The following is a 113,429-nucleotide window of genomic DNA, read 5'->3' as shown; positions in this document are numbered from 1 at the left end:
CGATGTCGCAGCAGCCGGGGCGGAAGTCCGGGATGCGAGCACCGGCGACCTGCTTGCCAGGGTGAGCACCGAGGGATTGGACCTCGCCGCAGCCGTGCACTACGGCCGGACCGTTGGGCAGACTTCCCTCGGTGAGCTCACTTTCCACCAGCGGGCGCTGAAGCTGAAGGAACTGGCAAAGTATCTCAACGACCAGCGCGACTACTTTTACCGGCTTTCGGCCCAGACCGGTGCCACCAAGGTCGACTCGCTGGTGGATATCGACGGTGGTATCGGCGTCCTCTTCACGTTCGGCTCCAAGGGCCGGCGTGAGCTGCCGAATTCGCAGGTCGTCATTGATGGTCCCGCTGAGCAGCTCTCCAAGGACGGTTCTTTCTTCGGCGAGCACATTTACACCCGCATTCCCGGCGTCGCAGTGCAAATCAACGCGTTCAACTTCCCGGTATGGGGCATGCTCGAAAAACTCGCGCCGGCCTTCCTCGCCGGCGTGCCGACCATCGTGAAGCCGGCGACTCCGACCGGTTACCTGACCGCCGCCGTCGTCAAGTCAATTGTTGAATCCAACATCCTGCCTGCCGGTTCACTGCAACTCATTTCCGGCAGCGCGCGGACGATCATTGACCACCTCGACTACCGCGACATGGTCTCGTTCACCGGCTCGGCCGGAACAGCCAACCACCTGAAGAGCCACGACAACGTCGTCTTCGGCGGCGTGCGCTTCACCTCCGAAACGGACTCGCTGAACGCTGCCATCCTCGGTCCGGACGCGGTCCGCGGCACGCCCGAGTTCGATGCTTTCGTGAAGTCGCTGGTCACCGAGATGACCGTCAAGGCCGGGCAGAAGTGCACCAGCATCCGCCGCGCCATCGTGCCGCGGAACCTGATGGACGATGTCGTGCAGGCCGCCCGGGAGCGGATTGAACAGCGCGTGATCCTTGGCGACCCCAGGGCGGAAGGCGTCACGATGGGTGCGCTGGCCTCCCTGGAACAACTGGCAGAGGTGCGCAAGAGCGTGGAGATGCTGGTTACCGCCGGCGGGCACATTGCTTTGGGCAGTATGGACGAGCCGCAGATCACGAACGCGGACGGCTCCGTCTCCGTGTCCCGTGAGGGTGCCTTCTTCCCCCCGATGCTGCTGACCTTCGACGACGCCGAAACTCCCGAGGTCCACAATGTTGAGGCATTCGGGCCGGTCTCCTCGGTAATCGGGTACGACGACGTCGATGAGGCTATCCGTTTGGCGGCGATGGGCAATGGCTCACTGGTGGCAACTGTGGCGACGAACGACGGCGAAACCGCCCGCAAACTGGTCACTGGCATCGCGGCACATCACGGCCGCGTGCTGGTGCTCAACCGCGAAGATGCGAAAACGTCGACCGGTCACGGTTCGCCCGTTCCACACCTGGTGCACGGCGGCCCCGGACGCGCCGGCGGCGGTGAGGAGCTCGGCGGTATCCGTTCGGTTTACCACCACATGCAGCGTACGGCGATCCAGGGTTCGCCGAACATGCTGACGGCAGTTACCCAGGTCTGGCATCAGGGTGCGGACCGGAATATCGGCGAACATCCGTTCCGCAAGAACCTCGCCACGCTCAAGCTGGGCGACACTGTCGCCTCGGAGTTGAGGGAGGTCACGCTCGAGGACATTACCGCCTTTGCCAATACGACCGGCGATACGTTCTACGCCCACACCAACGAGGAAGCAGCCGCGGCGAATCCTTTCTTCCCCGGGATCGTCGCACACGGCTACCTCCTGCTGTCCTGGGCCGCCGGCCTGTTCGTCGAGCCGGCACCGGGTCCGGTCCTGGCCAACTATGGACTGGAGAACCTGCGGTTCATCACGCCGCTTGCGGCAGGCGATTCCTTCCGGGTGACCCTGACTGCCAAGCAGATCACGCCGCGTGAGGATGAAGAGTACGGTGAGGTCCGCTGGGACGCCGTTCTGCACAACCAGCATGACGAAATCGTCGCCACCTACGACGTGCTGACACTCGTCGAGAAGTAGATCCAGGGCCCTTCGCCTCCTCTGCCCTCTACAGCAAGCCGTCGTAGGGGGCAGGGACACGTTGGGACGCCAATGCCGTCCGCCAGGTGCGGTAGCCCTTTACGGCGAAGAAGATGATAGCCCCGTGCAGGATCAGCATGATCACCGGAGGCCCGGACCCCAGCTGGGGAATCCCGGCCATGGTGCTGCCCATGTTCAACGCAAAGTTGGCCAAATACAACGCACTGTTGGCGAGCAACAGCCACCAACTCTCCACGACGCCGAACGCAAAGCCCAGCAGGGTCACCAGTTGCAATCCGGCCGTGAGGAAACTTATGAGCACGAGCGGCAATTGCATTGACGGAACAGGGGACAGAGCTCCTTGTATGGCCATCGGCAACGCCACCGTCAGCCCTGCGCCGACCAGGATCGTCGCGCCTATTATGTAGGAACGCCTGTCTGCACGCTGGACCGGGATACTGCCGGATTCCCTTCCCCGACCGTTGCGCCGCCACTTCCACCAACCCAATACGGGAACCAACAACGTGGGAAGTGTCAGGGGAATAATCCGATGACTCCCAGGATGGGGCTGAAACCCATGATGAAGATGTGCGGAGCAGCGCCGATTATCAGCGAAAGCGCGGCGACGGCCCAGCTCCACGCCAACCGGTGCGCAGCCAGTATGGCAAAGGGAAGCATCAAACCGGTGGATACGTACATGGCGATGGTCATGCAAACCCTGGATCCAGCAGCAACGTTCCAGACCGGATGACCAACAGTTCTTCCACGCTTCGCTCCCTCTGACCTGCTTCAGTGTGCTTCGGACTTACCCACCGTAGCCCGGCAAGCTGCCGCGGTGCCTGCTGGCCGATGAACTTGTGGACAACTAGGGTGATTCAAGACATGAGGAGGATGTGTGGCCAATAACTGGGACGATCTGGATGATCGACTGCGTCCAGCGGTTCAAGCAAACGTGCGCGAGTACGAACGTGTCCGTCCGCAGCTGGAGGCCGTCACCCGCGAGATGGAATCCCTTATCCGGGGCATGTTCGAAGACGCGGAAGTGCAGCCGCTGTTCATCACCAGCCGCACCAAGACCGTGGAATCCTTCCGGGAAAAGGCGTCCCGTATGGTCGGCAGGGTGGAACCCGGTGGCATTCCCACGCTGGAATTTACCGATCCGCTGAAGAACCTGACCGACATGGTCGGTGTCCGCGTCATCACGACGTTGTCTACCCAGAATGGACCGGCCGCCAACTTGATCAAACGGCATCGCAGCGTTTTCGATTGCCGGGGGGACCGTGAGAAGGATATCGGCAGCATCGAGTCGGGAACGTACGGCTACTCCAGCCGGCATCTGATCCTGCGGACAATCCAGAACGACGTCGTCAGGCAGTACCAGCAGGCGTTGGACCCGCAGTCCAAACCCAACGGAAGCTACTTCTTCGAATGCCAGATCCGGACCGTTTTTGCTCACGCCTGGTCCGAGATCGAGCACGATATCCGGTTCAAAGCCGAGGATCCACGGGCCTGGACCCCTTACTTTGACCGCCAGTTCACCGCTACAGCTGCGATGTTGGAGACTGTTGAGTCCACCTTCTCTGAACTGAGCGACCGCTACGAGACGGTCAAAGGTTTCTGGGACGAGGACGGTGAGGGGGCGGTTCCCCTGACGCCGGGCCGGATCAAGGAAGTCTGGCAGATGTTGCTGCCGCACGTAGACCGCAAGGCCGACGACGACTGGGGTTGGGCTGCCAAGCTACTGACGGCCCACGGTCTCGACATGACAGTGCAGTTGGTCGATGTGCTGCAGTCGGACGCTATCAGCGCGGTGCGTAAATCCCTGCAGCACCGTTACTCGCCGGGACCGGACCGGCTGCTGGATGACTTGTTGCTGTGGCGGTTTGGCACGGCACACATCGACCAAACGGCGGAGCCGGCGGACGCTGAAGCTACACCGCGCCGTGACAGTCTCCGCCGGAGGCTCGCCCAGATGGAACGTTACCGGCAGCTGGCGGAGGAGGATCCGCAATAAGCGCATAGCTGCGAACGTCCCGGCCTTGGCCGTGCAGCAAGAATGGAGCCGGAAGCGTCAGTGACTCCGCGCCGCTGCGGGCAGGTGCAGGCCGTCGAAGACCATGGCGATGACGTCGTCGGCCAGTTTTTCCGGGCTGAGCGGGCCGCCGGGCTTGTACCACTCGACGATTGAGTTGATCGTACCGAACAGGAGCCTCGTCGTCGTACGCGGATCAATGTCGCTGCGCACGGAACCTTCGCTGCGGGCGGCGTCGACCAGCCCGGCTATGGTGTGGTCGAACGTGCGGCGTCGTTCCATCGCATCACGCTCGACTTCGGTGTTTCCACGCAGCCGCAGCAACAGGGTGACGAAGGGCAGCCGCTCCGTCAGCACGCCGACCGTGCGCCGGAGGACGAACTCCAGGCGGTCGTCTGCCCGGCCCGTGGAAGCCCCGGGTTCCACGAGGATGTCCTCGAGGCCACTGAGCGCGTGGTTCAACGCCAACCGCAGCAGATCACCCTTGGATGGCACGTGGTGGTAGATGGCGGACTTGCTGATCCCCAGATTCTCCGCGAGCACCCCCATTGAGGTCGCCTCGTAGCCATGCTTGTTGAAAACGTCGACGGCGATGCGCAGCACGGTGGCCTGGTCGTAACCCGGCCTGCCGCGCTTGGGCGGATTCTGGGTGGCAGGCATGGAGGCAAGTCTGCCATCTACCGACATCGAAACCTCTACTGTTCTTCGTTGCGCAGGTCGTAGACCCGGCGCAATTTGCCGCTGGAGCGGGCCAGGGTTCCCGGCTCGGCAACCTCGATCCGGGCGTTTGAACCGATATGGATCTTGATCTGCTCGCCCAGTTCCCTTCCGGCTGCCACGCAGACTTCTGCACTGAACTCCTCGCGGCGTTCAATCTTCACAGTCAGCTCATCCATCCGGTCCGGCCGGGTGATCTCGAGCTGGAAGTGAGGGCTCAACTGCGGAATGCGCAGCGCAATTTCCTCGACTTGGGTCGGGAACAGATTCACACCGCGCAGGATGATCATGTCGTCGCTGCGGCCGGTGATCCGGCCCATCCGGCGCATGCCGGGCCGTGCCGTACCGGGAAGCAGCCGAGTCAGATCATGGGTGCGGTAGCGGATGATCGGCAGTGCTTCCTTCGTCAGCGAGGTGAAGACCAGCTCACCATGCTCGCCGTCGCGCAGGACATCGTCGCTGAACGGGTCGATGATCTCGGGACGGAAGTGGTCCTCCCAAATGTGGGAGCCGTCCTTGGTTTCGAAAGATTCACCCGCAACGCCCGGGCCCATCACTTCGCTGAGGCCGTAGATGTCGCAGGCGTTCACGTTCATTTTGGTTTCGAGCTCATGCCGCATTTCCGCCGTCCATGGCTCCGCGCCCAGCACGGCGGTCTTCAGCGATGTCGATGTCGGATCGACGCCGGCCTTGACCATGGCGTCGTGGATCGTCAGCAGGTAGGTGGGCGTGCACATGATGGTTTCCGGCTGGAAATCCTGGATCAGCTGGACCTGACGCTCGGTCTGCCCGCCGGAGATTGGAATCACCGTGCAACCCAGTTTCTCCGCTCCGGCGTGCGCACCCTGTCCGCCGGTGAACAATCCGTAGCCGTAGGCGTTGTGCACCATCGTGCCGGGCTTGACGCCGGACAGCCGCATGCACCGGGCGACGAGCTTGGCCCAGTCATCAAGGTCCTGGCGGGTGTAGCCGACGACGGTGGGCCGGCCGGTGGTGCCGGAGGAAGCATGGATGCGGGCGACCTGGTCCATCGGCACCGCGAACATGCCGAACGGGTAGGTCTGCCGCAGGTCTTCCTTGGTCGTGTACGGGAACTTGGCCAGATCGTCCAGTTCCTTCAGGTCCGAAGGATGGACACCGGCGTCGTCGAACTTCTTCGTGTACATCGGCACGCGGTCGTAGGCGTACTGCACGGTGTGCTGCAGGCGCTTGAGCTGCAGAGTCTCGATTTCTTCGCGGCTCATCAGCTCTTCTGGATCGAGCTGCGCCGTGCCGGAGGCCTGGGTGGTTTCTGTCATCGGGATCTCCTGCTACTGCTTGAAGGCGGGATTGGGAACGGTGCGGCTGCGGCCGCGGAACTCCGCAACCACCACGCCGTCTGCCAGGATTTGGATGTCGTAAATGCCGCTGCGGCCCGCTTGATGGCGCTGGTGAGCGTCGGCGGTGAGCAGCTGGCCGGGTTTTGCCGGCTTGAGGAAATTGATGTCGACGCCGGAAGCCACCGTGATCGTGGAGGGATCGGCGAGTTCGCCGTCGTCGTTAATGTGGTTGCAGGCCAGGGCGAACGCACTGTCGGCGAACGCGAAAAGCATCCCGCCGTGGGCGATTCCGAAACCGTTGAGCATCTCCTGGCGGAGCATCATCTGGATGGTCGCGTGGCCGGCTGAAAGCTCGACGACCTCAATGCCCATCCAATCGGAGGCCGGGTCATTGGCCAGAATCGGGTGCACTGGCACCGTCGCGGCAGTCGAGTGCGCTGTGTTTAAACCGGGCATGTGGTACCCCTCACGTGAATTACTGAATGATCATTAGGTAATCCTGTCGGGGGCGCCACTGTCAAGCTGTGAACCTCGGCGCGGCTATCCTCTGGGCGGTTCCTCCGTCTCCTTCAGCCTCGCCAGCCGGCCCTCGACGTCGGAAGTGGCCTCCAGTTCCTGGAATTCGGCGTCGAAATCGCTGGAAACGGGGTGGGTGCCGTTGATCTCCTGTTTCGCGGCCTCCAGATGGCGGGTCCGTCGATCTTCCCGTTCAGCGGTGCGGGCCGCTTCCGCGGCTTCGGACGCAGCCTGAGCCGACGCGGCGACCGCCCGCTGCATTGAACCGGTGGCTTCGGACACTCCATGGCGTGCCTTGAGGTGGTGGTAGTGCAGTTGCTGGTCGGCAACCCGGGAAGCGATACGGTCCAGATCGTCCTGCAGCCGGTCAAGTTGTTCGCCGGCGTCGCGCCTTTGAGCGGTCAGCTGCTCGAGCCGCTGCCTCGTGGACAGGCTGCTGCGCAGGGCACGCCTGGCAGCGTGGTCATCACCTGCCGCCACCGCTTCTTCCGCCCGCCGGTTCAGGTCATTAAGTTCCGTGTTTGCCTCACTGCACAGAACATCCAGTTTCCGGTGGGTGGCCGCCAGATCGGCCGTGCTGCGCCGCGCCTTCTCGTAGGCCTCAAGCTGCCGGAGGTGGGCATCTTCGACCGTTTGCATGTTGGATGGTTGGTCCGCGGCTCGCTTTGCCCTGATGAGTCGCCCGATTCGGCCGCGGATCGACATATTATTTCCCTACGCCGCCGTGGTCGGGTTTCCCGGCTTGGAACCATAGGAGTCGCTCCAGGCCCGCAGCCCTTCCAGTTCCAACCGCAGGTGGGCCCCCGCGTTCAAGGTGGCGCTGTTGCCGACGTCGTCGCCGAGCTGCAGCAGCGACTGCCGCAACTGAGACGACAGGCCGGTCAGTATGTCCACCTGCTGCGCGAACCGGGCAGCGTAGGACACCCTCAGCCGCCGGTCAGACTCCTGCTCGGCAATCCGAATGTTGTTCTGAAGGGAGAGCTGAGCTCTGTTGAGATCGGCTGCGACAGCCGGAAGATCGGCAACGGGGTGTCCTGCGGAACGTGCCGCCGCCAGCGAGCGGTCTGTGGCCTGCATGGAGCGGTGCAGTTCAAGGCGCAATTTGGCCAACCTGCGGACGCTGCTGTCGCTGGACAATGCACGGGCGTTTAACAGACCGGTCTCCTTTGTCCGCCGGATAATGCCGGAGCGCCGCACCTTCCTGATAACAACCCAAGCGGTAAGCCCCAGGGCGAGCGCAGAAACCAGAAGGAGTATTGCTCCAATCAGGAGGAGTTGCACTAGGAATTCCATCATGGCCGAGCCACCCTTCGTCGGACGTATCAGGGAGTATATATCCAGTGTGCACTTGAATCGATCACGATTCCAGAGATTCATGGCCAACAGGGTCGGCGACCCCGCGAATACTTGCACATCCACGTCCCCCAATATATTCTGAACGAACGGTCAGTAAATCACCGCGGCACCCAAACACGCCGCGGATTCCACATTGAGGTGATCACCCATGGCAACCCCAAGCTCAGGTCTTTCCGCTGTGAAAGACATTCCCATGCCCGACGAGGCAGCGGAGGCAGGCCAGGCGCACTTTGACCAGATCATGGCCGACGATTCCCGGATCGAGCCCCGCGACTGGATGCCGGAGAAGTACCGGAAGGCGCTGGTGCGCCAGATTGGGCAGCACGCGCACTCCGAAATCATCGGCATGCAGCCCGAGGCGAACTGGATCACCCGCGCCCCCTCGCTGAAGCGCAAATCCATCCTGATGGCGAAGGTCCAAGACGAGGCGGGCCACGGGCTGTACCTGTACTCCGCGGCCGAAAGCCTCGGCACCTCCCGCGACACCATGATGGACCAACTGATTACCGGCAAGGCCCGCTACTCCTCCATCTTCAATTACCCCGCGGTCACGTGGGCGGATATGGGCGCCATCGGCTGGTTGGTCGACGGTGCCGCCATCGTCAACCAGGTTCCGCTGTGCCGCGCGTCCTATGGTCCGTACGGACGCGCGATGGTGCGGGTCTGCAAGGAAGAGTCGTTCCACCAGCGGCAGGGGTTCGAAATCCTGCTTGAGCTGTCCAACGGTACCGAAGCGCAGAAGCAGATGGCGCAGGACGCCGTCGACCGCTGGTACGCACCGTCGCTGATGATGTTTGGTCCTCCCGATTCCGATTCACCGAACTCGCAGCAGTCCATGCAGTGGAACATCAAGCGTTTTACCAACGACGAGCTGCGGCAGCGCTTTGTCGACATGCTCGCCGAGCAGGTCAAGGTCCTTGGCCTGACGCTGCCCGATCCGGACCTGAAGTGGAACGAAGAGCGCGGCCACTACGACTTCGGCGAACTCGACTGGAACGAGTTCAAGGAAGTCCTCGCCGGCCGCGGCCCGTGCAACTCGCAGCGGATGGAACGCCGTCGCGAAGCCCACGAAGAAGGCACCTGGGTCCGCGAAGCAGCCGTCGCCTACGCACGCAAGACCGCAGCCAAGCGGGCAGAACAAGAAGCAGGAGCAGCATCATGACCGGCGGATCCACAACCGGCGACGACGGCGCACGTCCCGTCGATACCGAAGCTGCAGACGAGAATTCGGACAGCGCGCCCTGGCCGCTGTGGGAGGTCTTCGTCCGATCGTCCCGCGGGCTATCGCACGTGCACGCAGGTTCTTTGCATGCGCCCGACGCCGGCATGGCCGTCCGCAACGCACGTGACCTTTACACCCGGCGCAATGAAGGGGTCTCCGTCTGGGTTGTCCCGTCCAACGCCATCACCGCCAGTGACCCGGACGCCAAGGGCGCCTACTTCGAATCGGCCGCCGGCAAGGACTACCGGCACGCTACCTACTACACAAAGAGTGAAGGGGTGAAGCACCTGTGAGCGGTGAATCTGCAACCCGCATTTCAACCGGTGAAGCTTTCACCGCAGAGGACATTGCCGCAGCCAATGACGCCGGCACCCGGGCAAGTGACGACGTCGCCCAATACGCACTCCGGCTCGGCGACGACTCGTTGATCCTCGCTCAGCGGCTCGGCTGGTGGATCTCGCGCGCCCCCGAACTGGAAGAGGATGTGGCACTGGGCAATATCGGCCTGGACCTGATCGGCCACGCACGGTCGTTCCTCACCTATGCCGGCGGTGCCTGGGACAAGACCGAGGACGACCTGGCGTACTTCAGGAGCGAATCCGAGTTCCGCAGTGCGCACATTTTCGAGCAGCCCAACGGCGACTTCGCCCGTACCATAGCCCGTCAGCTCGTCGTCTCCTACTTCCAGTACGAGCTCTATAGCCGACTGGTGGACTCGACGGACGACACCCTCGCCGCAATCGCCGCAAAGGCGGTCAAGGAAGTGGCGTACCACCGCGACCACAGTGCCCAGTGGGTGCTCCGATTGGCACTCGGCACCGAGGAATCACGCCGCCGGATGATCGCGGGTATCAAACTGACCTGGCCCTATGTGGAAGAGCTGTTCCAGAACGATGAGCTGATCGAGAAGCTCGGCGGCGCCGCGGTCCGTCCCTCAGACCTGCGCGAACCGTTCGACGCGCTGATCGCCGAAGTGTTGGCCGAAGCTGAGCTCGACATCCCGGATGTCCCCAGCTCGCTGGGCGGCGGACGGCAGGGCCGTCATTCCGAACACCTTGGCTACATCCTCGCCGAAATGCAGGTGCTGGCCAGGGAACACCCGGGCGCAACCTGGTAGGCAGCCATGACTGAAACAACAACAGCCACCCGCCCGGCGGATGCAGCGGCGGCAAAAGCATGGGACATCGCAGCGACCGTGTGCGATCCCGAAATCCCGGTGCTGACCATCGAGGACCTGGGTATCCTGCGTGAAACCAAGGTCGACGACGACGGCGGCGGCACCCAAGCCGTGCAGGTCACCATTACTCCGACCTACTCGGGCTGCCCCGCGATGGATGCCATCCGCGACGACGTCATCACCGCGCTCGCATCCAAGGGGTATCAGCGCGTCGACGTGAAGATGACGCTTTCGCCGGCATGGACCACCGACTGGATGACCGATGCAGGCAAGGCGAAGCTCGAGGAATACGGCATCGCCGCCCCCACGGGTAAAGCCGCTGCGGGACCGGTCAAGGTGGGCCTGAGCGTGAAATGTCCGCAATGCAGTTCGCTCAACACGCGTGAGCTGACCCGGTTTGGCTCCACCTCCTGCAAGGCGCTTTATGTTTGCCAGGACTGCAAGGAACCCTTCGACTACTTCAAGGTGCTCTAACTGTGACGAATGAAAAGACAGACCCGGCGGAAGCGCCTACCGACGGCTCCATCGATACCCAAAGCGGTTCCGGCAACGACGACGGCGCTGCCGGGAAACGCCGTCGGGCAATCTTCCATACGCTCACCGTTGCCGAGGTCCGCCGCCTGACGGCCGACGCCATCGAGGTCACTTTCGCGGTTCCGGAAGACCTGATCGATCAGTACGACTATGTGCCTGGCCAGTACGTGGCTTTGCGCACCAGCCTCGAGGGCCAGGAGGTCCGGCGCAGCTACTCCATCTGTGCCGAACCGAAGCCGGGTGAAATCCGGGTTGCGATCAAACAGGACATCGGCGGACTGTTCTCCACCTGGGCCAACGAGAACCTGGCCGCCGGAGCGGAGCTGGACGTGATGAGCCCACAGGGTGCATTCATCTCCCAGCACAACATGACCGAGATCAACCACCCGGAGCAGATCCCGACGGTGTCGTCCGAGCACGCCGGTGGAGCCGTTTTCGTGGCCTTCGCCGCCGGGTCCGGCATTACGCCGGTGATCTCCATCGCGCGAACGGTGCTTGCCAGCAACGACACGACCCGGTTCGACCTCGTCTACGCCAACCGTGCGGCAATGGATGTGATGTTCCTGGAGGAACTGGCGGATCTGAAGGACAAGTACCCGTCCCGTTTCGCCCTGCACCATGTGCTCTCCCGTGAACAGCGCACCTCGCCGCTGATGAGCGGCCGTATCGATGCCGAAAAGCTATCGACCATGTTCGATACGGTCATCCGCACAGATGGCGTGGACGAATGGTTCCTCTGCGGCCCGTTTGAACTCGTGCAGCTGTGCCGCGACACCCTTGAGGCGCGGGGAGTGCCCAAGGAGAAGGTCCGTTTCGAGTTGTTCACCACCGGCCGGCCGGAGAAGCCGGAAGGCCAGCACGGCCGTCCGGTAAAGGTGGACGCCTCCGAGGACAACTACTCCATTACTTTCAATCTGGATGGTTTGTCGGGTCAGGTGGACACTCCCACGCATTCGGCCGAGTCGATCCTGAACGCGGCGCTCCGGGTGCGTCCGGACGTCCCATTCGCCTGCGCCGGTGGCGTCTGCGGCACCTGCCGGGCGAAGTTGACCGGCGGTACGGTTGACATGGAAGAGAATTACGCGCTGGAGCCGGACGAGATTGAGAAGGGCTACATCCTGACGTGTCAGTCGCGGCCGACGAGCAAGGAAGTTTCCGTCGACTACGACGCCTAGGGTTTGGGTGCAGGCCTTCGATGGCTTCCGACGGCGGCAACGGGTACGCGACTCCGGCTTTGGTACCTATTCATCCATTCAGTACGCCCTACTCGAAGGAGAGACCATGACCATGATTGAGTTGACGATCGAGAACGATGTAGCCGAGGTGGTCCTGAATGCGCCGCAGAAGCTGAACTCCCTGGACGAGGCCGCACTCGCGGAATTGGGCAAGGCGTACGACGAGGCCGCTGAAGCTGGTGTGCGGGCGCTGGTGCTTCGTGGGGAAGGCCGCGCGTTCTGCGCCGGGCGTGACATCTCGAATGTTACTCCGGCCGAAGACGACGCGTACGGCTATCTGGGTGAAACCGTTACTCCGCTGCTGAAAAAAATGAGCGCTTTTCCCGCACCGACGTTTGCCTCCGCCCATGGTGCCTGCCTCGGTGTCGGACTCGGGCTGCTGGTGGCTACCGACGTCGTTTACATCGCCGAGGACGCCAAGATCGGCTCGCCGTTTGCCAATCTCGGCGCCACCCTGGACTCCGGCGGCCACTGGCTCTTCACTGAGCGGCTGGGTGCACACCGGACGCTTGACCTGATCTACACCGCCGAACTCATCAGCGGCGCCGAGGCCGTTTCCTCCGGGTTGTTCAGCCGCGCCATGCCGGCGGACGCAGTTCTGGAGAAGACCCGATCTGCTGCCGGCAAAGTCGCTACGGGCGCGACCGGTGCATTCCGAGCGTCCAAGGAACTGGTGGCGCACATCCGCGATCAGCGCCTCGGCCTATGGACGGCAATGGAGGAAGAGAACCTTGCACAGGGGCAGCTGTGCAAGAGCGAGGACTACGCCGAAGGGTTCAACGCCTTCCAGGAGAAGCGCAAACCGGACTTCAAGGGCTAAAACATTTGGCGGATGCATCCATGTCCTGCCCATTCATCTCTATTCACCGGCCACAACGGTCGTGTTCGCCATTAACGTCTCCCACGGATCCGTCCCAGTTTCCAGGACTGACGTCGGGCACGCGAGGAATGTACTCAATGTTGTTCCTGAAGATGGCATGGAACGGACTCCAAGCCGAACCGTTCCAGGCTCGCCGGTCCCTGGAACGAAGTAATCCAGCCGCATGGTCATGAATTCGAGTCCGTGTTCTCCGGAAGAGCCTTGCACCCTGAGCTTTTTCAGTTCACCTACTTGCCTCATATTGCCAATTGCCTGCATCATCGTCTTGGGCATGCCGGACAAAGCTTCCCCTGTGGCCGCACTATCATCGAAAATCCGCTCGGCTCCATCGTCTTTAGGCAGGTTGAGCTCGAGGCTTCGGACCTCGAAATGGCATCTCAACTCCGCGTTTCGAACTGAAGTCGACGAATCGTCGTGCCCGGTGACATGCCATCCGTCTGGAACGGCTGCCTCGAGGGAAGGTGGGGTGCCGAAGACTGCAGGCTCATCGACCGGGATTGTGCTGTCGCCAACTGCGGCTTTTCCCGGAGACAGTGCGACAACGCCGACAGCGGAGGCCGCGATCAGCAGGATAGTGATGCCTCCCGCCCAAAGGGCACGTCGTGTCCGACGCTTCGGTGTGCCGACTCCATTGCTCCTGTTTTGTTCAGAATCAGTGCCCGGCTCGTGATGTTCGGGAGCGCGTTCGCCGGGTGATTCGTCTTGTCCTGCAGGTTCCATGTCTTCTCTTTCCAAAGGCGCTGATGACTCCCATAGAGTTTGCCCACAGCGTGACCGCTCAAGCGAGGCGAAGCCTATGATCTGTGGATAACTAAGACGAGCACGACGTTGGGGAGGGAAAGACATGCACCGCTCAGTTGCGTCGCTTACGGGCGGATCAGGTAGGCGGCCGGCAAATATCGGTGGCGCGGACGGCATGAGTCGGCAAGAATGGCCAGGATGAGTGAACAGTCCAATCGATGGAGCATGGCAACTGTCTACCCAGACATGTGGGTTAATCCAGAGGACGATCCCCGCAACACCGACGGAGTCAGTCCGGACGGCGAACGGGCAACATTGCAGGACTACCTGTCAGATTATCGCCTGACGCTTCGGATGAAGTGTGAAGGTTTGGATGCGGAGCAACTGGCTCGCCGGTCAGTGCCGCCATCGAACATGTCTCTTCTCGGCTTGCTTCGCCACCTCGCAGAGGTGGAACGCGACTGGCGCAATTGGATTACCTTCGGTGACCCGCTGCTAAAACTGTATGGCGGGGGTGGTGCTGACTTCGATGGTGCCATCGCAAAGCAGACTGTGGTCGACGCTGCATGTGCCGACCTCGCTCAAGAGCAGGCCACGACGGACGCTATGCTCGCCGGACATCCGAATCTGGGGGAACGTTTAGGGAAGGACGGTATCGCCGTCAGAGAGTTGCTGGTACATCGGATCGAGGAGTACGCCAGGCACTGCGGCCACGCCGACCTGTTGCGCGAATGTATCGACGGACGAGTCGGCCAGTGACGGATTGGCCTGAGCTGCAGCGCCTCGTCAACTGACGACTGATTGATAAATCCCAATAGGTTAGTAAGCTCGTGGAATGGACGGATTTGATGCGGCGAGCAGTTTCGGGCCGGAAGAGGCACTGCGGTATGACGATCAACTGCGCGGCGATGAGGCCGAAACGGTAGAGTTTCTCGCAAATTTGACTGGCGGCAAGGCTGCACTGGAGTTCGCTGTTGGTACCGGCCGTATCGCGCTTCCTCTCTCCGAATGTGGCGTTCGCGTCGACGGAATCGATTTATCACCGGATATGGTCGCCCACCTTCGCAAGAAGCCGGGCGGAGACAAGCTGGAAGTAATTACTGGCGACATGGCGTGCACCTCTGCGCCTCACTCGAATTACGGTCTCGTCTACTTAGTGTTCAACACCATCTATAACCTGCTCACTCAGGACGACCAAGTGCGGTGTTTCGAGAATGCCGCACGTCATTTGGGCGACGAGGGCGTGTTTGTCGTCGAGGCTGCCGTGCCTTCGGCCTGGATCCGTAGAGATCAGTTCGTCAATGTTGAGCAACTCGACGTTGATCGAGTGGTTCTGGATGTGAATCGCTATGACGCTGTCACTCAGGTTCTCGATGAAAATCACGTGTCTCTGTCCAGGGACGGTATGCGGCTCAGCCCGATCTCTTGCCGGTTAATTTGGCCGGCCGAAATGGACCTCATGGCGAGGATTGCGGGCCTGCGATTGGTGGACCGCTGGGGTGATTGGGGCTCTCAGCCGTTCACCGCTGCCAGCAGCCGTCACATAAGCGTCTACGCTCGCTGAGAGCAACGGATTGTCCATGGAGCTGTCAATCGTAGACTTTGAGGATGACTGCAAGGTTGGAGGGCGCTCTGGCGACTGCGCGCAGATTCGTTCAGGAAACGCATCCTGACGCGGCCGCATCCGTGCTGGCCGGAAGCGTTGCTGCAGGTCGTGGATCTGACACCTCAGACCTCGACATCGTCATCTACTACGACACCCAACGGCTCAACTATGCGGAAACGTTCCGCTATGGCGACTGGTTGGTCGAAACGTTTGTTTACGGACCAGAAGGTATCGATGAATGGTTCGCCCGAGAAGCCGCACAACGACGGCCGGTTGCCCTCGATATGTGGGCGAACGGGATTCCGCTGACGGGCGAGGTCCTGGCAGAATCGCTACGGATGCGAGCAGCGGGAATAATCGCGGACGGCCCGGATCCACTCGATCCGAAGGAACTGGCAAACCTTCGTTACGGACTCACTGCCGCGATCGAAGACCTGGACGGAGCCAACGGGCGTGCGGAGGAATTCGCGATCGTGGCCGACGTTTTTAAGCGTGCAGCAGACCTTTTACTGCTGAGTATCGGGTCATGGCTTGGAACCGGAAAGTGGCTCGCGCGGCGGCTCGCCGATGCCGACGATAGTCGCGCGGAGATGCTCGTTGGCTGGGCGAAGACGGCTGAGCGCTCCCCGAGGGAGCTCCATCAGATTGCCCGAACGGTACTGGATATCGCAGGAGGACCACTACAAGAAGGCCATGTCCGCGGTGCCGGAGAGGGAGGAGATCGGCGTGCCCGTTGTGGCGGGCGTACTCCTCGATCATTTTGAGCAGGACTCTTTTCGATCTGATCGTTCACTGGTGCCTCCTCATGACGTCTACCGTTGCCCGTAGAGTGCAGCGACGTCCGGGGAGTCGAGCCACCCACTGAAGGTTGGGTTCTGCGGCCATCCCTCAGGAGAATCCTGCCATTGCTCCTGGCGGCCCCACGGCAGCAGATCGATCAGCGGGAAAGTGTGGCTGACTTGCTCGACTCCACGGCCACTGCTGTGCCAAGTGTGGTAAACCGTGTCACCGTTTCGCAGGAAAACATTCAGGGCGAAACCTCCTCCGGCAGGGGCGCCGACGTCTGCGCCGAACTCGCTGTTGGCGGTGGAATACCACGTCATCCGGTTGCCGACCCGGCGTCGGTAGGCCAGCGCCTCGTCAATCGGTCCTTGGGTGACTACCACGAAGCGGGCGTCATAGTTATCCAGAAAATCGAACCGGGTGAACTGCGAGGTGAAGCTGGTGCAACCTCCGCACTGCCAGGTCTCGTCCGGAAACCACATGTGGTTGTAGACGATGAGCTGTGATTTGCCCTCGAAGACGTCGACGAACCGCACCGGTCCCTCCTCGCCCTCCAGGGTATAGTCCGGCAGTTCAACCATCGGCAGCCTTCGTCTCTGGGCAGCGATGGCATCCAGTTCCCTGGTAGCGGCCTTCTCACGGGCACGCAATGCGTCAAGCTCACGCCGCCACGTCCCCTGATCAACGACGAGCGGCATTCCATCAGTAGTCATTTCGGTCCCTCCTGGTTTCCGGTTTGAAATGCATTAGTGAGTGGCTCATGGAATGCTTTGATCATGGCTGCGTCCTCTCATTCCAATACCTATTATGAGAACCTCAGACGAAGGTATCCATAGTGACGCATCGACCATTCAGTCTTCCGGACATCGTCACGGCCAAGGCCGCCGTCGTTGATAAAAGTGGCACGTGGGCGGACACGCTCCCAAAGCTTGTCGCAGACTTGCAACGACTATGGTCGGTGCAAGTAACCGAGCAACTCTTTGGGGGCACTTCGGCGTTTGTGGCACGTGTCTGCACAGCCACTGGAGGAGCCGCTGTCATGAAGGTGGCGGTTCCAGATCACACCTTCAGGCGCCAAGTTCAAACCCTGGAGCGGGCAGCCGGACATGGCTACGTTCAGGTCCTCGCCCACGACCTTGATCGAAATGCCGTTCTCCTGGAAGCCCTTGGCCCGTCCCTGGACCAGCTGGGCTATTCACCGGAGAAGCAACTCCGCCTACTTCGCAGTGTGCTCAAGCAGGCATGGATGGTGCGCCCTGCGACCGGGATGCCAGCCTTGCCGCCAATCAACAAGGCACTGGAGCTGCATGCTTTTGTCAGCGAGCTATGGGAGGAACTGGACAGCCCGTGTCCACAGCACGTTGTAGAGCAAGCTCTCGAGTACGCCCACCAGCGCGCATCGCAGTTCCAACCGGGACGGTGTGTTGTGGTCCATGGGGATGCTGCTCCATCCAACGCCTTGCAAGTTCTCACTCCCCGGGTGGGTGCCGAAGCCGGTTTCGTTTTCGTGGATCCGGACGGATTTCTGGGCGACCCTGCATACGACTTGGGCGTGGCCCTGCGCGATTGGAACGCGGAACTTGGCGTCAGTAAGGAACCGAAAGGTTTAGCCCATCACTACTGCCGGGTTCTAGCGTCAAGCAGTGGGGCGAACGAGACCGCTATCTGGCAGTGGGGGTTTCTTGAGCGAGTCTCAACCGGACTCTACGCCCTGTCGCTCGGTGCCGAAGACCTCGGGCGACCGTTTCTTCGCTCCGCAGAGGCATTGGCCGATGAGTCTTATCGGCCGCTCAGAAGCAAGTAGCGGGGTGTCCATGGGACGGCAGTTTGCTGAGTATGAAACCGTCACACCGCTTGGCTAGGATGGACGAGGACGTGCGGGCCGGGGGACGGCGCGGGTCGGCGCCGTCTATCACTATCGAACCAACCCGGAGCAGGTGCAATGAGCCAACCGTCAGATCACATGGTCGTTCAAATTCATAAGGACGGCTCTGTCATGGTCGGCGCCACGCGAATCAACACCGCAAGGTTCTCCGATCCCTACGCTGCGGCCTTCGACCAACTGGCGCAGGAAGCGCAACGGCGCGGACGCAAAGTGCTCACGCACGGGGTGGACCACACGATTGGCGAAGATACTTGGTTCTACGTCAGCGAGTCGGGTGAAACCGAATCCACCGCGGAGCCGGAAATGACGGACTATCCGCTCAGCAGTGCGCGTCCATCCCCTGAAGCGGCAACCGACATTCCGGAACACGATGCCGGTCCGGAGGCCGGCCCAAAGCCATACCCGATGGCGTCCATCCCACCCCTCCCATCCGTAAGCCCGGAACCGGTTTCGCCCCAAATACCTACCGTGCCGAAGCCTGACCGCGCTCCCGGGCAGCCGTCGTCGGATATTGACGCTGACGACTGGACTCTCCGGCAAACGGTGGTTGGACGTGCCGCGGCAGGTGACCAGAACGACGACGAGCCCGGCAAAGGTGCCGATGAGCCAGCGGTGACACGTGCTTCGAGGCGTGCGGAAACGACCGCATTCGTGAAGCCGACAAAGGACCGGCCCACGGGTGGCCTCCGAGGTGCTCTCTATAAGGCTTCAGGCGGTACGGTCAATCTGGGTCCGAGCGCCAGGCAACGTGAGGACGATGCACTCGAAAAGCGGATTTCGCGGCAGCTCCACGGTGCCTACAACACTGCAGTCCTGTCGCTGAAAGGCGGTATCGGGAAAACCTCGACCACTGTCGGCGTCGGCATGACGCTTGCCGAGTTCCGCGGCGATCCACCGTGCGCTATTGACGCTAACCCGGATTCCGGCGATCTCGCCGAACGGGCCCTGGGGGAGAGTATCTACCAGTCCTCGAGTCCGAGGACCGTCTCCGACATCATTGACGACCTCGGATCTATTACTTCCCTGACAGAGCTTTCCCGGTACATGCAGCATGCCGGCCGGTTCCATGTTCTGGCGGGGGAGCAGGAACCGGAAGTGTCCGACAGCCTCACCGCGGAGGAATACCTGAAGATCCGGGCTCTGATTGGCAAGTACTACTCCGTGCTGCTGACCGACTGCGGTACCGGCGTGACGCACAATGCCATGAAGGGCATCCTGCAGACCGCCGACAATCTGGTGATTGCGGCAGGATATGCCGTGAGCGGCGCCAAGCGTGCGCGCAGCACACTGCTTTGGCTCGCGAGTCATGGCTACGAGGAACTGGCCAGGAACGCCATCGTCGTCATTACCGATAAGGACGAAGTGTCCGCACGGGTGAATAAGGATGCGATTAACGAGCACCTGTCGGGTATCTGCCGCGAACTGATTGCTGTTCCCCATGACCGTGGTGTCGCCGACGGCGATCTGATATCGCTGGAAACGCTCAAACCGTCCACCCGCCGGGCCTACAAGGAGATTGCCGCCGCAATCGTCGACGGCTATCAGTAGGTGAACCTGGAACTGACGTTGCTTGAGGTGGCGAACATCCGGCGTCGACAGATAGATGGGTGGTACTTGCCATCGTCGCTAATGGCGAGGACGGGCCGTAGCGGCGAAAACGGTGTTGGCCACCACCGTTTTCGCAGGTGAGCACCGCTCTCGGCAGAGGAGGTTGCGAACATCCTCCCGGCACCGGCACCGGCACCGGCACCGGCACCGGCACCGGCACCGGCACTGGCACCGAAGCCATTAGCGAAGCCTAGCGGGTGTCGATGTCCTCGAACACCAGGAACGTCTGCGTATCCAGGACCCCTTCCATGGACTGCAGCTTGTCGAAAATAACCCGGCGCAGGTCCACATTGTCCACGGCCCGAACCAGCAGGATGACATCGAAGTCGCCTCCCACCAGGGCAATGTGGTGAACCTCCGGTATGGATTGCAGTCGTTCCTTCAGTTCACGCCATGAATGTTGGCGCACCTTCAAGGTCACGTAGGCGGAGGATTTCAGCCCTGCCTTCGCGGGATCAATCAATGCCGTGAACCGCGTCAGAACGCCGTCTTCGGTCAGCCGCGAGATCCTTGAGTACGCATGCGCCCGTGAAATATGCACCTTTTCGGCGACCGCCGTGACCGACATTCTGCCGTCCGCCGCCAGCTCGCTCAGAATCCGCCGGTCCACACTGTCCAGCGCTGGTTTTTCCTGCTCAACCATCCGTCTACATCCCTACCGCGTAATCCAGCTCACAGTTACATTTCGTCTACGACTCTAGCGCTTCAGTTTCCAAATTTCCACAGTAATCCCCTCGACTGGATACGAATAGCTAGGTGAACCCATAATGGACAAACACAGTATCTTTCGTTGAAGACCTCAGCGTTGAGGAAAGGTGGACTTCCATGAGCAGTTCCACAGCAGAGGAATCGGCCCGCTCCGAGGCCGCGATGCTCCCATCGGCAGCGCCGGTGCAGCTGATTAATGAACTTGGTGCCCTCGTAGGCAATGAGCCCGGTGTCGCCGGCAAGTACCCGATGCCCTCCGCCGAAGAGCTGGTTCACGCCTACGGAAAGCTGGTCGTGGGACGCCGCGTCAACGACCAGGCAAGCGCCCTGGTCCGGCAGGGACGGATGGCGGTCTATCCGTCGTCGCACGGGCAGGAAGCATGCCAGGTTGCGGCCGCGCTTTGCCTGGATACACAGGACTGGCTGTTCCCCACCTACCGCGACACGGTCGCCGTCATGACCCGCGGCGTGGATCCGGTCGAGGTGCTCGTACTGCTGCGCGGCGACTGGCACAGCGGCTACCACCCGATCGAGCACAAGGTCGCCACGCAGTCCACTCCGCTGGCCACGCAGCTGCTGCACGCAGTCGGCGTCGCCCACGCCGCCAAGCTCAAAGGTGAGGACACCGTCGTCGTCGCCATGTGCGGGGATGGCGCGAGCAGCGAGGGTGACTTCCACGAGGCGCTGAACTTCGCCGCCGTCTTCCATGTGCCGGTGGTCTTCTTCGTGCAGAACAACCAGTATGCGATCTCGGTTCCGCTCTCGCACCAGTCCGTCGCACCCTCGCTGGCGCACAAGGCGATCGGCTACGGGATGCCGGGCGAACGAGTGGACGGCAATGACCTGGCCGCGCTGCTCTCGGTGATGGGGGCCGCCGTCGAACGTGCCCGTGATGGCGGCGGGCCGACGCTGATTGAGGCGCACACCTACCGGATGCAGGCCCATACCAACGCCGACGATGCCACCCGCTACCGCACCGATGACGAGGTGGCCGAGTGGGCGCCAAAGGATCCGGTGGTCCGGATGAAGAAGTACCTGACCGACGCCGCGCTGCTCACGGATGAGGCGGAGGCCGCCATCAAGGAGGAGGCCGAGAAGGTCGCGGCAACACTGCGCAGCGGTCTCAACGGCGAGGTAAAGGTCGACCCGGAGGACCTCTTCAAACACGTTTATGCAGAGCCGACGCCGCAGCTGGCCGGACAGGCCGCGATGCTGCGCGACGAGCTTTCCCGGGAAGGGGAGTAATCATGACCTCCGTTGCAGCCAAGCAGGAGCTGGATTCCACAATGCCGGGAGCCGAAACCCCCGCGCAGGCGGCAGTTCAGAAGAACGGGCAGAACAACGACGGCGGCACGGCAGTTCCGTTGACCTTCGCCAAGGCGCTGACTGCGGCATTGTCCGACGCCATGGAAGCAGACGAACGCGTCATCATGTTCGGCGAAGACGTCGGACCCCTCGGCGGTGTCTTCCGGATCACCGACGGCCTGACCGCACGCTTCGGCGAACAGCGCTGCTTCGATACGCCGCTGGCCGAGGCAGGCATCATGGGCATGGCCGTGGGGATGGCGATGAACGGCATGCGTCCGGTGGTCGAAATGCAGTTCGACGCCTTCGCCTACCCCGCTTTCGAGCAGGTGGTCAGCCATGTGGCGAAGATGCGCAACCGCACCAAGGGCCGGGTGAGCCTGCCGATCGTCATCCGCATTCCCTACGCCGGCGGAATCGGGGGAGTGGAACACCACTGCGACTCCTCCGAGTCCTACTACGTGCACACCCCCGGACTCACCGTGCTGGCCCCGGCCACCGTTGCCGACGCCTACACGATGCTGCGCGACGCCATCGAACTGGATGACCCGGTGGTCTTCCTCGAACCGAAAAAGATGTACTGGTCCAAGGACAAAGTGGACCTGAAAGCTCTCAACGAAGCGCGGCTGTCGCCGGAGGTCCCGTCCGGGATCGGCAAGGCCGTGGTCGCCCGGGAGGGAACCGACGCCACCCTGATTGCCTACGGTCCTTCCGTGCCGACGGCGCTCGCCGCCGCCGAGATTGCCGCCAAGGAAGGCCGCAGCCTGCAGGTTGTGGATGTGCGGTCGCTTATGCCGTTCGACGACGAGACGGTCAGTGCCGCCGTGCGCTCGACCGGGCGCGCCGTCGTCGTCTCCGAAGCGCCGGGATTTGCCTCCGTTGCCTCCGAGATCGTGGCCCGCGTGCAGGAGCGTTGCTTCCACTCGCTGGCCGCTCCGGTCCGCCGGGTGTCCGGGTTCGATATTCCGTTCCCGCCACCGAAGCTCGAGCACTTCCACCTGCCATCGGTGGACCGCATCCTGGACGCCGTCGACGACCTGCAGTGGGAGGACTAAATGACTGCCACACAGCAGCGGCAGGTATTCCTGCTCCCGGACCTGGGCGAAGGCCTGACTGAAGCCGAACTGGTGAACTGGCTTGTCGGCGTCGGCGATAAAATCGTGGTCGACCAGCCGATTGCCGAGGTGGAAACCGCCAAATCGGTGGTCGAGGTTCCATCACCCTTCGCCGGAACCGTTGCGGTCCTGCATGGTGATGCCGGTTCAACGATCGACGTCGGCAAACCGTTGATCTCGGTGGACGCCATCGAGGTGGCCGACTCGGCCGACGTGGTTGCTGCCGGACCGGGCGACGTTCCTGCCGCCGGCGACGGCTCGCCTGCGGGCGAGGCTTACCGGACGGAGGAGCGCGCCGGCATCCAGGCTCCGGAGGAGCCGGTTGATGCCGCCGCCGGCGGTCGGGCCGCCGGAAGCGGCGAGGCTGCAGGGCGCGGAGACGCCGAGGGAAGCGGAGAGACCACCGAAAATGGCGAGGCCGCCGGATCGGGCAATGTCCTGATCGGCTATGGAACGCCCGGCGGACAGAGTGGGTCCAAGCGCACCCGCCGCCGCAAGGGATCCGCTGCCGATGCGGCCCCGGCCGCCGCAGCCAGCGAAACACAGGACGCCGCTACTCAGGCGGGTTCCATCCCTGCCGCTCCGGACGCCAAAGCAAATGGCTCCGCAACAACGCAGACTGGCGCCGCCGCCGCTGCGCCGCTGGTGATCTCGCCGCTGGTCCGCAGGATGGTGAAGGAAGCCGGTCTCAAGCTGACCGACATTTCCGGCTCCGGTACAGGTGGACTGATTATGCGCCGGGATGTCGAAGCAGCCGTCGCCGGTCAGGCTCCGGCGGACAGCGTCCCGGCTGGCAACGCTCCCGCTGGCAGCGGAAGTGTCGGTGAACCGCTGCCCGCAGGCGGCGCCGCCTTTGGCGAGGACGCGAAGTCCGGTCTTGGCATTACCGCACGCACGCCGATCAAGGGTCTGCGCAAGACCGTCGCCGCAAACATGACCAAGAGCCGGACCGAAATTCCGGAGGCAACGGTCTGGGTCGACGTCGATGCCACCGCGCTGTTGGAGATGCGCTCGCGGCTGAAGGCGTCGAACCCGGACAACACTCCGGGGCTGCTCGCCTTCATTGCCCGGTTCGTGCTGGCTGGACTGGCGAAGTATCCCGAGTTGAACACCCGCATCGAAGGCGACGAGATCGTCGGCTTCGACGGCGTCAATCTCGGCTTCGCCGCGCAGACGGACCGTGGTCTGATGGTGCCGTCGATCCGCAAGGCCGACAAGATGAGCGCGCGCCAACTGGACAGTGAGATCCGCCGGCTCGCCGCCGTCGCACGCGAGGGCAAAGCCAGCCCGGCGGAACTGACATCCGGGACGTTTACGCTGAACAACTACGGCATCTTCGGGGTCGATGGCAGCGCCGCCATCATCAACTATCCCGAGGTGGCCATACTCGGCGTCGGGCGGATTATCGACAAACCGTGGGTGGTCAACGGAGAGCTCGCGGTCCGCAAGGTGACCGAGCTGACGCTGACCTTCGACCACAGAGTGTGCGACGGCGGCACGGCGGGCGGCTTCCTGCGTTACGTGGCCGACGCCGTCGAAAATCCCGGTTCCGTGCTGGCCGACCTGTAGGGTCTTCAGTAAGCGAAGACAAGGAGCGGCCGCGGTGTCACAGTCGGAAACCACTGGGAACTGGCGTGAGGTGGGGCCGCAGGCTTACGTGCTGCCAACCGGCAAATACCTGCTGAACGTCGGGCTCGTCGTCGGTGTGGAACGTGCGCTCGTCATCGACACAGGTGCCGGGCCGCACCACGGAACAGCCATCCTGGAGGCAGTCCGTACGATGACGGACCTTCCCCTGGTGGTGGCCAACACGCACTCGCATTTCGACCACTTTTTCGGCAACGCGGTGTTCGCAGCCGCCGGCGCCTCGGAGTTCTGGGCCCACGAAGCCTGCGCCGCCGACATAGCCGCAACCGGGGAGGAACAGCGGTCCTTCGTGGCGGAGGCGGAGCCTGAAATGGCCGCCGGCACGGAGGAGGACACCGTCCTGGTGGTTCCCGAGCACACGGTGGGGGAGCAGCCGGTAACGCTGGACCTTGGCGGACTCTCGGTCGAGTTGTTCCACCTGGGACGGGGGCATACGGACAACGACCTGCTCGTCGGTCTCGACACCGTCGTCTTCGCCGGCGATTTGATCGAAGAAGGCGCAGACCCTGCCTTCGAGGACGCTTTCCCCCAAGAGTGGGTCCACACCCTCGAGCGGCTGGTGCGGCTGCGCAAGTACGAGACTTTCGTTCCGGGACACGGCAGCCCGGTGGGGAGCGATTACGTCCGCGTTCAGGCCTCCACCATGTCGCGGGCCATCCGGATAGCAACGCAGGCAAGGCGGGAGGCGCCGTCGGACACCACCAAGGCGATTCCGATCATGCCGTACGCGCCGGAGCATGCGCGGGCCCTGATGGGGCGGCTCACTTAGAGTAGGAAGGTGACTGCCGAGCCGTTCGAGTGGAGGAAACTCGCCGTACCGGTTTACGGACCGTCACTGCTGTTCGGGCTCGGCGAAGGCGCAATCCTTCCCGTCATCGCGCTCAGCGCCCGCAACCTTGGCGCCAGCGTGGCCATGGCCGCCCTCGTGGTCACCCTGATCGGCATCGGTTCGTTGCTGACCAATATCCCGGCGTCGCTGATCACCGCCAGGTTCGGCGAACGCTGGGCAATCGTGGGAGCTTCGGCCTGGTCGGTGCTCGCCATGATGGTCTGCATTACCGCTCCCGGACTGTATGTTTTCGCGGCCGGTATCCTCATGATTGGGATGGCCGCGGCCGTTTTTAATCTCGCCCGGCAGAGCTACCTGACGGAGTCCGTTCCGATGCAATTCCGGGCACGTGCACTGTCCACACTGGGCGGAACCATGCGGATCGGAGTCTTCGCCGGCCCGTTCGCCGGTGCCGCTGCCATCCACTTTGCAGGCCTCGACGGCGCGTACTGGGTTGGTGCGGGCGCGCTGCTGATTGCCGGCGCAGTAGCCGTCGGAATGCCCGATCTGCCGCGGCACGGAATTGCTGTAGCCGGAACCGTCCCTCCGACGATCCGGTCCATTTCCCGCTCGCACGCCCGCGTCTTCCTGACGGTGGGCATTGGTGTCGTCATGGTGGCGGCGGTGCGGTCTTCGCGCCCGGTCGTCATCCCCTTGTGGGCGGAGAACATCGGTCTCGAAGCGAGCACCACCGCGGTTATTTATGGGATTTCCGGCGCCGTCGACATGCTGCTGTTCTATCCGGCCGGCAAGGTGATGGACCAGAAAGGGCGGCTGTGGGTTTCCGTGCCCTGCATGCTGATTATGGGTCTGGCGCTGATCCTGGTGCCATTCACAATCGGGACCGCATCCCTGCTGCTGGCCGCCGTGCTGATCGGTTTCGGCAATGGCATTGGCTCCGGAATGATCATGACGCTCGGCGCCGATTATTCGCCGGCGGCAGGACGGACGAAGTTCCTCGGAGTCTGGCGGTTGATGGCCGATATCGGTTCCAGCGGGGGGCCGGCGCTGCTGTCCGGAGTGACCGCGTTGGCTACGCTGTCGGCCGGGATCTGGCTGGTCGGTGGCCTCGGGCTCGTCGGCGCGGTGATGCTGGGGTACTGGCTCCCGCGCACCGCCCCGCCAATCAGTGGCGGGTCCGCACCGCCCGGGTAAAGAGCAGGGTGCCCATCGCCGTCAGTAAATAGCCGGAGGAAATGATCATCGCCAATCCCGCCGCATAGAGCAGCGGCAGGCGTTCGGGATCGGCCGGCGTGGCCAGCGTCGGCGTGCTGACGAGGACGAACAGCGCGGCCAGAACGCCCGCGCAAAAGCCGAGCGCCGCCGTCGCTCCCGGCCAGATCCGGGAAGCCGCCCAATGTTCGCCGAGTCCGTACCAGACATTCCAGCTGGTGCCCGTGCGCAGGATGAACCAGCCGGCCACAGCGGTCCACGCGCCAACCACCAGGAAGGCGGCCACGACGTCGGAAGGCCGGTGCCACAAGTTGATCAACGTGGCGCCGCCGGCGATCACCGCATAGGTTCCGCCGACCGCTGCCACCAAGGGTCTCCACCGTGGTGATGACATCAGGAACAAGGCCGCGGCAGAGGAGGCAGCCAGCGTTGCGTGGCCGGATGGCAGTGAATTTTGCGCGAGCGTCTGCACTCCGAGATCCGGGCGCTGCAGGATGATGTCCTTGAGCAGCTGCGTCGTCAGGTTCGCGCCCACCATGGCCAGCGCGGCGACAGCCGCGGCGTACCAGCGTCTTCGCGCGATCGTGACCAGCAGGATGATAGGCCCGGCAATGACCACCGAGATCAGCGGCAGCAGGTCCAGGAAGTCCTGCAGTCCGGACGAAATCCCGGTCCGGGTCAGCTCCGCCTCGCGCAATGCGCCTTCATCGACAAGTTGGCCCACAACCGTGCGGACGAAAAGTATGTAGGTGGCGGCGACCCCGGCCGCGCAGAGCAGGGCCGCTGCAAAAAAAGGAAACGGGTTCGACGCCGTCGGCCGGCTCGTTTTACGCCCGGCACCACCGGGCCGGGAATGTCGCGTACTCATCACTCATAGCCTGCCACAAGAGCCTGTGGGTCGGCTGTTAGGCAGGATGGGCAAACGGTAGCATGAGCGAGGTCGAGTGGGGTGACGCCTACGGGAGTGGAACCAGCCACAGTTTTTCCGGCGGATCAGGAGCAGGAGAATCCGCCGCTGTATTACACTCCGTTGACGAATTCGTTTGTGCTCGTGGAAAGGCACCGGTCCTCTGGTGTGGAGGAAGGCGACCTGGAATGGGTTCTCACAGAAAGAAACCGTTGTTGGTCGTTACCAGGCGATAGAACCGCAACGACTGTAGGAGTTGTTCGTAAGCCGATCTTCTTGGGGTCGCTGGCCTAGCACAGCCCATAGCAACAGGAGACAATGAACGACGATGGCATTCACTCGAAATCCGAAGATTCATCCCGCGAAGCAAATGGGCCTGACGGTCGCTCTTGCCGTGTTTGCCGCTGCCCTTTGGGTCGGATGGTTTGCCTGGGACACTACCTATCAGCGGGATCGAGTCACCGGCGAACTGTCGGGGCCGTATGAGGTATGGCAGGGAATCGGTTGCTTCTTGTGCGCAGTCGTTGTCGTCGCGGCAGCCACCCGGCTGCTGCGAGCCGCAGTAGTAATAGCCGTAATGCCCTTGGCTTTTACCGCCGCATTCGCGCTGACCGTAGTTCCGTCCGACGAATCAGGACTGGCCGGCGTTGGAGTAATACTTATCGGACTAGGCACACTTGGACCCGCTGCGCACGATCGGGCAGGAAATCGAAGAAGCTCTGCGCGCCCATGGTGTCCGTTCCGCCGCAGAGCGGGCCGCCCGGACTGAAGCGGCGTTGTTCGAGGCCGGAATCGATGATCCACGGGTGCGGGTGCGGCAACGCTCTGGCGAACTCTCCGGCGGTTTGCGCCAGCGGGCGTTGATTGCCCAGGCCACGGTGCTTAACCCGGCGCTGGTGATCGCGGACGAACCGACGACGGCGCTCGATGCGACCGTTCAAGCGCAGATTCTGACCCTGTTGAAGTCCTTCAAGGAGAAGGGACGCGGGCTGATCATCATCTCGCACGACCTGGCAGTGGTGGCGGAACTCGCGGACGAGGTGGCGGTGATGAAGTCCGGGCGGATAGTGGAATCCGGACGCACCGCCGAAGTGCTGACCAATCCGCGGCACGAATACACGCAGGCGCTGCTCGATGCCATTCCGTCTCCGCGGAAGACGATCCGTTCAACTTCAACTGCGCCGGTCAAAACCGGGCAGCGGCCCAGCGGCCTTAACCCCAACGCGCCGGCGCTGCAGGCCACCGGACTGTTCAAGGGCTACCCGCAGCCGGGCGGGGGCAGCCGGCAGGTGGTCCGCGACGTGTCGTTCACACTGGAACGCGGCCGCACACTCGGAATCGTGGGCGAATCCGGCTCGGGTAAATCCACCACTGCACGGATCGCCCTCGGGTTGAGCAGGGCCGACGCCGGCACCGTGACCCTCGGCGGGCTGCAGTGGTCCGGCATTCCGGAGAAGGAGCGGCTCCCACACCGGCCGGATATCCAGCTGGTGAATCAGGATCCGCTCAGTTCCTTCGATCCGCGCTTTACAGTCGAACGCGTCCTGGCCGACGCCCTGCACGCCGGCGGAATCAGCACCCGCAGCGACCGGACCGGCCGGGCCGGCGCCTTGCTGGACCAGGTGGGTCTGCCCCGCGAGGTCCTTCGGCGCCGGCCGCTCACCCTCTCCGGGGGACAGCGGCAGCGGGTCGCGATCGCCCGGGCGCTGGCCACCGAACCGCAGGTGCTGCTGCTCGATGAACCGGTTTCGGCCCTCGACGTGTCCATCCAGGCACAGGTGTTGGACCTGCTCGAAGACCTGCAGCGCCGGCTTGGCCTGAGCTACCTGTTCATCAGCCACGACCTCGGCGTGATCCAACAGGTCAGCGACGAGGTGCTGGTGCTCAAAGACGGGCAGACCGTTGAGTACGGCGGCGCCCACGACATTTTCACCAATCCGCAGCACGAATACACGCAACAGCTGCTGGCCGCCGTGCCGGCACTGCCGCAGCGCGCAAACAAGACGACAGCTGGCAAGACAACAGCCGACAAGGCAACAGGAGGCCAAGCGTGAGCAGGGAAATCCATTTCAACGGGTTCGAGATGAACACCGTCAGCCATATCAACCATGGGCTGTGGGTCCATCCGGAAAACCGGCGGCATCACTACACCGACCTGGAGTACTGGACGGAAACGGCCCAGCTGCTTGAGCGCGGCTTGTTCGACGCGATCTTCCTGGCCGACGTCGTCGGAACTTACAACGTCTACCGCGGCAGCCGGGATCCCGCCGTCGAACGTGGTTTGCAGGTGCCCAACAACGACCCGTATCTGGTGGTTCCGGCGATGGCGGCGGCCACGAAACACCTCGGTTTCGCCGTCACGTATTCCACCACCTATGAACCGCCCTTTGGCAACGCCCGCCGGCTGTCCACGCTGGATCATCTGACCAAGGGCCGGCTGGCATGGAATGTGGTCACCGGTTACCTGCCCGACGCCGCCCGCAACTTTGGTCTGCCGGCGCATGTGAAGCACGACGACCGCTACGACCTGGCCGAGGAATTCCTGGATGTCTCGTACAAACTCTGGGAAGGGTCCTGGGACGATGACGCGGTAATCCGGGACCGTGGCCGCGGCGTCTATACCGACCCGGAGAAGGTCCACGAGATCGGCCATGAAGGCAAGTACTTCACCGTCGACGGGCCGCACCTGTCCGAACCGAGCCCGCAGCGGACCCCCGTGATCTACCAGGCGGGCACCTCCGAGCGGGGCAAGGCGTTCGCCTCTCAGCATGCGGAGGCTGTCTTTGTCGGCGGACGCAGCGTGCAGCGGGTGGCGGCCGGCGTTGCGGATCTGCGCGCACGGGCCGAGGCCGCCGGACGGGGACGTAACGCCATCAAGGCGCTCGCGTCGCTGAACATCGTCCTCGGCGAGACGGAGGCCGAGGTGAAGCGCAAGGTCGAGGAGGTGGTGCGGTTGCGCGACGTCGAGGGGCACCTGGTGCACTTTGGCGGCGGTTCCGGAATCGACATCGCCTCGCTGGAGACCGATGAGTACCTCAAATACGTGGGCCGCGACCACGGCCAGACCGCGGAGGCCGAATTCTCCACTGGGCCGAACCGGAAGCGCGCCCACGAGGTGGTCGACTCCATGTCCGACCCCCGCAATGATGAATTCTTCATCGCCGGCACCGCCGAACAAGTGGCGGACCGGATCGAGGAAATCGTCGAGGCGGCGGACCTGGATGGCTTCAACATCGTCCAGTTCCTCTCGCCCGGAACCTTTACCGACGTCGTCGAACAGCTGGTGCCGGAACTGCAGAAGCGGGGCAGATACCGGAAGGAATACCGCGAGTCCACGCTGCGGGAGCGGCTGTTCCCCGGCGCGGGTCCGCTGCTGCCGGCAACCCACCGCGGTGCCGGCTACCGTGGTGCTTTCAACCGGGTGGGAGTGTCGGCATGACGACGACGGTGAGCGCACAAGCCGGCACCGCACCGCCGACGGATGCGGAACTGGTGGCCAAGTACCGCCCGGTCTTTGAACGGATCGCTGCCGGCGCAGTCGAGCGCGAGCGGGAACGGAAATTGCCGGCCGAGCAGATCCGCTGGCTTGGCGATGCCGGGTTCGGCGCCATCCGGATTCCCCGCGAACTCGGGGGAGACGGTGCCACGCTGTGCCAGTTCTTCACTTTGCTGATTGAGCTCGCGGCCGCCGACTCCAACCTCCCGCAAGCGCTTCGTTCGCATTTTGCCTTCGTGGAGGACCGGTTGTACTCAGGCGGCAGCACGCGCAGCACTGCCTGGTTGCGCCGGATCGGCAAGGGCCAGCTGGTCGGCAACGCCTGGAGCGAGACAGGACCGGCGAAGGTCGGTGAAGTCGGCACGCGGATCGAGCCCGACGAGGAGGGCTGGCGTATCACCGGTAAGAAGTACTACACCACCGGGAGCCTTTTCGCCGACTGGATCCTCACCGGGGCTCGGGATTCCGAAGGCGTGGATGTCAATGCCTTGGTCGATACTTCCGCCCCTGGCGTGGACATCCGCGACGACTGGGACGGCTTCGGTCAGCGACTCACGGCCAGCGGCACCACCTTCTACGACAACGTTCCCGTCGCAGCGGAAAACGTCCTGCTCAGCGAGGACCGCGCTCCTTACATGACCGGGATCTTCCAACTGATCCACAACGCGACGCTTGCCGGAATCTGCAAGGCCATCGTGACGGAGACCGCTGCGCATGTCCGCAACCGCACCCGGGTCTACAGCCACGGGAACGGCGAACGGGCAAGTGTGGATGCGCAGATCCAGCAGGTGGTCGGGGAGTTGTCCGCCAATGCCTTCGCGGCCTCCGCGGCGACAATGGAGGTCGCGCGGCTGGCTCAGACGGCGTTCGAGCAGCGCCACACGGCCAGTCCGGATGTGCAGGAGGCGGCGATTACCGCCGTCGAACTTGGCTCCAGTCAGGCCCAGATCGTAGTGGGGGAATTGGCGCAGCGTTCCGGGTCGCGGCTCTTTGACGCCCTCGGCGCTTCCGCGACCAGGTCGCCGGTGCAGCTGGACCGGTTCTGGCGCAACGCCCGCACGCTGAGTTCGCATAATCCGGCGATCTACAAGGCACGGATACTCGGAGACTGGGAGATCAACGCCAATCTGCCCGAATTCGTCTGGCGGGCAGGGGAGGGCAAGGGGACCTGACAGGGGAGCGGCGCACTTAGCGCTTCCCGCCCTGAGTCCGCCCTCCCGCCCAGACCTCCGCTTCCCGCCCAGACCTCCAGCCCACTATGCGACCGCTTCCAGTGGGCAGGAACGGTTAGTGCCCAACCTTGCGCTAAACAGATTGGGCTAAGGGTAAAGGGGAGAGCCGGCAGGGGAGGGCATAGGGACGTACCAGGAGTGGCGCGGTGTCGGCGAACGCGGGCACCAACCGGCCTGGCGGTGTCTGCGTACAGTGAAGGTATGCAGACACCGTTCCCTTCCCTGGCCGAACTAACCGCGTCCGCACACGTCGTCAGCCTGCCCATGCGGGTGAAATTCCGGGGTGTCACGGAGCGCGAAACTCTGATCCTGCACGGCCCGGCGGGATGGGCGGAGTTCGGGCCGTTTCCGGAGTACGACGACGTCGAGGCCGCGCGTTGGTTGAGCGCCGCCATCGAGGCTGGCTGGCAAGGTTTCCCGGAACCGCTCCGGAACAGCGTGCCGGTTAACGCCACGGTGCCCGCTGTCGACGCTGAACGTGTGCCGGAGGTGCTGTCGGGTTTCGACGGCATCCCGGCCGTGAAGGTTAAAGTCGCCGAACGCGGGCAGGGACTGGCGGACGATATTGCCCGGGTGCGGGCGGTCCGCGAAGTCCTGCCGGAGGCCGCTGTCCGGGTTGACGCCAATGGTGGTTGGAGCGTGGAACAGGCACTTGAGGCTTTGCCCGCGCTCGCCGGATTCGGGCTCGAGTACGCCGAACAACCGGTGATGACCATAGATGGGCTGGGCCAGGTCCGGGCGGAACTGCGTCGTCGCGGTGTGCCGATGCTGATTGCTGCCGATGAAAGCGTCCGCAAGGAAACCGATCCGCTGCTGGTCAGCCGTTCCGGCGCCGCGGACGTCATCGTCGTCAAGGTCGCGCCCCTCGGCGGTGTGCGCCGCGCCCTGGACATCGTCGCATCAGCGGGGCTGCCGGCCGTGGTGAGCAGTGCGCTCGATTCATCGGTGGGCATCCGCGCCGGGATCGCCCTCGCCGCCGCCCTGCCCGAACTGCCGTATGCGTGCGGCCTCGGGACGGTTTCGCTGATGAACGGCGACGTCACGGGGAACTCGTTGAAGCCTGCAGGCGGGGCCCTGCAAGTGCGGGATGTAGCCGTCGAACCGGAACTCCTGCAGCGTTATGCCGCGTCTCCGGAGCGTGCCGACTGGTGGCTGCAACGCCTCCGGAGGGTGCACGAAGTGCTGAGCTGTTCGGCCCAGCGGGAAAAACCAGCTTGACTGGCTCATTCGCGAAACGTACCCTTGGGTTCCCCCGCCCGGCCGAACGAACCCGGCGTCTCCTGTTCGTCGAGTGCCGTTCAGTCCCTATTCATCCGGCGTCCGGTTCTGCGTTAGATTCCGCTGGCACCGTGAGGATCACAGCCCTCACGGAAGGATCTACATTGAGCACGTCCACTGACACCCCCACCGGCACCCGGCGTCCGCTTTTACCCATGCTTGGCCACACCCGCGGCAAGCGGAGCGCCGTTACCTGCGCCTTGAAATGCGATAACGCCTGTTCCAAGGCCGTGTGCAACGAGTCCGGTAATGAGTATTTCCGCGACATCGCCTCGGCTGCCTACTCCCGGCGGAATGTGCTCGGACTGGGTGCAGCCGGAGCTCTCGGTCTCGTGGCCGGCAACGCGACACTGGGTTCGCCCTCTGCGCAAGCGGCCCCCGGTGGCAAGGGAGCTGCGGGGGCGAACGGATCCGGTATGGCCGGCGCCGCGAACGGCCGTCTGCCCTTCATACCGATCGCGCCGGTGGATGCCAGTGTTGACGCCTTCACCGTTCCGGCCGGATACCAGTGGGAACCAATCCTGCGCTGGGGCGATCCGCTCTTCAACGATGCACCGGAGTTCGACGCGGGGAACCAGTCCGCCGCGGCCCAGGAACGCCAGTTTGGCTACAACAATGACTACCTCGAGATCCTGCGCACTCCCAACAGCAAGAAGGGTCTGCTGGTCTGCAACCATGAGTATGTCAACGCAAACCTCATGTTCCCGGCTGCCTCCTCGCCCGCGCAGGTCGCTGAGCGTCGTGCCATCGCCCGGGCGGCCCACGGCCTCTCGGTTGTCGAACTCGAGCGCGGGCATAAAGGTGACCCTTGGAAGTACATCCGTGGCGGCCGGCTGAACCGCCGGATCACCGTCGACACCGCGTTCACTTTCACCGGACCGGCGGCAGGTTCAGCCTTGCTGTGCACCATTGAGGACCCGCAGGGCCGCACGGTCCACGGGACGATCGGGAACTGCGCCGGCGGAACCACCCCGTGGGGAACGATCCTCTCCGGCGAGGAGAACTTCGACGGCTACTTCCGCAGCCCCGCCACCACCGAAGCGCAACGGCGCTACGGTTTCACCAACACCGCCACGAACAACGGCTGGGAGCTGGATGAACCACGCTGGGATGCGAACAATCCCGGCTATGAAAACGAGCAGAACCGCTTCGGCTACATCGTGGAGATCGACCCGCAGGATCCAACTTCCACACCGGTCAAGCACACTTCCCTGGGCCGGTTCAAGCATGAGGGCGCCAACGTCATCGTGGCGGACAACGGCCACGTCGTCGCCTATTCCGGCGATGACGAGCGGTTCGACTACCTCTACAAGTTCGTCTCGAAAAAGAAGTTCCGGAACGGGAGCGGCCCGAAACAACGCGAGCACAACAAGACCCTGCTGAGCGAAGGTGACCTCTACGTCGCCAAGTTCTCCGGCAACTCCGCTCCAGTAGAAATCGATGGTTCAGGCGAACTGCCCGACGACGGCGCGTTCGACGGTACGGGTCAGTGGCTGCCGCTGGTGGTTGGCGGAAAGTCGAAAATCGACGGTATGTCCATCGAAGAAGTCCTTGTGTTCACCCGGCTTGCGGCAGACAAGGCAGGGGCCACCAAAATGGACCGTTGCGAAGATGTCGAACCCAACCCCGCCACGGGCAAGGTCTATGTGGCCTGCACCAACAACACCAACCGTGGCAAGGACGGCTACGCCGGCGTGGATGAATCAAATCCACGGTCGATCAACCGCGACGGACATATCGTGGAAATCTCCGAACGCCGGGGCGACCAGACCGCCACCACGTTCACCTGGAATCTGCTGATGGTCTGTGGCGATCCCGCAACCAACGACTCCACCTACTTCAGTGGCTTCCCCGCCGACCAGGTTTCGCCGATTTCCTGCCCGGACAACGTGGCCTTCGATACAGCGGGAAACCTGTGGATCTCCACCGACGGCCAGCCCGGCACCATCGGTCTCAACGACGGACTGTTCAAAGTGGACCTGGAAGGCAGCAACCGTGGACGCGTCCAGCAGTTCCTTTCCGTGCCACGTGACGCCGAAACCTGCGGACCGATAATCCACGACGACGAATCAATGGTCTACGTCGCCGTGCAGCATCCGGGCGAGGACGGCTCCTTCGACGAGCCCAGGTCCTTGTTCCCGGACTACCTCCCGGCAGGCCAAAGGCCCGCGGAAGGTGAATTCCGCGGGCCCCGGCCTTCAGTGGTGCAGGTCTTCCCTGCCTAGCAGCAGTTGAGTCGTACGCGGGAAAGCAGGCTCTCCGGGCGCTGCAATTCGCCTTCCTTGGCGCCAAGAACGACGACGGCGCCGCTGAAGGCGGGCAGGGCCCACTGCAGCATCTTGAGCTGCTTCTGAGCGTCGGCGAGTTCCTTGGAAGCTCCCGGCCGGGGCTCGGTGGCACCCTCGCCGCCTTCGTTGGCGAGCTTGTCCACCTTCTTGCCCAGGGTCCAGGAGTAGTACGTCGCGCCCATGCCGGCCAGGGTCAGGGCGGCCTTCACGATGGTGGTTCCCGGTTCACCTCTCTCCGAGACCAAGCGGCCCTTGTTGTCGAGAATCAGGCCGACTCCGCCGACAGCGTGGACGGCAAAAGCCGCCGTCTGGACGGGCGCCCATTTCTTCCAGCCAAGACTGGAGAGGCGGGTCCTCTCCCGGCTGTCTTTTGCCTCGGCGGCGGCACCGTTGAGGCCGACCGCTCCCATCAGGGAACCGCCAAACCATGCGGCGGCGCTGAGGTCGTGCATTGAGCGGGTTAGCAAACTGGCCATGATTAAATACTCCTTGGTTCCATTGACGTCACGGATGCGGGGCGAACGCCCTGCTGCATCCAGTTTTGAACAACAATAAGTAAGCTTACTGTTTACCAGTTCCGCGGGCATAAGTCCAGCCGCGCGGCAGCATCGCCGGTCCGATCAGGCAAGATGGAACCGTGATGGATTCATTGGAAACCGCCGGACGCGCAGTCGCCGCCTTGTTGGACGGCGGAGTCCGCCACGTCGTCGTCGCCCCTGGTTCACGAAGTGCACCTCTGGCCTACGCGCTGGCCTCTGCGGAAGCTGATGGCACGGTACGGCTCCATGTCCGGATCGATGAACGTGACGCAGGTTTTACCGCCCTCGGTCTCGCCTTGGCGTCCGGGCGTCCGGCCGCCGTCGTCACCACTTCCGGCACCGCGGTGGGGAACCTGATGCCGGCCGTGATGGAAGCCAATCACAGCGCCGTCCCGCTCATTGTTGTCAGTGCCGACCGGCCCGAGGAGCTGCGCGGAACCGGAGCAAACCAGACTACGCGGCAGGCGGGATTGTTCGGCACCGCAGTGAGGTACGACGTCGACATCCCCGCAGGTGCCGACCCCGCCGGTTCCGTGGCCACCGGCATTGCGGCGGCTTTGGGCGCCGGGCCGAGCCGCCTTGCGGGTGTGCGCGGCCCGGTGCACTTGAACCTGGCCTTCCGTGATCCGCTCACCCCGGTCCTTGAAGCCGGTACTGCTGTGAAGCCAAGCCGGCAGTTCGGTACGGAGATCAGTGGCACCCGGGCCGGGCAGGACGAACCGGCTGCGCTGGATTTCGCGGACAGGCGGGAGGAAGTAGAGCAGCCGAACGTGTCCGGCGAACCCGGCCGGGCGGTGGAAGACCGGAATGGATCTGACAGAGTCACGCTGCGCACGCCGGAGTCCGAGCACCGCACGGTCGTCGTGGCGGGTGCCGGGGCAGGTGCCGGTGCCGAACTTTTTGCTTCCCTGCTGCGGCTGCCGCTGTTTGCTGATCCGACGTCGAACGCCAGGCACGGAGCGAACGCTGTCGGACCCTACCGGCTGCTGCTCGAGCACTTGGGGCAGGACATTGAGCGGGTGGTGCTCTTCGGCCGGCCCACACTTTCACGTCAGGTGGCGGCACTGCTCGCGCGCACCGACGTCGAGACGGTCTTCTATGAACCTGAACCGGTGGCCTGGTACGAAGCCGGGCGGCGCCGGGAACGACCTATATCCACCCGGGACGAACTTGCGGATTTTGCGGGCACCGGTCCCGCGGGCTGGCTGGCATCCTGGCAGGAGGCGGCGGGCCGGGCCGAGGCGGCGCTGGACTCGGTGCTCGCCCGCGAACCGGTGGTGACCGGATTGCAGGTCGCCCGGAGTCTGTGGGCGGATACGACCCGGCGCAATGCCCGGCTCGTGGTGGGATCCTCGAATCCGGTCCGCGACCTGGATTTGGCTGCCCGGCCGGCGGAACGGTCCTGGGCAGGAGTGTTTGCGAACCGGGGTATCGCCGGCATCGACGGGACCGTCGCCACCGCGTCGGGGATCGCCTTGGCCGAGCCGGAGCGGGAAACCCGGTTACTGCTCGGAGACCTGACCCTGCTGCACGATGTCGGTGGCCTGTTCCTGGGCAGCGGCGAAGCGTCCCCGAACCTGCAGATCATCGTCCTCAATGACGCAGGCGGGGGAATCTTCTCGCTCCTGGAGCATGGAAAGCTGGGGGAGTCGGAGCAATACCGGGACAGCGTTGAACGGCTCTTCGGCACGCCGCACACGGTGGACATATCAGCCCTGGCCCAGGCGTACGGCGTGCGATACCGCCTGGCCGGCACCGCCGTCGAACTGGAAGGCGCGCTCGCCGAGCGGATCCGTGGACGTTCCATCATCGAGGTCCGGACCGAACGTGGCGATCTCCGGAAGCTGCATCAGCGGATCAAGGACGCCGTCCAGGCTGCGCTAGCCTGACCCACTAGAGGACCTTGGAGAGGAACTCGATGGTCCGTTCGTTCTGGGGGTTCGTGAGGATATCCTTCGGCTTGCCCTGTTCGACGACGACACCGCCGTCCATGAACACGACCCGGTCGCCCACCTCGCGGGCGAAGCCCATCTCGTGGGTGACGACCATCATGGTCATGCCTTCGTCGGCCAGCTTGCGCATGACCTCGAGGACGTCGCCAACCAGTTCGGGGTCGAGGGCGCTGGTGGGCTCGTCGAACAGCATCATGTCCGGGTCCATGGACAGCGCACGGGCGATCGCCACACGCTGCTGCTGGCCACCGGAAAGCTGCGCCGGAAAGGCTTCTTCCCTGTCGGCGAGGCCAACTTTCGCAAGGTTGCGGCGGGCCACCTCGATGGCCTCTGTCTTGCCGCGTCTCTTCGCGCGTTGCTGAGCCAAAGTGAGGTTTTTCAGCACATTCAGGTGTGGGAACAGGTTGAACTGCTGGAACACGATGCCGATCTTGGTGCGGACTTTGTCCAGGTCCGTCTCCGGGTCTGTGATATCCACGCCTTCGACGACGATGGTTCCGCTGGTCGGTTCTTCGAGGCGGTTGACGCACCGCAGCAGGGTGGACTTGCCGGATCCGGACGGGCCGACAACACAGACCACTTCACCTTGGTCTACGTGGAAGTCAATGCCCTTCAGCACCTCGTTCTTGCCAAAGTACTTGTGCAGATCCTTCACCGCGATGGCGGGAACATCTTTGCGGTTGGTGTATTCGCTCACCTTGTTCACCGGCTCCTTTGGTTGTGTCGTTCAAGGCGTGCCACCAGCCGCGTCAGGGGCAGCGTAATGACCAGGTACAGCAGGGCGGCCATCACCAGCGGAGTGGAGTTGGCGTATTGGGAAACTCCGTCACGGGCGAACGTGGTCAGTTCGCGGTCACTGAGCGCCATACCGGCGATGAAAAGCAAGGAAGTGTCCTTGATGATGATAACCAGCTCGTTGGTCAACGGGGGAGTGATGATGCGGAATGCCTGGGGCAACACCACGGAAATCATGGTCCAGCTGGGTCGCATGCCCAGGGAACGGGCTGCCTCGACCTGCCCTTTCGGCACCGCTTCAATGCCGGCCCGGATGGTTTCGGCGATGTAGGCGGCGGAGACGATAATCAGGGCTATTAGTCCGGCACCGGTGCTGCCGCCCGGCGGGTCCCACTCTGTGAATGCGATCGGGACCGCGAAGGCAAACCCGAAGATCACCAGCAGTGCCGGCAGCCCGCGGAAGATCTCAATGTAGGCGGTAGCGACCCAACGGTAAGGGGCAACCGGAGACAGTTTCATCAGCGCCAGGAGCAGGCCAAGGAGCAAACCGCCGGTAAACGCAATCACGGTGTAGAGGACGGTGTTCTTGGCCGCAGTTGTGATGATGGCGGGGAACTGCTCGACCGCAACTTCAAGGTCGAAGAAGTTGGATGCGATGGTCTGCCAATCGGCGACGAGGACGACGGCTGCGACCGCGATGATGAAAATGGCGTACAACACGCCACGGAAGAGGCGTCTGCGGGTGGAGGGTTTCAAACGTTGGCCTTCCGGGGATTAGGAGCGGCAGTGAGGAGAGCGGCACGGTGCCGGCAGGCCAAGGACCCGCCGGCACCGTGAATACTACTGTTCGGTGAAGTACTTATCGTAAATCTTCTGATAAGTGCCGTTGTCCCGCAGCTCGGCGAGCTCCTTGTTGACGCCTTCCAGGAGAGCTTCGCTGCCCTCTTCCTGAACGGCGAAACCGTACTTCTCGTCCGTGTCGTATTCCTCGACGATGGTGTACGCCCCGTCCTGGGTGTGGCCAAGGTTGACCGGCAGGTCCTGCAGCACGGCGTCAACGCCGCCGGATGTCAGTGCAGGGAAGAGCTCGGCGTCGCTGGGGTAGGCCCGCACTTCCGCGCTCTCCGGAACGTTTTCCTCGGCATAGTTCTGGCCGGTGGTGCCTTGCTGCACACCGACGCTCTTGCCGGCCAAATCCTCGATGGACTTGATGTCCGAGTCCTTCGGGACCAGCAGGGACTGCAGTGAGTCATAATACGGCTCGGAGAAGTCCAGGTTCTCTTCACGCTCTTCGGTGATCGTCATGGCACTGGCGCCAATGTCGCAGGTGCCGGCGGCCAGAGCGGCACCACTCTGCAGACCTTCGAAGCCGATGTCCTTAATGGCGACCTCAAGGTCCATCCCGGAGGCGATCTCGCGGATCAGTTCCATATCGAAGCCGGTGTACTCGCCGCCTTCTTCGAACTCGAACGGCGGGTAGGGGATATCTGAACATACGGTCAGCGTTCCGGGCTGGATCAAAGCCAGCTCAGAGCCGCCATCTTCGGTGCTGCCGGCATCGTCGCCGCCACCACCGCCGCAAGCAGTAAGCGCCAGTGTGGACGCTGCGATCAAAATGAATGGGACACGTGCCCGCATGGGAGCTGCCTTTCATGGATGTTCACTGGGACGCGGATAAAGGGCAGGAGTGATGGCAACCTTTGTTGCCCTTTATGTCGCGGAATGACTTTACCACCTGAAAACAATGCCGGTGATTAAGATCTCATTACGGGGCCTACTGCTCGCTAAAGTACTTGTTATACAGCTTGTCGTAGGTACCGTTCTCCCGCAGTTCCGCCAACTGTGCGTTGACTTCCTTGAGCAAAGCTTCGCTTCCCTCTTCCTGGACCGGGAAACCATACTGCTCGCCCGTGTCGTACTTCTCTGCGATGACGAACTCGCCGTCGTCCAGATGCTGCAGATTCGACGGCAGATCCATCATCACGGCATCTGCTGCGCCGGACTCCAACGCCGGGTACAACTCGGAATTACTGGGGTAGGCGCGGACGTCTGCGCTCTCAGGTGCGTTCTCCTGCGCATAGGTCTCGCCCGTGGTTCCCTGCTTGACTGCGATGGTCTTGCCTGCCGTGTCCTTCAAAGACTTGATGCCGGAGTCCGCCGCCACCAGCAGGGACTGGAGTGAGTCGTAGTACGGGTCGGAGAAGTCGATATTCTCTTCCCGCGGTTCAGTAATGGTCATGGCCGCCGCGCCAATATCGCAGGTGTTCGCTGCCAGGGCCGCACCACTTTGCAAACCTTCGAATCCAATGTCCTTCACCTGAAGATCCAGACCCATGCCACTGGCAATCTCGCCCATCAGTTCCATGTCGAAACCGGTGTATTCACCGCCCTCTTCGAAGGCAAACGGCGGGAAGGGAATGTCGGCGCAGACCGTCAGCGTCCCGGGCTGGACCAGTGCCAGTTCGCTCCCGGTGCTTTCCGTGCCGCCCTCGCCGCCGGCTTCTTCACTTCCACCTCCGCCACAGGCGCTGAGGGCAAGTGAGGTGGCGATCAGGATAACGGGAAAACGTGCACGCATGGAGTCTGCCTTTCAATCTGTGTCTACGAACAGGCAGAGCAACGCACCCGGCGCAAATTCTCCGCCCCAATGTCCGGGATCTGTTTTGACGCTATCACCGGACGCCGGCACTGGTTATTAAGATCTCATTCCAAGTGCCTGCAGCATCGGGCGGAATTTGGCCCACGTTTCGGCAAGTTCGGCCTCCGGATCCGAGGCGGCGACAATGCCGCAGCCGGCGAAAAGCCGGATCGACTGCGGGTCTTCGACGACGGCGCCGCGCAGCGCGATGCCCCATTCACCGTTGCCAGCCGCGTCCATCCAGCCGACCGGGCCTGCATACGGGCCCCGGTCCAGGTCTTCCAGTTCATGGATCAAGGCCGCCGCCGCACCGGTCGGCGTTCCGCACACCGCGGCAGTCGGATGCAGCGCTGCAGCCAGGGCCAACGACGTCGGCAGGTTTCCATCCCTCCGCGCCAACTCCGCGCTCACATCCGAAGCCAGATGCCACACGTTGGGCAGTTCGAGCACGAATGGTTCGCTGTGGGCGGTCATCGTTGAGGTAAACGGTTCCAGTTGACGGGTCAGCGACTCGATGGCGAACTGGTGTTCGTGGCGCTGCTTCTCATCGGAGGTCAGTCCGTTTTCGGCGTAATCGGTGTCGGCGTCCGGCGCGTTGGCGCGGTCAAGGGTCCCGGCCAGCACACGGGCGCGGGCGGTGCTGCCTTCGACCATGATCAGCATTTCCGGGGTGGAGCCGATCAGCCCATCCACGCCATAGGTCCAGCATTCGCGGTAGCGCATCGCCAGTTCGCGCAGCACCTGGGCGGTATCCACCGGCGCCGGAAGATGTGCGACGACGTCGCGCGCCAGCACAATTTTCTCCAGCGCCTCCGCTTCGATCCGTTTGACGCCTTCGCGGACGGCAGCGGTCCACTGCGCCTCGCTCAAAGCGCCGGTCCGCAGCGTCGCCTCAGCGCCGCCATCGTCCGGTCCGGCCTCCGTCGCCTCCCCGCGAGATCCACCATCTGCCGGCTGGCTGTTGTCCGTTTCGCCGAAGTCCTCGGCGGAAACATCCGCGCCGGATTCGGCGGAAGCTTCAAGCACCGTTTCCAGGGCGGTCTGGGCACCCTCAGGGGTCAGCTCCGCACCGTCGTCCGTGGTGATTTGGGTGAGCCAGCCCTTGCCTCCGTGCGAACCGACGATTAGTTCCGGCACGATCAGCCGGGATTCCCACGCGGAGGTGCGTGAAAATGAGAAGGAGCCAAACGCCACCGGACCGGTGCCGGGCAACTGCACGTGATCCTCGACGTCGGCATTGGCGACCAGCCGGCGCCACCACTGCTGGGCGTCCTCGAACCGGTCCGCGCCCGAAGTGTTGATCCGGGTAAGTTCGCCGAAACCGACCAGGCCTTCTTCCCGCCGGGTCCAGCACAGGAGATCGTCGCGGTCCAGGTAGTCGAGCAATCCAGTCAACGCGTGGACGTCGCCGAGCTCCACCGTGATGGAACGAAGCCGGCCTTCAGGGGGTGCAGGCGCAGGGATGAGTGACTCCGCAGAGGCGGTGGAGGACGGGTTGGTCATGATGAGTTAAGCCTACTCGCCGGTGCAGTGCCGCTTTGCACGGGGGCTTTGTCCAGCACTTTCCCGGTCGCCGGATACCGGCCTGATGCAAGGCTGGTTCGGCAGTGCCAGCAACATTTGAGACAATGCTCAAGTGAACCGTGCATCTTTGGATAAGCGCCCGGATGAAGTGGCTGCAATGTTTGACGACGTTGCGCCCAAATACGATGTGGTCAACGACGTGCTGTCGATGGGGCAGACCCGCCGCTGGCGGCGCATTGTCGTTGACGCGGTCGATGCCGTCCCGGGCCAGCGGGTGCTCGATCTGGCCGCCGGAACCGGCACCTCCAGTGAGCCTTATGCGGACGCGGGGATCGACGTCGTCGCCTGCGACTTCTCCCTGGGCATGCTGCGGGTGGGCAAGCGGCGCCGTCCGGACATCGACTTCATCGCCGGCGACGCCACCAACCTTCCGTTCGCCGACAACTCCTTCGAAGCGACGACGATTTCCTTTGGGCTGCGCAACATCAATGAGCCGAAGAAAGCGCTGGCGGAGATGCTGCGCGTGACCAAACCCGGCGGACGCCTGGTGATCGCCGAATTCTCGCATCCGGTCGTTCCGCTGTGGCGCACGATGTACACCGAGTACCTGATGCGGGCGCTGCCGGCAATCGCCACCAAAGTCAGTTCCAACCCGGACGCCTACGTTTACCTGGCGGAGTCGATCCGCGCCTGGCCGGACCAGGATGAACTGGGTGGCTGGCTCAGCCAATCCGGTTTCACCAATGTCGCCTACCGGAACCTCAACGGCGGGATTGTGGCCGTCCACCGCGGCACAAAACCCAGTGCCGGCACCGGAGGAACGGATCCGCGGCGAAAGCCTCAGGCGAGACTGCGGAAGAAGAGCACGAGGGCTGTCAACTAAGTGTCGGTATTGATTGTCGGAGCGGGCCCGGCCGGTTCCACCGCCGCGTACTACCTGGCCAAGGCCGGGATCGAAACCACGGTGCTGGAAAAAACCAGCTTCCCGCGTGAGAAGGTCTGTGGCGACGGGCTGACCCCCCGTGCGGTCCGCGAAATCCAGAGGCTGGGCCTGCCACACGAAGATTCCGCCGGCTGGCGCCGAAATAAGGGGCTCAGGCTGATCGCCGGTGGCCGCACCGTTGAGGTGCCATGGCCGGAACTGTCCGACTTCCCTGATTACGGACTGGTGCGCACCCGGTTGGGCTTTGACGAGGCGTTGGCCCGGCATGCGGAGGATGCCGGTGCCCGCATCCTGGAACGGCACAGCGTCACCACGGCGATCAGGAACGACGCCGGCAGGGTCGTGGGTGCCCGCGCCAACCTGCTTGATGACAACGGCAGGAAAACCGGCGAGACCAAAGACTTCCATGCCGACGTCGTACTGGGCGCCGATGGCAATTCCGCACGGACGGCGCTGTCGCTGGGAATCCAGAAGCGCGACGACCGCCCCCTCGGTGTGGCCGTACGGACCTATTACACCAGCCCGCGGCACGACGACGACTGGATGGAAGGCTGGCTGGAGCTGCCCGATTCGGCCGGTAATCCGTTGCCCGGTTACGGCTGGGTCTTCGGCGTCGGTGACGGCACTTCCAATGTCGGCCTGGGCATCCTCAACTCCTCCAGTTCCTTCGGGAAGCTGGACTACAAACAGGTGCTGCGCGAATGGACCGCGGCGATGCCGGCCGAGTGGGGATACCGGGCCGAAAACCAGGTCGGTGAGATCCGCGGTGCCGCCCTGCCGATGGGGTTCAACCGCACACCGCATTACAGCCCCGGACTGATGCTCCTTGGAGACGCCGGCGGCATGGTGAGCCCGTTTAATGGAGAAGGTATTTCGTACGCGATGGAGTCGGCACGGATAGCGGCTGAGCTCATCACGGATGCACAGGGCGGCATGCAGGCAGGGAACGGCCGGACCGGAACCCGTGGCGGAACCAATCTCGACGCAGCCCTCCGCCAGTATCCCGGCATCATCCGCAGCGAGTGGGGGAGCCACTTTACGCAGGGACGGATTTTCGCCCAGCTGATCGGTAAACCGCGGATCATGAAGCTGGCGTTGCGCACGGGCATGCCGGTTCCCGTATTGATGCGCTTCGTGGTCCGGCTGCTGGCAAATCTGACCGATAACGGTGGCAAGGGCTTTGAGGATAGAGTTGTTCATCTGTTGGAGATGCTGACTCCGCCCACCTCCAACCAGACGTCCGCCCCCTCGAATAGTTAGTGTTATCCAGTGACTAATTCCGCCAACATCAGCTGGGCCAGTGCCGGCCATGGTGTTTCCGACGCCGCCGAGGTGGATACGTCGACCAGCCAGATTGCCGCCGGGATGAGCCTGCCTGTGGGGTTCGAAGTGATCGCGGGGGACCCGGATCTTGGTCCTGCCGTCGCGACCAGCCTGGCGAAGGTGGAGAAGCAGCTCCGGGAGGCGATCTCCCACTCCGACCCGCTCGCGGATGCCACCAGCCGCCACCTGGTCGAGGCCGGCGGCAAGCGGATCCGGCCCCTGCTGACGATCCTGGCCTCACATCTCGGCGACGCCGCCAACGCGGAGGTCATGCAGTCAGCCGTTGTCGTCGAGCTAACGCACTTGGCCACCCTCTATCACGACGACGTGATGGACTCGGCGCCGTATCGCCGCGGCGGGCCGACAGCACACGAAGTGTGGGGCAACAGCGTCGCCATCCTGACCGGGGACCTGCTGTTCGCCCGCGCCTCCATCCTGGTCTCGGAGCTGGGTGGCGAAGCGCTCGGCATCCAGGCACGCACCTTCGAACGGCTGTGCCTGGGCCAGCTGCACGAAACCGTCGGCCCGCGCGAAGGCGATGACGCCGTCGAACATTATCTTTCAGTTATTGCCGACAAAACCGGTTCGTTGGTCGCGGCGTCCGGCCAGCTCGGTGCCCTGTTTGCCGGCGCCGACAAGCAAATCATTGAGACGATGGTGTCCTACGGGGAAAAAGTCGGAGTCGCTTTCCAACTGGCCGACGACGTCATCGACGTGACCGGGATGAAGAAAGTTTCCGGTAAGTCGCCGGGGACGGATCTGCGCGAAGGCGTTCCAACACTGCCAGTGCTGCTGCTGCGCAAGGCTGCCGACGACGGCGATGCCTCGGCTGCCGCTGTCATCGACCTGGTCGACGGCGACCTGACGACGGACGAAGCGCTCGCCGATGCCGTCAGCGCCGTCCGCGAACATCCGGTGACCGGCAAGGCATGGGAAGTTGCGCAGCAATGGGCCGACGACGCCGTCGCCTCCCTCGGTCCGCTGCCCGAAGGAGCGGTCAAGGACGCGCTGGCAGGCTTCGCCCAGGCCGTCGTTACCCGCAGCGCCTGAGCTACTCTTCCTCTTCGACCTCTTCGGTGAAGACCCACTCGAACTGATCGAAGACGAATTCGCTGAACGTTCCTTCTTCGCTCTCCCAACGGCCGTCGGCGTTCCGCCGCCACACGATAGGGTCCGGCACGTCCAGGTCCTCGACGCGGAAGCCCCAGACCGTGGTCTCCTCCTCGTCCTCGAGGAAGAGCAGGAAACCGTCGTCGACCTCAAGCTCGTCCGGGTCCCAGAAGAAGTTGTAGACCTCTATCAGCTCCGAACTTCCTACGCAATGCAGGAATTCACGCAGCACCAAGGGAACGTCGAAATCGTGGCGGGACAGTTCAGCATCCAGCTCCGGAATGCGGATGCCGTCGTCTTTGGACCATTCACGGTTCAGGTATTTCGGAACCAGTCCTCGGAACTTGTCCAGGAACATATCGGGCACGCGGTTTCTCCTGCCAATGCTTGTGGGGTGCTCCAGTCCAGCCTACCGGTCCAACGCAGCTGCCAGCTCTGCGTACGCCGCCAGCGGATGCTGCTGCCCCGGAGCCGGTTCCTGCGGGTAGATGACCGCCAGCGAGCGGGCGGGGGCGCGGCCGATCAGCCGCCCTTGTCCACCGGCGAGAGCCAGCGCCTGATCCGCATCGGTCTGTCCCAGCGTTCCAGGGCCGAAGACCGCGCAGGCAGGAACTGTTGTGCCGGTGAACCGCGCCGGGCGGCGCAGGTCGGTGTAGCCGATGCCATGGCCCAGAACGGCATGGCGTGCCCTTGCCTGGTGCATGGACATACTGAAAGCATCCAGCTCATCCGGACCCAGAGGCTCAGGCGTTCCGGCCAGCATTTCGACCCTTTCGTGTAGACCGCGGGACGTACGTTCGACGCTGAGCACCGCTATGGCTGGCGCGCTGGTACCGGCCTCCGTTTCCCCCAGGACGACGACGGTGGTCGGCATGGGTGCCCGGCTCCGGCAGTAATTGTTCAGTTCCCCGGTATCCCAGGGTTCACTAACCGGTTCCACGAGTCCCCAGCCTGCAGGTGCCGCACCGGTCACTGCGGAGAATACAGTTTCGCAGAAGCTTCCCACTCTGGTACCGGCGCTGGCCGGATGCAGCGTATCGGCCCGGAGGTGGATCATTCCCTGCGGGGAAGCGGGGGACTGCAGGAAGTCATCCGAAGGCTCTTCCAAGGGAGTGAAATCTTCGTCCTCCCACCGTTGCATCCGGCCGGTGAGTGCGTCGTAGTAACGGCCATCCGTCGTCGTCCCGATCCACGCGCACCCGGGCAGGGACAGCAGCTCGAGCAGCGGCAGTGTTGCGGTGCTGCCCGCCGGACTGGTGACAATGAACCGGCGATTGGTGGCCAGCGCGGCACGGTAGGAGCGGGTCAACCAGTTCGACAGGTACAGTACGGGTTTGTCCTGATGGACGACGGCGGCCTTGGCCGTGCTGAAGTCGAACGCAGACGGGCGATTCATCGTTCCGCCAGGGATGGAATCATGACGGCGCCTTCAACGCGTGCCGCGATGGCATGGGCCAACCGCCCGGCCGATGGGTCGCTCTGCTCAGGATCGCCCAGGGAATGCAGATCCTGCCACCAGAGCGGTTGCCCGGCAGGCAAACCGGCTCCACCTGCGGCAGAAACCAGCGGCGTGGGAACTCCCTCTATCGCGGAGACCTTTGTACCGGCCAGAAGCCGCTGTGGTTCAGCTGGAATTTGGATCAGCCGCGGCAGCTCGATGGCCAACAACGCGGGTGAGTCTGGATCCGGGGCGTCGGTAATTTCCAGAACGGATTCTTCGCCGGTGTCGCGCAGGCCGGCGTGCGGCATCACTTCCAGCAGCGCAGCGATCAATACCTCGTGGGTCGGCTCCAGCCGGCTGAGGATAGTCCAGTCATTGCTCAACGACGGATCACCGCCGGCTCTGCCCGGAACGTCCTGCAGCCAGGGCCAAACCAGTTTGTTCCACGAGGGTGCTCCACAGTTGGCCGGATGGCATCGGTTGGAGCCCGGCCTGGTCTGGGTCGATGCTGCCATAATGCTGGAAACCAGCCGCGCCGGCATTGATCAGGCCCGAACGGAAATCACCGGGAGACATTGCCAGCGTGAAAACCACCCACGGTTCGTGCCACATCCGCAGGAAGCGTTCATCGGCCTCGGCCGGTGCCGGGGCCATGTCGCTCGAAAACCTGGCCTCGAGCGTGGCGGCCGGAAGTTGTTCGGGAACCCCTGCCACAGACCATGCCGGACCGAGTCCCATCCATCTGCCAATCATTTCGGGAACGGCGTCGTTCTCCACCAGTTCGAGCCGTGTCGAATCTCCACCGGCAAGCTTGACGCCCTGCCTGCCGGAAGCGGCGTCGTGCTCCAATAGCGAGTGATACGACGGACCAGCCCCGATGAGAGCATGCGAAGCCCCAAGATAAACGCTGAAACCCGAGGAATGCCGGCCGTACTGCGCGGACAGGGAGATCGCGGCGTGGGTGGCCCTGACCGGGCTGATCAGAAACTCGCCTTCGTCGGTCAACCGGCCCTTCGCGGTAATGATCCCTGCCTGCACCAGTTCCTGCACGGCAGTTGGGTTGCCCCGCAGGTCGAACCGTCCCAGTCGGTGCCGCTCGGCAAGCTGGACTAGTAATTCCCGGCTGGCGGAGCTGAGCCATGGGCCGTTGGACACATATGGCTGGGTGGCCGCGATGCCGGACAGTTCTTCCAGCGGCTCACCGGCAACCTCCGAAATCCATTGGTCCAATCGGGGTTCGGTCCCGGGAAAGTTGCTCACCGCTCCTCCTCTGTAAACTGCACCGACGAAGCGATGTAGGTTGCAAGCTCAGCGTAGGCCGACCGTTGCGCGACCAGGCAGCTGAAGGTTAGTTCGACGGCGCGGTCCCCGGTGGCGAAAAGATACTTGACGACGTCGACCAGCAACGAATCGACCCGGTGGGTGAATTCGATGCGCCGGCCGGGGTGGTGGCTCGACCAGATGTCGCAGGAGACCATGTAGGTGTCGGTCGCGTCCGCCATGGCCGAGGCCATCGCCCGGGTGGAAAGTTGCTGAACGGACGCAGCGGAATGCTCGGTGATGACGACCAGGTTCGGACGGAAAGTCGTCTGTGCCTTCGGTTTCTCCGGTTCTGCGACCACCAGTGCGGTACCGGGGACATCCACCTGCTCCCAATCGGCAGGCGCGCGCAGGGAAAGGTCCTGCAGTTGGATCAATGGATACTGCACGGTCTGTTCGGTCATGCACACTCTCCGTACCCGGTTATCCCCATAGGGAATCCCATACTTCTTCTGCTCCATCCGCTATCGCCGATCCGGCGTCGGCTATGCCTTCGGCCATGGCGTCGGCCGTATCGCCGAGGCCCTCACGGATCTCCTCCCCGAACTCCTTGCCGAGAGCACCGCCAAGATACCCGAGACCGGCACCAACTGCCACACCGACAACCAGCCCCACAGGTCCACCGACCATACCGCCGACAACGGCGCCGACTTTGGCACCGGCGGCGGCACCGGCCAAAGACATACCGCCGACGACGACGGCGTCGATGCCAGCGCTGGCGACGCGTTCGCCCGTGCCCCATTCCGGATGCTCGACGAGGTCCTGCTGGTAGCGGGAGGATGTGGCATCCCACAATGTCAGCCCGGCACCGGCTATGCCGAGCCCGCGACCGCCCATCCGGGCCCACGCCGGCGGTTTGGCGACCGTCGGGTCCGCCTTCAGAGTCAGGTTGGACCATCTGCCGGCCACCGGGTTGGGATTGGCGGTCGTTGCAGCGACATGGCTGGGTATCAGCAAGCCGCTCCTGTTGTAGGTGTATTTATCGCCCCGATGGACCAGATCGAAGGGAGTTTGGTCCATCCGCAACGGTCCTGTCGTCCGGATAGGAGCATCGAAGGTCGGTTGTTGGATTGGCGAATAGTTCAGCCGCGCGATAGTTCCTTGAGAGATGGCGCTGCTGACCCCGACCAAAGGACCACCAAGCAGGCCGGGACCGGCCGTGAAGCGTGAATGCAGGGCAACGATGGCCGTGGCGCAGCGTTCTTCGGCATCCTGGTACGCCTGCGCTTGGACGGTGATCCGCGACTGCAGGTCCACGTTGCCGGGCCCAGTGTCCGCATCGTCCTCCTCCTGGGCGCTCGCCGCGGCAGCGTCATCAATCAGAGCGTTCCGTGCCGGCACCATCGCCCTGACCTCGGTGGCAAATGTGGTCAGCGCCCGGCTGAGGGTGGCGGCCGCGTCCTGTACCCCTTCACCGGCGCTGGCGACGTCGTCGAACGCGGTCAGTACGATGTCCCGTTCCGGCGCTTCATAGACGGCATCCAGTCCAGCCCAGATGTTTTTGGCGTCGGTCGTGGTGTCTTGAACGGATGTTCCGGCGCTCTTCAGATCCGCGGCTGCCGTGTCCACGGCATCCGGGCTTGCCCAGCCATGCAGCCCCGAAGTATCAACCGTCCCCATCGGGTGCTTCCGCGGCGTTATTGTTCGCATTTGCCGCCATTTCCAAGTCACCCTGGTGGTAATGCTCGACGGCGGCCGCGGTGTTCGTCGTTGCGCTCCGGGCTTTTTCCCGGGCCAGCCGGGTCGGGTCAATGAGCGATGGTCCGCGGATGTGGCCGAGCGCCGTCGAGATGACCTCCGACTGGCAGGCTGTGGCAGCCGCGTCCACGGCAGACTCCAAGGTTCTTTCCTGCTCCGACAGTGATGAGTACTGATTCTCGGTGGACGAGATAACGCCACGGGCAGCGGCGACGTCGATATCCCACTCAGCCATTTAACCTCCATTGTCCAGCGACTACGCTACCAAAGCACTCCTGCCCCCTCCACAGGCCGGGATGGGTTGAACTACCCATCCATGCCGGCGGCCCAGGCCCGGCAACCATTTCCGGCGCGTGTCAACGCCGGCGGGCAAATTCTTCGGGGTTTGCCCCTCGTGCTTCCCAGGAACGGAGCCAGCGCGGGCGGGCGAAGACAGGAAGCCAGAAGAAACTTATGATGAAGATCCAGGCCCCCGCCACGGCCGCCAGCAGGAGCGTGATGCGGAGCGCGTCCGGCCCGGGACCCACGAGGGCGGCAACGGGAACCAGGCAAAAGGCGATCCCTCCATACAACAGTCCCAGCGAGGAGAATGTCCTGCTACGGCGGCCCATCCCGGCCCGTGCGACCCAACTGCGCCATCTGCCCGAATAGGCAAGGCTGCCGAAGACGATCATCGGGATGCCGATCAGCAGGCCAGCGGCCGAGCTCTCAAAGTCCATCAGCTGCGTCCCTTCGTTTACCGGTCCGGTGTAGTCCCATTACTTCTCCTGCCCGATGTGGCGTTGGTGTTGTGGAAGAGCTGTATCGTTTGGGCGGGCTTGCCGGCCTGAACCAACTGTGCGCGTCCGGAGGGCAGCTGGCGGGCGCGGACACCGTTGAGCAAAGGTCCTTCGCCGCGGTCCCCGGACATGATCAGTCCGGTGCTGCCGGAGTCGCGCAGCGAGGTGAAGAACGGCTCGAACATTCCGCGGGCCGCTCCGCGTACCCGCCGTGCCAGGACGGCGTGCAGGCCGATTTCCGGTCCCATCGGGAGATAGGAGGAAAGCTTGGCCAGTGGCGTCGAACCGCCCGCGGTGAGGACGTCGTAGTCGTCCATGATCAATACCACGCGGGGGTGTGCGCCCTCAGCGCCGCCGTCGCCGCCGTCGCGATTGCCACCGCTTCCGCCGTTGCCGGCGCCTTTGCCGGACCCAGCATTTGCGCCGCCCGCCGGACCTGCCTCGAGCCGCTTGTCCAGTTCACTGGCAATTGCACTCGAGAGGTTGACCGCCAAAGCGGCACTGGTGGCATAGCCGCCCAGATACTCCTCCGGAACTTCGCCGGCGAGGGTCCGGCGCGGATCGTAGACGGCGAAAACCAGTTCGTCGGGCGTGTGCTGGGCCATCAAACGGCGGATCACCGAGCGCAGGGCGTTCGTCTTGCCCGAGGCATCGTCGCCGAGGATGACCAGGTGCCGGTCGCGGACCGACATGTCCAGGTGCAACGCCTGTAAATCTGTCTCGCGGAGGCCAATAGGTACGACGCCGGGATCGGCGGGTGTGGGCACGGTACCGGCGTCGATTTCTGACGGCAGCACCCGTACCCGCATCGCCCGCACATCCGTGGACGCGGCCACGGCATCGACCAGGTCGCGCATTCCCTGGATGGCGGTGTCTTCATCGTCACGGCCGTCAACCCGCGGAAGGGCGAAATGGCCCTGCAGTTTCTTGTCCATCAGGGCCCGGCCGGGCAGGTTGGCGCTGATTCCTTCGGCGAGTTTGCGGCCGAACGCCGACTCGCCGGGATCTCCCAGCCGCAGTTCGATCCGGTTGCCGAAGAAACCCTGCTGGGCGATCCTGACCTCGTTGAACCGTGTCGCGGTCACAATCACATGGATGCCATAGCCGCCGCCGCGGGCGATCAGCGCGTGTACTGTCTTCTCGATCTCTTCGAATTCTTCGGCAATCTGTCCGTAGCCGTCGATGACCAGCACGACGTCGGCACTGGCCAGCTCGGGCAACTGGCCGGCCGCACACATCCGCCGCATTGTGGCCAGCGAATCGATCTGGTGGCGTTCAAACAGCTGCTCACGCTGCCGCAGCATTCCATACACTTCTTCGACGGTGCGGCGCACCACCTCGCGATTGGTCCGCATCGCCGTGCCGCCGACATGCGGCAGCCCCTCCAGCGGCAGCAGGCCGGAGCCAAGCAGGTCGACGGCGTAAATGCCGACCTCTGCCGGGCTGTGGGTCAGCGCCAGCGACGCCACGATGGTGCGAAGCCCTGTGCTCTTGCCCGAATGCGGCCCGCCAACAATCAGCAGGTTACCGCCGGCTTGGGCCAGATTCAGTTCCCAGCTGCCCTGCCACTGTGCGGCGGGATCATCCAGCAGACCCAGCGGGACGCGGAGGTTGCCACCTTCGTTGAGCCGTATTCCCGCACTGGTGGCGGTGATCCCGCCGGCAGCGGTGTCCAAGGCAATACCATGTGGCAGGGGCGGCAGCCAGATCGGGTCGACCGCCCGGGGGAACTTCCGCAAGGTGTCCACCAGTGTGCTCAGCACCGTCGGACCCGTGGTCCGTTGCGAGGCAGCCGAGCGGGCCGGCTGTGCTGCTGCGGTGCTGTCTGTATCCGACTGCTCCAGCGTCGCCGCGTAGGTGGGGGCGGGTACGACGGCGGGTTCGCTGGCGGTTTCGTCCTCTTCCTCTTCTTCGAGCGCGTCAAGCGGCCCTGAGACGTAGCCGGCTTTGAAGCGTGTGTAGGTGGTGGTGTCCACCTTCAGGTAGCCGAATCCAGGCACCGCCGGAAGGTGGAACGCATCGGGGGTTTCCAGCACCGTCCGGCTTTCCGACTCGGAGAGTGTACGCAGCCCGATCCGGTAGGAAAGGTAGGTGTCCAGTCCGCGCAGTTTGCCGCCTTCGATCCGCTGGCTGGACAGCAGCAGGTGCACACCGATGGAACGGCCAATGCGTCCAATCGAGAGGAACAGCTCGATGAAGTCGGGCCGGGCGGTCAACAGTTCACCAAACTCATCGATGATCACCACCAGGTGCGGCAGCGGCTCCAACGGCGTACCTGCGGCCGCGCGCTCCTGCCGGTGCAGCTGATAGTCGGTGATATTGGCCAGGTTCCCGGCGTCTTTGAGAACTTTCTGCCGGCGCTGTACTTCGCCGGAGAGACTGGCGTAGACGCGCTCGATCAGGCTGACGTCGTCGGACAAGTTGGTGATGATCCCACTGACCTGGGGGACTCCTTCGAAGGGGGCGAAGGTGGCACCGCCCTTGTAGTCGACCAGCACCATGGAGAGCATGTCGGGGGAGTGCGTGGCAACCAGGCCGACCACGAGTGAGCGCAGCATTTCGGACTTGCCCGACCCGGTGGCTCCGACGCACAAACCATGCGGCCCCATGCCGAACTGAGCGGATTCCTTCAGATCCAGAACGGCCGGCCGTCCCCGGTCGTCCGGTCCCAGCGGCACACGGAGGAAGTCCGTCTCACCGCGTGGCTGCCACAGTCGTTTGATGTCGTGCTCGTCGAGACGCGCTGAAAGGCCGAGCATGTCCAGGAAACCGACGGCGCTGGACGAGGCATCGTGTTCCAGCGAGTCTTCAGACAACCGCAGTGGTGCCAGTGACCGGGCCAGAGCCTCCGCGGTGGCCACACTCAAGGCGTCCAAGGTTCCGGACTCAACGAGGGGATTGACGGCGTCGTTCCGGTAGTTTTCAATGCTCACGCCGGTGCCGCTTTCGCTGATCCGGACGGCGACCTCGCCGGGTTCCAGTTTCCGGTCGGGAGTGAGGAACACCGTGCTGACACCGAGATGCCCGGTGGCGGTGCGGTTGTCCGGCAGCCGCAGCCCGGTGGGCAGCTCGCCGTACGCATCGGAGACGACGAGCAACCGAGGAACCGTGTTTCCGGCGCCGGCCTTGAGGACGTTGCGGCGGGATTCGGCCGCGGCGGTCGACCTGTCCGCCATATCGGCGGCCAGCAGATCGGACAGCTCCTCCATCCCGGGTGCCAGGCGCCGGACCGGTCCGGTGCTGTGCGTCTTGTCCTGGTCCGCCAAATGGGGCAACCAGGACGCCCATTTCCAGTCGGCGATACTCGTTTCAGCCGCGGCGATGGCCAGATGCAGGTCCTCCGGGGAGTGGAATGCTGCCGCCTGGAGCAACAGCGTCCGGCAGACGGCAAGACCGAACTCCCGCGAGCCGACAATACTGATGTTGCCCGCGGAATCCAGCGGTACGGTGAGCGGCAACGACGGCGACGCGGCGTAGCGGGCGCGCAGGATCTGCATCTCGGTCTTCATGAACGTGTCGGTCTGCTGCAGCGCGTTGGATGAATCATGGACCGGTAATTCGCGGTTCGAACGCTCGCCGGTGCCCAGCCGGACCTGCAGGAAGTCCTCGTCGGAACGCCGTCGTTCCCACAACCGCCGGGGGTTGCGCACAATATCGAACAGCGCCTCCGGCGGCGGGTTGGCGGTCCAGGCAATACGGTGTGCCTCTTGCTCGTCGGCACGCAGCCGGGACCGTGACTGCTCCAGATATTCGAGGTAGTTTTCCCGCTGCTCCCGGCGCTGCCGTCCGGCCCTGCCACGCTGGCTGATCATCATCACCAGCGAGGCGATGACGGTCACGATCATCATCAGGGCGCCCACCGCAGCCAGGCTCGAACCGCGGAACAGCATCATCACCGTCATGGACAGGCCGGCGCCGAGCAGCGGGATGATCGACATCATGTTCATCCCGCCCTTGCCATCTTCCGACGGTGGTGGCGCATCGAGCGGATACGGGTCCAGTTGCCGGGCCGGCGCTGTTGAACGGGCGGGACGGTGCACGACTTTCTGCGTCATCTCAGCCGGCTCCGTTGGCGATATCGAGCACCCGGGAAGCCAGCTTCGTGGCATCGAGCCGGGCAGCCGGGCTGAGCAGCGACAACTCGATTTCGACCCCTGCCGCCAGATGACGGTCATAGGGCAGGTGCACCGCGGCGATGCCATCCCGGTTAAGACCGGCGGCTTCCTTCGCCGGATCGAACGGGCCGCGGCCGTCCACGCCGGTCAACAGCGCCAGCAGCGGAACGCCGGCCAGGTCCTGGTTGGTCTCCCACAGCTGCCGGTACCAGCGCAGGTCTTCCAGCCCGGCAACCGTGGCAGGGGCAACGAATACGACGGCGTGTGCCCGGGAAACAGCCCACGCGGGCTCACCGGCAAGAACACCATTGGGGCAGTCGAGCACCGTGACGGGAAAGTAGCGGCTGATAGACGTCATCAGGCCACTCAGCGTCGGTCCACTGACCGATGGCTGGCTGGCCCGGCTGCCGGAAATCCACAGTCCGTTGTCCGCGCCTCCCAGCACCGACACAAGGGTTTCCCGGGTCACGGCTTCGCCGGCGCGCATCCGCTGGGCAATATCCTCCAGGGAGGGCGCATCCGGAGCACCGCAGCGCAAGGCCAGGGTGCCCAGGCCCGGATCGAGGTCCAGAGCCGCGGCCGGTTCCTGCCGCATGGCGCCATAAATCCGCGCCAGCAGGGCCGCCGTCGTAGTTTTACCACTGCCGCCGCGGGAACCGGTGACCACAATCCGCCGGCCGGTGGTTACGGGCGCCTGCGCTCCCGCTGCCGCCGCGGCCAACTGCCGGGGATAGTCATCGGAGCCGAAGAGTGACAACGCCTGGCGTGCGATCCGCTGAAGCGAAGACTCGGACGGGCGGGTGCGCAAGAGGCGGCGCCGCCGGTGGGCAGCGGATTCGAAGCCGGCCGATGGAGTACCGCCGGTGTAGTCGGGACGCTCAGGACCTGGCGCCGCCGTTGATGGTGGCGCCGGTGCCCGGGGGACAAAGCGCTGATCGGCCATTAGAAAGTCTCCAGCAGTTGTGCGAACAGCCCGAAAAGGCCCGCCAGCAGCGGGATGGTGGCGAGGATGGCCAGCGTTTCAAAGCGTTTCGCCGCCACCCGGAAGCGGGCCAGTACATGGTCGGGCAGCCTGAGCACCAGCATCGCGCCAATGACCACGGCGGTCAGCAGCACGCCGATGCCGGCCAGCCAGAACAGCTCAGGGGCGAACCGTACGAAGGACTGCGCCAGGGCGGCCACTCCGGTTGCGGCAGCTAAATACAGCGCAATCCGTTCGACGGCGAGCGGGAAGGACTGTGCCCGCAGGAATGCCGCCAGTGTCAGCACCAGCAGCAGGGGCAACGTCCACACCTGGCTGTCCGCGTCGCCGCCAAGCAACCAGAGACCCGCGGCAATGGAAACGGCGCAGACGACGGTGCCCAGCGCCAGCGCGTGGTGGGCAGCCGCGATGGCGGTCAGGGCATCCCGGCGGCCGATCAGGTTGCCGTGGGCGCGCTGGTCGTCGAGGCTGGCCAGGCCGGAGGATGACAAAGCATTCCTGGGCAGCAGCCCCAACACCAGAACGGAGGCAACCGAAGCCATCGCTGCAGTGCCGAGCCCGCTTCCGGCGAAGAACGCACTGCCTGTCCAGATCAGCGCAAGCAGGGTCAAGGTCGCCGCTGCACTGAAGAAAGCCCGCCCCTTTCCGGCGACGAAGCCCAACGCGACGAGACCGAGGGCGGTCAGCACTGCCAGCAGGAGCAATTGTTGCGGAAGCGGCCAAGCACTTTGGGCAATGCCACTGGCCCCGAGCAGCCAGCCTGTTCCTGCGACGGTGGAACCGACGGAGGCGGGCCCGGCTTTTCCCGCGCCCAGTCCGGCTGCCAGCACCAGCAGGCACCCTGCGGGAACCAGCAGGATCCACCACCCGGGCTCCCCGGCCGACATCGGCAGTAAAATCATCGCTGCCGCCCACACACCCGCGGCGGCAAAGGCACCGGCGGCGACATCCCGCCATCGGGCCGTCCACCGGCCGGCGACATGCCCGGATTCCGCCACCACGGTGTCGGTAATGTCATAAACGACCGGTGCCGGAGGCGCCTCCGCGGAACTGTGCAGGGTCAGCGCCGCACCATCGGCCACCCCGGCTTCGGCGAGCGAAACACTGTCACTGAGTTCGCTTCCATCCGGCGTCACCAACACTTTCGCTGCGACATCGTTCTTCGGCTGGTCCCCGAGCAGCTCCAAAATCTGCGGGACCAGGGTGCCGACAGGTTCTGCCGAGGGCAGTAGCAGATCCACATGCCGGCTGGCGCCGATAAGGGTAACGCGCGTAACAGGATTGGCCATGATCTGGTTATGCTCCCGCAGTGGATAGGTCGTGCAGCACGATGGACGTGGCCTGCCTGCTTTGTTGTTCAGCCCGCTGGTCGGCCAGCAAATCGGTGACAAACGAGTAACCGACACAGATTGCAGCGATCAGCGCGGCAACGGCGACACTGAACAGGAACATCCTAGTGGTGTCCATCCAGCGGCGTTGGAACGGGTTCCGGCCAAAGATCAGGGCGGAGGTCAACCTGTTGCGCCGGACAAGCACGGATTCGATCAGCTGTGTGTCGTAGTCATACGCCACGAAGGCCTCCAGGACATGCGGAGTGGATAGGGTGGATTCGTTCATCACATAATGCCAGCTCAAGGGTGTCAATTTAGTGTCTGAGGCCGGCATGGGTAGTTCAACCCATGCCGTTTTGTTGACCAGCCATGAGCAACCGGGCTTTGATGGATGCACTGGGGAGGAAATCCCGGGCAAAAATTGAAGAGGTAAAGGTCTGTTGCGGAAACGGTACTGCCGGCAAGTGGCGGAACGGCAACGCGAAAATAAGAGGTGGTAGTTGTGAAATTCGATATGGGATCGCAGACGCTGACGACGCTGACACAGAAGACAGGTGGGTCCAACGAGGACCTTGGTTCCCTGGTCCGCCAGCTGGTCCAGGCAGTTGCCCCGTTGGAGGGAAAGTTCAACGGTTCGGGACGTGCCCGCTTCGACGAGTTCAAGCAGCGGGCCGACTTCGTTGCCAGCGACATCAACCGCGCCCTGGGGAGCATTCTCGAGGGACAGGGTGGCATGGACGTGGCATTTCAGACCGGCGACCAGGAATCCGCCGACAATGCCCAGCAGACTCAAGGCGCGGCGAACTTCGATGCCGCAAACTTCAGCAGCAGCCGCTAACCGCAAATCATCCCGCACAATTCCGCCGCTCCGGTTACGGAAGCAGTGTGGAAAGCACATTGAAAGGTGCAACGAATGTCACTGGACCGCATTTCCTACGACACTGATGCTTCCGCCCAGGTTGAGGGAGACATCGCTTCCATCGTCGGACGCCTGGAGGCGCTGATAGCTGACCGCGATCAGGCTGTGGCTGCCGCCATGAGCGAGTTTCAAGCCGACGGAGTCTCCGAGGACTACCACCATGCTGAAACGCGCTGGAAGAACTCCGCGGCGGAGGTCAAGGAGATCATCCGCTTGGTGAAGGAAACCCTGCTCCGCAACGATGAGACCGCCGGCAGCACACAGCAGCGTGCCCGCACGGCCGTGCAGAATATCGGCTAATGAAGTGGGACGTTGATCCTGGCGGAGTGCAATCGATCCTCCTGCAGGTGCAGGGTTATGCCGAGGACTACGAAGAGATCTTTGCTGACATGGGTACGGTCCTCGCCGGTATCGGTGAGGCCGGGAAATCCGGAATCATCGCGGACGCGCTGCAGGGCCTTTCGGATGGGAACCTGATGCCGGCGATGAACAATATCGCCGGGCGCACCGGAATAGCGTTGAACGCAACTGCCGAGGCAGTGCGGGCGTATGGGCAGGGCCAGGAGGAAATGGCCGCCAATGCCCAGCAGAACGCCGACAATGCGCCCGATCCTGTGCATACCTCTTCGGGTGGCACGAATGGTACGGGTGGAGCCGTGCCAAGTGACTTCCGATAGTGGCACCAGTCAGACAAGTTGAAAATGAGACCACCCAACTAGACAAAGCGGAGGACAGTTATGGGGTTTGATCCTTCTGCTTTCCCGCCGATTGCCGACGCCGCGAGTCTCCAGCGCGAGGCGGCAAAGTTTAAGAGCAAGGCCGACCGGGTCGAGGAGCTTGCCGCTGATTCGTTCGCGGCGTGGTCCGGCATGGCCGGTGTGTACGAGGCGCCGGAGGCACCGATCGTCTATGGCGCCTTTGCCCCGGTGCGGACCAGTGGTCAAGATTTGGCTGCGGTTGCCCGGACGCTCAAATCGGCCGTGGAGACCTACGCGGCCGAGGCCGAAAGCATTAAGTCCCGGTATGAGACGCTGATCAGCCGGTGGCATGCCATCGAAGCCCAAAAAGCGTCTGACGATGAATGGCGCGAGGACGAGGATCTGGTTCAGGAGGACAATGACATCCTCTCCGATGCCAATGCCTTGATGGCTGAATATATGGCAGCGCAGCGGGCTTGCGCGAACAAGATCAGCTCCATTTACAGCGGTTCCTCTTATGTCCCCACCACCCAGGAAGGAGCAGGCGCGGGGGAGGTTCAGTTCGGTTTCACCGGTGGGCAGCTGAACGCGGCTGCGGCTGAGGGGAAGCTGCCGTGGGGCGAGCCGACCGAGTGGGACGCTCCGTGGTACCGCGACGCTTGGGATGTGGTGGCGTCCTTCGGCAAGGGTGCCTGGAGTGGTGTGACCGGCACGGTTACCGGCTTGTGGAACATGGTCAATGTCACCGATTGGGATACGTTCTCGACCACCTGGAAGGGGATCGGGACGTTGGCGATGGATGTGGCTGTCGTTTCGACTCCTGGCTTATTGATGAGCGAACCTCAGCGCGTGATGGAATCCCAGCAGCGTTTGATTGCGGTCGGTAAGGCTGCGGTGCATTGGGATGAGTGGCAGGAGGATCCTGCTTATGCGGCTGGTGCGACGACCTTCGATCTGGCGGCGATTCTGGCGACTGCCGGTGTGGGCGCTGCGACGAAGGCCGGGTCTACGGCCTCGAAGATTGCCGGGGTGAGCGGTGCGGCGTCGAAGACCGGCACCGCTGTCCGGGTCACGGGTCTGGGGGCGGCAGCGCGCACGACGGTGAAGGTTGCCGATCTTGCCACCGACTTAAAGATCAAGTCACTGGATTTGAGTACGACGGTGGCGCGTGAGTCGCTGGGCAGGTTGGCTCCGGTGGCTACGCGGATGGACGACGCCGTCGGGGCACTGCGCGGTCCGGTACCGGCCTACGCCGGCGCCGGTTCGACTGGTTCCCGGCCGTTCTCCGATGCGGTTGAGGCCGGGATGAGCCGGATGGATTCCCGATCCGACGGCGGCGGAACCGGTGCGCCTGCCGGTGGTGCGGCGGTTGATTCGGCTGCTCCATCCGGTGCTGATGCCGGATCCTGGTCGGGTGGTGGCGTCGCCGTTGGTGATGCTGTCCCGGATGGCGGTTCGCCGGCTCGGGAGGTGCCGGAGGCGGATGCGCCCACTGGTGCCACTCATGCCGATGGCGGCGGGTCGGGCGACAGCGACGGGTCTGCGGCTCCGGGAGCGGATGCGCCGAAGGCGACGGTGACTGAATGGAATCCGGACGGTACTCCGGGGACGGTTCAACTGCCGAATGGCGAACAACATACGGTTTCGATGTCCTCGGCACAGTTGGCGGAGTCGACGGCTGCTCGGCGGGATGCGGTTTTGGCCAGTGCCCGTGGGCACGGTCTCGAGCAGCAGGAATTTGAGGAGCTGATTCATAAGCGCGGCGACGAGCTGACCCCGGAGCAGGCTGAGAAGCTGGTCGAGATCCGCCACGGCATCGAATTCTCCAACGGCCCGGACACGGTATTCCAGAAAGTGCTTAATCCCGGCTTTGTCGAGGATATGCTCAAGAACGATTCGCCGGCAGAGTATCGTCAACGGATGCAGGGATTTATCTCGGACGGGGCAGACACTGCGCATTTGCGGACGTCGGAGGAAATTATTGACGGGTTGAGACTCGACTACAAAATGGCAGATGGCACGCCGGGTCCGTTTACGGCAGACGCTCCAGTGCACGCGGTTCGCTTTCAGACCTCGGAGTCGGCGGATATTGGAATCCCGGACGAGTTGTTGCGGCAGCAATTGCCGCCAGTACCGGCTTTACCGGCAGCACTGCCGATGGTCAGCGAATCATTCCTGAATACGCCACACGGGGAAATAGGGGCGTCGAAATGTTTGCCGGCGCGGAGATGTGGCGGCTGAATCGAGCCGGTGAGGAAGTTTTGGCGGGTATTTTCGACGGCGACGATTGGGTGCGCGTTGGCTGATGACAAGTTGCCGAATGGTATGCGCGTCAGCGGTGTTTATGTTGTTTGGCGGGGTCGTGAGTATGTCCCGGGTGGACCAGACCCGAGAACCCGCCGGATTGTCATTCAGTTTTACGGCCCCGAGCCGTTCGAGGAGGGGTTTGAACGGAAGCGCCGGGAGCCACGCCATCGGTGGCCAACGTGGTCGCGGTGGGTGCCGATCGATGAGATCGAGCGGAAGTTTGGCGTCAATACGATCGGAGTGTGGCGGGGTGCTGAGTTTCGTGTTTTCGGGCAGAGCGATGACGAAGACGTCGCCGCCGGTGACGTGGACGTGTTGATCGACGGGCCTGTGAAGGGTGCGGGTGTAGTGAAGCCACCTTCCTGGTGGAAGCAGCTGGAGCCGCTGAAGTTTGTGGACCGGAGCTTGGTTTTTGGTTGGGTGCCGTGGTCGGAGCTGACTGATCTGCGGGAGGAGATTGAAGACGAACCGCTCCCTTTTTCGGGTGCGTAGCGGCTGTGTGTAAGCGGCTTCGTGTTGTTCGCAACTCGGACCAAGTCACTTTTAACGAGTTTCGAGGAGGGGAAGCGGCAACCACATCAGCGGTGGGCGAGAATGGTGATGTCCTTGTAGAGGGGCCATTGAAGCGACCTGGAGAGCACCAATCGTTCCAATGGTGGTTGGAGCTTCCAAATCTGGAACTGTTGGACCAGGCAGGGCCTTTGGCTGGGTGCCTTGGTCGCAGTTGGCTGATCTGCGGGGTCACCAAAATGTGTCGGACTACGCAGGCCTCAGTACGACACATACGGCGTATCTAGACAAGATGTGACGGCCCGGTAACCACCTATATCAAAACCCCGCAGCAGTAGGTCAAGCCTCTGCGGTATTGCACATGAAGACTAGGAGTAGACTTTGGCAACTGTCTTGCAGAAGGCCTTGAACGAACATCAGGTCAAGGAACTGGTCGAGGGAAACAAGGACCGGGTTTCAGGGTTCGTGCTCAATGCAGTTGATGTAGCCCCAATCAATGACCCCGCATTATTGTTTCAGGCGCATGGACTGGGCTTCGCCGGATCTCCATGGCGGGACGGGGCCCCCTATCTGGATGTCCTGCGCTTTGCCGCCCCACCCACCGTGTACGTACATGCTCCCACCGCTCCGGATTTCGTAGACCGGCCTCCGTTCACTGGAACAGGTTTGGCCGCTTGGGACGGCGGATCGGCGCCACTGTATTTTATTGATGAGGTCCGGTTGCCACCCGGGGCGGAATTGTGGCGCATTCACAGGGACGCGTCTGAAGAGCTGATTGCCCTCTATGGGGACGTGGCATCAGGGTGGACGGCGTTGCCGGACAACGGATTTGGTGCGCCGCAGCAGAACACTCCGGCTTCGGTGATGGGGTGGACCGCGATCTGGAACGGCTACAGGCTCAGCGCCGACCTGGTCGATGGGGCCTCGTCGGTTGTCCTTGCTGCTTCCCGTGAACCACCGGCCGACGCCGGCGGTTTCGAGAAGACATCGCGGGGTACATGGCGGAAAAAGACCTCCATCAATGAAGTCACGGACGTTTTCGAACTTCTCGGCAAGGTGACGTATCAGGGCGCTCCGTTCCGGCTGGTTGATGTCGGTCAGGATGCCGGACGGCGGCTGTTCCGCCTGTTCTATACCGGCCATAATGCGGATCAGGCTGAAGCAATGGGGCTGACCAAGAGCGACGCCGGTGTGTATTGGACTGTGGTTGATGAGTCCACGGTGGAGAATGTCGAGTTTCTGCAGAACCGGATGGCCGGGTTGCCAGGGGCCGACTAGCTGAGACGAGGAGGCCTGCCAAATACCTCCTTGACGGAAACCCAGTTCGCGGGAAGTTTAGCGATGCCAACCCTGCACGGCCAGCGGTACGCGCCAGCTGAACCGCCAGGCGAGGATGCGGAAGGCGAAGACTGCCACGGCGACTGCCGCCGTCGTGAAAACGTTGGACCAGCCGAAGGTATCCAGCAGAACCACCAGGAACGCCCCAGCGAAGGCTGGAATGGCGTAGACGTCCCGGGGATCGAAAATTTTCGGCACTTCATTGGCCGTAACGTCACGGAGCAACCCGCCACCCACCGCCGTCGTCACGCCGAGCAGGACCGCCGAGACCGGGTTCAGGCCGAACTCCAACGCCTTGAGGGTTCCGGTGACGCAGAACAGTGCCAGCCCGCCGGCGTCGAAAACCACCAGCAGGCTGCCGAACCGCTGCACGGAGGAGAACAGGAAGTACACAAGAAGCGCTGCCGATAGCGGCGGGATGATGTACAACGGATTGGAAAATGCCGCCGGAACTCCGGCGTCAATAATCAGATCGCGAACCACTCCTCCGCCGAGGCCGACCAGAGACCCGAGCAGCAGCGAACCCACGATGTCGAAACCCTTGCGCGCCGCGAGCAGGCAGCCGGAGACGGCGAACGAGAAAACGCCCAGCAGGTCCAGAATCAGGGCGACGTCCACGGCATCGTTCACGGTGAACCCTCCAAGGTGTCGCGGGACCAGGTCATCGCCGATTACGAGTGGCGGTAGGGACGCCGTCAGTCTACGTGGGCGCCGCGGCGTGTCACTGGTTCGACGTGCCCGGACCGAGCAGCCGGGCTGCGTCTTCCTGCGCCTGCTGTTCCTCGGGGCTGACCAATACTCCCTGCAGGTATCCAGCCCTGGAGATTAGTGTGCGCAACTCCGCAGGCGTGTAGGGGACAGGTTTGCGTTGGTGCGCCATGGCATGGCAGTTGGGGCATAGCGGGACGAGGTCGGTGAGCGGATCGAGCTCGTAATCCCCGCCGACGAGTGATACCGGAACGATGTGATGAACCTGGATGAAATCCTTGCCGATATCGCCGTAGACCGCTTCGAAGGAGAAACCACAGGCCGAGCAGCTCGTTCCATGATGATTGATGCAGGCCTCGCGTGCATGAGGATCCCACTCGTACCGATTGACACGAGCCGTCGCCAAAGCATTCTCGGGGAGGGTTCCGGGTGGTGGCGTCGTCGGATCCAACGAGACAGGGGCGTACTCCGCCCACAAAAACCGCACCGCGGTCTCGTCTTCGGGTGGAATTTCGACGGCGGCACCCGGCTCTGGATTCCAGCGCACCTTTGGAACGCGTTCTGTCAGTGTTTCGGCCGGTATTTCCTCTCCCCACTGCAGCAGCGCGTCGATGGCAATGTCGACAAACCTTCGGCCGCCGTCGGCGCCGTCTGAATCAGTTGCATCCGGCGAGGGTTCGGAGCCCACCATGCCGTGCCCAATTAATGCGCCGCCCTGGCCGCCTTGTAGCAGCAGCCATGCGTCATCGCCGGGGAGGATGCCGCTGTCGCAGCCCACTTCCCAGCTTCCAACCGCCCTGCCTGTTTCGGCGAGACGGTCCAAAGCCCATGAATAGCTGGGCAGTTCTCCGGTCTGCCGATCGGGACTGAGATCAAAGATGTAAGCCGTCACACTAACCATCCTCGCACCGGTGGCGCGGTTGAGGGATTAGAGATCCTGAACAGACCGGGAGAGCAGGCAGAACTCGTTGCCCTCCGGATCACCGAGAACCACCCAACTGACATCCTGCCCCTGTCCGACGTCGACCCGGCTCGCGCCTAGGGCAATCAGCCGATCCAGTTCCTGCGACGTTGCCGCACCATCGGCCCGCAAATCCAGGTGGAGACGGTTCTTGAGCGTCTTGCGTTCGGGAACGGCCACTATGTCAATCGTCGGCCAAGCGCCGTCGTTGGGGGCAATGCTGATGATGCCGGCGTCTTCTTCAACAACTTTCCAGTCGAGTACGGCACACCAGAATTCGGCGACGAGGCGGGGCTCGATGGCATCAATGGCGAGGACGGCGATGCGGCTGGTCATGCTGTCATTGTTCTTGGTGACGCCGGAAAGGTCCATGCCGCAGGGGCGGACCATTGGTTGTTGTCCACAATTTGCAGCGGCATGCTTGACCACGGTGGGGGACGGCCATAGCGTGTGGACCGTGAAGACTCCGGATATCAACTTCTACTTCGACCCGACCTGTCCGTTTGCCTGGATGACCAGCAAATGGGTCCGGTTGGTGATGGCCCAGCGGGACTACACAGTGGATTGGCGGTTTATCTCCCTGCGGATGATCAACGCCAATGTGGACTATGACGCCCACTTCCCGCCGGAGTACGAGGCCGGGCACAATGCAGGGCTGCGGTTGCTCCGCGTTGCTGCCAAAGCCCGTGCCGGGCATGGCCGCGAGGCGATGGGCCCGCTCTACGCCGCGTTCGGAGCGCATATCTTCGACTCGGAGCCAACTCCAGGCGGAGATGAGAACGCCACCCGGGACCGGCGCGGCACGCGCCCGTTCGTGGAGCCGATCTTGGAGGAGGCAGGCCTGCCGACCGCCCTGGCGGACGCGCTGGACGACGACTCGCTGGATCCTGAAATCCGGGCCGAGACGGACGAGGCACTGTCCCTGACCGGCAAGGACGTCGGCACTCCGATCATTCACTTCGAGCCGCCCACCGGAGTGGCGTTCTTCGGTCCGGTCATCAGCCGTCTTCCCGGCGAGGACGACGCGGTGCGGCTGTGGGACCACGTTCTGGGGCTGGCGTCTTTCCCCGGGTTCGCGGAGCTGAAACGCAGTCTCCGGGAGCGGCCCCAGTTGCGGGGTCTGGGTGTCAGCGAGGATGAAGCCGGCCTGCAGGAAGACTGGCACGGCGGCAGCCGCAGGCAGAAAAAGTAGGTCTACTTGAGTTCCTGCATTTCCGCGGCCGCCTGTTCCAGTGAGTCTGGCTGACCGTTGCCGACCATCTCCTCGTAAAGCGGGTCGCCGCCGGCCGCCAGTTCCCGGATCAGGCGGGCGGTTTCGGAGGCCCGGTGGATGGCGATATCGAGAATCTCGTCAACCGTGCCTTCCCAGCCATACGCGTCGAGGAACACGCGCAGCCGGTGGCCCCGGGCATCGAAGTCGGTGAAGCCCTCGTCCTCGGCTGTTTTGCGGGCATGCAGCGGCACCCAGGCGAATGCGGTAAACGCTATGTCTTCAACGACGGTCAGCGGTCCGGCCAGGTCCCAGTCGAAAAAACCGATGAAGCTGCCATCCCGCCAGGCGGCGTTATACGGAGCGGCATCATTGTGGGCGATGATCAACCCCGGTTCCCATTCGCGGCCCTGGCGCCAGACGTCGTCGTCATTGGGTTGGAAATCCGCCACTGCGTGGTGGTACTCCCGCAGCCACGCCGCCACCTGAACCAACGTCTCCTCGGTATGTACCCAGGCGGGGAATGGTTTTTGGTTGCCGATGGTCTCGCCATCGAGGTAGGTCAAGACTTCCCGGCCCTCGGCGTCGAAACCGAGCGAACGCGGCGCTCCCTCGAAGCCGTGGTCCTGCAGGTGTTTCAGCAGCCGGTGGACCGACGCCGTCCACGGCCCCGGCGTCCGGCGGACGGTTCCGCCTTCGCGGACCGCTCCGGAATCGCTGCCGCCTGACAGCCTGCGTTCGGTCATCCCTCCATTATGGGCGAACGTCGACGACGACGGCGGCACCTAGGAGCGGCGACGGTTCCCGGCCGGCCGGTCACGGTCTTCGGGATGCTGCAAACCCCGGACCGAGAGCGCGAGCCAGAGGTGTACGCGGTCGGCGGTGATCGCAGGGTCGTATCCGGTCAGATCGGTGATCTGCGAGAGCCGGTAGCGGACGGTGTTGCGGTGCAGGCCCAGGCCGGCAGCTACCGCGGCAACGGAACCGTCGGATTGAAGGTAGCTCTCGAGTGTCCTGAGGAGTTCGGCGTCGTTCTTTTCGTCAAAGGTGAGCAGCGGATCCAGGGCCTCGGCTGCCAGATCGGCCAGCGGAACGTCTTCGCTGGCGAGCAGCAGCGATGTAAGGTTCAACCGCTCCGGAACGTTCAACCGCTCGCCATGGGAGAGAGCTTCTTTGGCCTCAAAATAACTCCACCGAAGCCCGCCGGTCTGCGCGTAGCTGCCTCCCTGCCCGATGGAGGCATCGATGCCCGCCTGTTCGAGGTAGGTGGCCAGCCTCCGCGCCTGGTCGGCGACCGCTCCCGGAACGAGAACGGCCAGGCGCCCACCCTGCATGGCGCTCACACAGTTGTCCATACCGGGCGGCAGCGGCAGCGTTGGCAGGGAACGGCGGTCCTTGTTGCCCGCTTCGACCAGCAGGACCGCATGTTTTCCGGTCGTGGCCATGCCGGCCGCGGCAAGACGCGCAGTCGCATCCGGGCCGGTCAAAACTCCCCGCACAATGTCATCGAGCACCTGTCCGGCGATTTGCCGTTGGGTTTCCCGGTGCCGGGCTTGGTTGCTGAGCTCGAGACTGATCAGGGACTGCGCGTAATTGACGATCCCGTCGGCCTCGTACGGGCGCAGCAACCACAATGTCGTCCGGTCCTTCTTGCCGGTGCTGATGGCCACCTGGTCCCAGCCGCCGTCGTCCTTTTTCAATCCCGGACTGCTGGCATAAACGTTCGCGCCGTACTGGGTCAGCTCAAGTTCGGTATTCAGCATTGAACCGAGGGTCTGCAGGAGTCCGGGCAAACCATTGCCGGCCAGCAGCGCCGAAGCCAGCACCTGATGACTTTTGAGCAGTCGCTCCAGCTTGGCGTAATGGTCGGCGGACAGGGCATCAGCAACCAGTTTTCCGATGGCCATGAAGGGTGTTTCATAGGCGACTTCGAAAACCGGAATACCGAGCTTGTCCGCCTCTGCCACGAAAGCCTCTGGGACTTTTGAATGGGAGAGTCCGACGCCGAATCCAATCGCCAGCACATTCGCCTCGTGCACCCGCCGGACGAAGTCCCGCTGGGTTGCCGGCGTCTTCTGTCGGAGCCCGGTGGTCAGCAGCACCTCACCACCGGAAAGGAACGGGGTGGGATCTTCAAGTTCAGTTACCGCCACCCACTGGATCTCCGCGGTGCTGTCCGCGGCGGCGCTGCCGATCAGGCGCAACGACAATCGGGGTGTGCCGATCAGCTCGGCGAGGGTAACGGCCATGCTCCAACTATAGTTGGGCTGCTGCACTATGAAACGCGCCGGAAGATGTGCGTCGGCCCATTACCACGCGGGCCCGCTCTGGCGTACGCTCTCCAGTAGTGTGCTCCTGATTACACCGAATCCCGGACCCAGGAGCGTTTCAACGAGGAAACCCGGTGCAGCCAATACCTGGACCGAAGCCAACAGGAGGGTCATCTGACATGGCACAAACTTTGCAGAACTTCGTCAACGGCGGGTTCGTCTCGCCGCAGGGAACCGACCTGCTCGACATTGTTAATCCGACCAACGGCGAAGTGGTGGCCCAGTCGCCGGTTTCAAACGCGGCCGACGTCGACGCCGCCATGACGGCCGCCGCCGAAGCATTCAAAACGTGGAAACGCACGACGCCGACAGAGCGTCAGGCGATGCTGCTGAAGCTTGCCGATGCCATGGAGGCCAACAGCGACGAACTGGTCGAGGCCCAGCACCGCAACACCGGCCAGGTGAAGGAAATGATCGCCGGCGAGGAAGTCGCCGTCGGCGCGGACCAGATCCGTTTCTTCGCCGGCGCAGCACGCGTGCTGGAAGGCAAGTCCGCCGGGGAGTACATGGAGGGCTTCACCTCCTATGTCCGCCGCGAACCGGTCGGCGTCATTGCCCAGGTTACGCCGTGGAACTACCCGCTGTTGATGGCCATCTGGAAGATTGGCCCGGCACTCGCCGCTGGCAACACCATCGTGCTTAAGCCAAGTGACACAACACCGGAAAGCACGCTGGTGCTGGCCCGCCTGATCGGCGAGATCTTCCCGAAGGGTGTCTTCAACGTCGTGCTGGGTACCGGTGAGACCGGCTCCATGATGGTCGAGCATAAGACGCCGGCCATGGTGTCCATCACCGGCTCCGTCCGGGCCGGCAAGGCCGTGGCCCACGGTGCCGCCGAAGGCCTCAAGCGTGCGCACCTGGAGCTTGGCGGCAAGGCGCCCGCGCTGGTATTCGATGATGCAAACCTGGAGAAGACCGCCACGGAGATCGCGGAATTCGCGTTCTTCAATGCCGGTCAGGACTGCACCGCCATCACCCGTGTACTGGTGCAGGACGGCGTGCACGACAAGTTCCTGGACCTGCTCGCCGACGCCGCGAAGGGTCTGGAGACCGGCAACGAGGATGAGTCGAAAAACTACTACGGTCCTTTGAACAACATCAACCATTTCAACTCCGTCTGCAGCGTTCTCGATTCCGTGCCGGAGCATGCCACCGTCGTCACCGGCGGCAAGCGGGTGGGGGAGAAGGGCTACTTCATCGAGCCGACAGTCATCTCCGGAGTGAAGCAGACCGACGACCTGGTGCAGAAGGAAACCTTCGGACCGGTGATCACCGTACAGAAGTTCAGCAGCGAGCAGGAGGCGCTCGAGATGGCCAACGACGTCGACTATGCACTGGCTTCCAGCGTCTGGACGTCGAACCACCAGACCGCCCTGCGGGTCTCCCGCGACCTGGACTTCGGCTGCGTCTGGATCAACACGCACATCATGCTCACGGCCGAGATGCCCCACGGCGGCTTCAAATCGTCAGGCTATGGCAAGGATCTGTCGATGTACGGCGTGGAGGATTACACGCGGATCAAGCACGTCATGAGCGCGCTGGACTAGACGCACCCCACACTCCGCGGGACCGGTGCGGGCCCTTTCGGCCACGCACTTGTTCACCGCGTCGAAAACACTTTGAAAGGTAGTCAAATGGCAGAGATTCAATACCGGCTGGAGCAGAAGCGCAGGATTGTCGGAGATTTCCCCGGTCCCAAATCCAGCGCCCTCAACGAACGGCGCCAGGCGGTGGTGGCCAGTGGGGTAGCTTCCGGCGTTCCGGTTTACGCGGCGGACGCCGACGGCGGCATCATCCATGACGTGGATGGAAACTCCTTCATCGACCTGGCCGCCGGCATTGCGGTGACCGGTGTCGGTGCCTCGGCCCCCGCCGTCGTCGGCGCCGTCAAGGAACAGGTGGAGCACTTCACGCATTCCTGTTTCATGGTGACCCCGTACGAGGGTTATGTGCGGGTGGCGGAGTTGCTCAATGAGCTGACTCCGGGTGACCACGAAAAGCGTTCCGTGCTGTTCAACTCCGGTGCTGAAGCAGTGGAAAACGCTGTCAAGGTAGCGCGCCTTGCCACCGGGCGTGACGCCATCGTCGCCTTTGATCACGCGTACCACGGCCGCACCAACCTGACCATGGGCCTGACGGCGAAATCCATGCCGTACAAGGCCAATTTCGGTCCCTTCGCGCCGGAGATTTACCGGGTTCCGATGAGCTACCCGTACCGGGAAGAGAACCCGGACATCACCGGTCCCGAGGCGGCCCAGCGCGCAATTCTGGCGATCGAGAAGCAGATCGGTGCCGAATCCGTCGCGGCCATCCTGCTGGAGCCGATCCAGGGCGAGGGCGGCTTCATTGTACCGGCCGAGGGCTTCATGCCGGCGCTCGCGGATTGGGCCAAGGAGAAGGGCATCGTCTTCATCGCGGACGAAGTCCAGTCCGGGTTCTGCCGCACCGGTGCCTGGTTCGCGTCAGAGCATGAGGGTGTCGTTCCGGACATCGTGGCGACGGCGAAAGGCATCGCCGGCGGTATGCCGCTGTCTGCGATTACCGGCCGGGCGGACCTGCTGGACGCCGTCCACCCCGGAGGTCTCGGCGGCACCTACGGTGGTAACCCGGTGGCGTGCGCTGCTGCAATCGGCGCGATCCAGACCATGAAGGACTACGACCTGAACGGCCGGGCAAAGCAGATCGAAACCCAGGTGATGGACCGGTTGAGGTCCCTGGCGCGGCATGTGGATATCATCGGCGACGTGCGCGGCCGCGGGGCCATGCTCGCCATCGAACTGGTCAATCCGGGCACCAAGGAACCCAATGCGGAGGCGACCAAGGCCATCGCGGCGTTCTGCCAGAAGGAAGGCGTCATCATCCTGACCTGCGGCACGTATGGCAACGTGGTCCGGCTGCTGCCGCCACTGGTCATCGGTGAGGATCTGCTCGATGACGCCCTCGATGTGCTGGAAGCGGCGATCCGCGCGCAGGTCTGAAGTTCCGCCGGTCGTCGGGCTTAGACTCGCAGGATGAGCATCCCGATGAAGCTGGCGTGCGCTGCCGTGCGCCTGACGCGGACCAAACGGCACTACCGCTCCAAGGCGTGGATGCGGGCCGAATATCTGCAGCGCAATTACCCGGTTCCCGCGCCGGTAAGCCGTTCGGTGCGGAAGCTGTGCACAGTGGAGGAATCCATGGTGGACGGCTTCCGCACCGTGACGCTGCGGCCCAGGTCGGGAGCATCGAACGCCAGCATTATCTACCTTCACGGCGGCACCTACATCAACGAGCTGGTGCGCCCCCACTGGACGATTATCGCGGAACTTATCCGCCGCACCGGCGCCACCGTCACGGTTCCGTTCTATCCGCTCGCGCCCGAGCACACCTTCGAGGAGGCGTTTGAATATCTGGAAGCCGTCTACGAGCGGGTGCTCGAAACGGCGGCGGCCGACGACGTCGTACTAGCGGGGGATTCCGCCGGCGGTGGGCTGTCGGTTGGCATGGCGCTGCATTTCCAGGCGGCCGGTTTGCCGCGGCCCGGACGGCTGCTCCTGCTCTCGCCCTGGGCCGACATCACCGGCACCAACCCGGAACTGCCCGCCTACGAGAAGGTGGATCCGATGTTGGCCATCCCCGGCGCGGTCGAAGCCGGTTCCTGGTGGGCGGGGAAAGAAGATCCGCGGCATCCTCTCGTGAGTCCGGTCTACGCACCGGCGGCCGACCTGGCCCTGCTGCCTCCGGTGGATATCCACCAGGGTGGACGCGATATCTGCATGCCGGACGCGACCAAACTTGCCGTCAGGATCAACGACGCCGGCGGCACCGCGGCGCTGACCACCTATCCAAGAGGGTTCCATGTCTTCATGGCGCTGCCGTGGCTGCCCGAATCGAAGGTGGTGTACGACGACGTCGAACGCGTGGTGCGGGCATCCTCCGGAGACCGCTGCTAAAGGCCCGGATGCCGCTAAACGGGCGGGCGGCGCTGACGGCGGGATGCGCTGAACGGTTAGCGCCGCTGGACGACAGGGCGCCACGAAACGGAAGGGATGAGGGTCAGGCCGCTGTGCGGAGCTTCCGGTTGACCCCGTATTGGCGCAGCATGTCGGTGCTGAGGAAGATCAAGGCGACCCACACCAGCCCGAAACCGATCCACCGCTCCAACGGCATCCGCTCGCCGAGGACGGTGATCGCCAGAATGAACTGCATGGTTGGCGTCAGGTACTGCAGGAAGCCGACGGTGGCCAGCGGAAGCCGGCTCGCGGCGGCGCCGAACAGCAGCAGCGGAACTGCCGTGATGACCCCCGATGCGACCATTAACCAGAAGTGCGCGGAACCCTCGGTGCCCAACGTGGAGTCGCCGGCGATGGCCAGCCAGATCATCACCCCGCCGGCGAGTGGCGCGAGCACAGCAGTTTCCACGCTGAGGCTGGTGACGGCGTCGACCCGCCGCCCAACCTTTTTCTTGACGAAACCGTACGCGCCGAAGGAGAGCGCGAGCGTGAACGCGATGATGGGGAGGTTGCCATAGGCGATGGTGAGCACGACGACGGCGACACCACCAATTCCCACGGCTATCCACTGCAGCGGGCGCAGTTTTTCCTTCAGGACAATCACGCCGATCAGGACGGAAACCAGCGGGTTGATGAAATACCCCAGCGAGGTTTCAATCGCGTGCCCGCTGGTGACGCCGTAGACGTAGGTCAACCAGTTGGTGGCGATCAGCAGTGCCGCCACGGTCAGCGTACCAAGCACCTTCGGGCTGGACACGGCCATTCCGAACACGCGCCATGACTTGGTGAAGGTGATCAGCAGGGCACAGAAAATCAGCGACCACACCACCCGGTTGGCGACGATCTCGACCGGTCCGGCGGGTTCGAGCACCACGAAGTAGAGCGGCAACAGCCCCCAGAGGCCGTACGCGCCGAAACCAAAGATCAGGCCTTTGGCGCCCTCGCTGCGGGCAGGTTTGGTTCGGGAGGCGGCTACGCCGGCAGAGGTTGAGGACACACAGCTAATAACATCACCAACAGGGGCCGATATTCCATCCGGCGCCCGGTAAGGAACCTCACTTAGCGCTGGGGGCCTCCGGCATTTAGACTAGATAACTGTGCGCTAATTGTTTAGCTGCGGTGTGACACCGCCGCCGACCACGCGGCAGTGCACCTCACAAATTGTCTTTTGGAAGGACTGACTATGTCTCGCCCACTTCGGGTGGCCATCATTGGAGCAGGACCCGCCGGCGTTTACGCTGCGGATATTCTCACCAAGGCCGAGCGTGACTTCGAGGTCAGCATCGATCTGTTCGAACAGCATCCAGCCCCGTATGGTCTGATCCGCTACGGTGTTGCCCCTGACCATCCACGCATTAAAGGCATCGTCAACGCGCTGCACAAGGTTATGGACCGGGGCGATATTCGTTTCCTCGGCAATGTCACCTATGGCAAGGACCTGACCTTGTCGGACTTCCGCCATTTCTACGACGCCATCATTTTCTCCACCGGTGCAGTGAAGGATGCGGACCTCGACGTTCCCGGCGTCGGCTTGCCCGGCTCCTTCGGTGCCGCAGACTTTGTCTCCTGGTACGACGGACATCCCGACGTTTCCCGCGAGTGGCCGTTGGAAGCCAAGGACATTGCCATCATCGGCAACGGCAACGTGGCCCTCGACGTCGCGCGGGTTCTTTCCAAGCACCCCGAGGACATGCTCTCCACCGAGATCCCGGACAACGTCTATGCGGAACTGAAGAACTCGCCAGCAACCGATGTGCACGTCTTCGGCCGGCGCGGTCCTGCCCAGGTGAAGTTCACCCCGCTGGAGCTGCGCGAGCTCGGGCACGTCAAGGATGTGGACATCATCGTCTACCCCGAGGACTTCGATTTCGACGAGCAATCAATAAGCCAGATCAACTCCAACAATCAGTCGAAGAACATGGTCAAGACGTTGCAGAACTGGCTGCTCGACGAGCCCTCCGGCGCGTCGCGGCGCCTGCATCTGCACTTCTGGCATCAGCCGAAGGAGATCTACGGTGAGGGCAGGGTCGAGGGCATCCGCTTCGACCGAACCGAGCTGACCGCCGAGGGCCGCGTCACCACCACCGGCGGGGTAATGGATTACCCCGTGCAGGCCGTGTACCGGGCGGTGGGCTACTTCGGTTCGGCTCTGGAAGAGATCGAATTCGATCACCAGCGTGGCGTGGTCCCGAACGAGGGCGGCCGCGTACTCGACGTGCACGGCGAATCGGTCCCCGGCATCTACGCAACCGGCTGGATCAAGCGTGGACCCACAGGCCTGATCGGACACACCAAGGGTGACGCGCTGGAAACGATCGGCTACCTCCTCGAGGACCGGCTGGATCTTCCCGCTGCCGAGGAGCCGGAGGAGAGCGCGATTATCGACCTCCTTGAGGAGCGCGGCGTGGAATACACCACGTGGGAGGGATGGCTGCGGTTGGACGCCCACGAGCTGACCCTCGGATCCAAGTACGACTCCAACGGCGTCATCCGGGAGCGCATCAAGGTGGTTCCGCGTGAAGAGATGGTGACCATCTCCCGCGACTTCGGAACAGGTCAGTAGGCTTCCCGTTTCGGCGGGCGCCGGTCCGCCGGTAGTATGAGCAGTGCGTAGGGGAGTATCCCTCAGCGCTGCAACCGTCAACACGTAGGGCGATAACGCCGCACCGGTTGCAGCGGCCGGTGCACCGAAGGCGCCGGCGGAGAGACTTACGGCCTTGTCCGCTGTCCTGACGACGAAAGCCTGCCGAACATGACTGTTTCTCCCCTCATCTGGTCGTTGACCATCGCGCTGATCCTGGCGCTGTTGGCCTACGACTTCTTCTTCCACGTCCGCAAGGCCCATGTGCCGACGCTGAAGGAAGCCTCCATCTGGTCCGCGGTCTATGTCGGCATCGCGATCCTTTTCGGAATCGCCGTGCTGATATTCGGCGGCGGCACCATGGGTTCCGAATATTTCGCCGGTTACCTCACGGAAAAAGCCTTGTCGGTGGACAACCTGTTTGTCTTCCTGATCATCATGGCCAGCTTTAAGGTTCCCCGCGAGGACCAGCAGAAGGTGCTGCTGTTCGGCATCATCTTCGCCTTGATCACCCGTACCGGTTTCATCTTCCTGGGTGCGGCATTGATCAACAGCTTCGCGTGGGTCTTCTACTTCTTCGGGTTGATCCTGCTGATTACGGCAGGACATATGATCAAGCCCGAGAGCGAAGAGAGCCATGCGGGAGACAACTTCATGATCCGCATTGCCCGGAAGGTCTTCAAGACCACGGATTATTACGACGGGGATAAGCTCTTCACGATCGAAAACGGCAAGAAGGTCATGACGCCGATGCTGGTGGTCATGGTGGCCATCGGCGGGACCGATATCCTGTTCGCCCTCGACTCGATCCCGGCGATTTACGGTCTGACCCAGAATGTGTTCATCGTCTTTACAGCAACCGCATTCTCGTTGCTGGGCCTGCGCCAGCTCTACTTCCTGATCGACGGCATGCTGGACCGGCTGATCTACCTCTCCTACGGACTGGCAGCAATCCTGGCCTTTATTGGCGTCAAGCTGGTGCTGCACGCCCTGCACGAGAACACCGTGCCATTCATCAACGAAGGCCAGCCGGTCCCGGTTGTCGAAATCAGCACCGGTTTGTCCCTCAGCGTGATTGTCGGCATCCTCCTGCTGACGATCTTCGCCTCCCTTGTCAGCCCGGCTGGCAAGGCGCAAACGGCCGTGTCGAATGCCCGCCGCCATGCCGAGAACTACCTCGACCTCTCGTACACCACCGACCAGGCGGAGCGCGAGCGCATCTTCAACTCGCTGGTGGAGGAAGAGAAACTCATCGCGACAATGGATGTGAAGTACCGCAATAAGGTCAAGGACATCGAACATATCCGGGCCAGCGCCCGCGAGGCGCACCGTGTCCATGATGCTTATATGGCGGGCAACCTGAAAAAGGAGTAGCCCGGTGGGTGTCCGGTGCTGCCGGACACCCCCTGTAAAAATCCGCGTTCCGCGCTAAGCTGTGAGCCAGCCCACTACCCTCTGGTAGTGATGCGTGCGATGAAGCGGAGCAGCAGTGGACATATCACTTCCCGGAATGGCCGTCTCCCGGCTGCCGGACAGAACTGGTGCCGGACCGGCGTCGAATCCATGGCTTGCAGTTCCGGCCGGACTCAGCCCGGACACCGTTCAGCAGTACGCACATAAGGCCCACGAAAGACTTGGTTCCGGAATCCGCGGGGTCACCGGGCTTCGGAGCATTGTCCGCGATTCCTGGGAACGTTCGCTGAGCCACCATGCTGATCCGGATGCAGCGAGTCCGGAGCTGGTGTACGACGGCGGCGAGCTGGCCGAGTACCGTCAACAGCATCCGCTGGCCTCTATCATGCCGGTGATTCATCAGTTGCTGGTCTGCCCCACTTATGACAGCGGACTGTTGGTCGCCGTGGGCGATGAACACGGCCGATTGCTGTGGGTCGACGGCGACGAAGGCATGCGCCGCAAGGCCGAGGGAATGATGTTCGTAGCCGGGGCGGACTGGTCCGAAGCCAGGGTCGGCACCAGCGCGCCGGGTACGGCATTGGCTCTTGACCACGGCATTCAAATTTCCGGGGCGGAGCACTTCAACAGGATGGTCCATCCGTGGAGTTGCACTGCCGTTCCGTTGCATGATCCGGATTCCGGCGCGGTGCTCGGCGTCGTCGACATTACCGGCGGGGCCGAAGCAGTCGCGTCGCATACGCTCTCGCTGGTGGAAGCAACCGTCGCCGCGGCGCAGGCTCAACTGCGTGTTGAACGACTGCAGTCTGCTGCTGGACAGAGGACCGAACGGCCCGCGGGGAGGTCTGTCCAAAGCACGCCGTCCCGGTCCCGCGCTGGGTTCAATGGCGCACCGGCGGCACGGCTTTACCAGGACAGCCTGCAGGTGCTGGGCCGTGCCCAGGGGCGGATCAGTATCGGCGGAAGCACCGGAGACGTCTCCGCCCGGCATGCCGAAATCCTGACCTTGCTCGCCTGGCACCAGGACGGCCTCAGCTCGGAGGAATTGTCCGCGATGCTCTACCCGAAGGATAAGTCGACGACGACGCTCCGGGCGGAAATGGTGCGTCTGCGGAAGGTGCTCCAAAGGCTGGATCCGGCCGCCGTTCCCGAATCCCGCCCGTACCGGCTGCGCACACCGTTGGTGGTGGACGCCCGGCAGGTACTGAATTACCTGCACCGCGGATCGCACCGGATGGCCTTGCAAATCTACCGGGGACCCCTCATTCCGCGTTCCGATGCGCCGGCCATTGTGGAGCTGCGCCGCGAGATTAGTTCGGCGCTGCGGGAGGCGGTACTGAACGACGCCGGCCCTGAAGCGTTGATGGAGTATGCCCAGCTCCCGGAGGCGGCCGACGACGTCGTCGTCTGGGAAACGTGCCTGAAGCTTCTGCCCCCGCGCTCGCCAAAGCGGGCCGCCGTCGTCGCACATCTGGAAAGGATTGATGCTGAACTGCGGGCTTGACGCGTTGGGTTGCAACGTAGATGCAACCTTCGGGTCCCTAGGCTCAGGAGCGTGGACGATGACGTCACCAACCAGGAGGAAACGCAATGACCGTTTATGCACAGCCAGGCCAGGATGGATCCAAGATCACCTTCAAGCCGCGATACGAAAACTGGATCGGCGGCGAATGGGTGGCGCCGGTCGGCGGCGAGTACTTTGAGAATGTCTCGCCAGTGACGGGCAAGACTTTTACCGAGGTAGCGCGGAGCCAGGCGGCCGATATCGACCTGGCACTCGATGCCGCACACAAGGCGGCGCCGTCCTGGGGCAAGACCCCGGTGGCCGAGCGCGCACAGGTCCTGAACAAAATTGCCGACCGGATCGAAGAAAACCTGGAGCTGCTCGCGGTCGCCGAGACCTGGGACAACGGCAAGCCGATCCGTGAGTGCCTCGCGGCGGACCTGCCCCTCGCGGCAGACCATTACCGGTACTTCGCCGGCGCCATCCGCGCCCAGGAGGGCGGCCTGTCGCAGATTGACGACGACACGACGGCGTACCACTTCCACGAGCCGCTCGGCGTCGTCGGGCAGATCATTCCGTGGAACTTCCCGATCCTGATGGCCACCTGGAAGCTGGCTCCGGCGCTCGCGGCCGGCAACACCGTGGTACTGAAGCCAGCCGAGCAGACGCCGGTCTCGCTGCTGGTGCTGATGGAGCTGATCAGCGACCTCCTCCCGGCCGGCGTGCTGAACGTGGTCAATGGGTTTGGCGTGGAGGCGGGCAAGCCGCTCGCTTCCTCGAAGCGGATCCGCAAGATCGCCTTCACCGGTGAAACCACCACCGGCCGGCTGATCATGCAGTACGCCAGCCAGAACCTGATTCCGGTGACATTGGAACTCGGCGGCAAGAGCCCGAACCTCTTCTTCGCCGACATTGCCGAAGCCAACGACAACTTCTACGACAAGGCCTTGGAAGGGTTCGCGCTCTTCGCCTTCAACCAGGGTGAAGTCTGCACGTGTCCGTCGCGGGCGCTGGTGCAGGAGTCAATGTATGACTCGTTTATGGCGGATGCCGTTGCCCGGACCGAGAAGATGATCCAGGGCAACCCGCTGGACACCGACACCCAGGTCGGCGCACAGGCATCGAACGACCAGCTGGAGAAGATCCTCTCTTACATCGATATTGGCAAGCAGGAAGGGGCGAAGATCCTCACCGGCGGTGAGCGTGCCATCCTGGACGGCGACCTGTCCGGGGGCTTCTATGTCCAGCCGACCATCTTCGAGGGCCAGAACAACATGCGGATCTTCCAGGAGGAGATCTTCGGACCGGTGCTGGCGGTGACGAAATTCAGCGACTACGCGGATGCACTGCACATCGCCAACGACACCCTCTATGGTTTGGGCGCCGGTGTCTGGTCGCGGAATGGAAATGTTGCCTACCGCGCCGGCCGCGATATCCAGGCCGGCCGGGTCTGGGTGAACAACTACCACTCCTATCCCGCGCATGCGGCCTTTGGCGGCTACAAGTCATCGGGCATCGGCCGGGAGAACCACCAAATGATGCTCGAGCATTACCAGCAGACCAAGAACCTGCTGGTCAGCTACTCGGAAAACAAGTTGGGATTCTTCTAAATGACGCTTGAAGCGACGGCGGCCATCCCGGGGGAGGACTTCTCCCGGGTGGCCCTGACCGACGAAGCGGTACAGCTGCTCCAGCAGTTGTGGAAACGGCACGGTCCGTTGATGTTCCATCAGTCCGGTGGGTGTTGCGACGGGTCATCGCCGATGTGCTATCCGGCCGGTGAACTGCTGACCGGCGACTCGGACGTATTGCTGGGCAACTTTGATATCGGGAACGACGACGACGGCACGGGCCTGCCGATCGAGTTCTGGATGTCGCGTGAGCAGTTTGCCTACTGGAGCCACACCCACCTGACGGTCGACGTCGTCGACGGCCGCGGCGGCGGGTTCTCGCTTGAGGCGCCGGAAGGCAAACGGTTCCTGATTCGTTCCCGGTTGTTCGATATGTAAACGAAGGGTTTGCAAGCCACTGTTGGTTGACGAAGGGAGCGCCTATGGCGGCGTCGTGAAGATCACAACGCGATTAGTTGCGCAGAGTGCAAACTTGCACTTAGTGTAACTCGTATGTCCGTTTCTTATACCGACGACCCCGAAGGTGCCGTCCCGGAAGCCGGGGCGGCACCTTCCCTTCGTGAATTGAACAAGCAGGCCACCCGGAGTGCCATAGCGGAGTCGGCCATGAAGCTGGTCCGCAGCAAGGGCCCGGGAAATTTCACCGCTGATGAAGTTGCCGCCGACGCGGGCGTCTCCCGCCGCACGTTCTTCAACTACTTTCCCAGTCCCGAGTCGGCGCTCGCCGTCCATATCGAGGACTTCCTGGACAAGGTTCTGCCGCATTTCCATGCCCGCCCCGCAGGGGAGCCGCTGGTGGAATCGATGCTGCAGGCGCTGACGGCCCTGGCCGATCCCGCGAACCTCGAGCGGACGGCGGAACTGTTCGAATTGGCCGAAGAGAATCCGCAGATGCAACGGTTCCAGCTCGAAGCCTGGACGCATGCCGAGCGAAAAGTGGTTGCCGCCATCGAGGAACGGCTCAAGGGGGAGGCGAACGCCCTCTATGTGGCCTCCCTGGTCGGCTCGGTTTTCGCCAGCGCGCGTGCCGCCTTGTCCGAATGGCTGCAGCGCACCGGGGGCGACCTCGGCCCGGCATCGCTCGAATCGCTTCAACAGTTGCTCATCGATGCGCTCGGCTATCTCCGTAACGGGTTCAGCTCCTAAGCAACGCAAGTTCACCTGCACGTTTCAAGTTCCACCTGCAAGAAAGATACTGATGGCTTCCCTGCTCTATAGACTCGGCAAATTCTGCTACCGCAACCGGCGTTGGGTGATCGCAGTGTGGGTTGCCGCGGTCCTCGCCGTCGGGGGAGCCGCAGCGGCATTCTCCGGCACACTGACCAACAGCTTCAGCATTCCTGGAACAGAATCCCAGCGCGTGTTGAACCAGCTGGAAAAGGAACTGCCGGAGGCAACCGGCGGCAGCGGCAGCATCGTGTTCGACGCCGGGGACCAGCGCTTCAGCGGGGAGCAGAAGGATGCCATCAAGGAGGCGCTCGCCGAACTCGGCAGTGTTGCCGGGGTCGAATCCGTCGTCAAGCCGTTTGAGACCGAGCAGCAACTGAAGGACGCCGGCGCAGAAATCGCCGACGGCCGGGACCGGATCGAACAGGCCAAGGACGAGCTGGAAGCCGGGGCGGAGCAACTGCAGACCGCACAGGCTGAGCTCGACGCGGCGAAGGAACAGCTGCAGTCCGCGGCCGCGGCGGGAATTCCGGGCGCTGCGCAGCAACTTACCCAACTCGAAGAGTCCCAGGCACAACTCGACGCCGAGCGGGCAGAGTTGGAAACCGGCAGGGAGGAGATTGCGGCCAGTGAGGCCGAACTGGCAGAAGGGCAGGAGCAACTCGAACTGTCCGGCGGCATCCACTTCGTGTCCGACGACGGGTCGGTGGCGGTTGCCCGGGTCCAGTTCGACGAGGAGATCAACGCGGTCAGCGCCGAAACCCGGCAGCAGGTCCAGGATGTCGTCAACGCCGCCGAAGCCTCGGGGGTGCAGGTCGACTACAGCAAGGAAATCGTCCAGGACATCTCGGAGATTTTCGGAGCTGCCGAGATCATCGGTGTGGCGATGGCCGCCGTCGTACTTCTGGTCATGTTGGGGACGTTCGTGGCTGCGGGCCTTCCACTGCTGATGGCGGTAACCGGCGTGGCGGTGGGCGTGGGCGGTACGTTCGCATTGAGCGGGGTGATCGAGATGAGCTCGGTTTCGCCGATGCTGGCGCTGATGCTGGGCCTCGCCGTGGGAATCGATTACTCGCTGTTCATCGTCAACCGGCACCGGACGCAACTGCTGCACGGCATGCCGATGGGTGAATCGATCGGGCGGGCCACCGGAACGGCCGGCAACGCCGTTCTCTTCGCCGGTTTGACCGTGGTGATTGCGCTGGCGGCGCTGTCGGTTTCCGGCATCCCGTTCCTCGCAGTCATGGGACTTGCCGGGGCCGCCACCGTTGCGGTCGCCGTCGTCGTCGCCCTGACCCTGACACCGGCGCTGCTGGGCACGATCGGCAACCGGCTGATCTCCAAACGCGTCTGGGCCAAGGCCGGGTCGGGCGGCACCGAGCACGAGGATCAAGCCGAAGCGGAGCGGATCGATTCCGGCCGGGGCTGGGGTGACTTCGTCACGAAGCACCCGATTGTGATGCTGACTGTCAGCATCCTGGCGCTCGGTACGGTGGCGCTGCCGGCGATGGATTTGCGCGTGGGATTGCCCGACGGCGGTGCGGAGCCGGCCGACTCGACGGCCTACGCGGCGTACACGACACTTGGCCAGGCCTTCGGCGAGGGCATCAATGGTCCGCTGCTTGTGGTCGGTGAAATGCCATCCGGGCTGAGCGATGAGGAGACTGAGGAAGCGCGTTTCGACGTGGTTCGCGAGCTTAGGAGCATTGACAACGTCGCCGCTGCGGTACCGGCGGGAGCGAGCCAGGACGGCGGCACGGCGATTTTCCAGGTCATACCCACCGATGGTCCGTCCGACCCGTCCACTGAGGAGCTCGTCCACGAACTGCGGGATTCGGCTGGGGAAATCAACGCTGCCACCGGTGTCGAAATCGGTGTCACCGGGCAGACGGCCGTGAATATCGACGTCTCACAGAAGCTGTTGGACGCGTTGCCGCTGTACCTGGGCCTCGTCGTCGGACTGTCCCTGATCCTGCTGCTGCTGGTGTTCCGCTCCATCCTGGTACCGCTGCTGGCCACTGCGGGGTTCCTGCTCTCCCTGGCCGCGAGCTTCGGCGCCGTGGTGGCGATCTACCAGTGGGGCTGGCTGGGGGAGATCTTCGGGGTGCACAATCCCGGTCCCGTGCTCAGCTTCCTGCCCATCATCATGATCGGCGTCCTGTTCGGGCTGGCGATGGACTATCAGGTGTTCCTGGTGTCCGGGATGCGGGAGGCGTATGTCCATGGCGAGCCGGCGAGGCATGCCGTGCGGAGCGGATTCAGCCACGGAGCCCGGGTGGTGACGGCTGCGGCGATTATCATGACGTCGGTGTTCGCCGGCTTCATCTTCTCGCACCTGACGATGGTCCGGCCGATCGGCTTTGGCCTGGCCTTCGGTGTGCTGCTGGATGCCTTCGTGGTGCGGATGGTGATTGTGCCCGCCGCCATGCACCTGCTCGGCAAGTCCGCCTGGTGGCTGCCGCGCTGGCTGGACCGCGTGCTTCCGGATGTGGATGTGGAAGGTTCCAAGCTGGCAGAAGAAGCACCTGCCGGAACACCGGAACTGGCCCGACAAGCTTAACTTGAATAGTTCCAGAAAACCTGTTTGGCTTATGCCATGACGACTGTCGATGCTGCTGCACTCCTGAGGGGGGTACCCATGAGGGTAACCCGTCCCAGGATGGCTGTGCTGACGATGGTCGCGGATAATCCTCATTCGGATGCCGACACCATCGTGTCGACTGTCCGGCGCGACCTTGGGTCGGTGTCGATCCAGGGAGTGTACGACGTCCTGCACGCACTCACTGATGCAGGATTGTTGCGGCGCATCGAACCGGCCGGTTCACCGGCCCGGTTCGAGACCCGCGTAGGGGATAACCACCACCACCTGGTGTGTCGCACGTGCGGCGCCATCACCGACGTGGAATGCGCGGTGGGCAAGGCGCCCTGCCTCGATACTGCGGTCCCATCGGGGTTCGCAGTTGAGCAGGCCGAAGTGACATTCTGGGGCACCTGCCCAGGCTGTCTTGCGAACGACAATTAGGCACCCAACAATAAAATTGACCATCCAAGGAGCGAGTTTTGCCCGAAAACAATCAGCAACCTTTGACGACGGCGTCCGGCGCGCCGGTTCCCGATAACCAGAACTCCATGACGGCCGGTCCACGCGGCCCGATGCTGCTGCAGGATCTGTGGTTCCTGGAGAAGCTCGCCCACTTCGATCGCGAAGTTATTCCGGAGCGGCGTATGCACGCTAAAGGCTCGGGCGCATTCGGCACCTTCACGGTGACCAATGACATCAGCCAGTACACCGGCGCCAAGATCTTCTCGGAGGTCGGCAAGAAGACCGACATGTTTGCCCGCTTCTCCACTGTGGCCGGTGAGCGCGGTGCGGCTGACGCCGAACGCGACATCCGCGGCTTCGCGCTGAAGTTCTACACCGAGGAGGGCAACTGGGACCTGGTTGGCAACAACACCCCGGTGTTCTTCTTCCGCGACCCGTTGAAGTTCCCTGACCTCAACCACGCCGTCAAGCGCGACCCGCGCACCAACATGCGCGACGCCGAGAATAACTGGGACTTCTGGACCAACCTGCCGGAGGCGCTGCACCAGGTCACCATCGTGATGTCCGAACGCGGCATTCCGGCTTCCTACCGCCATATGCACGGTTTCGGTTCGCACACCTACAGCCTGATCAACGCCGAGGGCGAGCGGTTCTGGGTCAAGTTCCACCACCGCACGCAGCAGGGCATCAAGAACCTCACCGATGAAGAGGCAGCCAAGCTCGTAGGTGAGGACCGCGAGTCGCACCAGCGCGATCTCTTCGATTCGATCGAGAACGGTGACTTCCCCAAGTGGAAGCTCATGGTCCAGATCATGCCGGAGGCCGACGCCGAAAACTACCGGTTCCACCCCTTCGACCTCACCAAGGTCTGGTCCAAGAAGGACTACCCGTTGATCGAGGTCGGCGAATGGGAACTGAACCGCAACGCCGAAAACTATTTCGCCGACGTCGAGCAGGCTGCGTTTGCCCCGTCCAACCTGGTCCCGGGCATCAGTTACTCACCGGACAAGATGCTGCAGGGCCGGCTGTTCTCCTACGGTGATGCACAGCGTTACCGTCTCGGTGTGAACCATCACCAGATTCCAGTCAACGCACCGATTAACCGGGTGAACAGCTACCACCGCGATGGCGCGATGCGCGTGGACGGCAACCAGGGTGCGACGCCGGGCATCGAGCCGAACTCGTACGGCCGCTGGCAGGAGCAGCCCTCCTACCGCGAGCCGAGCCAGGCCATCGGTGCCACCGCCGACCGGTTCAACTACCGGGAGGACGATGACAACTACTTCGAACAGCCCGGCAACCTGTTCCGGAACATGTCCGCCGAGCAGCAGCAGGTTCTTTTCGAAAACACCGCCCGGGCCATCGACGGGGCCTCGCAGGCGACGATCGAGCGCCACATCCACAACTGCACGCAGGCTGATGCGGCGTACGGCGAGGGTGTCCGCAAGGCGATCGAGGCCCTGCAGGCCGGCAAGGTCTCGGCCACGGACGTGAACTCGGACGCAGTCTGATTCGACCCCGAAGTATGCCGCACAGGTGATCCACGAGTAATGGATCGCAGGACCGGCGTGGCGCAGGACTTCCTGTGCCACGCCGGTCTGTGCGTAGTGTCCCTGAACCAACCAGAAAGACTGACAGATATGAGCGACGGACTGACCCCGGAACAGACCGAACGGGTGGTGGCGGTGGCCATGGACTTTGCCCGGGAAGGCAGCACCGGCGAACTGGCCGAGTTCATCGAACACGGATTGCCCGTAAACACGACTGACGAGGCCGGTAATACCTTGCTCATGCTCGCTGCCTACCATGGGCATGCAGCTACGGTCCGCGCCCTGCTTGGTCTCGGTGCCGACCCGGACCTGCGCAACGACCGTGACCAGACGCCTATCGCTGGGGCTCTGTTCAAGGGAGCAGACGACGTCGTGTCCGTGCTGAGGGAAGCAGATGCGGATCTCGACGCTGGCACGCCGACCGCCCGGGCGGCGGCAACCATGTTCGGCCGGGAGCACCTACTGGACTGAGGTTTCAGTGATGGCGACGCATCGCCTTCGATCTGCGCTCGATCAGGTCAGCTCGATCAGGTCAGCTCGATCAGGTCAGCTCCATCAGCTCAGCTGGGACCGTTCAATTTCGCCATCCTCACCGCCGCTTCGGCGCCGCCAGTCCAGGGATCGCCATGTCCGGGCAAAAGCGTCGAGGCGCCCGTCGCCGCGATCAGGTCCAGCGACTCCAGCGCGACCTTGCTGTCCTCAGTGGCCGCGCCCGCGACGATGTGCGGACCACGCTTGCCGGTGTAGGGGTTCAGGGTCACCAGCGCGTCCCCGCAAATAACGGCGTCGCGCTCCGGGAAGTGCAGGATGGCATGCCCGGCGGTGTGGCCGGGAGTATGGATAATTTCCGGATTGCCCGGAAGGTAATCGGCCATGCCCATGTCGAGGTACCGCATGTCATCCAATCCCTTGACCTTCAGCGCGCCGGCTTTGGCCATGGCCAGCAGCATCGGAACGGCCTTCGGGTAGCGGACGGGGTACGTGAAGCGCGGCTTCTCGTGTTTGTAGCGGTACGGGTGCGCGGCGATGAAGGCGTCCGAGCGGTGCACCAGGACGGGCACGTTGTATTCGGACTGGATTTTTGCGGCCACACCCAGGTGGTCAAAGTGCGCATGGGTCAGCGCCAAATGGCTGACCTTGCCGGAATCGGCGCCAATCTCCGCGAGGGCGGATTTCAGCTCCGGCCAGATGGCGGGCAGGCCGGAATCGATAATCGCCACCCGGTTGCCGTCTTCAACAAGGTACACATTCACATAGGCGTTCTCGATGCGGTGGATCCCATCGGCAACATTTTTGGTAAACATCTGCAAACTCCGTCCCGGACACTCTGATGGCTCGAGTCGTGCCCGTGGGAGAATCGTGATCGGCCGCGGGCCAGCGGACTATATGGTAAGTGTACTGAGTGATCACCGGTGCGGACAGGAGGCGCATGACGGAATTCGCGAAACGAACCGTCGAGGTCGAGGGCATCCGCTTCAATCTCCGATCCGGCGGGAACGGCGGACCGCGCTTCCTGCTGGTGCACGGCATAGGCGTTTCGCACCGCTACTTCCTGCCGCAGGCGCGCGAACTGGCGCAGTATGCCACCGTTTTGATGGTCGACCTTCCCGGATTCGGCGGCACGCCCAAGCCGGATCATAGCCTAGGAATCGGCGACTTCGCCCGGCTCACGCTGGCGGCCCTGAAAATGGACGACGACGGCGGCCCGGCAGTCGTCGTCGGGCATTCCATGGGGACGCAGATCGCCATAGAAATGGCGCGGCAGCAGCCTGCGGCGGTTGCCGGCATCGTGCTGCTGGGTCCGACGGCGGACCGCGCCGCCCGCAGCGCGCCGGCACAGGGCTGGCGGCTGCTGAAGGACACTTTCCGCGAACCGTTTCTGTCCAACGTCGTCGTGTTCAGCGACTATTTGCGCTGTGGTCCTGTCTGGTACGCCAGGATCCTGCCGGCGATGCTCAATTACGAGACCGAGAACCGGATCCGGGAAATCGAGACATCGGTGGTCGTCGCCCGCGGAGAATTCGATCCCATCGCGCCCCGCGGCTGGGTGCACCAGCTGGCCGGCCTGAGCCGCAACGGCCGGGCCGCCGAGATTGCAGGCAAACCCCATGTGGTGATGTTCAACCACCCGAAAGCCGTTGCGCAGCTGTGCATGGAAGCGGCGTCGCGATGTTGAGAACAGGCCCGCTTCGCCGGATCTTCCGCCTGTCCCACCGCGGCTGGTCCTGGTTCCTGGACTACATTTACGTGGCGTTCTGGCAGGTCCACGGCTTCCTGTTCCGCACCGATGCCGCACGCTACCTGCAGGACGTGGATCCCCGCTGCCGCCCGGTGCTGCTCCTGCCTGGAATCTACGAGCGCTGGCAGTTCATGCACCCGATCGCCGAGCGGCTGCACGACCGCGGCCACCCGGTCCACGTGGTGGATGCACTCGGCTACAACCGCGGCTCGGTCGCCAAAATGGCAGGTCTGGTCCAGGACTATCTGTCCATGCACGACCTGGAGGACGTGTACATCGTTGCGCATAGCAAGGGCGGACTCATCGGCAAATACGTAATGTCCGGCGACGGCGACGACGACGGCGGCCGGGTCGCCGGGATGGCCGCCATCAATACCCCTTTCTCCGGCTCCGTGTACGCCCGGTTCTTCCTGCTGCCGAGCATCCGCGCCTTCGCCCCCTCGAACAAGATCCTCCGCACCCTGGCCGGAAACCAAGGTGTGAACAGCCGCATCACCTCCATCTACAGCGCGTGGGATCCACACATTCCCGGCGGCAGCCACCTCTCCGGCGCCACCAACATCGAGCTGGAGTTGCATGGCCACTTCCGGACCCTTGCCGATCCCGGACTGCTGACCGCCGTCGAGCACGCCGTGGGTGCGCCGCCATCGGAAAACAAGGGATAACCAGCGGCTGAACGGCGACGCGTCTAGAATCATCTGGTGCCCAGACTCCTTGCCGACCTCACTCCGCTGAAGGAGAGCCCTGAATTCAGACGGCTGTGGACCGGCACCGCACTTTCCGCGATCGGAACGCAGCTGACCCTCGTGGCAGTCAGCCTGCAGGTCTACGAATTAACCGGGTCGAGCCTCTACGTCGGGCTGCTCGGCCTTGTGGGGCTGCTGCCGCTCGTGGTGGCCGGACTCTACGGCGGATCCATCGTCGACGCCTACGACCGCCGGAAGGTGGCGCTTGCCTCCGCCGCGGTGCTCTGGGTCAGCACGATGGGCATCGCCGCGCAGGCCTGGCTGGGATTGGACAGCATTTGGGTCCTGTATGGACTCATCGCCCTGCACAGTGGCGCCGCCGGGATTAACCAACCGGCACGCAGTGCCATCATCCCGCGGCTGGTCCGTCCGGAATTGCTGCCTTCAGCTAACGCACTGACCATGATCACCTTTGCGGTCGGGATGACCATTGGGCCGCTGGTGGCCGGCTTGCTGGTCGCCCAGATCGGCTACGGCTGGACGTACACGTTCGACGTCGTCACCTTCACCGCCGCGCTGTGGGCCCTGCTCAAACTCCCATCGATGCCGCCCGAAGGTCACATCCAGAAGGCCGGGCTCCGGTCCGTGCTGGAGGGTTTCCGCTTCCTGTCCACCCGGCCGAACATCAGGATGACGTTCCTGGTGGATCTGGCCGCGATGGTGCTGGCACAGCCGCGGGCGTTGCTCCCGGCGATTGGCGCCGTACTGATTGGTGGCGGCGAGCTGACGGCAGGAATCCTGCTTGCGGCGATGGCACTGGGTGCTACGTTGGCGGGCGTCTTCTCCGGACCGCTGGGAGGTATCCGCCGGCAGGGCAATGCCGTCCTATGGTCCATCACCTCGTGGGGATTATCGGTGTCCGCGTTCGGCATCGTAGTGGTCCTTGCCGGCCGCAGCGAGCACATCGGTATCAGCATCTGGATCATTCCGGCCGCCGCCTGCCTGGTGCTGGCAGGTATCTCCGACTCGGTCAGCAGCGTTTTCCGCACCACCATCCTGCAGGCCGCGACACCCGACGCGATGCGGGGGAGGCTGCAGGGTGTCTTCATCGTCGTCGTCGCCGGCGGACCTCGGCTGGGCGATGCGGTGGCCGGCGGCAATGGCGAGTGGATCGGCGAAGGCTGGGCCGCCGTCGTCGGGGGTATTGCCTGCATCGCCGGGGTGTGGTTGCTGGCGAAATGGCAGCCGCGGTTTGCCCACTACGACGCGCGGCATCCCGAGCCCTGAACTGGGCGAGACACCAACTCTACGATTGAGAAGTCACTCGTGGTTGTTTTGCGGTCTCAAAACAACCACTACTGACTTCTCAATTGTCTGCGCGGGCGGGCGACGCTGGGCAGCAGGCAGCTGGCGCGGAACAGGCCGCATCGGCCGTGCGTTGTACCGGATGAAGCGCTCGACAAACGTAGCGCTCGAGGTTGGCTGAGAAGGAGACCGGTTCAGTTGCACAACCATTTCAACGGCTTGAAGACGGCCGCGCTGTTCGGCGTGATGTTCGCCGTCCTGCTCGGTATCGGCGCGCTCATTTCCGCCGGCACGGGCAGCAGCATGTTCCTGTGGCTTTTCGCTCTGATCGGCGTAGGCACCACCATCTATGGGTACTGGAACAGCGACAAGATCGCCATCCGCGCCATGAAGGCCTTTCCCGTCACTGAGGCCGAAGCGCCGCAGATGTACCGCATCGTCCGCGAACTTTCCGCCCGCGCAAACCAGCCGACGCCCCGGCTGTATATCTCGCCGACACCGGCACCGAATGCGTTCGCCACCGGACGCAACCCCGAGAACGCGGCCGTGTGCTGCACGGACGGCATCCTGCGGATGATGAATGAGCGCGAGCTCCGCGGAGTGCTCGGGCACGAACTGATGCATGTGTACAACCGAGACATTCTGACATCATCGGTCGCTGCGGCGGTGGCCGGAGTTATTACATCGGTGGCCCAGTTCATGCTGTTCTTCGGCGGCGGACGGGACCGTGGCGGCAACCCGCTGGCGATGATTGCGACGGCGCTGCTGGCACCGTTTGCGGCGATGCTGATTCAGATGGCGATTACCAGGACACGCGAATTCGACGCCGATGAAGACGGCGCGAAACTCACGGACGATCCGCTCGCGCTCGCCTCCGCGTTGCGGAAGCTCGACGTCGGGACGCAACGGAATCCGCTACCGCAGGAACAACGCCTGGTCAACGCATCACACCTGATGATCGCCAACCCGTTCAAGGGCGGCAATCTCAAGAAACTGTTCTCGACCCATCCGCCCATGGATGAGCGGGTGGCCCGTCTGGAGAAGATGGCAGGACGCCAGCTCCAGTAGGAACTACCGGTAGTTGACGAACTGCAGGTCGACGTCGAGGTCTGATTCCTTGAGCAGCGACATGGTGGCCTGCAGGTCATCACGACTCTTGGAAGTGACACGCAGTTCGTCGCCCTGGATGGTGGACTTCACGCCTTTGGGGCCCTCGTCGCGGATGAGCTTGTTGATCTTCTTCGCCTGGTCCTGGGCGATGCCTTCCTTGATGGAGGCTTCGATCCGGTACTCCTTGCCGGAAGCATAGGGCTCGCCCGAGTCGAGTGACTTCAGCGAAATGCCACGCTTGACCAGCTTGGACTGGAACACATCCAGCACTGCCTTGACCCGCTCTTCCGAGTTGGCCTTCATCAGGATCTTCTCGCCGCTGAAGTCGACCTCGGCTCCAACGCCTTTGAAATCGTAGCGCTGGGACAGTTCTTTCTGGGCCTGGTTGAGGGCGTTGGACACTTCCTGGGTATCGACCTTGCTGACGACGTCGAATGAAGACTCGCTGGCCATGTTTCCTCCTGGATCTAGGGACTGCTTTTGGACCAGCCTACTGTTTCAGGCGCCGGAAGACAGGAAAGGGACGGTCGTTCCCAGTCCGCTCCCAGCATTCTTTGCGGGGATCTCTACCTCTGACCGGAAGACTGGAGGGACTACCGGTTGCATTGATGAACTATTTCGAGGAGGTTCGGTTGGTACGCCGCCGAAAGTACTTCATTCGTTCTATGAGAGCCGCGGCAGGAACGTTTCTTGCTACTGCAACGATGGCGGGATCCGTTGCCATGGGCTCCGGCCCGGCCGCTGCCGCTAAAACCGCAGCTCCTGTATTTCAGCAGGACATTCTCCGGACGGTTGCGGTCGCCCCACTGTTGACCCAGCGGAAGGAACTCACTTCCGAGCAGGAGGAACGCATCAGCGGTGTCAGGCAGGACCTGGATGTCGCCGTGTGGTTGGGGCAGGTGACCCGCGAGCAGGCGGACCGGTTCGCAGCCCAGCTTGAGGACCGCATCATCCGGGGACTGTAAACATCAAAAGTCCTCCTGCCGGAGCCCGATTCGATTCTGTGGCCAATCCCTTGTACAGTTTTACTGCTCCCTCGTTGAGGGAGTAAGTTCTTTTGAACAGCGTTCAAACGGGCACACGGCAGATTACCCGAGTGGCCAAAGGGGGCTGACTGTAAATCAGCTGGCATCGCCTACGGGGGTTCGAATCCCTCATCTGCCACCGAACGAAAAAGCCTCTCCGGCCAGTGGAAACACCGGTCCGGAGGGGCTTTTTCGTTGACTCAGCCGTCCAACTATCCAGCGACTATCGGTCGGCGATAGACCTAACCGTGCGCCGGCCTCAGCCTCGCCTCAACCTGGCCCTCCACGATGCGCGTCTCGAAATGCGGCTGCGGCGCAGTCGCCGGACCGTGGATGACTTCGCCGGTCCGGAGCGAGAACACACTCTGGTGCCACGGGCACTCAACGCAGGGATCGCCGTCGTCGATCAGTTTGCCCTCATTCAGCGGGCCGCCAAGGTGGCTGCAGGTAGCGGCAAGGGCCCGGACGGTTCCGTACCGGCGGAACAGGACCAATGGGGTTTCGCCGATCGTGCCGCCCGTCAGTTTGCCCTCTTCCAGCGAATCCAAGCTTGCAACCTGATGCCAGCCGGAGGGCACGTTGTTCGGGATGTCGATGACCCGGCTGATGGCCGCTCCCTGCCGGTAGGCGAGATGTCCGCCAATGAAGCCCCCGGTGGAGACGGCGGCCATTCCCGCCAGGCTGAAGATCTTGCCGGCCTTCTCCCTGCCGGTGCACCGTTGGATCAAGGAGATGGCATACAAGCCGGTTGCCACCACGTTCACCCCGGCATGCACCAAACCCGTACGTTGCGGGCCGGGTTCGGACTTGGACCAGTCCACCAGGCCAGAGGCGACTGCCGGGAGTACGGCGGCGATGCCGGTACCGACGAGGATTGCGGAGGCCTTCTGTGTGCCGGAAAACTTATCCAGGATGGAGGCCGACGTCCAGGCGCCAATCGGTATCTGCACCATCACCGGGTGTAACGGGTGTCCGAAGGGAACTCCATGGAGCAGATCCCTGAGGTCGCGTTGGCGGATGACGTTCTTGACCACCTTGCGGATGCTCTTGGCCGCAGGATCCAGCCAGGTCGCGTTCTCCAGCTGGTTAATGGAATCCATAAAGGGCAGTGACTTCATGCGGAACTCCTCGGTTTGTCGCCATTGAACAAGTGGGAACCACGTAGGGGAAAGCCTACGCCGGTTTGGCATGGTTGCAACCGGTCTATTCGCTGGTGCTGAAGATGCGGCTGAGTATCCGATCATGCGCTCAGCGAACAGCGCTGTTCTCTATCGGGCGGGGCGTATAGCGTGGGGGAATGGCTACTGTAGAAGTTACTGAAGCAAGCTTGGCTCCGACGCTTGAAGACAACAACATTGTGTTCGTTGATTTCTGGGCGGATTGGTGCCAGCCCTGCAAGCAGTTCGCCCCGACGTACGAGGCCGTCTCCGATAAGCATGACGACGTCGTTTTCGCCAAGGTGGACACCGAGGCCGAGCAGCAGCTCGCCGCGGCAGCAGGCATCACCTCCATTCCCACTTTGATGGCCTTCCGCGAGAAGGTTTTGGTTTTCTCCCAGCCAGGCGCGCTTAACGCGGCTCAGCTGGACCAGGTGATCGATGCCGTCAAGGATCTGGACATGGAAAAGGTCCACGCCGAGATCGCAAACCGTGAGGACGAGGCACCTGCCGAGGCCAGCGGGGAAGAAACGATCAAGGGCGAATCCGCCAGCTAAACTTTCCGGCAGGTGGAACGTCCACCTCTTGGAGCTTAGGTTGATGCCTGCCCGCGCAAGCGGGCGGCTGTATCATGCCTGTCAATGTAAGAAAGGTCCCTGCCGGTCATACCGGCGGGGACTTTTTTGGATCCGGTTGGAAATGTGGAGCGCAACACACTGTTTGGTAGCCTGCTCTTGAGCCAACGCGGGTGTCACCAAAGGAGTTCGAGCTTGCAGTCGTATACCTCAGCACCGTCCGACCAGCCACTGCTGGACGCCACCATCGGAGATCATTTCGAGCGCACCGCCGCCAGGTTTGCGGACAACGATGCGTTGATCGAGGCCGCCACCGGCCGCCGCTGGAGCTACGCGGAGCTCAACGCAGAAGTCGACCGGCTGGCCCGTGGACTCCTCGCGATGGGAGTGGAGAAGGGCGACCGGATCGGCATCTGGTCCACGAACTGTGCGGAATGGACAATACTGCAGTACGCCACCGCCAAGGCCGGCGCCATCCTGGTGAACGTAAACCCCGCCTACCGGTCCCATGAGCTCCAATTTGTCGTCAAACAGTGCGGGATGCGCATGCTGGTCGTTGCGCCGTCGGACAAGAACAGCGACTTCGTCGGAATGGGCCGCGAAGCCATCGAGGCCTGCCCTGACCTGGTTGAACTGGTCCTGATTGACGGGAACGACGACGACGCGGCGGCCGGGCAGGGCGAGGTCACCTTTGCCGGGGTCTCGGCCAGGTCAGCGGAAGTGGATCCGGCCGCACTGCAGGAACGGATGGCGGGGCTGGACCAGCATGACGCCATTAACCTGCAGTACACCTCGGGCACCACCGGTTTTCCGAAGGGTGCAACCCTCACGCACCACAACATCCTCAATAACGGCTTCTTCATCGGCGAACTGCTCAACTACACCGATCAGGACCGGGTCGTCATTCCGGTGCCGTTCTACCACTGCTTCGGGATGGTGATCGGAAATCTGAACGCACTCTCGCACGGCGCTGCCACCATCATCCCGGGCCGAGGCTTCAGCCCCTCAGCCACGCTTCAGGCAGTACAGGACTACCGCGGGACTTCGCTTTACGGCGTGCCGACAATGTTCATCGGCGAACTCGCGCTGGACAACTTCGCCAAGTACGACCTGTCCTCCCTGCGCACCGGCGTCATGGCCGGCTCAACCTGCCCGGTTGAGATCATGAAGCGGGTGGTCAATGAGATGAACATGGCCGAAGTCGCGATCTGCTACGGCATGACCGAGACGTCGCCGGTGTCCACCATGACCCGGCCGGACGACAGCCTGGCCCGGCGCACGGAGACCGTCGGGCGCACCATGCCGCATCTGGAAAATCAGATCATCGACCCCATCAGCGGCGACGTCGTCGAACACGGTGAACTGGGCGAATTCTGCACCCGCGGCTACAGCGTGATGAAGGGATACTGGAACGCTCCGGAGAAAACCGCCGAGGCGATCGACGCGGATGGCTGGATGCACACCGGCGATCTGGCCCGGATGGACGAGGACGGCTACATCACCATTGAGGGCCGGATCAAGGACATGGTGATCCGTGGCGGCGAGAACATTTATCCGCGCGAGATCGAAGAGTTCCTCTATCAGCATCCGTCGATCCAGGACGTGCAGGTTATCGGTGTCCCGGATGAACGCTACGGCGAGGAGCTCATGGCGTGCATTATCCTCAATCCCGACGCCGGCATCCTGACCGTCGAAGATGTCACCGAGTTCTGCCGGGGGAGATTGGCGCACTACAAGATTCCGCGCTACATCGATGTGCGGGAAAGCTTCCCGATGACGGTGTCCGGCAAGATCCGCAAGGTCGAGATGCGCCAGGACGCCATTGACAAGCTCGGACTTGGCTGAGCGTCTTGGCTGACCGGCTGACCGCTGATTGACTGGCCGGCTGATTGGCCAAGTCGGCTTGATCCGCCAGCCGCTCGATGGTCCGGGCCAAAATCTCCGCACGCGTTTCCGGCGTGCGGGCTTTGAGCAGCGGCAGGATCAGGGCATACCGGGTTGACCGGTCCAGACGCTCGAAGGCGGCACTTGCGGAAGGGTTGCCAGCCAGGGCGGCTGTGAGATCGGCTGGTACGACGGCGGTGCGCTGCGATTCGTACGCCGCATCCCAACGGACGTCCGCCCGGGCGGCCCGGGTCTCTATCAGTCCTGCCGGCCGCATCCGTCCCGCCGCTGGAGCACGGGTCAGGATGGGGGCTGCATAGGTCAGCTCTAGACATTAAAGGGTTGTGGTGCACGGTTCAGTTCAGACCAACACTTGCGGAGCAGGCGAATTTAGATTGGGTCGTGCAGTGACTGAATGAGCTGGCCGACCATTTGTTCCATAGTGGCAAAGCGGAAGGCTCGGTCCCTGAGGGAGGCGATTCGGCGCGACCGGATGAACATCAGCCGCGCCAGGCGGCGTGACTGGGTTTGTGCGGCTTCGACCCTGCTGCGCCGGCGCCGCACGTAGAGTTCCAGGGCGTTCGGAAGGAAGTTCGCATCGGTTCGGGACAATTCGTCGGCCAGCACGGCGGCGGATTCCATTGCCATGGATGCGCCGATTCCGGCGGTTGGCAGGAACGCGGTGGCCGCGTCTCCGACCAGAGCCACCCGGCCCTGTACCCACTGTGGTGCGCGGACATCGGCCATCGGCCAGAGAAAGAGCGGCTCGTCATCGCCCGGCAGGTCCGCAAGGAAGTTATCGATAGGAACGCCGTAGGGACTGAGCAGCGCCGCGAGCCGGTCAGTCCGCCCGTCCGGCCGATCGGGCTGCAGGACATCCAGTGGTGCGCCTGCGATGACGCACAACCGCTCCCGGCACGGATAGGTGCCGAGGAAACTCCCGGCACCCCACCTCTCGGTCGTCTCTGCGGTGCCCGCTAGGGACGGATCTGCCCACCACACGTAGCATCCCCACCCGGTACCGCGCTCGGGGACGTGGCCGAACAACAGCGCGCGCACGCGTGAGTGAATCCCGTCCGCTCCAATGACCAGGTCGAAGGTTCCGGCCACACCATCATCGAATTCAACGTCGACCTGATCTCCGGTCTGTTTAAGGCCGTCAATGCCAACTCCGTCGCGGACTTCGACACCGGCCAGGGCGGGCTGGAGGATATCGAGCAGATCCGAGCGGTCGATGATGCCGAGATGGCCATAAGAACTGATACTCGTCGGCATTGACGAGCTGGTGAGCAGCCTCCCGGCCCCGTCCCTGGCGACGTACTTCTCCATGGGTGCGCTCTTTGCGACGAAGTCGCTATGGACACCAAGTGCATGGAAGACTCGGCTTCCGTGTGGCCACAATGCCAGGCCGTAGCCCTGGCCGGTGCCTTCGCGACGTCGGTCAATGACGACTCCGGAGTGGCCCTGACGGCCTAATAAACCGGCCAGTGTAAGCCCGGCGATGCCGGCGCCAACAATGAGAATTCGCATCCTTTACTCCTTTGATGTGGTCCTGTTCCATCGGAGCAGGGGCTTCTGATGTCCTCCGGGGTTGCTCACTGTTGGGTGAGGCCGCGCAACAATGCGTCGATTCCCTTGGCCGGCGCGAAGTCCGTCGCGGGTTCAATGAGCTGGCTGATGAGGAGGCCGTCGACGAGGGCCAGCAGGCAGCGCAGGTGGGTGGCCGGATCAGATGATCCGATACTCACAAGAGCCGGGACCGCCCATGTGGACATCTCCTCACGGGCGTTGTGAATCTCCTGGCATAGAACTGGGTTGCTTGTTGCCTCCACGAACACGGCTTGGCGGGCCTGGGTGAGTCCACGGTGTTCATCGCTGAGTTCTTCGACCAGTCTGCCCATGGCTTCGGAAAATTTGCCAATATCCCCCGATTCCAGACCGATAGTGAGTCCGCCCCACACCGCCATCTCGCGTTCAAGGATCCTCTGGAGCACACCCGTCAGCAATGAATCCCTCGTGCGGAAAAGATTCGATGCCGACCCCGGGGCGAGACCGGCCTGCGCGTCCACGGCCCGGTGTGTCAGGTGCCGTGCTCCGCCCGCGGCCAGCACTTCAATGGCGGCATCAAGGAGATGTTCAAATCTCTGGCTCATAGACAAAAACTACACCCGTAGTTACGATCACTACAAATGTTGTTTAGAAGAAGGGATAGCGGAACGTGTCCATCGGCTACTTGGTTGGCGTAGTTGTGCTCGGTGCCTGCGCACTTTGCGCACTCCGGCCGGTCCGCAGCCACGGCACCCTCGGAATCAGCGTCTATCTGGTCGGTATGGTCTACAACGAGATGCCGATCCTCGCGATTGGCCTGGGCGTGGCATCCACGCTCCAGACGTTCGACGCAAAGGACCCGGTGTCGCCGTCCGGCCTTGTATCGCTTGGCCTGATGGTGCTCGTGCTGGCCGCTTTAGGCCATATTGCATGGCAGGCGGTACGGTCCCGCCGGGTTCCCGAGCAGGCCCTGTGCGCAGCACTCGGGCCGAAGTGGCGGGCGGAAATCTCACCATGGCTGGCAGAGGGTCTGCGTACCCGTCCGCGCCCGGTACGGGCGTTTCTGGTTCCGTTCCTGCGCAGACGGTTCGACGTCGAGCGTATTTCGAACATCGCGTACGGAGACGCCGGGCGGCGGAACAGACTCGACGTCTATCGGAACCGGTCGCGAACCTCCGGCCGTCCGGTACTCGTCCATTTCCACGGAGGTCACTTCGTTTCAGGGGCGAAGAACCGGGAGTCACTGCCCTTGATCCATCGGATGGCAAGCCGCGGCTGGGTGTGCATCAGCGCGAATTACAGGCTGGGCCCCAAGGCCAGCTTTCCGGATTACATCGTGGACGCGAAGCGGGTACTTGCCTGGGTCCGCGAGCATGGCCAGGACTATGGCGCAGATTCCTCCACCCTCTTCGTCGCCGGCAACTCCGCGGGGGGTTACCTCGCCTCATTTGCGGCGCTGACCACGAATAAGGCTGAGTTTCAGCCCGGCTTTGAAGATGCAGACACCTCAGTTGCCGGCGCGATCTGCCTGTACGGCTATTACGGCCGAACGGATTCTGCACTCCGCAGCACCCCGGCGGCTCACATCAACGCCGACGCCCCGCCGTTTTATATCGTTCACGGTGACAAGGACACGATGGTGCCCGTGGAATGGGCCCGTGAGTTTGCTGGTGCGCTCGACGAGGTGTCGCACCAGCCGGTCATCTACACGGAGTTGCCGGACGCCCAGCACTCGTTCGACTACTTCAACACGTTGCGGACGGGCTTGGTAGTAGACCGGATCGAGGCCTTCACCGCCTGGGTGCGAAGCACACGAGAGGTCTCGGTGCTGAAGCCACAGTAAAGCTCGACATGACCGCGATAGGCATTGAGATGTTTAAGATACATGCCGATGCGGAGTAGATGTTGTTACCGGAAACGGTGGTCGGCGGGAGCGAGCCGCGGGCCGAAGGACGGTTTGCGGAAGCCGCTGAGCACCAGCATTCGGACGAAGCGTTGCCGGTGTCCGCGCCAGGGCTCGAGCAACTCCAACATGCCGTCGTCGTCGACCGGTTTACCCGCTAGCGCCCAGCCGATGTAAGCGGCAAGATGGAAGTCTCCGACCGAGACGGAGTCCGGACAACCGTGCGTGCGTTGGGTTGTTTCCGCCGCCGTCCACGGCCCAATGCCGGGAATGGAGCACAGCTTCGAGGTGAGTTCGCCGCCGGTGGGCAACGCGCGCAGCCGCTCAAGACCGGAAGCGGCGGCGCAGGCACGCAGGATGGTGGCCGAGCGTTTCGAATCCACACCAGCCCGGTGCCAGTCCCAGGAGGGGACGCGGCGGAACTGTTCCGGTGTGGGCGTCACGCGCATGTGGGCTGGCGCGGGTCCTGGTGCCGGATCACCGAACTTGCCCACCAGGTAGCGCCAGGCACGCCGTGCTTCGATGGTGGTGATCTTCTGTTCCAGGATGACGGGGACAAGCGCATCGATCATCCGCCCGGTGCTGGGCAGGCGCAGCTCATGGTTCCGGCGTCGGGCCTCTCTGACCCGATGCGGGAGACTGGCCAGAAACTCCGGATCGTCGAAGCCGGACCAGTCGTCAGCTTCTCCCAATAGCGCGGGCACGCCATCGAGCGCCAACTGTGCGCCGGGGCCCCAGGCCGAAGCTGAGACTGGCCCGTCAGTATGTCGTTGCACCAGCCGCAGCGTTGCCGCGCCTTCCGCCGTCGAAAAAGCCAGCCACGCGACGCCGTCCTTTATACAGACCGAAGGATCCATGGTGCCGCGCTGCAGGATCCCGAGTGTGGCGGCCATGGAATACGGACCGCCCGGTTCCCATACTGTTCCCGGTACGTCGCCGTCGGCCAGTCCTTGAAGGGAACCGGTTGATCCGGAGGCGGTGAGGGTCATGCATCCATCCTCGCATGGGCGGCGTAACAATTGCTTTGGTTCTTGTCGGTGCCGCCGCGTAACTTTGTAGCTATGAAGTACGCCGACTCCGTAGTGGACCTCGTGGGCAACACCCCGCTGGTCAAGCTCAATAAAGTGACCGAAGGTATTGCCGCCACCGTCCTGGTGAAGCTGGAGTACATGAACCCGGGCGGGTCCATCAAGGACCGGATCGCGACGAAGATCATCGACGCCGCCGAGGCCGAAGGCAAACTCAAGCCCGGCGGCACGATCGTCGAGCCGACGTCGGGCAATACCGGCGTCGGGCTGGCCATGGTGGCGCAGCAGCGCGGGTACAAGTGCATCTTTGTTTGCCCGGACAAGGTCGGCGAGGACAAGCGCAACGTGCTGGCCGCTTATGGTGCGGAGGTGGTCGTGACCAAGACGTCCGTTCCGCCGGAAAGCCCGGAGTCCTACTACGGCGTCTCCGACCGGCTGGTGCGCGAGATCGACGGCGCGTACAAGCCGGACCAGTTCTCCAATCCGAACGGCCCGCTGAGCCACTACGAGTCAACCGGTCCTGAAATCTGGCGCGACACCGAGGGCAAGCTGACCCATCTGGTTGCCGGCGTCGGCACGGGTGGAACGATCTCCGGAACGGGGCGGTACCTCAAGGAAATTTCCGCCGACCGTGCTTCCGGACCGGTGCGGATCATCGGCGCGGACCCCGAAGGCTCCGTGTACTCGGGAGGCACCGGACGGCCCTACTTCGTCGAGGGTGTCGGGGAGGACATGTGGCCGGACGCGTACGACCCCGCGGTTCCCGATGAGGTTATCGCCGTCGACGATGCCGAGAGTTTCGCAATGACCCGCCGGCTCGCCCGGGAAGAGGGGATGCTCGTGGGCGGCTCCAGCGGCATGGCCGTCGCCGTCGGGCTCCGGGTCGCCAAAAAACTAACCGCCGACGACGTCGTCGTGATCGTGCTGCCGGACAGCGGCCGTGGGTATTTGGGCAAGATCTTCAGCGATAAATGGATGCGTTCCTACGGGTTCCTCAGCGCCGAAGAAGGCCCCACGGTGATGGATGTCTTCAGCGCCAAGTCCGCCGAAATCCCACAGCTGGTGCATGTGCGCCCGGACGATTCGGTGGCGGACGCCATCGCTCTGCTGGGCCGCTACGGTGTCTCGCAGTTGCCGGTACTCTCTCACGAACCGCCCGTGCTGATGGGCGAGGTTCTCGGAAGTGTGGACGAACGGTCCCTCGGTGAGGCGCTGTTCACCGGGGATGCCACACCGTCTGCCCTCGTCGGTGACCACATGGCGGCATTGCTGCCGGTGATTGGCGCCAATGAGCCCGTCCAGGATGCGCGCGGGGAATTGCAGCAGACCGATGCGCTGATGGTTACGTCCGATGGCGCTCCGGTGGGAATCATCACCCGCCAGGACCTACTGTCGTATTTGAACCGCTAGCAGAAGGAGTTTCCATGAGCCAGGCAAACAGCCAAGGTTTCAATACCCGCGCCATCCACGCCGGGCAGGAACCGGATTCCATCACGGGCGCCGTTGTCCCGCCGGTCTACCAGACCTCGACCTTCGCCCAGGACGGCATCGGTAAACTGCGCAACGGCTACGAATACGGCCGCGGTACCAATCCGACACGGGATTCCCTGCAGGAACAGCTGGCCGCGCTCGAAGGTGGAAAGCACGCGCTCTCCTTCTCCTCAGGCCTGGCCGCCGAGGATGCACTCATCCGCGGCCTGCTGGCTCCCGGCGACCACATCGTGCTCGGCAACGACGCGTACGGGGGAACCCACAGGCTCATCGACCGGGTGCTGAAAGCCTGGGGAGTCACGAACGCCACCGCGGACATGGCCGACGACGCATCCGTGGATGCCGCCATTGCGAAGGGCAAAACGAAGTTCATCTGGGTCGAGACGCCGTCGAACCCGATGATGAAGATCACCGATATCGCCGCACTCGCCGAGAAGGCCCACTCCATCGGTGCCTGGCTCGTGGTGGACAACACTTTCGCTTCGCCATACCTGCAGACCCCGCTGGAACTCGGGGCCGACGTCGTCGTGCATTCAACGACCAAATACATTGGCGGGCATTCAGATGTGGTGGGCGGCGCCGTCGTCATGAACGACGACGATATCGCCGAAAAGGTCGGTTTCATCCAGTTTGCGGTCGGCGCGGTATCTGCTCCGATGGACGGCTGGCTGACCACCCGCGGGCTGAAAACGCTCGGGGTGCGGATGGACCGGCACAGCGCCAACGCCCAGCAGATTGCCGAATGGCTGCTCAAACAGGACGCCGTGGAAAACGTCTACTACCCGGGACTGCCGGACCACCCCGGACACGAGCTTGCCGCGCGGCAGATGAAGTCGTTCGGCGGAATGATTTCCGTGACGTTCAAGGGCGGAGAGGCTGCTGCCCGCAAGGTGGCCGAAGCGACACGCGTGTTCACCTTGGCCGAGAGCCTGGGCGGCATCGAATCGCTGATGAACTACCCGTCGGAGATGACGCACGCTTCCGTTAAAGGCACCGAGCTGGCTGTCCCGGAGAACCTGCTGCGGCTCTCGGTCGGGATCGAGGATGTCGAGGACCAGATCGCCGACCTGGACCAGGCAATCTCCGCGCTGTAAGACCATGGCACGCGGACTGGCGGATATCGGAGCGGAGGGCATCCTCCTGCTCGGCGCGGGCCGGGCGATCCTGCTCCAGATTGCCAATCCGGCGGTCGGTCACGGTGTGGCGGAGCACAGCAATTTCGCCGGCCGCCCGCTGGACCGTCTGCGGACAACCCTGACGTATGTCTACGCCGTGGTGTATGGAACTCCCGAGCAGCTCAGAGCCGTCCGGCGGCAGGTCAACCGGGCGCACGTACCGGTGCGGCGCGAAGCGGGAGCTGAAAAAGCGGGCTACTCGGCGTTCGATCCGCAGCTGCAGTTGTGGGTGGTCGCCACGCTCTACGACACCGCGGTTCAGGTGCACGACAAGATCTATGGCGTCCTTGACGAGGAATCCGCCGACCGGGTCTACCGGGATTATGCGGAGGTCGGCACAGCCCTGCAGCTTCCAGCCGATCTGTGGCCGGAGGACCGCGCCGCCTTCGCTGCGTATTGGAACGAGCAGATCGCGGCGCTGGAAACGGATGAGCTGACAAGACGCGTAGCGAGGGATCTTCTGCACCCGGAAGGTGTCCCGCTGTGGCTGCGGGCCGGTATGCCGCTGGCCCAGTTGGTCACCGCAGGACTGCTGCCGGCAAATGTGCGGAACTCGTTCGAGCTCCCATGGAACACCGCACGTCAACGCCGCTTCGACCGCACGATGCGGCTCTGCTCAGTGCTGTATCCACGGCTGCCCCGCGTCCTCCGCCACGGGCTGCGGAATTACTACCTGCGGCAGCTCGACGTCTCCTAGTCGAACCGGCTACGCCCGGGGAGCGATGGTTCCGTGCCGGCTTTCGTCGTCACTGCCCGATTGTCCGGACAAGGTCACCGAGGCGAAGCTCGCCATCGGCGCGCCATGGCCAGGGGCCGCCACCGGTGATGTCCACGTTGCGGAACACCATGGGATAGCTGCGCTCGGCGTTCATGTCTGCCGGGGAGTCCTGCACCTGCAGGTGCAGGTGCGGCCCGCTCGAATTGCCGTTGTTCCCGACCGCGGCGAGCGGCTGCCCGCTCCGCACGAGGTCCCCGGCCTGGACCGTGACGCTGCCCTGCTTGAGGTGGGCCATTACGACGTAACGATCGCCCCCGATGTCCACCACCACGACGTTGGATCGCGGGCCGATGGTACCGACCGGTTCATCGGCGTAGTGATCAATCACGGCCACGATCCGTCCGTCGGCCGGCGCCAGTAGGGGTTCCCCGAAGCCCGCGTAGTCGGTCAGCGGGTCATCGCTTCCTCCGGTGTGAGTGCGCCCGTTGGTGCCAAACTGCGCAAAGTCGACGGCGTTTGTCTCGCCCAAGGTATGGCCGGTGAGCAGGACGCTGCGGCCGCCGTTGTATACGTACCACTCGCCGACCAGTGGCGAGTCGAGTACGACCGCTTCGGAGGGCGGGACCGATGACTGGACGAGTTGGAGAGCGAGGAAGCCCGAGAACAGGGCCACGGCTACGTTGGTTGCCACCTGGACGGGCCGCCGCGGGATGAGCGCCAACACCGCGAGCAGGACGAGGCTAGCGGCGAAGACCCAGAACAGGGCGTCGAACTGGGCGGCGTTCAACGAGTGGCTCGTTCGTGCGTGGTGTATGCCGCCGGCGGCGATGACCCCACCGAGCAGCCCGCAGCACAGCCAGGTGTTCAGGCACTGAACCAGATGGGGCCGCACCTGACGGCGGAACGGGTGGCGGAGCAATCCCGGCTCGACCCATCCGCGCCGCGCGGCCCACGCCCGCGACGCCGTCAAGGTAAGGGGCAGGAAAATACACACGGCCGCCAGTCCGTAGAGCCACGCCCCATTGTCTTTGTAGAGGTAGGCGAAGGCCACCAATGCCAAGAGCGTCATGACGAGGCTGCGCTTCGTGACGGCGAGGGTGCGTTCACGCACCGCATCCCCTGCGGATTCCCGGAGTGCCAGCGGCAGGACGATCAGCGTTCCGGCGATCATCACGAGCGTAGACGTGTCCAGATCGGAGTATCCCAGCCAGAACAAGACGAAGGCCACCGCCATGAGCGTAGCCAGCCCGAGATTGCGCGGCGAGAGCCTGACCGACCGCCAGGTTGCCTCCTCGTCGGAGTCCGTGCTGAAGGCCAGCAGTAGACCAAACGGGATCAAGCCAACCGGTCCCAGGAAGAGCACCGCGGCAACAAGCGCGGGCACGGCAAGGACAAACAGGACCAGTTTTCGCCGATCCCTGTATTCCCGGGGCGGTGCCGAAAGCGCTTGCTCAGCGGAATCGAGGGGTTGTGGGACGGCGATGTGGGCCATTGGGGATTCACCTCTATGGCTTCAGTCTGTGGCTCACCATGTTCATGCGCTAGGGCACGAGGTCCCGCTTCCTCACGGTTACGCGCGGGGAGCGACGGTTCCGTGCCGGCTCTCGTCGTCGTAGTTGAACACTTCCTTGCCGCCAATCCAGACCTTCATCGCCCTCTGCATCACGTCGAGCGGGTCGCCGCTCCAGAGCACCACGTCGGCGTCCTTGCCTTCGCTGAGGGAGCCCACCCGGTCCGCAACACCCATGACCTTGGCCGGGTTAATGGTGATGGACTCAAGCGCGGTCCGCCGGTCCAGCCCCTCCTTGATGGCGAGGGTCGCCTGATGGACCAGGAAGTGGATGGGGATCACCGGATGGTCGGTAATGATGGAAATTTCGACGCCGGCAGCGGCCAGTTTGCCCGGGTTCAGCAGCGAACGCTGCCGCAGCTCCACTTTCGAACGCGCAGTGAACAAGGGCCCGATCAGCACCGGAACACCCTTCTCGGCAATGACATCGGCCAGGACATGTGCCTCCGTGCCGTGATCGAGCACCAGCTCGTAGCCGAACTCGTCGGCCATCCGCAGCGCCGTCGCAATATCGTCCGCGCGGTGCGCATGCTGGCGCCACGGGATTTCCCGGTTCAGCACCATGGCCAGCGCTTCCAGCTTGAGATCGCGTCCGTTCTTGTCCGCCTTGCCCATGTAGTTCTGCGCGTCGACGAAGGCCTGGCGCATCACCATCGCGGTGCCCAGCCGGGTGGATGGCGTCTTTTTCTTCTCGCCGTAAATCCGCTTCGGGTTCTCGCCCAGGGCGGCCTTGAGACCGCTGGGGGAGCGGAGCACCATTTCGTCGACATAGCGGCCGTGCGTGTGCAGGGCGACGCAGAGCCCGCCGACCGGATTACCGGAGCCCGGATTCACATTGACGGCGGTAATGCCGCCGGAGAGCGCGTCGTCGAAGCCCATCTCGTGCGGGTTGATCGCATCCAGCGCGCGGACGGCGGCCATGATGGGATCGGTCATCTCGTTCGTGTCGTCGCCCTCCTTGCCCTCAGCCTCCTCATGGACGCCGAGGTGGGTATGCGCATCGATGAAGCCTGGCAGCAGCCACTTTCCCCCGGCGTCCAGCACCTCTGCACTGCGCGGAACTTTCACCTTGGGACCCAGAGCGGCGATCTTTCCCTCTTTGATCAGCACCGTTCCGTCAAAGGGATCGCCTTCGATCGGGACAACGTGGGCATTGGTGATTGCGAAGCTCATGAATAGCTGCCTTTCGGTCTTTCGATGGGTGGTTCCAACATACTCCTTGGCCTGCGCGGCTAGGATGAATCCATGCCCAGACCTATAGCCCTGATCACCGGCGTCGGCCGCACGGTCGGAATCGCCGCAGGTATCTCCCGCAAACTCGCCGCCGACGGCTGGGACCTGGCGCTGACCTACTGGGCCGGTTATGACGAGCGCATGCCGTGGGGCAGCTCTGGCGCCTTTGCCGACGACGGCGGCACCGGCAACATCTCCGGCGGCGACGGCACCGGCAACACTTCGGACGACGACGACGACGACGACGACGGCGGGCCGGCGGACGTTCGTACGCCGGACATGGTGGAACTAACGTCGGAGCTCGAAGCTATGGGCGCGCAGGTCTTCTCCGTGCAGGCGGACTTCGAGCAGCCCGACGCCGTTCCGCGGCTCGTCGCGGCCGTGCTCGCCGGGATTGGACCATTTAGCGCCGTCGTGCTGTCCCACTGCGAAAGCGTTGACTCCGGCATCCTGGACACCACATTGGAGAGCTTCGACCGGCATTTTGCGGTGAACGTGCGGGCCAATTGGCAGCTGATTGCGGAGTTCGCGCGCCAGCTTCCGGGCGACGACGGCCGTATCGTTGCGCTGACGAGCGACCACACCGTCCACAATCTGCCCTACGGTTCAAGCAAGGGCGCGCTGGACCGGATCGTCATCGCCGCGGCGCGGGAGCTGGGGCATTTGGGCATAACCTCCAACGCCGTCAACCCCGGCCCGATCGACACGGGCTGGATGGACACCGGGCTGCGTGAACAGTTGACCCTGCTGCAGCCGACGGGCCGGTTGGGAACCCCTGCCGACACGGCTGATCTGGTTGGGTTCCTGCTGTCGCCCGACGGGAAATGGATTTCCGGACAGTTGCTCAAGAGCGACGGCGGCTTCTCGGTCTAACGCAACTCGCCATAGGGAAGCGGCTCATCGAGCGAGTTACCCGGACCCGGCAGGGGGCAAGCCCATTTTTCGTTATAGGCACAGGACGGGTTGTAGGCAAAGTTAAGGTCAACGATGATGCTCCCGGGTTTACTTCCTTCGCCGAGATGGGCACCCTTAGCGGTATCCAGTAGATAGCGGCCGCCGCCGTAGGTGCCTTCAGGCGTCCCGGCCAAGCCATCGCGAAGCGGCAGGAACAGTCCACCGCCGTAGGATGCAAGCCGCCACAGAGCCAAGGTGCCGACGCCGCCGAGTTCGACCGTGCCGATTCGTTCGAACGGAACGACGCCGTCAGTGCCCGTAGGAATTTCGCGCATCTCCGCTGACGCACTTTCCCGGATGACGCACTCGAAACGCGCATCCGGGTTATACGGAGCCACATTCAGCCCAGTGAATCTGGACTTAGCTGCGTCGCTCAGAGGTGAGGCCGGATGTGTGCGGAATAGTTCATCGCGTTCTTGCCACCAGTATGCGTGGGCGCGGGTTGGTTCCGAGCTGGCGATGGCACGAACCTGGCGGTAAAGAGCGAACACGCGGTTCCGCCAGTCTGCAATGTATAGGACGGTGCTCGCGGATGCCATGGTGCCAGCCTAGTGGTCCCCTTGCGTCGTGGTTTGCCCGTTATGTAACGGCAGCAGTGCAAAATAGTGTCATGACCAGTTCTGCCGGCCCGCGGCTGCTCGCCATTTGCCGGGTGCACCAGCTCGAACCGATCGGCGGCGCTCCCGGTGTCACAGCGATCGACAAACGCGCGGCCGAGGGACCGGTCAAGGTTCACCGGCTCGGGCTGTTCGCCGATGTGCAGGCTGACCGGAAGCACCACGGCGGTGTGGACAAGGCGCTGTACGCGTATTCGCAGGAGGATGCGGAGCATTGGGCGGCGAAACTGGGTCGCGAAGTCCCGCCGGGTCTGTTCGGCGAAAACCTCCGCACGCAGGGGATTGAAACCACCGGTGCGGTCATTGGAGAGCGATGGCGGATCGGTTCCAAGGTGGAAATCGAGGTCACGATGCCACGGGTCCCGTGCGTTAATTTCGCCACGCACATGGCAGAGCCGCAGTGGGTAAAGCGGTTCGCCGAGGAGGGGCTGGTAGGCGCCTACTTCCGGGTTCTGAAGACGGGCACCATCGAAGCGGGCGACGCTGTCGAGGTGCTGTACCGGCCCACCCACGGCGTTACCTCCGGCCGCTGGTTTACCGAACGCAGTCCACGCGATGCCCAGGCCCTGCTCGGCTCGGCCGCAGCCGGCGAGTTCAAGATGGCGGACTCCCTGCGCAGCTATGTGGACAAGGCCCTGAACCGCACGGCTTCTACGACTATCAGCTGAATTGAGTTGATGTTCGGCTGAGGAGTAAAACAGTGGCGGGCAGCGCTCGAATTGCTCGAATCCGGCAAATCTTACTCCTGGGCCGAACAAGATCCGGTCCGTTGGGCACCTGGCACCTGTGCCGAACAAGATCCGGTCCGTTGGGCACCTGGCACCTGTGCCGAACAAGATCCGGTCCGCTGGCCACTTAGCACCTGTGCCGAACCTCACGAGGCTGCCAGCCGCCCTGAGGTTCACCGGCTGAGAACCGTAAGGTAGACTGGAAACATCCCCCACACCGGTATTCCCTTTTTATTCTGCCCAGATGTTTGCACTGGGACAGGTTCGTTGTGTTGGGGCCCGCAGCAGCGGGCATTTTCATATGGGAGCGCCGGCGAGAAGAAAACGTCACACGTGCCTGCCGGGAGTGCAGCCCAGAAGTTGTGATGCGAGGCCTTGCCAGGGATTGAAACAGGCCGGGTTTCTTCGTCCAGCGGCGCACTTGCCGCGATGCCTTCAACCCATATGAATGAGGTAACTCTTGCCCAGCAACTACGACGACGTCGAGCCCACCACCGAAGCTCCGTCGCCTGAAGCTACATCCACCGAAACCGAAGAGCCCGAGGTGCGTTTCGCCGATCTCGGCATCGACGCCCGCGTCCTCGCAGCGCTGTCCGACGTCGGCTATGAAAAGCCGTCGCCCATCCAGGCAGCCACCATTCCGGCACTGCTGGAAGGCCGCGACGTCGTCGGCCTGGCCCAGACCGGTACCGGTAAAACCGCAGCATTCGCGGTTCCCGCACTGTCCCGGATGGCCGACCTGCCGCCGTCGAAGGCCACGCAGATTCTGGTGCTGGCTCCGACCCGTGAACTGGCCCTGCAGGTTGCCGAGGCCTTCTCCTCGTACGCCGCGCATCTGGAAAACTTCACCGTGCTGCCCGTTTACGGCGGCTCGGCCTACGGCCCCCAGCTGGCCGGCCTGCGCCGCGGCGCCCAGGTCGTCGTCGGTACCCCCGGCCGCGTTATCGACCACATCAACAAGGGCTCGCTCGACCTGTCCGAGCTGCAGTACCTGGTCCTCGATGAGGCCGACGAAATGCTGCGGATGGGCTTCGCCGAAGACGTGGAGCAGATCCTCTCCGGGACCCCGGACGACAAGCAGGTGGCGCTCTTCTCGGCCACGATGCCGTCGCAGATCCGCCGGATCTCGAAGAAGTACTTGAACAACCCCGCCGAGATCACGGTAAAGTCCAAGACCACCACCGGCGCCAACACCCGCCAGCGCTACCTGCAGGTCATGGGCCCGCACAAGCTTGATGCCCTGACCCGCATTCTTGAGGTCGAAGAATACGGCGGCGTGCTGACCTTCGTGCGCACCAAGGTGGCAACCGAAGACCTGGCCGACAAGCTCCGGTCCCGCGGACACCGCGCCGCAGCCATCAACGGCGACATTCCGCAGCAGCAGCGCGAGCGCACCATTGAGGCGCTGCGTGACGGCAAGATCGACATCCTCGTCGCCACCGACGTCGCCGCCCGCGGTCTTGACGTCGAGCGCATCTCCCTGGTCGTTAACTACGACATCCCCCACGACACCGAGTCCTACGTGCACCGGATCGGCCGCACCGGCCGCGCGGGCCGCACGGGTGATGCCATCCTGTTCATGACTCCGCGGGAGAAGTACCTGCTGCGCGCCATTGAAAAGGCAACCCGCCAGCCGGTCGAGCAGATGCACCTTCCCAGTGCGGATAAGGTCAACGAGCTGCGCCAGGGCAAGTTTGCCGAGCGCATCACCGAAACGCTCTCCAGCGAGGACGTTGCCCAGTTCCGTGATTTGATCTCCAACTACGAGGACGATCATGACGTCCCGGCTGCCGAGATCGCCGCTGCGCTGGCGTTCATGGCCCAGGGCGGCGAGCCGCTCTTCGTCAAGGAGTTGCCGAAGGTTCCCGAGCACCAGAAGAAGGACCGCTCCAAGGACGGCTTCGGCTCCCGCGGACCGACCCGCACCCTGACCGAGGGCAACGCCACCTACCGGATCGCCGTCGGACGCCGCCAGCGCGTGATGCCCGGTTCCATCGTCGGCGCCATCGCCAACGAGGGTGGCCTGACCTCCGGCCAGATCGGCGGGATCGACATCCGTTCCGACCACACCTTGGTGGAGCTTCCCGCAGAGTTGTCCAAGGACCAGTGGCGTGCGCTTTCCAAGACCCGCATTGGCGGCGAGCTTATCCACCTCGAGCTGGATAAGGGACGCCGTCCCAGCAGCGGCGGTGCCCCGGCCCGCGGCGGTTTCAAGAAGAGCGGCGGCGACCGCAGCTTGAATAAGAACGAAGGCGCCGGATTCAAGAAGGACTTCAAGAAGAAGTACGACGGCGACCGCTCGTTCAACAAGAATCACGACGGCGACAGCGGCGCCTCGAAGTTCGCCAGCGCAGGTAAAGGCGAGCGCAAGCCCCGGCACGGCAAGAAGTACTAAGCTCCTCCGAATTCCGTCCTGATCCGCGGCATGATGCGGATCAGCGGATTTCGTTTCTGCGGGGATTAACTGGTAAAGTTTTTCCTCGTTGCCCCCCTAGCTCAGTGGTAGAGCGCGTTCTTGGTAAGAACGAGGTCACCGGATCGATTCCGGTGGGGGGCTCGCAATGGGAGCCCGCGTCAGAACGGTTTTTGACCGGTCTACGCGGGCATTCTCATTTATGGCGGTGTAGCTCAGTTGGTTAGAGCGCACGACTCATAATCGTGAGGTCGGGAGATCGAGCCTCCCCACCGCTACCACTCGAATGCCTCTGGAATCCGCAAGGGTTCCGGGGGCATTTTCCATGTCAGCGTCGGTCGACAAATTAGAAGCTCAGCTTGCTTAGTATCTCCTGGCTTCCTAAAATGGATAGCGAAAGGTCATTCCTGACATCCACGCTCTATTGCAAGGAGGAAGCATGGCTGAACACGATATTTCCGGTAAGAAGGTCGCATTTCTGTTGACCGACGGCGTCGAGCAGGTGGAGCTCACGAAGCCTTGGGACGCGGTGAAGCAGGCCGGGGGACAGCCCGTGCTGGTATCGCCGAAGAGCGGCAGCATCAAGGGGTTCAACCACACCGATCCAGGAGATGACTTCCCGGTCGATGTCAGCGTCGCGGAGGCGAAGGCCGATGACTATGACGCGCTCGTGCTCCCCGGCGGTGTATTCAATGCGGATCAGATCCGTGTCGATAAGGACTCGCAGGACTTCACCCGCTCGTTCTTCTCCAGCCAGAAACCTGTAGCGGTGATTTGCCATGGTCCCTGGATCATGATCGACGCCGGAGTGGTCAGCGGCCGCAAGATGACTTCCTACCACACGCTGGCAGCCGACCTGAAGAATGCGGGCGCCGAGTGGATCGACAAGGAAGTTGTGGTTGATGCAGGACTGGTCAGCAGCCGTAACCCGGATGACCTGCCCGCCTTCTGCTCCAAACTGGTGGAAGAAGTGGCCGAAGGAAAGCACTCGAAACAAACTGTCTAATTTGCGTTGACGCTCCGTGTGGAGTGTTCTCCAGCCAGCAATGCGCCGGTAACGTTAATCGTTGCCGGCGCATTCATTTGAGGGGAGCCGTGAAAGCAAACAGCCCGTACCTGGTCCGAGGTGTCTCGTGGACGCCGCGCGGCCCTGTACTCGGCTTGTCCGGAGCTGACTCCACCTCCGAAGAGTTCCATTTGGAGGCCGGAACCGAACTCCGCTTCCAGGTCTTGACGACGCCGGGTGTGCGGCATTGCCTCGGTTACAGCACTGTCGAGGGTCCAACCTCCCGGAAGCAGTTCGGCTGCGTGGATTATAGCCATGCCGAGCGTGGGTTCCAATGCGGAAGGTGCTTTTCCCGCGACGACTTCCGGTTCCTGCACGACATCCACCGCAGCGGCATCGCCCCTCCTGGAATGCAGGCCTACGTCGACCAGGAGCATTGGCTTTACGTTGCCACGTTCGCCGACGGCGCTTCGAAAGTGGGAACGGCTTCCCACCGCAGTAAGTTCAGCAGGCTCGCTGAACAGGGCGCCGTCGTCGCAAGCTATGTTGGCTGGGCCGAAGACGGCCGGATCATTCGCCGTTTGGAGGATGCTGTTACGGATCATCTCGGTCTCAGCCAGGCTGTCCGGTCGGCGGCCAAGCTGGCGGCTCTCGCAAATCCGCTTCCACCCAAGGAGGTGGACCGGATCAACAGGGCCAAAGCTGCGCAGGTGCGGTCCATGCTCGACGGTGGCAGTGGGCTATCAGGCTCGCACTCAGTTTCTGAACAATGGCACCGGCCCGAAGCGGCGAAGGCAGTGTGTGAAGCGGGACCGGGCGTCCTGTACCCATACGAACTGGGTGAGGGCCGGCACGGGTTGCGGATCAGCGCCGCGCACGGCAGCTACGTGCGGGCCGGCATTGACGACTCCGATGTGGAATTTTTGGCCGACCTGTCGCGGCTGAAGGGAAAGCGCATCGAGTTTGGGCGGTACAGCTCTGAGGTACCCGCCGTGCAGGAGTCCCTCTTCTAGCAAATACCATGGAAACCATGCTGAATAACCCATGGGACACCGGATCGCCGAAGTACCGCCTCTTTGTAGTCCTGGGACTGGCGTTCACCGGTACCGGCATCCTCTGTTCCATCATCGGGATCACAACCGAAAACGGGTTCCTGACCTGGACGGCCCTTCCGCTGC

At 63.3% G+C, this 113,429-nt stretch carries 108 protein-coding genes, 3 tRNA genes and 2 pseudogenes (2 of these 113 cut by a window edge); 67 read left to right on the top strand and 46 right to left on the bottom strand.

Features of this window, described 5'->3' with window-relative positions:
• Window positions 1-2,005, top strand: the 3' portion of a protein-coding gene (gene paaZ / locus ACX80B_RS09710; RefSeq protein ID WP_459295490.1) for a phenylacetic acid degradation bifunctional protein PaaZ. It extends 86 nt beyond the left edge of the window; only the last 2,005 of its 2,091 coding nucleotides appear in the window; its start codon lies off the left edge, out of view; it ends in the stop codon at window positions 2,003-2,005.
• Between the two features lie 28 nt (window positions 2,006-2,033).
• On the opposite strand, the gene ACX80B_RS09705 is transcribed toward paaZ, so the two are convergent.
• Both ACX80B_RS09705 and ACX80B_RS09700 read right to left on the bottom strand, forming a co-directional pair.
• Window positions 2,034-2,525 carry a nicotinamide mononucleotide transporter gene (locus ACX80B_RS09705; RefSeq protein ID WP_459295591.1) on the bottom strand — a complete coding sequence of 164 codons (492 nt, stop codon included), beginning with the start codon at window positions 2,523-2,525 and terminating at the stop codon, window positions 2,034-2,036.
• 14 nt (window positions 2,526-2,539) lie between these two features.
• Window positions 2,540-2,716 (bottom strand): hypothetical protein, encoded by a 177-nt coding sequence (locus tag ACX80B_RS09700; protein ID WP_459295488.1) that lies wholly within the window; start codon window positions 2,714-2,716, stop codon window positions 2,540-2,542.
• A gap of 184 nt (window positions 2,717-2,900) precedes the next feature.
• On the opposite strand from ACX80B_RS09700, the gene ACX80B_RS09695 reads away from it, so the two are divergent.
• Window positions 2,901-4,019 (top strand): GTP pyrophosphokinase, encoded by a 1,119-nt coding sequence (locus ACX80B_RS09695; RefSeq protein WP_459295486.1) that lies wholly within the window; start codon window positions 2,901-2,903, stop codon window positions 4,017-4,019.
• A gap of 57 nt (window positions 4,020-4,076) precedes the next feature.
• On the opposite strand, the gene ACX80B_RS09690 is transcribed toward ACX80B_RS09695, so the two are convergent.
• From ACX80B_RS09690 to ACX80B_RS09670, 5 genes are all read right to left on the bottom strand, one after another.
• A complete protein-coding gene (locus ACX80B_RS09690; RefSeq protein ID WP_459295484.1) occupies window positions 4,077-4,697 on the bottom strand; it encodes a TetR/AcrR family transcriptional regulator in 621 nt (206 codons plus the stop codon).
• A gap of 35 nt (window positions 4,698-4,732) precedes the next feature.
• On the bottom strand, window positions 4,733-6,052 hold the full coding sequence (gene paaK, locus ACX80B_RS09685; RefSeq protein ID WP_459295482.1) for a phenylacetate--CoA ligase PaaK: 1,320 nt from the start codon (window positions 6,050-6,052) through the stop codon (window positions 4,733-4,735).
• Window positions 6,053-6,064: 12 nt separating this feature from the next.
• The gene (gene paaI, locus ACX80B_RS09680; protein WP_459295480.1) at window positions 6,065-6,529 is read right to left on the bottom strand and encodes a hydroxyphenylacetyl-CoA thioesterase PaaI; all 465 of its coding nucleotides are present in this window, start codon (window positions 6,527-6,529) and stop codon (window positions 6,065-6,067) included.
• An 84-nt stretch (window positions 6,530-6,613) separates the two neighbouring features.
• Window positions 6,614-7,228: a PspA/IM30 family protein gene (locus ACX80B_RS09675; RefSeq protein ID WP_459295479.1), complete on the bottom strand. Its 615-nt coding sequence runs from the start codon at window positions 7,226-7,228 to the stop codon at window positions 6,614-6,616.
• Window positions 7,229-7,303: 75 nt separating this feature from the next.
• A complete protein-coding gene (locus ACX80B_RS09670; RefSeq protein WP_459295477.1) occupies window positions 7,304-7,885 on the bottom strand; it encodes a hypothetical protein in 582 nt (193 codons plus the stop codon).
• 253 nt (window positions 7,886-8,138) lie between these two features.
• On the opposite strand from ACX80B_RS09670, the gene paaA reads away from it, so the two are divergent.
• From paaA to ACX80B_RS09640, 6 genes are all read left to right on the top strand, one after another.
• Window positions 8,139-9,107 carry a 1,2-phenylacetyl-CoA epoxidase subunit PaaA gene (paaA, locus tag ACX80B_RS09665; protein WP_459295589.1) on the top strand — a complete coding sequence of 323 codons (969 nt, stop codon included), beginning with the start codon at window positions 8,139-8,141 and terminating at the stop codon, window positions 9,105-9,107.
• Window positions 9,104-9,460 (top strand): 1,2-phenylacetyl-CoA epoxidase subunit PaaB, encoded by a 357-nt coding sequence (paaB, locus tag ACX80B_RS09660; RefSeq protein ID WP_459295475.1) that lies wholly within the window; start codon window positions 9,104-9,106, stop codon window positions 9,458-9,460. The genes paaA and paaB overlap by 4 nt, the downstream gene beginning before the upstream one ends.
• On the top strand, window positions 9,457-10,284 hold the full coding sequence (gene paaC / locus ACX80B_RS09655; protein ID WP_459295473.1) for a 1,2-phenylacetyl-CoA epoxidase subunit PaaC: 828 nt from the start codon (window positions 9,457-9,459) through the stop codon (window positions 10,282-10,284). Before paaB ends, paaC begins: the two co-directional genes overlap by 4 nt.
• Before the next feature lie 6 nt (window positions 10,285-10,290).
• A complete protein-coding gene (gene paaD, locus ACX80B_RS09650; protein ID WP_459295471.1) occupies window positions 10,291-10,818 on the top strand; it encodes a 1,2-phenylacetyl-CoA epoxidase subunit PaaD in 528 nt (175 codons plus the stop codon).
• A gap of 50 nt (window positions 10,819-10,868) precedes the next feature.
• The gene (paaE, locus tag ACX80B_RS09645) at window positions 10,869-12,053 is read left to right on the top strand and encodes a 1,2-phenylacetyl-CoA epoxidase subunit PaaE (protein WP_459295588.1); all 1,185 of its coding nucleotides are present in this window, start codon (window positions 10,869-10,871) and stop codon (window positions 12,051-12,053) included.
• 112 nt (window positions 12,054-12,165) lie between these two features.
• Entirely contained in the window at window positions 12,166-12,933 is a 768-nt protein-coding gene (locus ACX80B_RS09640; protein WP_459295586.1) for an enoyl-CoA hydratase/isomerase family protein, read from the top strand.
• A 39-nt stretch (window positions 12,934-12,972) separates the two neighbouring features.
• Here the strand turns inward: ACX80B_RS09640 and ACX80B_RS09635 are convergent, their stop codons facing one another.
• The gene (locus ACX80B_RS09635; protein WP_459295469.1) at window positions 12,973-13,713 is read right to left on the bottom strand and encodes a hypothetical protein; all 741 of its coding nucleotides are present in this window, start codon (window positions 13,711-13,713) and stop codon (window positions 12,973-12,975) included.
• Window positions 13,714-13,932: 219 nt separating this feature from the next.
• Here ACX80B_RS09635 and ACX80B_RS09630 point away from each other — a divergent pair, with 219 nt between their 5' ends.
• The 3 genes and pseudogenes from ACX80B_RS09630 to ACX80B_RS09620 all read left to right on the top strand — a co-directional run.
• On the top strand, window positions 13,933-14,493 hold the full coding sequence (locus ACX80B_RS09630; RefSeq protein ID WP_459295467.1) for a DinB family protein: 561 nt from the start codon (window positions 13,933-13,935) through the stop codon (window positions 14,491-14,493).
• A 76-nt stretch (window positions 14,494-14,569) separates the two neighbouring features.
• Window positions 14,570-15,298, top strand: a complete 729-nt coding sequence (locus ACX80B_RS09625; protein ID WP_459295465.1) for a class I SAM-dependent DNA methyltransferase — start codon at window positions 14,570-14,572, stop codon at window positions 15,296-15,298.
• Between the two features lie 44 nt (window positions 15,299-15,342).
• Window positions 15,343-15,489 (top strand): annotated as a pseudogene (locus tag ACX80B_RS09620) (nucleotidyltransferase domain-containing protein); the annotation flags it as partial.
• Window positions 15,490-15,826: 337 nt separating this feature from the next.
• Here ACX80B_RS09620 and ACX80B_RS09615 read toward each other — a convergent pair.
• Together ACX80B_RS09615 and ACX80B_RS09610 are read right to left on the bottom strand one after the other, a co-directional pair.
• The gene (locus ACX80B_RS09615) at window positions 15,827-16,099 is read right to left on the bottom strand and encodes a hypothetical protein (protein ID WP_459295584.1); all 273 of its coding nucleotides are present in this window, start codon (window positions 16,097-16,099) and stop codon (window positions 15,827-15,829) included.
• Between the two features lie 53 nt (window positions 16,100-16,152).
• A complete protein-coding gene (locus ACX80B_RS09610; protein ID WP_459295463.1) occupies window positions 16,153-16,836 on the bottom strand; it encodes a DUF899 domain-containing protein in 684 nt (227 codons plus the stop codon).
• 122 nt (window positions 16,837-16,958) lie between these two features.
• Here ACX80B_RS09610 and ACX80B_RS09605 point away from each other — a divergent pair, with 122 nt between their 5' ends.
• Window positions 16,959-17,927 (top strand): aminoglycoside phosphotransferase family protein, encoded by a 969-nt coding sequence (locus ACX80B_RS09605; protein ID WP_459295461.1) that lies wholly within the window; start codon window positions 16,959-16,961, stop codon window positions 17,925-17,927.
• Between the two features lie 159 nt (window positions 17,928-18,086).
• A complete protein-coding gene (locus ACX80B_RS09600) occupies window positions 18,087-19,556 on the top strand; it encodes a MinD/ParA family ATP-binding protein (protein ID WP_459295459.1) in 1,470 nt (489 codons plus the stop codon).
• Between the two features lie 250 nt (window positions 19,557-19,806).
• Here ACX80B_RS09600 and ACX80B_RS09595 read toward each other — a convergent pair whose 3' ends face one another.
• A complete protein-coding gene (locus ACX80B_RS09595) occupies window positions 19,807-20,259 on the bottom strand; it encodes an Lrp/AsnC family transcriptional regulator (protein WP_459295457.1) in 453 nt (150 codons plus the stop codon).
• Window positions 20,260-20,441: 182 nt separating this feature from the next.
• On the opposite strand from ACX80B_RS09595, the gene pdhA reads away from it, so the two are divergent.
• The 5 genes from pdhA to ACX80B_RS09570 all read left to right on the top strand — a co-directional run bounded on the left by pdhA (window position 20,442) and on the right by ACX80B_RS09570 (window position 26,375).
• Entirely contained in the window at window positions 20,442-21,569 is a 1,128-nt protein-coding gene (pdhA, locus tag ACX80B_RS09590; protein ID WP_459295455.1) for a pyruvate dehydrogenase (acetyl-transferring) E1 component subunit alpha, read from the top strand.
• Between the two features lie 161 nt (window positions 21,570-21,730).
• The gene (locus ACX80B_RS09585; protein WP_459295582.1) at window positions 21,731-22,684 is read left to right on the top strand and encodes an alpha-ketoacid dehydrogenase subunit beta; all 954 of its coding nucleotides are present in this window, start codon (window positions 21,731-21,733) and stop codon (window positions 22,682-22,684) included.
• The gene (locus ACX80B_RS09580; RefSeq protein ID WP_459295453.1) at window positions 22,685-24,313 is read left to right on the top strand and encodes a dihydrolipoamide acetyltransferase family protein; all 1,629 of its coding nucleotides are present in this window, start codon (window positions 22,685-22,687) and stop codon (window positions 24,311-24,313) included. It begins immediately after the preceding gene.
• Window positions 24,314-24,347: 34 nt separating this feature from the next.
• On the top strand, window positions 24,348-25,160 hold the full coding sequence (locus ACX80B_RS09575; protein ID WP_459295451.1) for an MBL fold metallo-hydrolase: 813 nt from the start codon (window positions 24,348-24,350) through the stop codon (window positions 25,158-25,160).
• A 9-nt stretch (window positions 25,161-25,169) separates the two neighbouring features.
• Window positions 25,170-26,375 carry an MFS transporter gene (locus ACX80B_RS09570; RefSeq protein WP_459295449.1) on the top strand — a complete coding sequence of 402 codons (1,206 nt, stop codon included), beginning with the start codon at window positions 25,170-25,172 and terminating at the stop codon, window positions 26,373-26,375.
• Here the strand turns inward: ACX80B_RS09570 and ACX80B_RS09565 are convergent.
• On the bottom strand, window positions 26,347-27,261 hold the full coding sequence (locus ACX80B_RS09565) for a phosphatase PAP2 family protein (protein ID WP_459295447.1): 915 nt from the start codon (window positions 27,259-27,261) through the stop codon (window positions 26,347-26,349). The genes ACX80B_RS09570 and ACX80B_RS09565 overlap by 29 nt on opposite strands.
• Before the next feature lie 716 nt (window positions 27,262-27,977).
• Here ACX80B_RS09565 and ACX80B_RS09560 point away from each other — a divergent pair.
• From ACX80B_RS09560 to ACX80B_RS09540, 5 genes are all read left to right on the top strand, one after another.
• On the top strand, window positions 27,978-29,354 hold the full coding sequence (locus tag ACX80B_RS09560; RefSeq protein ID WP_459295445.1) for an ATP-binding cassette domain-containing protein: 1,377 nt from the start codon (window positions 27,978-27,980) through the stop codon (window positions 29,352-29,354).
• Window positions 29,351-30,739 (top strand): LLM class flavin-dependent oxidoreductase, encoded by a 1,389-nt coding sequence (locus tag ACX80B_RS09555; protein WP_459295443.1) that lies wholly within the window; start codon window positions 29,351-29,353, stop codon window positions 30,737-30,739. The genes ACX80B_RS09560 and ACX80B_RS09555 overlap by 4 nt, the downstream gene beginning before the upstream one ends.
• Window positions 30,736-31,968 carry an acyl-CoA dehydrogenase family protein gene (locus tag ACX80B_RS09550; RefSeq protein WP_459295442.1) on the top strand — a complete coding sequence of 411 codons (1,233 nt, stop codon included), beginning with the start codon at window positions 30,736-30,738 and terminating at the stop codon, window positions 31,966-31,968. The genes ACX80B_RS09555 and ACX80B_RS09550 overlap by 4 nt, the downstream gene beginning before the upstream one ends.
• Window positions 31,969-32,229: 261 nt before the next feature.
• Window positions 32,230-33,246 (top strand): o-succinylbenzoate synthase, encoded by a 1,017-nt coding sequence (locus tag ACX80B_RS09545; protein WP_459295440.1) that lies wholly within the window; start codon window positions 32,230-32,232, stop codon window positions 33,244-33,246.
• A gap of 215 nt (window positions 33,247-33,461) precedes the next feature.
• Window positions 33,462-35,531: a PhoX family protein gene (locus ACX80B_RS09540; protein ID WP_459295580.1), complete on the top strand. Its 2,070-nt coding sequence runs from the start codon at window positions 33,462-33,464 to the stop codon at window positions 35,529-35,531.
• On the opposite strand, the gene ACX80B_RS09535 is transcribed toward ACX80B_RS09540, so the two are convergent.
• Entirely contained in the window at window positions 35,528-36,073 is a 546-nt protein-coding gene (locus ACX80B_RS09535) for a hypothetical protein (RefSeq protein WP_459295578.1), read from the bottom strand. The two genes, ACX80B_RS09540 and ACX80B_RS09535, sit on opposite strands and share 4 nt — an antisense overlap.
• 161 nt (window positions 36,074-36,234) lie before the next feature.
• Between ACX80B_RS09535 and menD the strand changes: the two genes are divergently transcribed.
• On the top strand, window positions 36,235-38,022 hold the full coding sequence (menD, locus tag ACX80B_RS09530; RefSeq protein WP_459295576.1) for a 2-succinyl-5-enolpyruvyl-6-hydroxy-3-cyclohexene-1-carboxylic-acid synthase: 1,788 nt from the start codon (window positions 36,235-36,237) through the stop codon (window positions 38,020-38,022).
• Window positions 38,023-38,026: 4 nt separating this feature from the next.
• Here menD and ACX80B_RS09525 read toward each other — a convergent pair whose 3' ends face one another.
• The 5 genes from ACX80B_RS09525 to ACX80B_RS09505 all read right to left on the bottom strand — a co-directional run bounded on the left by ACX80B_RS09525 (window position 38,027) and on the right by ACX80B_RS09505 (window position 42,961).
• Entirely contained in the window at window positions 38,027-38,791 is a 765-nt protein-coding gene (locus ACX80B_RS09525) for an amino acid ABC transporter ATP-binding protein (RefSeq protein ID WP_459295438.1), read from the bottom strand.
• The gene (locus ACX80B_RS09520; RefSeq protein WP_459295436.1) at window positions 38,788-39,576 is read right to left on the bottom strand and encodes an amino acid ABC transporter permease; all 789 of its coding nucleotides are present in this window, start codon (window positions 39,574-39,576) and stop codon (window positions 38,788-38,790) included. Before ACX80B_RS09520 ends, ACX80B_RS09525 begins: the two co-directional genes overlap by 4 nt.
• An 84-nt stretch (window positions 39,577-39,660) precedes the next feature.
• The gene (locus ACX80B_RS09515; protein ID WP_459295434.1) at window positions 39,661-40,458 is read right to left on the bottom strand and encodes a basic amino acid ABC transporter substrate-binding protein; all 798 of its coding nucleotides are present in this window, start codon (window positions 40,456-40,458) and stop codon (window positions 39,661-39,663) included.
• A gap of 136 nt (window positions 40,459-40,594) precedes the next feature.
• Window positions 40,595-41,398 carry a transporter substrate-binding domain-containing protein gene (locus tag ACX80B_RS09510; RefSeq protein WP_459295432.1) on the bottom strand — a complete coding sequence of 268 codons (804 nt, stop codon included), beginning with the start codon at window positions 41,396-41,398 and terminating at the stop codon, window positions 40,595-40,597.
• A 117-nt stretch (window positions 41,399-41,515) separates the two neighbouring features.
• Entirely contained in the window at window positions 41,516-42,961 is a 1,446-nt protein-coding gene (locus ACX80B_RS09505) for an isochorismate synthase (protein ID WP_459295430.1), read from the bottom strand.
• 133 nt (window positions 42,962-43,094) lie between these two features.
• Here ACX80B_RS09505 and ACX80B_RS09500 point away from each other — a divergent pair, with 133 nt between their 5' ends.
• Genes ACX80B_RS09500 through ACX80B_RS09490 form a run of 3 tightly spaced genes read left to right on the top strand, consistent with a single transcriptional unit; the run spans window position 43,095 to window position 46,298 of the window.
• Window positions 43,095-43,865, top strand: a complete 771-nt coding sequence (locus ACX80B_RS09500) for a demethylmenaquinone methyltransferase (RefSeq protein WP_459295428.1) — start codon at window positions 43,095-43,097, stop codon at window positions 43,863-43,865.
• Complete coding sequence (locus ACX80B_RS09495; protein ID WP_459295426.1) at window positions 43,866-45,185, top strand: geranylgeranyl reductase family protein; 1,320 nt, start codon at window positions 43,866-43,868, stop codon at window positions 45,183-45,185. It begins immediately after the preceding gene.
• A gap of 9 nt (window positions 45,186-45,194) precedes the next feature.
• Window positions 45,195-46,298 (top strand): polyprenyl synthetase family protein, encoded by a 1,104-nt coding sequence (locus ACX80B_RS09490; protein WP_459295424.1) that lies wholly within the window; start codon window positions 45,195-45,197, stop codon window positions 46,296-46,298.
• A gap of 1 nt (window position 46,299) precedes the next feature.
• Here ACX80B_RS09490 and ACX80B_RS09485 read toward each other — a convergent pair whose 3' ends face one another.
• The 12 genes from ACX80B_RS09485 to ACX80B_RS09430 form a co-directional block, all read right to left on the bottom strand.
• Complete coding sequence (locus ACX80B_RS09485) at window positions 46,300-46,725, bottom strand: hypothetical protein (RefSeq protein WP_459295422.1); 426 nt, start codon at window positions 46,723-46,725, stop codon at window positions 46,300-46,302.
• 42 nt (window positions 46,726-46,767) lie between these two features.
• Complete coding sequence (locus ACX80B_RS09480) at window positions 46,768-47,754, bottom strand: DUF6177 family protein (RefSeq protein WP_459295420.1); 987 nt, start codon at window positions 47,752-47,754, stop codon at window positions 46,768-46,770.
• Window positions 47,751-48,182: a hypothetical protein gene (locus tag ACX80B_RS09475; protein ID WP_459295418.1), complete on the bottom strand. Its 432-nt coding sequence runs from the start codon at window positions 48,180-48,182 to the stop codon at window positions 47,751-47,753. The genes ACX80B_RS09480 and ACX80B_RS09475 overlap by 4 nt, the downstream gene beginning before the upstream one ends.
• A gap of 7 nt (window positions 48,183-48,189) precedes the next feature.
• On the bottom strand, window positions 48,190-49,059 hold the full coding sequence (locus ACX80B_RS09470) for a hypothetical protein (protein ID WP_459295416.1): 870 nt from the start codon (window positions 49,057-49,059) through the stop codon (window positions 48,190-48,192).
• Window positions 49,056-49,523, bottom strand: a complete 468-nt coding sequence (locus tag ACX80B_RS09465; protein ID WP_459295415.1) for a hypothetical protein — start codon at window positions 49,521-49,523, stop codon at window positions 49,056-49,058. The genes ACX80B_RS09470 and ACX80B_RS09465 overlap by 4 nt, the downstream gene beginning before the upstream one ends.
• Before the next feature lie 19 nt (window positions 49,524-49,542).
• The gene (locus ACX80B_RS09460; RefSeq protein ID WP_459295414.1) at window positions 49,543-50,739 is read right to left on the bottom strand and encodes a hypothetical protein; all 1,197 of its coding nucleotides are present in this window, start codon (window positions 50,737-50,739) and stop codon (window positions 49,543-49,545) included.
• Window positions 50,726-51,052, bottom strand: a complete 327-nt coding sequence (locus ACX80B_RS09455; RefSeq protein WP_459295412.1) for a DUF6507 family protein — start codon at window positions 51,050-51,052, stop codon at window positions 50,726-50,728. Before ACX80B_RS09455 ends, ACX80B_RS09460 begins: the two co-directional genes overlap by 14 nt.
• Before the next feature lie 121 nt (window positions 51,053-51,173).
• Window positions 51,174-51,536, bottom strand: coding sequence for a hypothetical protein (locus ACX80B_RS09450; protein ID WP_459295411.1), 363 nt, complete (start codon window positions 51,534-51,536; stop codon window positions 51,174-51,176).
• Window positions 51,537-51,553: 17 nt separating this feature from the next.
• Window positions 51,554-55,651, bottom strand: coding sequence for a type VII secretion protein EccCa (eccCa, locus tag ACX80B_RS09445; protein ID WP_459295409.1), 4,098 nt, complete (start codon window positions 55,649-55,651; stop codon window positions 51,554-51,556).
• A 1-nt stretch (window position 55,652) separates the two neighbouring features.
• On the bottom strand, window positions 55,653-56,654 hold the full coding sequence (locus ACX80B_RS09440; RefSeq protein ID WP_459295407.1) for a nucleotide-binding protein: 1,002 nt from the start codon (window positions 56,652-56,654) through the stop codon (window positions 55,653-55,655).
• Entirely contained in the window at window positions 56,654-57,982 is a 1,329-nt protein-coding gene (eccD, locus tag ACX80B_RS09435; RefSeq protein ID WP_459295405.1) for a type VII secretion integral membrane protein EccD, read from the bottom strand. Before eccD ends, ACX80B_RS09440 begins: the two co-directional genes overlap by 1 nt.
• A gap of 7 nt (window positions 57,983-57,989) precedes the next feature.
• Window positions 57,990-58,310 (bottom strand): hypothetical protein, encoded by a 321-nt coding sequence (locus ACX80B_RS09430; protein ID WP_459295403.1) that lies wholly within the window; start codon window positions 58,308-58,310, stop codon window positions 57,990-57,992.
• 216 nt (window positions 58,311-58,526) lie between these two features.
• Here ACX80B_RS09430 and ACX80B_RS09425 point away from each other — a divergent pair, with 216 nt between their 5' ends.
• From ACX80B_RS09425 to ACX80B_RS09400, 6 genes are all read left to right on the top strand, one after another.
• Window positions 58,527-58,862 (top strand): hypothetical protein, encoded by a 336-nt coding sequence (locus tag ACX80B_RS09425; protein WP_459295401.1) that lies wholly within the window; start codon window positions 58,527-58,529, stop codon window positions 58,860-58,862.
• Between the two features lie 75 nt (window positions 58,863-58,937).
• Window positions 58,938-59,243, top strand: a complete 306-nt coding sequence (locus ACX80B_RS09420; RefSeq protein WP_459295399.1) for a pore-forming ESAT-6 family protein — start codon at window positions 58,938-58,940, stop codon at window positions 59,241-59,243.
• On the top strand, window positions 59,243-59,620 hold the full coding sequence (locus tag ACX80B_RS09415) for a DUF6507 family protein (RefSeq protein WP_459295398.1): 378 nt from the start codon (window positions 59,243-59,245) through the stop codon (window positions 59,618-59,620). Before ACX80B_RS09420 ends, ACX80B_RS09415 begins: the two co-directional genes overlap by 1 nt.
• A 60-nt stretch (window positions 59,621-59,680) precedes the next feature.
• Window positions 59,681-61,882, top strand: coding sequence for a hypothetical protein (locus tag ACX80B_RS09410; RefSeq protein ID WP_459295396.1), 2,202 nt, complete (start codon window positions 59,681-59,683; stop codon window positions 61,880-61,882).
• Window positions 61,883-62,140: 258 nt separating this feature from the next.
• Complete coding sequence (locus ACX80B_RS09405) at window positions 62,141-62,440, top strand: hypothetical protein (protein ID WP_459295394.1); 300 nt, start codon at window positions 62,141-62,143, stop codon at window positions 62,438-62,440.
• A 399-nt stretch (window positions 62,441-62,839) separates the two neighbouring features.
• Window positions 62,840-63,736 carry a hypothetical protein gene (locus tag ACX80B_RS09400; protein WP_459295392.1) on the top strand — a complete coding sequence of 299 codons (897 nt, stop codon included), beginning with the start codon at window positions 62,840-62,842 and terminating at the stop codon, window positions 63,734-63,736.
• Window positions 63,737-63,793: 57 nt separating this feature from the next.
• Here the strand turns inward: ACX80B_RS09400 and ACX80B_RS09395 are convergent, their stop codons facing one another.
• The 3 genes from ACX80B_RS09395 to ACX80B_RS09385 form a co-directional block, all read right to left on the bottom strand.
• Complete coding sequence (locus ACX80B_RS09395; RefSeq protein WP_459295390.1) at window positions 63,794-64,426, bottom strand: trimeric intracellular cation channel family protein; 633 nt, start codon at window positions 64,424-64,426, stop codon at window positions 63,794-63,796.
• Between the two features lie 91 nt (window positions 64,427-64,517).
• A complete protein-coding gene (locus tag ACX80B_RS09390) occupies window positions 64,518-65,396 on the bottom strand; it encodes an HNH endonuclease (RefSeq protein WP_459295388.1) in 879 nt (292 codons plus the stop codon).
• A gap of 36 nt (window positions 65,397-65,432) precedes the next feature.
• Window positions 65,433-65,801 carry a VOC family protein gene (locus ACX80B_RS09385; protein WP_459295386.1) on the bottom strand — a complete coding sequence of 123 codons (369 nt, stop codon included), beginning with the start codon at window positions 65,799-65,801 and terminating at the stop codon, window positions 65,433-65,435.
• A gap of 121 nt (window positions 65,802-65,922) precedes the next feature.
• Between ACX80B_RS09385 and ACX80B_RS09380 the strand changes: the two genes are divergently transcribed.
• On the top strand, window positions 65,923-66,657 hold the full coding sequence (locus ACX80B_RS09380; protein WP_459295384.1) for a DsbA family protein: 735 nt from the start codon (window positions 65,923-65,925) through the stop codon (window positions 66,655-66,657).
• A 2-nt stretch (window positions 66,658-66,659) separates the two neighbouring features.
• Here ACX80B_RS09380 and ACX80B_RS09375 read toward each other — a convergent pair whose 3' ends face one another.
• Together ACX80B_RS09375 and ACX80B_RS09370 are read right to left on the bottom strand one after the other, a co-directional pair.
• The gene (locus ACX80B_RS09375) at window positions 66,660-67,421 is read right to left on the bottom strand and encodes a phosphotransferase (RefSeq protein WP_459295382.1); all 762 of its coding nucleotides are present in this window, start codon (window positions 67,419-67,421) and stop codon (window positions 66,660-66,662) included.
• 39 nt (window positions 67,422-67,460) lie between these two features.
• Window positions 67,461-68,924 (bottom strand): PucR family transcriptional regulator, encoded by a 1,464-nt coding sequence (locus ACX80B_RS09370; RefSeq protein WP_459295380.1) that lies wholly within the window; start codon window positions 68,922-68,924, stop codon window positions 67,461-67,463.
• Between the two features lie 200 nt (window positions 68,925-69,124).
• Between ACX80B_RS09370 and ACX80B_RS09365 the strand changes: the two genes are divergently transcribed.
• The 3 genes from ACX80B_RS09365 (at window position 69,125) to ACX80B_RS09355 (ending at window position 72,937) form a co-directional block, all read left to right on the top strand.
• A complete protein-coding gene (locus ACX80B_RS09365; RefSeq protein ID WP_459295378.1) occupies window positions 69,125-70,552 on the top strand; it encodes a gamma-aminobutyraldehyde dehydrogenase in 1,428 nt (475 codons plus the stop codon).
• A gap of 87 nt (window positions 70,553-70,639) precedes the next feature.
• Window positions 70,640-71,983, top strand: coding sequence for a 4-aminobutyrate--2-oxoglutarate transaminase (gene gabT / locus ACX80B_RS09360; protein WP_459295376.1), 1,344 nt, complete (start codon window positions 70,640-70,642; stop codon window positions 71,981-71,983).
• A gap of 33 nt (window positions 71,984-72,016) precedes the next feature.
• Complete coding sequence (locus ACX80B_RS09355) at window positions 72,017-72,937, top strand: alpha/beta hydrolase fold domain-containing protein (protein ID WP_459295374.1); 921 nt, start codon at window positions 72,017-72,019, stop codon at window positions 72,935-72,937.
• Window positions 72,938-73,040: 103 nt separating this feature from the next.
• On the opposite strand, the gene rarD is transcribed toward ACX80B_RS09355, so the two are convergent.
• Entirely contained in the window at window positions 73,041-74,003 is a 963-nt protein-coding gene (gene rarD / locus ACX80B_RS09350; RefSeq protein WP_459295574.1) for an EamA family transporter RarD, read from the bottom strand.
• Window positions 74,004-74,180: 177 nt separating this feature from the next.
• On the opposite strand from rarD, the gene ACX80B_RS09345 reads away from it, so the two are divergent.
• The 10 genes from ACX80B_RS09345 to ACX80B_RS09300 all read left to right on the top strand — a co-directional run bounded on the left by ACX80B_RS09345 (window position 74,181) and on the right by ACX80B_RS09300 (window position 86,357).
• Window positions 74,181-75,560, top strand: a complete 1,380-nt coding sequence (locus ACX80B_RS09345; protein ID WP_459295372.1) for an FAD-dependent oxidoreductase — start codon at window positions 74,181-74,183, stop codon at window positions 75,558-75,560.
• Between the two features lie 189 nt (window positions 75,561-75,749).
• The gene (locus ACX80B_RS09340) at window positions 75,750-76,952 is read left to right on the top strand and encodes a TerC family protein (protein ID WP_459295370.1); all 1,203 of its coding nucleotides are present in this window, start codon (window positions 75,750-75,752) and stop codon (window positions 76,950-76,952) included.
• Between the two features lie 115 nt (window positions 76,953-77,067).
• The gene (locus ACX80B_RS09335) at window positions 77,068-78,495 is read left to right on the top strand and encodes a transcriptional regulator (RefSeq protein ID WP_459295368.1); all 1,428 of its coding nucleotides are present in this window, start codon (window positions 77,068-77,070) and stop codon (window positions 78,493-78,495) included.
• An 86-nt stretch (window positions 78,496-78,581) separates the two neighbouring features.
• Window positions 78,582-80,105 carry an acetaldehyde dehydrogenase ExaC gene (exaC, locus tag ACX80B_RS09330; RefSeq protein ID WP_459295367.1) on the top strand — a complete coding sequence of 508 codons (1,524 nt, stop codon included), beginning with the start codon at window positions 78,582-78,584 and terminating at the stop codon, window positions 80,103-80,105.
• Complete coding sequence (locus ACX80B_RS09325) at window positions 80,106-80,504, top strand: DUF779 domain-containing protein (protein WP_459295365.1); 399 nt, start codon at window positions 80,106-80,108, stop codon at window positions 80,502-80,504.
• A 114-nt stretch (window positions 80,505-80,618) separates the two neighbouring features.
• Window positions 80,619-81,272: a TetR family transcriptional regulator gene (locus ACX80B_RS09320; protein ID WP_459295363.1), complete on the top strand. Its 654-nt coding sequence runs from the start codon at window positions 80,619-80,621 to the stop codon at window positions 81,270-81,272.
• Window positions 81,273-81,324: 52 nt separating this feature from the next.
• Window positions 81,325-83,853, top strand: a complete 2,529-nt coding sequence (locus tag ACX80B_RS09315; RefSeq protein WP_459295361.1) for an MMPL family transporter — start codon at window positions 81,325-81,327, stop codon at window positions 83,851-83,853.
• Between the two features lie 78 nt (window positions 83,854-83,931).
• Window positions 83,932-84,315 carry a Fur family transcriptional regulator gene (locus tag ACX80B_RS09310; protein ID WP_459295359.1) on the top strand — a complete coding sequence of 128 codons (384 nt, stop codon included), beginning with the start codon at window positions 83,932-83,934 and terminating at the stop codon, window positions 84,313-84,315.
• Between the two features lie 38 nt (window positions 84,316-84,353).
• Window positions 84,354-85,847, top strand: a complete 1,494-nt coding sequence (locus tag ACX80B_RS09305) for a catalase (RefSeq protein ID WP_459295357.1) — start codon at window positions 84,354-84,356, stop codon at window positions 85,845-85,847.
• Between the two features lie 129 nt (window positions 85,848-85,976).
• Window positions 85,977-86,357: an ankyrin repeat domain-containing protein gene (locus ACX80B_RS09300; RefSeq protein WP_459295355.1), complete on the top strand. Its 381-nt coding sequence runs from the start codon at window positions 85,977-85,979 to the stop codon at window positions 86,355-86,357.
• Between the two features lie 89 nt (window positions 86,358-86,446).
• Here the strand turns inward: ACX80B_RS09300 and ACX80B_RS09295 are convergent, their stop codons facing one another.
• On the bottom strand, window positions 86,447-87,190 hold the full coding sequence (locus tag ACX80B_RS09295) for an MBL fold metallo-hydrolase (protein WP_459295353.1): 744 nt from the start codon (window positions 87,188-87,190) through the stop codon (window positions 86,447-86,449).
• A 125-nt stretch (window positions 87,191-87,315) separates the two neighbouring features.
• Here ACX80B_RS09295 and ACX80B_RS09290 point away from each other — a divergent pair, with 125 nt between their 5' ends.
• From ACX80B_RS09290 to htpX, 4 genes are all read left to right on the top strand, one after another.
• Window positions 87,316-88,062 (top strand): alpha/beta fold hydrolase, encoded by a 747-nt coding sequence (locus ACX80B_RS09290; RefSeq protein WP_459295351.1) that lies wholly within the window; start codon window positions 87,316-87,318, stop codon window positions 88,060-88,062.
• Window positions 88,056-88,790: an esterase/lipase family protein gene (locus tag ACX80B_RS09285; protein WP_459295349.1), complete on the top strand. Its 735-nt coding sequence runs from the start codon at window positions 88,056-88,058 to the stop codon at window positions 88,788-88,790. Before ACX80B_RS09290 ends, ACX80B_RS09285 begins: the two co-directional genes overlap by 7 nt.
• Before the next feature lie 36 nt (window positions 88,791-88,826).
• Window positions 88,827-90,098, top strand: coding sequence for an MFS transporter (locus ACX80B_RS09280; RefSeq protein ID WP_459295347.1), 1,272 nt, complete (start codon window positions 88,827-88,829; stop codon window positions 90,096-90,098).
• Between the two features lie 216 nt (window positions 90,099-90,314).
• A complete protein-coding gene (gene htpX, locus ACX80B_RS09275) occupies window positions 90,315-91,184 on the top strand; it encodes a zinc metalloprotease HtpX (RefSeq protein ID WP_459295345.1) in 870 nt (289 codons plus the stop codon).
• 3 nt (window positions 91,185-91,187) lie between these two features.
• On the opposite strand, the gene ACX80B_RS09270 is transcribed toward htpX, so the two are convergent.
• On the bottom strand, window positions 91,188-91,679 hold the full coding sequence (locus ACX80B_RS09270; RefSeq protein WP_459295343.1) for a YajQ family cyclic di-GMP-binding protein: 492 nt from the start codon (window positions 91,677-91,679) through the stop codon (window positions 91,188-91,190).
• A gap of 251 nt (window positions 91,680-91,930) precedes the next feature.
• Between ACX80B_RS09270 and ACX80B_RS09265 the strand changes: the two genes are divergently transcribed.
• Both ACX80B_RS09265 and ACX80B_RS09260 read left to right on the top strand, forming a co-directional pair.
• Window positions 91,931-92,191 (top strand): hypothetical protein, encoded by a 261-nt coding sequence (locus ACX80B_RS09265; protein ID WP_459295341.1) that lies wholly within the window; start codon window positions 91,931-91,933, stop codon window positions 92,189-92,191.
• Between the two features lie 117 nt (window positions 92,192-92,308).
• Window positions 92,309-92,390 (top strand) — tRNA-Tyr (locus ACX80B_RS09260).
• 103 nt (window positions 92,391-92,493) lie between these two features.
• Here the strand turns inward: ACX80B_RS09260 and ACX80B_RS09255 are convergent.
• Window positions 92,494-93,369 carry a Rieske (2Fe-2S) protein gene (locus tag ACX80B_RS09255; RefSeq protein WP_459295339.1) on the bottom strand — a complete coding sequence of 292 codons (876 nt, stop codon included), beginning with the start codon at window positions 93,367-93,369 and terminating at the stop codon, window positions 92,494-92,496.
• Between the two features lie 179 nt (window positions 93,370-93,548).
• Between ACX80B_RS09255 and ACX80B_RS09250 the strand changes: the two genes are divergently transcribed.
• Entirely contained in the window at window positions 93,549-93,965 is a 417-nt protein-coding gene (locus ACX80B_RS09250) for a thioredoxin family protein (RefSeq protein ID WP_459295337.1), read from the top strand.
• Between the two features lie 213 nt (window positions 93,966-94,178).
• On the top strand, window positions 94,179-95,828 hold the full coding sequence (locus ACX80B_RS09245) for an AMP-binding protein (RefSeq protein WP_459295336.1): 1,650 nt from the start codon (window positions 94,179-94,181) through the stop codon (window positions 95,826-95,828).
• 73 nt (window positions 95,829-95,901) lie between these two features.
• Here ACX80B_RS09245 and ACX80B_RS09240 read toward each other — a convergent pair.
• The 3 genes and pseudogenes from ACX80B_RS09240 to ACX80B_RS09230 form a co-directional block, all read right to left on the bottom strand.
• Window positions 95,902-96,144, bottom strand: a pseudogene (locus ACX80B_RS09240) (YdeI/OmpD-associated family protein); the annotation flags it as partial.
• A gap of 113 nt (window positions 96,145-96,257) precedes the next feature.
• Entirely contained in the window at window positions 96,258-97,397 is a 1,140-nt protein-coding gene (locus ACX80B_RS09235; RefSeq protein ID WP_459295334.1) for an FAD-dependent oxidoreductase, read from the bottom strand.
• Window positions 97,398-97,462: 65 nt separating this feature from the next.
• Window positions 97,463-98,020 carry a TetR/AcrR family transcriptional regulator gene (locus ACX80B_RS09230; RefSeq protein WP_459295332.1) on the bottom strand — a complete coding sequence of 186 codons (558 nt, stop codon included), beginning with the start codon at window positions 98,018-98,020 and terminating at the stop codon, window positions 97,463-97,465.
• A gap of 65 nt (window positions 98,021-98,085) precedes the next feature.
• Here ACX80B_RS09230 and ACX80B_RS09225 point away from each other — a divergent pair, with 65 nt between their 5' ends.
• The gene (locus ACX80B_RS09225) at window positions 98,086-99,258 is read left to right on the top strand and encodes an alpha/beta hydrolase (RefSeq protein ID WP_459295330.1); all 1,173 of its coding nucleotides are present in this window, start codon (window positions 98,086-98,088) and stop codon (window positions 99,256-99,258) included.
• Between the two features lie 65 nt (window positions 99,259-99,323).
• On the opposite strand, the gene ACX80B_RS09220 is transcribed toward ACX80B_RS09225, so the two are convergent.
• Window positions 99,324-100,307, bottom strand: coding sequence for a DNA-3-methyladenine glycosylase family protein (locus tag ACX80B_RS09220; protein WP_459295329.1), 984 nt, complete (start codon window positions 100,305-100,307; stop codon window positions 99,324-99,326).
• A gap of 72 nt (window positions 100,308-100,379) precedes the next feature.
• Between ACX80B_RS09220 and ACX80B_RS09215 the strand changes: the two genes are divergently transcribed.
• Genes ACX80B_RS09215 through ACX80B_RS09205 form a run of 3 tightly spaced genes read left to right on the top strand, consistent with a single transcriptional unit; the run spans window position 100,380 to window position 103,709 of the window.
• Entirely contained in the window at window positions 100,380-101,756 is a 1,377-nt protein-coding gene (locus tag ACX80B_RS09215; protein ID WP_459295327.1) for a cystathionine beta-synthase, read from the top strand.
• 14 nt (window positions 101,757-101,770) lie between these two features.
• Window positions 101,771-102,931: a cystathionine gamma-synthase gene (locus ACX80B_RS09210; RefSeq protein ID WP_459295325.1), complete on the top strand. Its 1,161-nt coding sequence runs from the start codon at window positions 101,771-101,773 to the stop codon at window positions 102,929-102,931.
• A gap of 4 nt (window positions 102,932-102,935) precedes the next feature.
• Entirely contained in the window at window positions 102,936-103,709 is a 774-nt protein-coding gene (locus tag ACX80B_RS09205; RefSeq protein ID WP_459295324.1) for an oxygenase MpaB family protein, read from the top strand.
• Between the two features lie 49 nt (window positions 103,710-103,758).
• Here the strand turns inward: ACX80B_RS09205 and ACX80B_RS09200 are convergent, their stop codons facing one another.
• Window positions 103,759-105,222: a M23 family metallopeptidase gene (locus ACX80B_RS09200; RefSeq protein WP_459295322.1), complete on the bottom strand. Its 1,464-nt coding sequence runs from the start codon at window positions 105,220-105,222 to the stop codon at window positions 103,759-103,761.
• 78 nt (window positions 105,223-105,300) lie between these two features.
• Window positions 105,301-106,473 carry an amidohydrolase gene (locus tag ACX80B_RS09195; RefSeq protein WP_459295320.1) on the bottom strand — a complete coding sequence of 391 codons (1,173 nt, stop codon included), beginning with the start codon at window positions 106,471-106,473 and terminating at the stop codon, window positions 105,301-105,303.
• Window positions 106,474-106,545: 72 nt separating this feature from the next.
• Between ACX80B_RS09195 and ACX80B_RS09190 the strand changes: the two genes are divergently transcribed.
• Window positions 106,546-107,406, top strand: a complete 861-nt coding sequence (locus ACX80B_RS09190) for an SDR family oxidoreductase (protein ID WP_459295318.1) — start codon at window positions 106,546-106,548, stop codon at window positions 107,404-107,406.
• On the opposite strand, the gene ACX80B_RS09185 is transcribed toward ACX80B_RS09190, so the two are convergent.
• A complete protein-coding gene (locus tag ACX80B_RS09185) occupies window positions 107,403-108,026 on the bottom strand; it encodes a DUF1684 domain-containing protein (RefSeq protein ID WP_459295316.1) in 624 nt (207 codons plus the stop codon). The genes ACX80B_RS09190 and ACX80B_RS09185 overlap by 4 nt on opposite strands.
• Window positions 108,027-108,097: 71 nt before the next feature.
• Here ACX80B_RS09185 and ACX80B_RS09180 point away from each other — a divergent pair, with 71 nt between their 5' ends.
• From ACX80B_RS09180 to ACX80B_RS09150, 7 genes are all read left to right on the top strand, one after another.
• A complete protein-coding gene (locus tag ACX80B_RS09180) occupies window positions 108,098-108,772 on the top strand; it encodes an MOSC domain-containing protein (RefSeq protein ID WP_459295315.1) in 675 nt (224 codons plus the stop codon).
• A gap of 520 nt (window positions 108,773-109,292) precedes the next feature.
• Window positions 109,293-111,227: a DEAD/DEAH box helicase gene (locus ACX80B_RS09175; protein WP_459295313.1), complete on the top strand. Its 1,935-nt coding sequence runs from the start codon at window positions 109,293-109,295 to the stop codon at window positions 111,225-111,227.
• Window positions 111,228-111,317: 90 nt separating this feature from the next.
• Window positions 111,318-111,389, top strand: a tRNA-Thr gene (locus ACX80B_RS09170).
• Window positions 111,390-111,449: 60 nt separating this feature from the next.
• Window positions 111,450-111,526: transfer RNA gene (locus tag ACX80B_RS09165), tRNA-Met, on the top strand.
• 158 nt (window positions 111,527-111,684) lie between these two features.
• Entirely contained in the window at window positions 111,685-112,251 is a 567-nt protein-coding gene (locus tag ACX80B_RS09160) for a type 1 glutamine amidotransferase domain-containing protein (RefSeq protein ID WP_459295311.1), read from the top strand.
• Between the two features lie 89 nt (window positions 112,252-112,340).
• Complete coding sequence (locus ACX80B_RS09155; RefSeq protein WP_459295309.1) at window positions 112,341-113,264, top strand: DUF2797 domain-containing protein; 924 nt, start codon at window positions 112,341-112,343, stop codon at window positions 113,262-113,264.
• Window positions 113,265-113,281: 17 nt separating this feature from the next.
• Window positions 113,282-113,429, top strand: partial view of a hypothetical protein gene (locus ACX80B_RS09150; RefSeq protein ID WP_459295307.1) — the 5' portion only. It continues 65 nt past the right edge of the window; the window shows 148 of its 213 coding nt (coding positions 1-148); the start codon lies at window positions 113,282-113,284; its stop codon lies off the right edge, out of view.

It is taken from the genome of Arthrobacter monumenti (assembly GCF_054511255.1).
The sequence above is the reverse complement of the archived record's forward strand: the minus strand, read 5'-3'. Positions and strand labels throughout refer to the sequence as shown.

What these genes read in the sequence shown, in the direction of transcription:
- ACX80B_RS09385 (WP_459295386.1), bottom strand. Translation starts at nt 65,801, where the DNA reads ATGACCAGCCGCATCGCCGTCCTCGCCATTGATGCCATCGAGCCCCGC.
- ACX80B_RS09450 (WP_459295411.1), bottom strand. Translation starts at nt 51,536, where the DNA reads ATGGACTTTGAGAGCTCGGCCGCTGGCCTGCTGATCGGCATCCCGATG.
- ACX80B_RS09190 (WP_459295318.1), top strand. Translation starts at nt 106,546, where the DNA reads ATGCCCAGACCTATAGCCCTGATCACCGGCGTCGGCCGCACGGTCGGA.
- ACX80B_RS09700 (WP_459295488.1), bottom strand. Translation starts at nt 2,716, where the DNA reads ATGACCATCGCCATGTACGTATCCACCGGTTTGATGCTTCCCTTTGCC.
- ACX80B_RS09670 (WP_459295477.1), bottom strand. Translation starts at nt 7,885, where the DNA reads ATGATGGAATTCCTAGTGCAACTCCTCCTGATTGGAGCAATACTCCTT.
- ACX80B_RS09355 (WP_459295374.1), top strand. Translation starts at nt 72,017, where the DNA reads ATGAGCATCCCGATGAAGCTGGCGTGCGCTGCCGTGCGCCTGACGCGG.
- ACX80B_RS09420 (WP_459295399.1), top strand. Translation starts at nt 58,938, where the DNA reads ATGTCACTGGACCGCATTTCCTACGACACTGATGCTTCCGCCCAGGTT.
- ACX80B_RS09585 (WP_459295582.1), top strand. Translation starts at nt 21,731, where the DNA reads ATGGAAGCAGACGAACGCGTCATCATGTTCGGCGAAGACGTCGGACCC.
- ACX80B_RS09430 (WP_459295403.1), bottom strand. Translation starts at nt 58,310, where the DNA reads ATGAACGAATCCACCCTATCCACTCCGCATGTCCTGGAGGCCTTCGTG.
- paaI (WP_459295480.1), bottom strand. Translation starts at nt 6,529, where the DNA reads ATGCCCGGTTTAAACACAGCGCACTCGACTGCCGCGACGGTGCCAGTG.
- ACX80B_RS09220 (WP_459295329.1), bottom strand. Translation starts at nt 100,307, where the DNA reads ATGACCCTCACCGCCTCCGGATCAACCGGTTCCCTTCAAGGACTGGCC.
- ACX80B_RS09635 (WP_459295469.1), bottom strand. Translation starts at nt 13,713, where the DNA reads ATGGAACCTGCAGGACAAGACGAATCACCCGGCGAACGCGCTCCCGAA.
- ACX80B_RS09630 (WP_459295467.1), top strand. Translation starts at nt 13,933, where the DNA reads ATGAGTGAACAGTCCAATCGATGGAGCATGGCAACTGTCTACCCAGAC.
- ACX80B_RS09210 (WP_459295325.1), top strand. Translation starts at nt 101,771, where the DNA reads ATGAGCCAGGCAAACAGCCAAGGTTTCAATACCCGCGCCATCCACGCC.
- ACX80B_RS09580 (WP_459295453.1), top strand. Translation starts at nt 22,685, where the DNA reads ATGACTGCCACACAGCAGCGGCAGGTATTCCTGCTCCCGGACCTGGGC.
- ACX80B_RS09315 (WP_459295361.1), top strand. Translation starts at nt 81,325, where the DNA reads ATGGCTTCCCTGCTCTATAGACTCGGCAAATTCTGCTACCGCAACCGG.
- ACX80B_RS09515 (WP_459295434.1), bottom strand. Translation starts at nt 40,458, where the DNA reads ATGCGGGCACGTGTCCCATTCATTTTGATCGCAGCGTCCACACTGGCG.
- ACX80B_RS09540 (WP_459295580.1), top strand. Translation starts at nt 33,462, where the DNA reads ATGCTTGGCCACACCCGCGGCAAGCGGAGCGCCGTTACCTGCGCCTTG.
- paaA (WP_459295589.1), top strand. Translation starts at nt 8,139, where the DNA reads ATGCCCGACGAGGCAGCGGAGGCAGGCCAGGCGCACTTTGACCAGATC.
- ACX80B_RS09180 (WP_459295315.1), top strand. Translation starts at nt 108,098, where the DNA reads ATGACCAGTTCTGCCGGCCCGCGGCTGCTCGCCATTTGCCGGGTGCAC.
- ACX80B_RS09295 (WP_459295353.1), bottom strand. Translation starts at nt 87,190, where the DNA reads ATGTTTACCAAAAATGTTGCCGATGGGATCCACCGCATCGAGAACGCC.
- ACX80B_RS09200 (WP_459295322.1), bottom strand. Translation starts at nt 105,222, where the DNA reads ATGGCCCACATCGCCGTCCCACAACCCCTCGATTCCGCTGAGCAAGCG.
- ACX80B_RS09440 (WP_459295407.1), bottom strand. Translation starts at nt 56,654, where the DNA reads ATGGCCGATCAGCGCTTTGTCCCCCGGGCACCGGCGCCACCATCAACG.
- ACX80B_RS09370 (WP_459295380.1), bottom strand. Translation starts at nt 68,924, where the DNA reads ATGGCCGTTACCCTCGCCGAGCTGATCGGCACACCCCGATTGTCGTTG.
- ACX80B_RS09625 (WP_459295465.1), top strand. Translation starts at nt 14,570, where the DNA reads ATGGACGGATTTGATGCGGCGAGCAGTTTCGGGCCGGAAGAGGCACTG.
- ACX80B_RS09270 (WP_459295343.1), bottom strand. Translation starts at nt 91,679, where the DNA reads ATGGCCAGCGAGTCTTCATTCGACGTCGTCAGCAAGGTCGATACCCAG.
- ACX80B_RS09310 (WP_459295359.1), top strand. Translation starts at nt 83,932, where the DNA reads ATGAGGGTAACCCGTCCCAGGATGGCTGTGCTGACGATGGTCGCGGAT.
- ACX80B_RS09365 (WP_459295378.1), top strand. Translation starts at nt 69,125, where the DNA reads ATGGCACAAACTTTGCAGAACTTCGTCAACGGCGGGTTCGTCTCGCCG.
- ACX80B_RS09375 (WP_459295382.1), bottom strand. Translation starts at nt 67,421, where the DNA reads ATGACCGAACGCAGGCTGTCAGGCGGCAGCGATTCCGGAGCGGTCCGC.
- ACX80B_RS09325 (WP_459295365.1), top strand. Translation starts at nt 80,106, where the DNA reads ATGACGCTTGAAGCGACGGCGGCCATCCCGGGGGAGGACTTCTCCCGG.
- ACX80B_RS09215 (WP_459295327.1), top strand. Translation starts at nt 100,380, where the DNA reads ATGAAGTACGCCGACTCCGTAGTGGACCTCGTGGGCAACACCCCGCTG.
- ACX80B_RS09460 (WP_459295414.1), bottom strand. Translation starts at nt 50,739, where the DNA reads ATGGGGACGGTTGATACTTCGGGGCTGCATGGCTGGGCAAGCCCGGAT.
- ACX80B_RS09675 (WP_459295479.1), bottom strand. Translation starts at nt 7,228, where the DNA reads ATGCAAACGGTCGAAGATGCCCACCTCCGGCAGCTTGAGGCCTACGAG.
- ACX80B_RS09235 (WP_459295334.1), bottom strand. Translation starts at nt 97,397, where the DNA reads ATGCGAATTCTCATTGTTGGCGCCGGCATCGCCGGGCTTACACTGGCC.
- ACX80B_RS09480 (WP_459295420.1), bottom strand. Translation starts at nt 47,754, where the DNA reads ATGAATCGCCCGTCTGCGTTCGACTTCAGCACGGCCAAGGCCGCCGTC.
- pdhA (WP_459295455.1), top strand. Translation starts at nt 20,442, where the DNA reads ATGAGCAGTTCCACAGCAGAGGAATCGGCCCGCTCCGAGGCCGCGATG.
- gabT (WP_459295376.1), top strand. Translation starts at nt 70,640, where the DNA reads ATGGCAGAGATTCAATACCGGCTGGAGCAGAAGCGCAGGATTGTCGGA.
- ACX80B_RS09160 (WP_459295311.1), top strand. Translation starts at nt 111,685, where the DNA reads ATGGCTGAACACGATATTTCCGGTAAGAAGGTCGCATTTCTGTTGACC.
- ACX80B_RS09415 (WP_459295398.1), top strand. Translation starts at nt 59,243, where the DNA reads ATGAAGTGGGACGTTGATCCTGGCGGAGTGCAATCGATCCTCCTGCAG.
- ACX80B_RS09205 (WP_459295324.1), top strand. Translation starts at nt 102,936, where the DNA reads ATGGCACGCGGACTGGCGGATATCGGAGCGGAGGGCATCCTCCTGCTC.
- ACX80B_RS09340 (WP_459295370.1), top strand. Translation starts at nt 75,750, where the DNA reads ATGACTGTTTCTCCCCTCATCTGGTCGTTGACCATCGCGCTGATCCTG.
- eccCa (WP_459295409.1), bottom strand. Translation starts at nt 55,651, where the DNA reads ATGACGCAGAAAGTCGTGCACCGTCCCGCCCGTTCAACAGCGCCGGCC.
- ACX80B_RS09510 (WP_459295432.1), bottom strand. Translation starts at nt 41,398, where the DNA reads ATGCGTGCACGTTTTCCCGTTATCCTGATCGCCACCTCACTTGCCCTC.
- exaC (WP_459295367.1), top strand. Translation starts at nt 78,582, where the DNA reads ATGACCGTTTATGCACAGCCAGGCCAGGATGGATCCAAGATCACCTTC.
- ACX80B_RS09610 (WP_459295463.1), bottom strand. Translation starts at nt 16,836, where the DNA reads ATGACTACTGATGGAATGCCGCTCGTCGTTGATCAGGGGACGTGGCGG.
- ACX80B_RS09290 (WP_459295351.1), top strand. Translation starts at nt 87,316, where the DNA reads ATGACGGAATTCGCGAAACGAACCGTCGAGGTCGAGGGCATCCGCTTC.
- menD (WP_459295576.1), top strand. Translation starts at nt 36,235, where the DNA reads ATGGATTCATTGGAAACCGCCGGACGCGCAGTCGCCGCCTTGTTGGAC.
- paaB (WP_459295475.1), top strand. Translation starts at nt 9,104, where the DNA reads ATGACCGGCGGATCCACAACCGGCGACGACGGCGCACGTCCCGTCGAT.
- ACX80B_RS09690 (WP_459295484.1), bottom strand. Translation starts at nt 4,697, where the DNA reads ATGCCTGCCACCCAGAATCCGCCCAAGCGCGGCAGGCCGGGTTACGAC.
- ACX80B_RS09410 (WP_459295396.1), top strand. Translation starts at nt 59,681, where the DNA reads ATGGGGTTTGATCCTTCTGCTTTCCCGCCGATTGCCGACGCCGCGAGT.
- ACX80B_RS09195 (WP_459295320.1), bottom strand. Translation starts at nt 106,473, where the DNA reads ATGAGCTTCGCAATCACCAATGCCCACGTTGTCCCGATCGAAGGCGAT.
- ACX80B_RS09600 (WP_459295459.1), top strand. Translation starts at nt 18,087, where the DNA reads ATGGTCGTTCAAATTCATAAGGACGGCTCTGTCATGGTCGGCGCCACG.
- ACX80B_RS09230 (WP_459295332.1), bottom strand. Translation starts at nt 98,020, where the DNA reads ATGAGCCAGAGATTTGAACATCTCCTTGATGCCGCCATTGAAGTGCTG.
- ACX80B_RS09300 (WP_459295355.1), top strand. Translation starts at nt 85,977, where the DNA reads ATGAGCGACGGACTGACCCCGGAACAGACCGAACGGGTGGTGGCGGTG.
- ACX80B_RS09505 (WP_459295430.1), bottom strand. Translation starts at nt 42,961, where the DNA reads ATGACCAACCCGTCCTCCACCGCCTCTGCGGAGTCACTCATCCCTGCG.
- ACX80B_RS09265 (WP_459295341.1), top strand. Translation starts at nt 91,931, where the DNA reads ATGGCGGGATCCGTTGCCATGGGCTCCGGCCCGGCCGCTGCCGCTAAA.
- ACX80B_RS09565 (WP_459295447.1), bottom strand. Translation starts at nt 27,261, where the DNA reads ATGAGTACGCGACATTCCCGGCCCGGTGGTGCCGGGCGTAAAACGAGC.
- ACX80B_RS09455 (WP_459295412.1), bottom strand. Translation starts at nt 51,052, where the DNA reads ATGGCTGAGTGGGATATCGACGTCGCCGCTGCCCGTGGCGTTATCTCG.
- ACX80B_RS09465 (WP_459295415.1), bottom strand. Translation starts at nt 49,523, where the DNA reads ATGACCGAACAGACCGTGCAGTATCCATTGATCCAACTGCAGGACCTT.
- ACX80B_RS09250 (WP_459295337.1), top strand. Translation starts at nt 93,549, where the DNA reads ATGGCTACTGTAGAAGTTACTGAAGCAAGCTTGGCTCCGACGCTTGAA.
- paaK (WP_459295482.1), bottom strand. Translation starts at nt 6,052, where the DNA reads ATGACAGAAACCACCCAGGCCTCCGGCACGGCGCAGCTCGATCCAGAA.
- ACX80B_RS09185 (WP_459295316.1), bottom strand. Translation starts at nt 108,026, where the DNA reads ATGGCATCCGCGAGCACCGTCCTATACATTGCAGACTGGCGGAACCGC.
- ACX80B_RS09595 (WP_459295457.1), bottom strand. Translation starts at nt 20,259, where the DNA reads ATGGTTGAGCAGGAAAAACCAGCGCTGGACAGTGTGGACCGGCGGATT.
- paaD (WP_459295471.1), top strand. Translation starts at nt 10,291, where the DNA reads ATGACTGAAACAACAACAGCCACCCGCCCGGCGGATGCAGCGGCGGCA.
- ACX80B_RS09615 (WP_459295584.1), bottom strand. Translation starts at nt 16,099, where the DNA reads ATGATCGAGGAGTACGCCCGCCACAACGGGCACGCCGATCTCCTCCCT.
- ACX80B_RS09345 (WP_459295372.1), top strand. Translation starts at nt 74,181, where the DNA reads ATGTCTCGCCCACTTCGGGTGGCCATCATTGGAGCAGGACCCGCCGGC.
- ACX80B_RS09640 (WP_459295586.1), top strand. Translation starts at nt 12,166, where the DNA reads ATGATTGAGTTGACGATCGAGAACGATGTAGCCGAGGTGGTCCTGAAT.
- ACX80B_RS09255 (WP_459295339.1), bottom strand. Translation starts at nt 93,369, where the DNA reads ATGAAGTCACTGCCCTTTATGGATTCCATTAACCAGCTGGAGAACGCG.
- ACX80B_RS09285 (WP_459295349.1), top strand. Translation starts at nt 88,056, where the DNA reads ATGTTGAGAACAGGCCCGCTTCGCCGGATCTTCCGCCTGTCCCACCGC.
- ACX80B_RS09550 (WP_459295442.1), top strand. Translation starts at nt 30,736, where the DNA reads ATGACGACGACGGTGAGCGCACAAGCCGGCACCGCACCGCCGACGGAT.
- ACX80B_RS09545 (WP_459295440.1), top strand. Translation starts at nt 32,230, where the DNA reads ATGCAGACACCGTTCCCTTCCCTGGCCGAACTAACCGCGTCCGCACAC.
- eccD (WP_459295405.1), bottom strand. Translation starts at nt 57,982, where the DNA reads ATGGCCAATCCTGTTACGCGCGTTACCCTTATCGGCGCCAGCCGGCAT.
- ACX80B_RS09320 (WP_459295363.1), top strand. Translation starts at nt 80,619, where the DNA reads ATGTCCGTTTCTTATACCGACGACCCCGAAGGTGCCGTCCCGGAAGCC.